The organism is Shewanella sp. DNRA4 (assembly GCF_012843185.1).
Classification (GTDB): Bacteria; Pseudomonadota; Gammaproteobacteria; order Enterobacterales; family Shewanellaceae; genus Shewanella; species Shewanella xiamenensis.
The window spans coordinates 1-86,535 of the sequence record NZ_JABAIP010000018.1 but is presented as its reverse complement, the minus strand read 5'-3'; the positions used below and the strand labels follow the sequence as shown (position 1 = coordinate 86,535).

General features: G+C 46.9%; 82 protein-coding genes. 41 read left to right on the top strand and 41 right to left on the bottom strand.

Annotation, left to right across the window (positions count from 1 at the left end):
• Positions 1-294: 294 nt before the first annotated feature.
• The 12 genes from hemB to rraA form a co-directional block, all read right to left on the bottom strand.
• Positions 295-1,305 (bottom strand): porphobilinogen synthase, encoded by a 1,011-nt coding sequence (gene hemB / locus HG547_RS18350; RefSeq protein WP_037422636.1) that lies wholly within the window; start codon positions 1,303-1,305, stop codon positions 295-297.
• Between the two features lie 9 nt (positions 1,306-1,314).
• Entirely contained in the window at positions 1,315-3,192 is a 1,878-nt protein-coding gene (locus HG547_RS18345) for a diguanylate cyclase (RefSeq protein ID WP_169548666.1), read from the bottom strand.
• Complete coding sequence (locus tag HG547_RS18340) at positions 3,185-3,988, bottom strand: TatD family hydrolase (protein ID WP_169548665.1); 804 nt, start codon at positions 3,986-3,988, stop codon at positions 3,185-3,187. Before HG547_RS18340 ends, HG547_RS18345 begins: the two co-directional genes overlap by 8 nt.
• Positions 3,988-4,518: a hypothetical protein gene (locus HG547_RS18335; RefSeq protein ID WP_169548664.1), complete on the bottom strand. Its 531-nt coding sequence runs from the start codon at positions 4,516-4,518 to the stop codon at positions 3,988-3,990. Before HG547_RS18335 ends, HG547_RS18340 begins: the two co-directional genes overlap by 1 nt.
• A gap of 44 nt (positions 4,519-4,562) precedes the next feature.
• Complete coding sequence (gene tatC / locus HG547_RS18330; protein ID WP_169548663.1) at positions 4,563-5,312, bottom strand: twin-arginine translocase subunit TatC; 750 nt, start codon at positions 5,310-5,312, stop codon at positions 4,563-4,565.
• Positions 5,313-5,315: 3 nt separating this feature from the next.
• Entirely contained in the window at positions 5,316-5,765 is a 450-nt protein-coding gene (gene tatB / locus HG547_RS18325; RefSeq protein WP_037422648.1) for a Sec-independent protein translocase protein TatB, read from the bottom strand.
• Positions 5,766-5,771: 6 nt separating this feature from the next.
• Positions 5,772-6,029: a Sec-independent protein translocase subunit TatA gene (gene tatA / locus HG547_RS18320; RefSeq protein ID WP_037422651.1), complete on the bottom strand. Its 258-nt coding sequence runs from the start codon at positions 6,027-6,029 to the stop codon at positions 5,772-5,774.
• A 59-nt stretch (positions 6,030-6,088) separates the two neighbouring features.
• Positions 6,089-7,738: a ubiquinone biosynthesis regulatory protein kinase UbiB gene (ubiB, locus tag HG547_RS18315; RefSeq protein ID WP_037422654.1), complete on the bottom strand. Its 1,650-nt coding sequence runs from the start codon at positions 7,736-7,738 to the stop codon at positions 6,089-6,091.
• Positions 7,735-8,355 (bottom strand): SCP2 sterol-binding domain-containing protein, encoded by a 621-nt coding sequence (locus HG547_RS18310; protein WP_055647631.1) that lies wholly within the window; start codon positions 8,353-8,355, stop codon positions 7,735-7,737. The genes ubiB and HG547_RS18310 overlap by 4 nt, the downstream gene beginning before the upstream one ends.
• Positions 8,355-9,110, bottom strand: coding sequence for a bifunctional demethylmenaquinone methyltransferase/2-methoxy-6-polyprenyl-1,4-benzoquinol methylase UbiE (gene ubiE, locus HG547_RS18305; RefSeq protein ID WP_169548662.1), 756 nt, complete (start codon positions 9,108-9,110; stop codon positions 8,355-8,357). Before ubiE ends, HG547_RS18310 begins: the two co-directional genes overlap by 1 nt.
• Positions 9,111-9,351: 241 nt before the next feature.
• Entirely contained in the window at positions 9,352-10,404 is a 1,053-nt protein-coding gene (locus tag HG547_RS18300) for a formimidoylglutamase (protein WP_169548661.1), read from the bottom strand.
• A 130-nt stretch (positions 10,405-10,534) separates the two neighbouring features.
• Positions 10,535-11,020 (bottom strand): ribonuclease E activity regulator RraA, encoded by a 486-nt coding sequence (gene rraA, locus HG547_RS18295; protein WP_037422666.1) that lies wholly within the window; start codon positions 11,018-11,020, stop codon positions 10,535-10,537.
• Positions 11,021-11,343: 323 nt separating this feature from the next.
• On the opposite strand from rraA, the gene HG547_RS18290 reads away from it, so the two are divergent.
• From HG547_RS18290 to HG547_RS18275, 4 genes are all read left to right on the top strand, one after another.
• Positions 11,344-11,592, top strand: coding sequence for a YgjV family protein (locus HG547_RS18290; RefSeq protein WP_011073879.1), 249 nt, complete (start codon positions 11,344-11,346; stop codon positions 11,590-11,592).
• Between the two features lie 351 nt (positions 11,593-11,943).
• Entirely contained in the window at positions 11,944-12,456 is a 513-nt protein-coding gene (locus HG547_RS18285; protein WP_088586591.1) for a phosphatase PAP2 family protein, read from the top strand.
• 72 nt (positions 12,457-12,528) lie between these two features.
• Complete coding sequence (locus HG547_RS18280; protein ID WP_169548660.1) at positions 12,529-13,569, top strand: MJ1255/VC2487 family glycosyltransferase; 1,041 nt, start codon at positions 12,529-12,531, stop codon at positions 13,567-13,569.
• A 140-nt stretch (positions 13,570-13,709) separates the two neighbouring features.
• On the top strand, positions 13,710-15,152 hold the full coding sequence (locus HG547_RS18275; protein WP_240292904.1) for a thioesterase: 1,443 nt from the start codon (positions 13,710-13,712) through the stop codon (positions 15,150-15,152).
• Between the two features lie 63 nt (positions 15,153-15,215).
• On the opposite strand, the gene HG547_RS18270 is transcribed toward HG547_RS18275, so the two are convergent.
• The 4 genes from HG547_RS18270 to HG547_RS18255 form a co-directional block, all read right to left on the bottom strand.
• Positions 15,216-15,827, bottom strand: coding sequence for a DedA family protein (locus tag HG547_RS18270; protein ID WP_037422677.1), 612 nt, complete (start codon positions 15,825-15,827; stop codon positions 15,216-15,218).
• A gap of 168 nt (positions 15,828-15,995) precedes the next feature.
• Complete coding sequence (locus HG547_RS18265; protein ID WP_037422680.1) at positions 15,996-16,916, bottom strand: manganese-dependent inorganic pyrophosphatase; 921 nt, start codon at positions 16,914-16,916, stop codon at positions 15,996-15,998.
• 130 nt (positions 16,917-17,046) lie between these two features.
• Positions 17,047-17,508, bottom strand: coding sequence for a YhcH/YjgK/YiaL family protein (locus HG547_RS18260; protein ID WP_011624946.1), 462 nt, complete (start codon positions 17,506-17,508; stop codon positions 17,047-17,049).
• Between the two features lie 127 nt (positions 17,509-17,635).
• A complete protein-coding gene (locus HG547_RS18255; RefSeq protein ID WP_169548659.1) occupies positions 17,636-20,029 on the bottom strand; it encodes a TonB-dependent receptor in 2,394 nt (797 codons plus the stop codon).
• A 306-nt stretch (positions 20,030-20,335) separates the two neighbouring features.
• Here HG547_RS18255 and HG547_RS18250 point away from each other — a divergent pair, with 306 nt between their 5' ends.
• The 4 genes from HG547_RS18250 (at position 20,336) to HG547_RS18235 (ending at position 23,585) form a co-directional block, all read left to right on the top strand.
• The gene (locus HG547_RS18250) at positions 20,336-21,394 is read left to right on the top strand and encodes an alpha/beta hydrolase (protein WP_169548658.1); all 1,059 of its coding nucleotides are present in this window, start codon (positions 20,336-20,338) and stop codon (positions 21,392-21,394) included.
• A 141-nt stretch (positions 21,395-21,535) separates the two neighbouring features.
• Positions 21,536-22,111, top strand: coding sequence for an LON peptidase substrate-binding domain-containing protein (locus HG547_RS18245; protein WP_047536660.1), 576 nt, complete (start codon positions 21,536-21,538; stop codon positions 22,109-22,111).
• A 52-nt stretch (positions 22,112-22,163) separates the two neighbouring features.
• Positions 22,164-23,081, top strand: coding sequence for a pseudouridine synthase (locus tag HG547_RS18240; protein ID WP_169548657.1), 918 nt, complete (start codon positions 22,164-22,166; stop codon positions 23,079-23,081).
• A gap of 147 nt (positions 23,082-23,228) precedes the next feature.
• Entirely contained in the window at positions 23,229-23,585 is a 357-nt protein-coding gene (locus HG547_RS18235; RefSeq protein ID WP_169548656.1) for a hypothetical protein, read from the top strand.
• Between the two features lies 1 nt (position 23,586).
• On the opposite strand, the gene HG547_RS18230 is transcribed toward HG547_RS18235, so the two are convergent.
• Positions 23,587-25,434: an alkaline phosphatase D family protein gene (locus HG547_RS18230; RefSeq protein ID WP_169548671.1), complete on the bottom strand. Its 1,848-nt coding sequence runs from the start codon at positions 25,432-25,434 to the stop codon at positions 23,587-23,589.
• Positions 25,435-25,614: 180 nt separating this feature from the next.
• Here HG547_RS18230 and HG547_RS18225 point away from each other — a divergent pair, with 180 nt between their 5' ends.
• From HG547_RS18225 to HG547_RS18210, 4 genes are read left to right on the top strand one after another with little or no spacing between them, the layout of a single operon-like run.
• Positions 25,615-26,535 (top strand): SDR family oxidoreductase, encoded by a 921-nt coding sequence (locus HG547_RS18225; protein WP_169548655.1) that lies wholly within the window; start codon positions 25,615-25,617, stop codon positions 26,533-26,535.
• A 2-nt stretch (positions 26,536-26,537) separates the two neighbouring features.
• Positions 26,538-27,821, top strand: a complete 1,284-nt coding sequence (locus tag HG547_RS18220; RefSeq protein WP_169548670.1) for a HAMP domain-containing sensor histidine kinase — start codon at positions 26,538-26,540, stop codon at positions 27,819-27,821.
• The gene (locus HG547_RS18215; RefSeq protein ID WP_047536677.1) at positions 27,818-28,363 is read left to right on the top strand and encodes a response regulator; all 546 of its coding nucleotides are present in this window, start codon (positions 27,818-27,820) and stop codon (positions 28,361-28,363) included. Before HG547_RS18220 ends, HG547_RS18215 begins: the two co-directional genes overlap by 4 nt.
• Before the next feature lie 36 nt (positions 28,364-28,399).
• On the top strand, positions 28,400-28,876 hold the full coding sequence (locus HG547_RS18210; RefSeq protein WP_169548654.1) for a hypothetical protein: 477 nt from the start codon (positions 28,400-28,402) through the stop codon (positions 28,874-28,876).
• Between the two features lie 60 nt (positions 28,877-28,936).
• Here the strand turns inward: HG547_RS18210 and HG547_RS18205 are convergent, their stop codons facing one another.
• Both HG547_RS18205 and HG547_RS18200 read right to left on the bottom strand, forming a co-directional pair.
• Complete coding sequence (locus tag HG547_RS18205) at positions 28,937-29,647, bottom strand: SDR family oxidoreductase (protein WP_169548653.1); 711 nt, start codon at positions 29,645-29,647, stop codon at positions 28,937-28,939.
• 25 nt (positions 29,648-29,672) lie between these two features.
• Positions 29,673-31,238 (bottom strand): cryptochrome/photolyase family protein, encoded by a 1,566-nt coding sequence (locus HG547_RS18200; RefSeq protein WP_169548652.1) that lies wholly within the window; start codon positions 31,236-31,238, stop codon positions 29,673-29,675.
• Between the two features lie 785 nt (positions 31,239-32,023).
• Between HG547_RS18200 and HG547_RS18195 the strand changes: the two genes are divergently transcribed.
• A complete protein-coding gene (locus HG547_RS18195) occupies positions 32,024-32,818 on the top strand; it encodes a hypothetical protein (RefSeq protein WP_169548651.1) in 795 nt (264 codons plus the stop codon).
• A gap of 636 nt (positions 32,819-33,454) precedes the next feature.
• On the opposite strand, the gene HG547_RS18190 is transcribed toward HG547_RS18195, so the two are convergent.
• The 9 genes from HG547_RS18190 to HG547_RS18150 form a co-directional block, all read right to left on the bottom strand.
• Positions 33,455-34,042: a DMP19 family protein gene (locus HG547_RS18190; protein WP_169548650.1), complete on the bottom strand. Its 588-nt coding sequence runs from the start codon at positions 34,040-34,042 to the stop codon at positions 33,455-33,457.
• 79 nt (positions 34,043-34,121) lie between these two features.
• Positions 34,122-34,508, bottom strand: a complete 387-nt coding sequence (locus HG547_RS18185) for a DUF971 domain-containing protein (protein ID WP_011073858.1) — start codon at positions 34,506-34,508, stop codon at positions 34,122-34,124.
• Between the two features lie 156 nt (positions 34,509-34,664).
• Positions 34,665-35,993, bottom strand: coding sequence for an ATP-dependent protease ATPase subunit HslU (hslU, locus tag HG547_RS18180; RefSeq protein WP_169548649.1), 1,329 nt, complete (start codon positions 35,991-35,993; stop codon positions 34,665-34,667).
• Between the two features lie 18 nt (positions 35,994-36,011).
• Positions 36,012-36,536 (bottom strand): ATP-dependent protease subunit HslV, encoded by a 525-nt coding sequence (gene hslV / locus HG547_RS18175; protein ID WP_011073856.1) that lies wholly within the window; start codon positions 36,534-36,536, stop codon positions 36,012-36,014.
• 254 nt (positions 36,537-36,790) lie between these two features.
• Positions 36,791-37,969, bottom strand: coding sequence for a flagellin lysine-N-methylase (gene fliB, locus HG547_RS18170; RefSeq protein ID WP_169548648.1), 1,179 nt, complete (start codon positions 37,967-37,969; stop codon positions 36,791-36,793).
• A gap of 243 nt (positions 37,970-38,212) precedes the next feature.
• Positions 38,213-38,800: a type II secretion system protein gene (locus tag HG547_RS18165; protein WP_047540133.1), complete on the bottom strand. Its 588-nt coding sequence runs from the start codon at positions 38,798-38,800 to the stop codon at positions 38,213-38,215.
• Positions 38,801-38,959: 159 nt separating this feature from the next.
• The gene (locus HG547_RS18160) at positions 38,960-39,499 is read right to left on the bottom strand and encodes a dihydrofolate reductase family protein (RefSeq protein ID WP_169548647.1); all 540 of its coding nucleotides are present in this window, start codon (positions 39,497-39,499) and stop codon (positions 38,960-38,962) included.
• A 15-nt stretch (positions 39,500-39,514) separates the two neighbouring features.
• Positions 39,515-39,790: a hypothetical protein gene (locus tag HG547_RS18155; protein WP_169548646.1), complete on the bottom strand. Its 276-nt coding sequence runs from the start codon at positions 39,788-39,790 to the stop codon at positions 39,515-39,517.
• Between the two features lie 393 nt (positions 39,791-40,183).
• Entirely contained in the window at positions 40,184-40,786 is a 603-nt protein-coding gene (locus HG547_RS18150) for a response regulator (RefSeq protein WP_169548645.1), read from the bottom strand.
• A 209-nt stretch (positions 40,787-40,995) separates the two neighbouring features.
• Between HG547_RS18150 and HG547_RS18145 the strand changes: the two genes are divergently transcribed.
• Positions 40,996-42,801, top strand: coding sequence for a sensor histidine kinase (locus HG547_RS18145; RefSeq protein WP_211164714.1), 1,806 nt, complete (start codon positions 40,996-40,998; stop codon positions 42,799-42,801).
• A 78-nt stretch (positions 42,802-42,879) separates the two neighbouring features.
• Here HG547_RS18145 and HG547_RS18140 read toward each other — a convergent pair whose 3' ends face one another.
• The gene (locus HG547_RS18140) at positions 42,880-43,791 is read right to left on the bottom strand and encodes a LysR family transcriptional regulator (protein ID WP_055648056.1); all 912 of its coding nucleotides are present in this window, start codon (positions 43,789-43,791) and stop codon (positions 42,880-42,882) included.
• 111 nt (positions 43,792-43,902) lie between these two features.
• Here HG547_RS18140 and HG547_RS18135 point away from each other — a divergent pair, with 111 nt between their 5' ends.
• From HG547_RS18135 to HG547_RS18125, 3 genes are read left to right on the top strand one after another with little or no spacing between them, the layout of a single operon-like run.
• The gene (locus HG547_RS18135; protein WP_169548644.1) at positions 43,903-45,039 is read left to right on the top strand and encodes an alkene reductase; all 1,137 of its coding nucleotides are present in this window, start codon (positions 43,903-43,905) and stop codon (positions 45,037-45,039) included.
• On the top strand, positions 45,039-45,683 hold the full coding sequence (locus HG547_RS18130) for an ester cyclase (protein ID WP_144376545.1): 645 nt from the start codon (positions 45,039-45,041) through the stop codon (positions 45,681-45,683). Before HG547_RS18135 ends, HG547_RS18130 begins: the two co-directional genes overlap by 1 nt.
• Complete coding sequence (locus HG547_RS18125; protein ID WP_169548643.1) at positions 45,680-46,684, top strand: polysaccharide deacetylase family protein; 1,005 nt, start codon at positions 45,680-45,682, stop codon at positions 46,682-46,684. Before HG547_RS18130 ends, HG547_RS18125 begins: the two co-directional genes overlap by 4 nt.
• Positions 46,685-46,744: 60 nt before the next feature.
• Here HG547_RS18125 and HG547_RS18120 read toward each other — a convergent pair whose 3' ends face one another.
• The 5 genes from HG547_RS18120 to HG547_RS18100 form a co-directional block, all read right to left on the bottom strand.
• The gene (locus tag HG547_RS18120) at positions 46,745-47,905 is read right to left on the bottom strand and encodes a putative sulfate/molybdate transporter (protein WP_169548668.1); all 1,161 of its coding nucleotides are present in this window, start codon (positions 47,903-47,905) and stop codon (positions 46,745-46,747) included.
• Between the two features lie 279 nt (positions 47,906-48,184).
• On the bottom strand, positions 48,185-49,573 hold the full coding sequence (locus HG547_RS18115; protein ID WP_169548642.1) for a tetrathionate reductase family octaheme c-type cytochrome: 1,389 nt from the start codon (positions 49,571-49,573) through the stop codon (positions 48,185-48,187).
• Between the two features lie 47 nt (positions 49,574-49,620).
• A complete protein-coding gene (locus HG547_RS18110) occupies positions 49,621-51,351 on the bottom strand; it encodes a DUF3373 domain-containing protein (RefSeq protein WP_169548641.1) in 1,731 nt (576 codons plus the stop codon).
• A 176-nt stretch (positions 51,352-51,527) separates the two neighbouring features.
• Entirely contained in the window at positions 51,528-51,857 is a 330-nt protein-coding gene (locus HG547_RS18105; RefSeq protein ID WP_011718452.1) for a c-type cytochrome, read from the bottom strand.
• Between the two features lie 493 nt (positions 51,858-52,350).
• On the bottom strand, positions 52,351-53,082 hold the full coding sequence (locus HG547_RS18100; protein ID WP_169548640.1) for an SDR family oxidoreductase: 732 nt from the start codon (positions 53,080-53,082) through the stop codon (positions 52,351-52,353).
• Between the two features lie 160 nt (positions 53,083-53,242).
• Between HG547_RS18100 and HG547_RS18095 the strand changes: the two genes are divergently transcribed.
• Complete coding sequence (locus tag HG547_RS18095; RefSeq protein ID WP_169548639.1) at positions 53,243-54,082, top strand: LysR family transcriptional regulator; 840 nt, start codon at positions 53,243-53,245, stop codon at positions 54,080-54,082.
• A gap of 64 nt (positions 54,083-54,146) precedes the next feature.
• On the opposite strand, the gene HG547_RS18090 is transcribed toward HG547_RS18095, so the two are convergent.
• Positions 54,147-55,688: a tetratricopeptide repeat protein gene (locus HG547_RS18090; protein ID WP_169548638.1), complete on the bottom strand. Its 1,542-nt coding sequence runs from the start codon at positions 55,686-55,688 to the stop codon at positions 54,147-54,149.
• A 236-nt stretch (positions 55,689-55,924) separates the two neighbouring features.
• On the opposite strand from HG547_RS18090, the gene HG547_RS18085 reads away from it, so the two are divergent.
• Together HG547_RS18085 and HG547_RS18080 are read left to right on the top strand one after the other, a co-directional pair.
• A complete protein-coding gene (locus HG547_RS18085; RefSeq protein WP_037422362.1) occupies positions 55,925-56,407 on the top strand; it encodes a hypothetical protein in 483 nt (160 codons plus the stop codon).
• Between the two features lie 419 nt (positions 56,408-56,826).
• Positions 56,827-58,002, top strand: a complete 1,176-nt coding sequence (locus HG547_RS18080) for a type III PLP-dependent enzyme (protein WP_037422364.1) — start codon at positions 56,827-56,829, stop codon at positions 58,000-58,002.
• 62 nt (positions 58,003-58,064) lie between these two features.
• On the opposite strand, the gene HG547_RS18075 is transcribed toward HG547_RS18080, so the two are convergent.
• On the bottom strand, positions 58,065-58,277 hold the full coding sequence (locus tag HG547_RS18075; RefSeq protein WP_037428200.1) for a DUF465 domain-containing protein: 213 nt from the start codon (positions 58,275-58,277) through the stop codon (positions 58,065-58,067).
• A gap of 413 nt (positions 58,278-58,690) precedes the next feature.
• Between HG547_RS18075 and udp the strand changes: the two genes are divergently transcribed.
• On the top strand, positions 58,691-59,449 hold the full coding sequence (udp, locus tag HG547_RS18070; protein WP_037422367.1) for a uridine phosphorylase: 759 nt from the start codon (positions 58,691-58,693) through the stop codon (positions 59,447-59,449).
• A gap of 108 nt (positions 59,450-59,557) precedes the next feature.
• Here the strand turns inward: udp and HG547_RS18065 are convergent, their stop codons facing one another.
• Positions 59,558-60,310, bottom strand: coding sequence for an outer membrane protein OmpK (locus HG547_RS18065; RefSeq protein ID WP_055648047.1), 753 nt, complete (start codon positions 60,308-60,310; stop codon positions 59,558-59,560).
• 488 nt (positions 60,311-60,798) lie between these two features.
• On the opposite strand from HG547_RS18065, the gene HG547_RS18060 reads away from it, so the two are divergent.
• The 3 genes from HG547_RS18060 to HG547_RS18050 are packed head-to-tail and all read left to right on the top strand — an operon-like array spanning position 60,799 to position 63,148.
• Positions 60,799-61,269 (top strand): NfeD family protein, encoded by a 471-nt coding sequence (locus tag HG547_RS18060; RefSeq protein ID WP_055648046.1) that lies wholly within the window; start codon positions 60,799-60,801, stop codon positions 61,267-61,269.
• An 11-nt stretch (positions 61,270-61,280) separates the two neighbouring features.
• Positions 61,281-62,216: a slipin family protein gene (locus HG547_RS18055; RefSeq protein ID WP_037422376.1), complete on the top strand. Its 936-nt coding sequence runs from the start codon at positions 61,281-61,283 to the stop codon at positions 62,214-62,216.
• Entirely contained in the window at positions 62,216-63,148 is a 933-nt protein-coding gene (locus HG547_RS18050) for a stomatin-like protein (protein ID WP_037422379.1), read from the top strand. The genes HG547_RS18055 and HG547_RS18050 overlap by 1 nt, the downstream gene beginning before the upstream one ends.
• A gap of 219 nt (positions 63,149-63,367) precedes the next feature.
• On the opposite strand, the gene HG547_RS18045 is transcribed toward HG547_RS18050, so the two are convergent.
• The 4 genes from HG547_RS18045 to priA all read right to left on the bottom strand — a co-directional run bounded on the left by HG547_RS18045 (position 63,368) and on the right by priA (position 68,935).
• A complete protein-coding gene (locus HG547_RS18045) occupies positions 63,368-63,592 on the bottom strand; it encodes a hypothetical protein (protein ID WP_023266915.1) in 225 nt (74 codons plus the stop codon).
• A 567-nt stretch (positions 63,593-64,159) separates the two neighbouring features.
• Positions 64,160-64,861 carry an SPOR domain-containing protein gene (locus HG547_RS18040; RefSeq protein ID WP_069454184.1) on the bottom strand — a complete coding sequence of 234 codons (702 nt, stop codon included), beginning with the start codon at positions 64,859-64,861 and terminating at the stop codon, positions 64,160-64,162.
• A gap of 3 nt (positions 64,862-64,864) precedes the next feature.
• The gene (gene argS / locus HG547_RS18035) at positions 64,865-66,610 is read right to left on the bottom strand and encodes an arginine--tRNA ligase (protein WP_169548637.1); all 1,746 of its coding nucleotides are present in this window, start codon (positions 66,608-66,610) and stop codon (positions 64,865-64,867) included.
• Positions 66,611-66,721: 111 nt separating this feature from the next.
• Entirely contained in the window at positions 66,722-68,935 is a 2,214-nt protein-coding gene (gene priA, locus HG547_RS18030; RefSeq protein WP_169548667.1) for a primosomal protein N', read from the bottom strand.
• Between the two features lie 104 nt (positions 68,936-69,039).
• Here priA and HG547_RS18025 point away from each other — a divergent pair, with 104 nt between their 5' ends.
• The 17 genes from HG547_RS18025 (at position 69,040) to HG547_RS17945 (ending at position 86,290) form a co-directional block, all read left to right on the top strand.
• Positions 69,040-70,131, top strand: a complete 1,092-nt coding sequence (locus tag HG547_RS18025) for a FimV/HubP family polar landmark protein (RefSeq protein ID WP_169548636.1) — start codon at positions 69,040-69,042, stop codon at positions 70,129-70,131.
• A gap of 179 nt (positions 70,132-70,310) precedes the next feature.
• Positions 70,311-70,523, top strand: coding sequence for a 50S ribosomal protein L31 (gene rpmE / locus HG547_RS18020; protein WP_037422397.1), 213 nt, complete (start codon positions 70,311-70,313; stop codon positions 70,521-70,523).
• 513 nt (positions 70,524-71,036) lie between these two features.
• The gene (locus tag HG547_RS18015; protein ID WP_069454188.1) at positions 71,037-72,281 is read left to right on the top strand and encodes a malic enzyme-like NAD(P)-binding protein; all 1,245 of its coding nucleotides are present in this window, start codon (positions 71,037-71,039) and stop codon (positions 72,279-72,281) included.
• 215 nt (positions 72,282-72,496) lie between these two features.
• A complete protein-coding gene (csrD, locus tag HG547_RS18010) occupies positions 72,497-74,407 on the top strand; it encodes an RNase E specificity factor CsrD (protein WP_169548635.1) in 1,911 nt (636 codons plus the stop codon).
• 238 nt (positions 74,408-74,645) lie between these two features.
• Positions 74,646-75,524 carry an MSHA biogenesis protein MshI gene (locus tag HG547_RS18005; protein ID WP_169548634.1) on the top strand — a complete coding sequence of 293 codons (879 nt, stop codon included), beginning with the start codon at positions 74,646-74,648 and terminating at the stop codon, positions 75,522-75,524.
• Positions 75,521-76,123, top strand: a complete 603-nt coding sequence (locus HG547_RS18000; protein WP_037422409.1) for a PilN domain-containing protein — start codon at positions 75,521-75,523, stop codon at positions 76,121-76,123. Before HG547_RS18005 ends, HG547_RS18000 begins: the two co-directional genes overlap by 4 nt.
• Entirely contained in the window at positions 76,120-76,770 is a 651-nt protein-coding gene (locus HG547_RS17995) for a hypothetical protein (protein WP_055648040.1), read from the top strand. The genes HG547_RS18000 and HG547_RS17995 overlap by 4 nt, the downstream gene beginning before the upstream one ends.
• Positions 76,757-77,074: an MSHA biogenesis protein MshK gene (locus tag HG547_RS17990; RefSeq protein WP_169548633.1), complete on the top strand. Its 318-nt coding sequence runs from the start codon at positions 76,757-76,759 to the stop codon at positions 77,072-77,074. Before HG547_RS17995 ends, HG547_RS17990 begins: the two co-directional genes overlap by 14 nt.
• Positions 77,075-77,088: 14 nt before the next feature.
• Complete coding sequence (gene mshL / locus HG547_RS17985; RefSeq protein WP_169548632.1) at positions 77,089-78,768, top strand: pilus (MSHA type) biogenesis protein MshL; 1,680 nt, start codon at positions 77,089-77,091, stop codon at positions 78,766-78,768.
• A 6-nt stretch (positions 78,769-78,774) separates the two neighbouring features.
• The gene (locus HG547_RS17980; protein WP_088586613.1) at positions 78,775-79,704 is read left to right on the top strand and encodes an AAA family ATPase; all 930 of its coding nucleotides are present in this window, start codon (positions 78,775-78,777) and stop codon (positions 79,702-79,704) included.
• Entirely contained in the window at positions 79,701-80,990 is a 1,290-nt protein-coding gene (locus tag HG547_RS17975) for a tetratricopeptide repeat protein (RefSeq protein WP_169548631.1), read from the top strand. Before HG547_RS17980 ends, HG547_RS17975 begins: the two co-directional genes overlap by 4 nt.
• Positions 80,987-82,747 (top strand): GspE/PulE family protein, encoded by a 1,761-nt coding sequence (locus tag HG547_RS17970; protein WP_037422422.1) that lies wholly within the window; start codon positions 80,987-80,989, stop codon positions 82,745-82,747. Before HG547_RS17975 ends, HG547_RS17970 begins: the two co-directional genes overlap by 4 nt.
• A gap of 2 nt (positions 82,748-82,749) precedes the next feature.
• The gene (locus tag HG547_RS17965; RefSeq protein WP_037428181.1) at positions 82,750-83,970 is read left to right on the top strand and encodes a type II secretion system F family protein; all 1,221 of its coding nucleotides are present in this window, start codon (positions 82,750-82,752) and stop codon (positions 83,968-83,970) included.
• 38 nt (positions 83,971-84,008) lie between these two features.
• Entirely contained in the window at positions 84,009-84,506 is a 498-nt protein-coding gene (locus HG547_RS17960) for an MSHA biogenesis protein MshF (protein WP_169548630.1), read from the top strand.
• Positions 84,507-84,581: 75 nt separating this feature from the next.
• Positions 84,582-85,199 (top strand): prepilin-type N-terminal cleavage/methylation domain-containing protein, encoded by a 618-nt coding sequence (locus tag HG547_RS17955; protein WP_023266932.1) that lies wholly within the window; start codon positions 84,582-84,584, stop codon positions 85,197-85,199.
• A 52-nt stretch (positions 85,200-85,251) separates the two neighbouring features.
• On the top strand, positions 85,252-85,761 hold the full coding sequence (locus HG547_RS17950; RefSeq protein ID WP_169548629.1) for a prepilin-type N-terminal cleavage/methylation domain-containing protein: 510 nt from the start codon (positions 85,252-85,254) through the stop codon (positions 85,759-85,761).
• Between the two features lie 13 nt (positions 85,762-85,774).
• Entirely contained in the window at positions 85,775-86,290 is a 516-nt protein-coding gene (locus HG547_RS17945; protein ID WP_169548628.1) for a prepilin-type N-terminal cleavage/methylation domain-containing protein, read from the top strand.
• Positions 86,291-86,535: the final 245 nt, after the last annotated feature.

Sequence of the window (86,535 nt, the reverse complement as noted above, 5' to 3'; positions counted from 1 at the left end):
CGCCGATGGTAGTGTGGGGTCTCCCCATGTGAGAGTAGGTCATCGCCAAGCGCCTAATTAAACAATGAAGCCAGCTGAACAAGCTGGCTTTTTTGTTTTAGGCATTTGTAATTTCATTCTCTCTATTACTACTTCCTATTCATCACTTCCTTTTATTCGCTTCTGCGATGACGATAGTTATTACCTACATATCGATTTGACCGACAGAGTAATAGTTCCAAAGGCTTTCTTCGAGCTAATAAAAAGGGCAGCGTTTGGCTGCCCTTTATGCTTAGCATTGGTTTTTAAACCCGATTATTTAGCTTCTTTTAGCCACTGTGCTGCACGTTTGGCGAAGTAGGTAAGAATGCCATCGGCACCAGCACGTTTGAAGCATAGTAGCGATTCCATGACGATAGCCTTTTCAGCTAACCAGCCATTTTGGATCGCGGCCATGTGCATGGCATATTCACCACTCACTTGGTAAGCAAAAGTAGGAACAGCTAACTCAGTTTTAACACGATGAACGATGTCGAGATATGGCATACCTGGTTTTACCATCACCATATCCGCACCTTCTTGGATATCGAGCGCCACTTCGTGTAGTGCTTCATCACTGTTAGCTGGGTCCATTTGATAGCTATGCTTATTACCACCTTTTAGGTTACCTGCTGAGCCAACTGCATCACGGAATGGGCCATAGTAGCTCGAAGAGTATTTGGCTGAATAGGCCATGATCTGGGTATTAACATGGCCAGCTGCTTCCAGTGCTTGACGGATCGCGCCGATGCGGCCATCCATCATATCCGATGGCGCAACAATATCAGCGCCCGCTTCGGCATGGGACAAGGCTTGTTTAACTAAAATTTCTGTAGTGATGTCATTCAGGATATAGCCTGTTTCATCAATAATGCCGTCTTGACCATGGGTCGTGAAAGGATCGAGAGCCACGTCCGTCATAATGCCAAGTTGTGGGAAGGCTTTTTTGAGTTCACGTACAGCACGCTGCACTAGTGCGTCAGCATTGTAAGCTTCTTCTGCCATAAGAGACTTTTTCTCTGCTGGCGTGACAGGAAAGAGGGCAATTAAGGGGATGCCTAATTCAACAAGTTCTTCTGCTTCTTTGAGCAGTAAGTCGATTGAATAACGCTCCACACCTGGCATTGAAGCGACTTTTTCGCTGCGATTACTGCCTTCGAGCACAAACATAGGATAGATTAGGTCATTCACTGTTAGGTGATTCTCTGCCATCAGGCGACGGCTAAAATCATGTTTGCGCATGCGGCGCATTCTGCGCTGTGGGAAGGCACTGGTAATGATATTCACATTAGACTCCTAATTAGGTTCTGTTTGCGCTGGCGCATACAATTTCACTTGATTGCGTCCGCTATTTTTTGCTTGATAGAGGGCTTTATCTGCCTGCTCTAATAATTCAGTACTGTGTTGTTCATTCAAGATTACGTCGGCACTCACGCCGATACTGACGGTGAGTGGTATGGGTTTTCCTTCCCATTCAAGGCCGATACTAGTCACTGCATCTCTTATATTTTCAGCGACTTGAAGCGCACCATCCGCGTTGGTATTGGGGAGAATAATAGCAAACTCTTCTCCACCAAAACGTGATACTAGATCGGTTGGTCGTTTTAAATGCTGCTGCAATGTCTTCGTGATAAGTTTTAGGGCCTGATCACCCGCTAAATGGCCAAATTGATCATTGATAGATTTAAATCGATCGATATCGATCATTAATAGTGCTATTGGCGTTTCTTGACGACGACTTATACGGCTTTCTGCTAATAGGCGTTTATCGAAGGCACTGCGGTTTTTAGCCCCCGTTAAGCTGTCTATAGTGCTTTGTTCTGTGAGCTTTTGATTAACTTCATGCAATTCGCGCAGGGTAATTTCAAGTTCCAAAGTGCGCTCTTGTACCATTTGTTCTAGTCTTTCGTTAGTTTCTGCTTCTACTTTTAATGCATCTTCACGTGCGCTACGAATTTTTTGTGCTTGTTTTAGTGCTTCTTGTTGAATGCGTTGTTTGGCTTTACGTTCGTCGTTATAGCGGATAGCAAGCACGAGTGACATAAAGATGATTTCAAAGGTTAACCCCAGCATTACAGGTGTCTGAGGTTTGATATTCAGCTCGATAACGCCTAAATACAGTAAGCTACTCAGGCACGCCCCCGTCAGCATACTCACCCAGCCAACAGTATAAAGTTTGGCTAATTTTTGCCCTCTAGCGGCTTGAATAATTGCGAGTATCATCATAATGATACTGAGCACGACAACCGAGATAATCTCAATGTAAAGTACAGTGCCATAACGCAAAAAGGGGACTAATAAACAGATTAAAAGGATATAAACGGCACTATAACGGCACATCAAAAGCATGCGGCGATTATAGTATTTTAATTGTAAAATTTTTTCGGTAAACATTAAGGCGAAAGCCATAACCAAAGGGAGTAGCACAGGAACCATCAGTTGCTGCAATGTTGGCCAATTAGGCCAGAGGAAGCGGAATGCGAAACCATTAATCGTGGCAACTAAGAGAGTCATGCTAAGGACGTAGCCGGAGTAATAGCTATAACTGAATGAACCAGAAGCTAACGCGATAAATAGACTAAAGATACCGATGGCGGCGAGTACCCCAAGCTGAAATCCATGTTCGACAGCTGTTGATTCCGCTATTTGTGCCAAATCGTTGGCCGACCACAAATTTAAAGGAACGGCCGCATTGCCTTCGGTTTCAATATGTATATAAAAGGTATGTTGTTCATTGGTGTTAATTTTAAAAGGGTATAGAAAAATATTACTCAGCAGTGGACGCTGTTTATAGGGAAGAGTATCTCCCATATACGTTGTGTTGACGAGTTGGTTATCTACAAGATGGTAAATAGTTACTTTATCTAATAAGGGATTATCTAAGGCAAGAATGCGTGAAAGGCTTTCGTTGTTACTACTAAGATTAACTGACAGCCAAAAATTATGCAGGCTAAGACGTTGAATATCGTTACTGGTAAACTTATGCCATTGTGCCTTGGGAAGTGCTTCAATGTCCGCTAACTGACTTTCAGAATGAGGATGAGTCACCATTAGCCAAGGTGTTAGACTGAGCGGCGTCGGAGTGTGTTCATTGATGTTGATTATGCTTGCGAAGCTGCCAGATGATATGAGCATGCTGATAAGCAAAACCAATAAACAACTTAATTTAGCCATTCTGTTGACTCAAATTAAAAAACGCTAGGCTATTTTGATAGCATTGTTTTGCAAATTCAGCCGGATCTTCTCCGCGTAGATTGGCAATATACCGAGCAATATAAGGCAAATATTCGGGTTTATTTTTACTGGATTTAGGCTTAGGACGCATGCTACGCGGCAGCAGATAAGGACTATCTGTTTCGATCAATAAGCGATCTTTTGGAATAAATGGCACTAGCGCTGCTAATTCTTGGCCGCGTCTTTCATCACAAACCCAACCTGTAATTCCTAGGTGTAAATCGAGATCGATATAAGCTTCCATTTGCGCTTGGCTGCCTGTAAAGCAGTGTAACAATGTGCCGCGAAGATGTGGGCGGTACTCACTAACGATGCTTAAAAAATCACAATGGGCATCTCGCTCATGCATCAGAACGGGTTTTTGAAGGTCAATCGCCAGTTCTAATTGGGCGATAAATGCTTTGCGCTGGGCCGGACGGGGAGAAAAGTCCCTATTATAGTCTAGCCCGCATTCACCAACGGCAACGACCTGCGATGCTTGGCATAAATCTATGAGAGTTTGTTTGGAATTCGTTTGCCATTCGCTAGCATGATGCGGGTGTACACCTGCAGTGCAATAAAGCTGTTTGGGATACTGTTGGCATAATTGAATGGCTGCCGCGCTTTCGCTTAAATCACTGCCAATAACAATTAACGGCGAAACCCCTTGGTCCGCCGCTGCTTGTATGATTTGCGCTATGTCTGGTTCGAGTGCGCTGCCAAGCAAGTTGACAGCGATATCTATATAAGATGACATTATTTTAGGCGTTTTACCCTCACCTTAGCATTACGACTTTCTGTGCCCATTAAGAAAGAGCCAAGCGCTGCTTTTTCGATAAATACTTTTTCACCGACTTTGAGATTGAATTTACGGTTTTCGGTTTGTTTCCAAACTTGGCCATTGGTAAAGGTAATTTTTAAAGCACCGTAGGCATCTTCTGCTATTGACTCCACATCGAGATAAATTTTGTCAGTCGTATTCTCTTGGACGCGTTTAACTTCCATACCGAAATTATCTTCGACATTGGTCACGGCGGCAACAACAGGAGCTGCAGTCGCCACAGCTGCAGGGGCCGCTGCGGGAGTGACAACGGGGGCGACAGCTATCGGTGCCGTGGTGTTATTGGTCACTGTGGTGACTTGAATGCTTGCTGCGAGGTTGTCATAGCATACCAAGCGCTCGAGCTTGTCTGTTATCCCTGCACATTGAGTTAATTGCTGCTCAATACCTGCATTAGCCTGTGCAGATACCAGTAACACTGCACCAGTCAGTAGAGTTAAACGCATCCCAGTTTCCTTATTATTATTTTCCTCTAATGCCGATTGAGGCATTAGTCATTCGTTGGTTGTTTTTCATCGGTCTCGTCATCAGGTTTACTGTAAAAACGAGCCGCAAATAATCCGCCTTCGAACAATAACAGCATTGGCACTGCAAGCATAGTTTGGGAAATAACATCAGGTGGTGTGAGCAGCATACCCACCACGAATGCGCCGACAATAATATAGGGGCGTTTTTGCTTGAGATCTTCAGGTGTTGTCACACCGGCCCAGCAGAGTAAAACAACGGCAATCGGGATCTCAAAGGATAAGCCGAATGCAAAAAATAATTTCAGTACAAAATCAAGATAGCTGCTGATATCGGTTGCAACTTGTACTCCCTCTGGAGCCGTGTTGGCAAAAAAGCCAAATACAACTGGGAATACAACGTAATAAGCGAAGGCTATACCTAAATAAAATAGCACTGTGCTGCTAAAAAGTAGCGGCATAACTAAGCGTTTTTCATGCTTATACAAACCCGGTGCTACGAAGGACCAAATTTGAAAGAGCACATAGGGTACGGCCACAAAAAATGACAGAACTAATGTCAGTTTAAAAGGGGCGAAGAAAGGTGCGGCCACATCGGTCGCAATCATACTGCCACCTAAGGGCAAAGACTGCATTAAAGGGATTGCCATGTAATGGTAAATATCATTTGCCCAATACACACTACAAATAAATACAATCAATACACTGGCAATGGATTTAAGCAGCTTGGACCTAAGTTCAAGCAAATGGCTGATAAGTGGCTGCTGTTGCGACATGAATTATCCGTTAGCTTTCGGGTTAGAACGGGTATCCTCGCCCTGAATGGACTCACTATGTGGGGCGGAGGAAGCCGAAGTTGGACTCGCCTCGGTAGAAACCGTTTGGCTTGCAGGATTGTGGATCTGGTTTTCCTGTGCACTGGGAATATCTTGCACTTGGTAAGGACGATTCACTGACTGCGCGGCTTGCTTCAATTGATCGATTGACTCTTGCAGCTCGGGAGAGAGGTTAGATAAACCTTTGCTCTCCGCTTTTTTGAGGTCGGCGTGCAACTGCTCGATCTTTAGCTCTTGCTCAAGTTCTTCTTTGACTGAGTTGGCCATGCGTTTCATCGCGCGGATCCAACTGGTTACTGAACGTACTGCAACCGGTAGACGTTCGGGGCCAAGAACGACCAGCCCCAGAACACCGATCAGCAGCAGCTCCATAAAGCCGATACCGTCAAACATAAAGAGTTACGCCTGTTCTTTGTGAGACTCAGGTTTCTTTTCAGTCGCCTGTTGAGTTGGTTGTGCGGTTTGTGCAGTTTGCACTGGTTTTGCCGCTTCAGTGTCTTCTAGCGCCTTTTTATCTTCTTCTGAAGACATGGCGTTTTTGAAGCCCTTAACAGCACCACCTAAGTCACCACCCAAAGAGCGTAATTTCTTAGTTCCAAACAATAAGACAACGATTAACGCGATGATAAGAAGTTGCCAAATACTAATGCCACCCATGAAGGTATCCTCTTAATTGATATCGGTTCTATTATGAACCTCTGATTAATTAGTGCTAGCTAAAATTTACGATTCTTTGGCCTAGATCGCCATCCGATAATCCACAGTACCGTACCTGAAATCAGGCACACGTAAGGGCTCAACAGTGTAGCGTCTTGGTTGAACAATAACGTGCCACAGATCAATAAAATTGCAGAAGTGATGAGTAAGTAATTACTCTTATGTGCTTGCTGCTGGTATTTCAAATACTTATCTAGCATTTGTTGCTGAGAACTCAGCAATTTCCTGCCTAATTTAAGGTTGTCATAAATTAGTTCAGGGAATTCCGGAAGTTTATCAGACCAATATGGCAGTTTTGTGGATACCTTTTTAAACATGGCTTTAGGTCCCACTTGCTCGGCCATCCACTGCTCTAAAAAGGGTTTAGCGGTCTGCCAGAGATCCAGCTGCGGATAGAGCTGACGGCCTAAACCTTCAATGTACAGCAAAGTCTTTTCGAGCAGCACGAGCTGAGGCTGCACGACGATATCAAAATGCCGTGCGGTACGGAACAGCTCTAACAACACATGCCCAAAGGAGATTTCATCTAAGGGCTTGTTAAACATGGGTTCACACACGACCTTGATGGCTTGTTCAAAAGCTTGCAGATCGGTTTTTTCCGACACCCAGCCCGACTCAATATACAGCTGTGCGATGCGGTGATAATCACGATTGAAAAATGCGAGGAAGTTTTCCGCGAGATAGCGCTTATCGACCTCACTGAGCGTGCCCATAATGCCGCAATCAAGGCCGATGTAGTAAGGATTTTCGGGATGTTCGCGGGAGATAAAAATATTTCCCGGATGCATATCCGCGTGGAAAAAGTTATCGCGGAACACTTGGGTGAAAAATAGCTCTACGCCCCGTTCGGCTAGCAGTTTAAAGTTTGTGCCTTGTGCCTTAAGTGCAGCGATATCCGATACTGGAATACCGTAAATCCGTTCCATCACCATCAAGCGTGGATAACAAAACTCTTCATATACATAAGGAATATAGAGCGCGTCTGAGTCGAGGAAGTTATTACGTAGCTTAATGGCATTGAGGGCCTCAAGCTTAAGGTTGAGCTCCCCTAAAATGGTGACGCGGTAATCTTCAATCACCTCGGCTGGGCGTAGTCGGTTACCTTCGCCAAGAAGATAATCGATGACCTTCGCCGTTTGCGACATCAGCAGGAGATCGGCCTGGATTTTAGTTTCTACATTCGGGCGCAGCACTTTTAATACCACGGCCTTGCCATTGGATTTAAGCGTGGCGGTATGCACTTGGGAAATCGAGGCCGAGGCTAATGGCGTTTCATTAAAGTCATCAAAGAAGGTCTCGATTGGTGCTTTAAGCTCAGCTTCTATCGCGAGTCGGGCGAGTGCGCCATCGAAGGGAGGGACTTTATCCTGCAACATGGCAAGCTCTGTCGCCCATTCATCACTCAGTAAGTCACGGCGGGTGGAGAGCATTTGTCCTAGCTTGATATACACAGGGCCAAGCTCTTGCATTGCTAGCTTTAAGCGCTCGCCACCGGATTTACCTTTGTGTTTATTACGGATCCAAAACAGACTATTGCGGGCGAGTTTAAAGTACCAAGGGGTCATCTTTGGCGGTAAAACATCATCTAACCCATATTGCAATAGGGTCTTAATCACATGATAACCGCGGCGGATACTGGCAAGGGTCATGGCTTAATTGAGTCTCTTAATTGGGCAATCCGTTGTTCGAGCGCGCGAGTGTCGTTAACTAAGTCATCTATTTGATCGCACAAATGAATAAGTTCAATCCGATGGGGCGCAAGCCGATACTCTTCGATAGCGAGTTGCCCTAAATGGGAGCGGGTTTTACGCAATACTTCAAGTGCCAAACCTTTTGCCTGATGGCTTGTACTGATGAGCTTGTGAGTGGGGCCGTCACCCAAATAACGCGAAATGGGTTCGGCAAAATCAAACTCTATGCTACGTAGATATTGGCTAAAGCTTTGTAATAAGTTCAGATCGCCTTCGAGCTTGAGCTTATCTTGCTTGATAAGTTCAGTCAGGTTGGCACCTTCTGATACGCGATAAAGTGTCGTTGCATCAGCGTGCAGACTGACATCAACATCGCCTTCATAGCGACTCATTACTTGGATTTCTTTGGCAAAGACCAAGTAAATTGGCCAGTTGAGTTGCGTTAATTGAATACGAAATACTTTGCCATGTAGCTGGCGCTGGCGCGCATAGGCGTCACCCGCTTGGGTCTGAAGTTGTTTCAGACCCATCTCAATCGCGGCGCAGGCAAGTAACACCACTTCTTGCGGCATCATTAGAATTTATAACCACGGTGCAGGGCGACAATGCCATCGGTCATATTGGTGTAATCGACCTGTTCAAAGCCCGCATTCACCATCATTTGCTTAAGAGTGTCTTGATCTGGATGCATCCGAATGGATTCGGCCAAGTACTCATAGCTGCCAGCGTCTTTAGTAATGAGTTCACCCATCTTTGGTAAGACTTTGAAGCTATATAAATCATACACTTTACGCATGATTTCATGCTGGGGCTTAGAAAACTCTAATACCAATAACTTACCACCTGGCTTAAGTACGCGGTTCATAGAACGAAGCGCTGCGTCTTTGTCTGTTACGTTACGCAGACCGAAGGCGATAGTGATGATATCGAAGTGATTATCGGGGAAGGGCAGTGCTTCGGCATTGGCTTGCACGTAGCTGACATTGTTAACAATGCCTTTGTCACGTAGCTTAGTGCGGCCCACTTTTAGCATAGAATCGTTGATATCAGCTAAAACCACTTCGCCTTTATCGCCCACTAAGTGAGAGAATTTAGCGGTTAAATCGCCCGTACCACCGGCAAGGTCAAGCACCTTCATACCCGGACGAGCGCCAGATACTTCAATGGTGTAGCGTTTCCAAAAACGGTGAATACCGAAGGACATAACGTCATTCATGATATCGTACTTGGCGGCAACCGAATGGAACACGCCAGCAACGAGATCGGCCTTTTTATCCGCCTCTACGGTTTTATAACCAAAGTGGGTATTTTTAGATTCACCCTCAGACATCAATGTATTCCTATTGTTTTGCAAAGTATTAGTGGCGAGTGTAAGCCATCGCCTGCATTTGCTGAATCTTTGATCTATCACTCTGTGATCGAGCTAGTAAACTCTCCTCAAGGCGTTAGCTTAAAGAGTTTGGCTTTTGCCAGTGTTTAGTGTGCCGACCCGATAAAATGGACTGGCATTAGACCACAATATCAGGATTTGGTGAATAGCTTCGCGCCCGTAAGGACACAAGCAAACGAGGCTATCGGGCTAAAAATTGGCATCTTGCTTGTACATAGGCATAAATTAACTCGCTGATACTTTGACCCACGTCCCTAAAGCCCGCCTCTATGCCGGCCTCATGACAGCTTGGGGCGGCTTCGGCTAAATGTAAATAAGCACAGGGACATCGGCTGGCGATATAGCTAATGTAGTGGGCGGCATCGAGTAGGGGAATTCCCGCAGCTGTGGAGGCACTGCTCGGCATTTTGGCGATGGCATCGACATCCAACTCTAACGCTACTGGGAGCGAGGTTTGGTTAAGTTTGTTAGCAATATCCTGTAGCGCCTGCGTCAGGCTAATCTCTCGGCGAATCCAAATTTGTTGCAGACTATGCCAAGTGCCACCAAACTCGGTGAGTTGTTGTAAATTGGCCTCGCTGTTTTTGAGCTCGTGCAAACCGAGCACATGGTAATACCCCAGCGCACCGCGATTGGCGGCGTAACTAAAGCCATTACCGCTGTGACGCCCTTCGAGCAGGCGAAAATCACTGTGCGGATCTAAATTCACTGCGGCAACTTGGCGTTGATAATGGGCCGAGGTCGCCATTAACAGGCCATAGGCATTGTTGTGGCCGCCACCAATCACTATGGGTTCAAGCCCTGCCGCTTGTATGGCGCTGACTAGTTTAATCACCCGCTCATCGAGCCGCTCAACTGCTTGGCGTAGATGGGTTAGGCTCGCGCCTTCGCCATCCTGTGCTTGTAATTGCAGATCCGCCGTATGAACTTGCCCTAAAATCAGGCATTCGGCGCCCGAAAGAAAGCGATTCGACTGTAAATTCAACCACTGGCGCATGCTGGTGGTAAAGGCGTCGGTGGCACCGCCTCTGCCTAGGTTAGCCCGTGGGCCGATATCTTCACCCACTCCGACAATGGCAAATTGTGCACCATGGGCTTTAGCGGTGGTGAGTATCGTTTCTAATGGATGTTCATGGTTAGCCAAGTGTACGCATTGGCCTATTTTGGTCTCACCGGCTCGCGGGCTAACGAGACTGGCGATATCGGCTTGGGTAAATGGGATAAATTCAGACATAGATTAGTATTCTTATCGGGTAGGGACAGGGATATTGTGGCGTACCCAAGGACGAATATTCAATGGTACTTAATGGTATCTGCCAATAAAAAAGCCAGCTTAGCTGGCTTTCTTTCGATGTTATTTAGCGTTACTCGATATCGAGTGGTTCTGGCGATAGAATGACGCCAGTGTTATCGGCATAGATATGATCGCCAGGGAGGAAGGTCACGCCGCCAAAGTTGACCGGGATATCGACTTCACCCACTGAATTGCCATCGGCGCCCACAGGAATTGAAGCAAGGGCTTGAATGCCGATGTCTAATTCTTCCAGCGCATCCACATCGCGTACTGAACCGTAAACGATAATGCCTTCCCAGTTGTTGTTGACTGCGATTTCTGCGATAGATGCATCGATCAGGGCGCGGCGTAATGAACCACCACCGTCAACCAGCAAGACTTTACCTTGGCCATCTTCTTGTAAGACCTCGGTGATTAGGCCGTTGTCTTCAAAGCACTTAATGGTGCTGATAGAACCGCCAAAAGAGCTACAACCACCGTAGTTACTGAACATGGGCTCGACTACATCTACGACATCTAAGTACATGTCACATAGTTCTGAGGTGTTGTATTCCATATTTACACTCCTATTGATCCGCGTTGCGTACAGTTTAGCGAGTTTACGCCAGTATAAAAGGGATTCCTGAAAAGAAAAGTGTTATCAATCACGGTATTGTTGCACTTGGACGTTAACACTTATGTTGTAAACTTTCGTCACTTAACAGGTGTTTATCCTCAAAACTTGATATCGGTCATTAAATAACGGTTTTTTATTACAACTCTGTTGCGCGTTTTGGTATTATATCCCAAGTTTAAATTAACTTACTTAACTTAATTTGCTTTAGGGGCAAGGACCCCCCGTTACGCTTATGGACGGTAGAGGGCCTTCGAGAGGTGCCTATGGAAGCTGTAAACACGATTGAAATTATTGGTTATTTTGCCTCAGTAATGGTGGCAATTTCACTTATGATGAAGAATATCATCTGGTTAAGATGGTTAAACTTTGTCGGTTGTACCTTGTTTGTTATCTATGGCGTATTTATTTCAGCCTGGCCTGTTGCGGGGATGAACGCCTTTGTTGCCTGTATCAATATTTACCATTTGACGAAAATTTACCGCGCTAAAGCGCTGGAACAAGCTGTCGCTTGAAGGTTTTCTGACAGTGCTGCCCGTTCATAGCAACTGGGCAGCACTGTATTCTCCCCGTACGTTTTCCCTCTTGCTCCAATTGATAGCTTCATTCCTCACCATTTTCGCCACAGGTGTCATAAAACTTTAGGCCTGATGTCACTTTACCGTCATCGGCAGTTCTTAGTCTCACCTTAACACTGAGCACTTAAGCCATCTCTGTTTAAGTTTTCGTAGGTTTAGCGTGGGGTTCTATCGTGAAATAGTCGTCTGACAGGGCGTTAACACATGCAGACGCTAACAGGTGTCGAGAGAATGCACTCATTAACATCGTCATGATACTCGCTGGCATGCCAGCAAGGAGCCTGTTTTATGTTGAGTTACATTACAGACTTAGATAAGCGCATGTTTTACCACATTGTGGATTTGAGCCAGCGTCATGGCTTTTATGATTGGGCGAAGCGGATATCGGCAACTGGAGATGGGCATGTGTATCTGTATCTCTCTGTTGGGTTGATGCTGACGCACTCCCAAGGGCAGAACCTGTTCAATCTGCTGTTGGCGAGTTTTTTGATTGAATTGCCGTTGTACATATTACTCAAAAATAGCATTCGCCGTACTCGACCCTGTCATGCCTTGGTTGGGTTTGAAAGCGGCTTTGAACCCTCAGATCGTTTTAGCCTACCTTCGGGACACACGTCGGCCGCCTTTGTGATGGCCACAAGTGTGGCGCAGGTGTATCCCGTGGCTGCGCCTTTTGCTTACGTATGGGCGCTCTGTATTGGTGGCTCGCGTATTGCGCTTGGAGTGCATTACCCCTCAGATATTGTCGCCGGTGTTCTGTTAGGTACGGGGGCTGTTTTGCTTGTGCATCCCGTGATTTAACACAATCAGGCACTCATTCGTTGGATACCTCCTTGATTCACCACTCTTTCATTCACAGTTAAAGGATAAGCAATGCGAATACTCTACGGAGTGCAAGGCACAGGGAATGGTCATTTAAGTCGTGCTCGAGTGATGGCAAAGGCCTTAGTTGAGCACAATATTCAAGTCGACTTTTTGTTTTCGGGACGCAAGCCTGAAGATTTTTTCGATATGGAGTGTTTTGGGGAGTATCGCGTCCAAGCAGGGATGACTTTTGCTACGCACTCAGGGCGAGTCAATATCACGCAAACGGTGAAGCAGAATTGTTCCCTATCGTTGCTTAAGGATATTCAAGCGCTGGATCTGAGTTGCTATGATCTCGTTCTAAATGATTTTGAACCCATATCCGCATGGGCGGCGAGGCGCCAGGGAGTCCCCTCGATTGGGATAAGTCATCAAGCTGCCTTGACTCATCCTGTGCCTAAATTGGGAAGCACTTGGTTGAATGAGTTACTACTCAACTACTTTGCACCGGTGGATGTGGCTTTAGGATGCCATTGGCATCATTTTGGTTTTCCGATCTTGCCTCCCTTTGTCGAAGTGGATGTCAGCCCTATTGAACATACCCATCAAATATTGGTGTATTTACCCTTCGAAGAGGCGGATGTGATTGCCGACTTTTTTAAGCCTTTTACGGATTATCAGTTTTTGGTGTATCACGCCAAGCAGCCTACCAAACGCATTGCCGATCATATTCAATGGCATGGGTTTAACCGTGATGGATTTAAACAGCATTTAGCGAGCTGCGGTGGTGTCATCGGCAATGCGGGATTTGAGCTGGCGAGTGAGGCGCTGACCTTAGGTAAAAAGTTGTTGGTCAAACCGCTGATTGGTCAATTCGAGCAGCTATCGAATGTGGCAGCGCTACAATTATTGGGGGCGGGTGACTGTATGATGAGCTTAGATATCAGCGCGGTTAAGCGTTGGCTTAAGGCCGCATCGCCAAATCCCATTGCCTATCCGCAAGTCGGTGATGCTTTAGTTAAATGGATAGGGAGTGGACAGTGGCAGAATACTACACCATTGTGCGCCGATCTTTGGAGCCAAGTGAAATTGCCAGACACATGGCGCTAAGATTGATGTGAGCACTGTGATAAAAGGCTATTTCCGCTCTAGCTGGGAATCTGGGGTTAGCGTATAATTTGGCCAATTTGCTGTTAGCCCCAGCAGCGTGTCTTTATTGGCCTAGTCTGGCCACAATTTAGTTGTCATAAATGAGCCTTAAGAAGTTTACTCAGTACAAGTTACTGTTTTTAATGTTGTTGTCCCTCGGTATTTTGCTTCCTTTTATTCCCGACCAAGCCTACCACATGCCCGGCCCTGATACTGCCAAGCAAAATCTGCATGTGATTGAATTTAACGATCAAGGTCAGCCCCACAATGATGGACAATGGCAAGCGCTTAAGGCGCGGATTTTACAACCCAATAATGGCACTGCGCCTGAGTTGCTGATTTTTGTCCATGGCTGGCACCACAGTGCCAATCCCAAGGATGAAAACTTTGTCGCTTTCGAGCAGTTTTATCAGCAAATGGCTGCCTCTGATTCTCAACGAAACTTGCTCGGCTTATACATCGGCTGGCGGGGAGATAAGTACGATCCTTTCTGGCTCGATGGTTCGGATGATGCTACTAGTTGGATTGAACCATTGGATTTCCCGACTATTTTGCAGCGTAAAGCCGTAGCAAAACGCATAGGGCAAACGGGTTTATCGCAGTTACTGGATAAATTGGATGGATTGGTCGCTGAGCATCAGTTACTGCGTTATACCGTTATCGGTCATAGTCTTGGTGGCTTAGTCGTGTTGCACGCCAGCAAAGATAGAATTAAGGCGGCTATCGATAATGAGCAAGATAACCCGAATCTATTCTTACTGTTAAACCCCGCCGCGCCAGCGCAGGATTTTAAACCGCTCGATACTTTGATGAGCTTAGATAGGCAAAAACCGAGTATGGTGGTGTTGCAATCTAAGGGCGATTTTGCGGTAAAAGAGGCGTTTAATTACATAAAAGATGGCGAACGGGCACTGGGTAACTCTTGGGCAATAACCCATGATATCGATAAATGTTCAGGCGGTAACTGTGCTACGCCGATGAAAATGCCTTCAGCATTAATGGCTCACGATCAGCTTCCCGGTTGTATGATGACGTTGCCGCATTCGGGCTGGAAAATTCGAGCCCGCTTACAGGCAAGGCGCAGTGTGCAGACCTGTCCCGATGCCAATATGCAGGCGGTTTGGGTGCTCGCTGTGTCCGATGAAATTGTCTCTGGGCATAATGGGATCTTAACGTCGGATCACGCTAAAGCGCTGTCCGAGGTGATGGGTATGATTGATTTATATCGAAATCAATTGCCTAAACATGCGGTTGAAAGCCCTGCGAATGAAGATTTAGCCACCCTTGCGCCAGAGCCTGAAGCCACAAATACAACCAGTGGCCAAACGAGTACTCCAGACGAGCCTGTGGTTATTGTTGAACCTGTTGCTGAAGCTGAAAACCCATCACAGCAACCAGAGCCTCCAGTACCGATTAAGACAGAATCAACCTTGGAATTGCCACAGCGGGAAGGTGTAAAGGAAGAATCGCCACAGGCTAATCCAGCGAATGAGCATCAACCGCTAGGGGAAACGCCACCTCGACCTAAAGTTGAGAATGAGTAACTTATTTCTACAATTGGGTTACCACAATCTCGGCGGTAAAATGAGCACATGGAAGTGCGCACTTTATTGATTTTTCATTTGCCATTTACGCCAACTTAGCAGCAGTAACGAGATTAGCAACAGACTAACGATCGCCCATGTAGGGTATTTATGTTGATGATAAAACGCGAGTATTGGGGCGATTTCATCGCGGATTAACACTGGCCCTAGACCAAAAAGAGTCACCCAAATGCTGGTGGCGAGTAGGTTGCCCATCACAAATTGTTTAAAAGGCATCTTGGCCAGCCCACAGCCTATAAACATAAATTGCTTAAGCCCTTCGACAAAACGGCTGAGCACTAAGGCGGCAATGCCATACTGGCCAATCACATCATGAATTTTGTCTTCTAGTTTGGGTTTTATCCAACCTTTTCGCAGCAATACCTCGCCAAAGCGTCGACCAATAAAATAACCCAATGTGTTGCCACACAGGGCTGCACCGCTGGCTACGATCAAAACTAATGACAGTGACATTTGCCCCGTAGCCGCCAGTAAACTGGCAACAATGAGTAAGGATTGTCCTGGGGCTGGAATGCCAAATCCCTCGACGGCAATAGCGATAAACAGAAGCAGATAACCGTATTGCTGCAACCAAGGGGTCATTTCGGTAATAAGGTGTTGTAAGACTTCTGGCATGATGAAAACAGGGAGCAGGAATGAATCATCCCATCTTACTCGGCACTGCCAAATTTAGGGTAGCTTTATGAGCAAAGTTTCATACTGATTTTATGGAATGCAGCATATCGAAGGCACAAAAAAGCCGAACTCAGTTCGGCTTTTTAGGCATTAAGACTTAATGGTCGCCTAAGCGAAAGCGGCCTGCAGTTGTGGTACAACTTGCTTCTTACGGCTTAATACACCGTCTAACCACACTTTGCCATCAACTGGAGTTTTACCGTAGGCGCGGTTAATCAGATCGGCATCGTCAGAAACCACTAACAGTTCTGAGCCTTCTTTCATAATGTCGGTCAGCAGTAACAGTACGCTGTGGCGGTTACCTTCAACTTTAAGTGCTTTGATATCGGCTTCTAGTTCGGCTTTGATTGCATCAAATACTGACAGATCAATTACTTCTAATTGGCCGATACCCACTAAGTTACCGTTCATGTTGAAGTCTTTAAAGTCGCGCATCACGAGGTCGCGTGCTGGCGTGCCTTCAACTGCCGATTTTACTTTGAACATTTCCATGCCCAGTGCTTTAAAGTCTTCTATGCCTGCGATTTCGGCTAAGGCTTCAACGCAGCGAATGTCAGCTGTGGTGCAAGTCGGTGATTTGAAGATCACAGTGTCGCTTAGGATGGCGCACATCATAATGCCAGCGATATTTTTAGGAATGGCGACTTGGTAAAAGTCGTACATCATCTTAATGACCGTGTTGCTGCAACCTACTGGGCGGATCCAACACTCTAATGGCGTATCAGTGGTCAGATCGCCTAATTTGTGGTGATCCACAATCCCTACGATGGTCGCTTTGGCGATATCGTCCGGTGCTTGAGTCAGTTCAGAGTGGTCAACAATGTAGACCTGCTCGCCAGCATAGCTGGTTTTGTATTCTGGCGCTTCAAAGCCAAAACGCTCCAGAATAAAAGCGGTTTCGGGTGATAACTCACCTAAACGTGCGGCAACGGCTTCTTCACCGATTTGGTTTTTTAGATAAGCTAACGCGATAGCACCACAGATTGAATCAGAATCGGGGATTTTGTGACCGACAACGTACATAGGCATTTCAGGGACTCTCCTTTAAATTTGTGGCAATTTTAACAATATTTCGTCCGATTCGGAAATAGCCAAAGCGCATATCGCTGCGCCTTAAGCGGCTATTTCTGTCAAAACTTAGGCATTGTTGACTCAGATTTTAGATTTTCACTTTTATCACGACTTTACGCACCGCTGTCGGTGTATCACTCGTGCCGGGCATATGCATGTCGCCAGGGAAAAAGAGCGCGAACATCCCTGCCTTTAGTTGAATGTAGGAGGCGTTGGCTTTATTCGACTCGTAATCAAACTCGGCGTAATCGTGCTTTTCGAAATAAGGTTTTGAGGGTGTTTGGTCGGCCAATGGCAGATAACCAAACTCTTCTTCGCCGCTGACCACATACTGCACATCGATGTATTTTTGATGTACTTCAAAGGGTTCGGTCGATTGTGGCTTGGTGTGGTAATCGTTGACGATCACGAAAATATCCTCGCCATCGAGGGGATAATTGCCAACGGGCAGTTGGCTAAAGTCGGTGCTGGCAAGATGTGCTAATGCCGTGGCAATGCGTGGGCTGAGTGATTGATAAATATGGCGATTAGCTAAGGTATCGACAATCATGGGGTACTCGATATGGCGTAAGTAAATGAGTGAATTGTAAAGATTATAATCAGTTCACCGCCGTTAGAACATAAGCGATAGACATAAAAAAACAGGCCATAAATGGCCTGTTTTGATGGTTTTCGGCTTAGTAAGTGTACTTAGCCTCGAGGAAGTAGTAACCCCCATTAAATCCAAACGGCGTGTTGGTTAATGGATAGACGAAAATACCATTGAAGTTATTGTCATCTGGGCGTTTTTCAGGATACACATCAAACAAGTTTTGTACGCCAGCGGTGAAGCTTAAGGCATCGGTTGCGGCGTAGCGTACGGATAAATCCATCACCCATTGGTCGCTGTAATTCACATCACCCGTTGAGTAACCCACAGTGTAATCACCGAAATAGCTGAGGCGAATGTTAGTCTTAAAGTCACCTAATTCATGGGTCAGACCAAAGTTACCTGTGTTATGTGGCGTCGCAGAGGTCATGCGGGTTTGTTCGATATTATCGAAGAGTTTAGGGCCGAGTCCGTCCAAAATTTCAGGGAAATGAATATCTTGGATTTCAGTCTTATTGTAGGCGTAGGCTAAGTTGGCGCGTAAATCGCCCCAGTTGCCGAGATCAAAATCTTGGCTCACTACTAGATCAACGCCGCGAGTACGGGTATCGACGGCGTTAATAAAGAAGCGCGCCGATTCTGCATTAGTATTGGCTAGCGCCGCCGCAACAGCCGGTGAGTCGTTTGGCGTCACTGAGCTTGAGAGGATAATCCTGTCATCGATTGAAATCTGATAGGCATCCAAGGTTAACGCTAAACCCGTATCATTGGTGTAGACCAAGCCTAAGCTGAAGGATTGCGACAGCTCTGGGTCGAGCTCGTTAATGCCAAGGGCCTTAGTGACTGGCGATAAGGTGTTGAAGGTGCCTGATTCGATAGGCACTAACTGGCCAGTAGTCGGATCAGGATTAAACAAGGTCGAGATATTGCTAAAGTACAGCTGTTGAACGCTCGGCGCTCTAAAGCCTGTGTTCACAGTTCCACGTAGGGCTAAATGGTCAGTGAAGTCGTAACGGCCCGCGAGCTTCCAACTGGTGTTGCCGCCAAAGTCAGAATAGTTTTCGTAACGTAGCGCCGCTGCCCAATAAAACTCAGTGGTTAATTGGTTTTCAAGCTCAACATAAACACCAGTATTGTCGCGAGTTTCATCGACTTCTGACTCAGGTGTAAAGCCGGTAAAACCTTGGCTGCCCGCTGCACGGTTATCATAACCGCCATTGATGTAAGAACCCGGTTCGCCTGCGTCAATCTGATAACCGTTTTGGCGCCAAGAGACACCCGTTGCCACTAAGATCTCTGAGTCATTGGCAAAGTTATAGTAGCGCGAGATATCGATGTTCAGGTTTGCTTCGCTGGTGGACAGGGTGCCCGCATCGAATTCCGTCGGGCTATCTGGGCCGAGTGATGCGTTTAGGGTGTTTACAATGTTGTATTCGAACGAGTTTCCGCCATAGCCCGCTGAAGTATCAATATTCCACTCGCCGAGATTGAACTCATAGCCCAGCACGAATGATGAGTCGATGATCTTAGGATTGATCTGCGGTAAAAAGCCGTCGGGATAAAGCTCGGTCAAGTTACGGGCATCGAGCGCGCGGCGATAAAATGCGCCAGATTTGGTTTCACGTTGGCTAATGCCACCAAAGGCATAGAGTTTACTGTCGTTTGAGAAAGGCTGGGCCGCGTTGATAAATAAGCCTAAGTTATCGTATTCGGCGTCGCCCACTTGGTGGCTCTTACGGTTGAAAGTCGCTTCGCGTGGATCAGCAGAACCATCTGGCAGCTTAGGATATTGTTGGCGTGGATCTAAGCCTGCGCGGTTGGTGCTGTCTTTATGGTGGGCTTCGACGCCAATATTCACAAAACCGTCGTTGTTAAAACTCATCCCGTGGTTTACGCCAACGCGCCATTGTTCGCCGTCACCCAGATAGGTTTGGCCCGCTTGGGCCGAGACGCTACCGCCTTGGTCGTTGTCTTTTAAGACTACGTTGATAACACCGGCAATCGCATCTGAGCCGTATTGTGCCGAGGCGCCATCACGCAGGATTTCAATGCGTTTAATGGATGTCATCGGGATTGCGTTCAAATCGACGTTAGATGAGCCCTTGCCGACAGTGCCGCTTAAATGCACCAGCGCCGAACCATGGCGGCGTTTACCGTTTACCAGTACTAGCGTGTGATCAGGCGACAGGCCGCGTAAGCTGGCAGGACGCACCGCATCTGAGCCATCGGTCACCGATGAGAAGGGGAAACTGTAACTTGGCGCGGCAAATTGCAGCGCCTTAGCAGTTTCGGTCATACCTGTGGATTCGAGTTGCTCCGCGGTAATGATATCTACGGGGGCAACGCTGTCGGTTGCGGTGCGCAGAGCGATCCGCGAGCCGACGACTTCAATTTTCTCAACGTTGCTGGCCTGTTCTTCTGCGTGTACGACAGGAAAAACCAAAGTTGAAGATACTGCTAATGCGATAACGGCTGGACGCATAAAACCTCTCAATGTGGATTAACCTTAAGCTGGAACGAAAACATTGAACCAACGAAAGTAACAATTCGATAGGGCGAAGGTTATCACTGTAACAATTGTTACATCTAGACAGAAAAGAACTAACTCAGAGCTTACTGTTCTAGATAATCATTTAAAGCTAGTCGAATATGTCGCCACAGCTCATATGATTGGCTAAGTGAATAAAATCATCTAGATCCATTAGGTTTGCTGAAGGTTTATCGCGCTTGGCGGCTGTGTTTTAATGGCGGAAAGCCTCAGGTTTGAGGCACTTTAAGGAGTTAAGTTTTGCCCGCATTACGCTTTCTTGCAGGTCCTACGGCCTTTAACATTATCAGGGAGCAAGGTCTGCATCCCGATGCTTTTACACAACTATTGGCGGCATCCGGTGGACCCAAATGGTTAGGGATTGCGGGGCTTGATAAGTATCTTTTTGCTGAATTTTTTAAAGATAGGCAAACGCCGCTATACACCTTAGGGGCATCCTCTGGCGCCTGGCGTTTAGCCTGTTTAGCACAGCAGGATCCACTACAAGCCTACGCACGTTTAGAGGATTACTACATTGGCCAACGGTATGAAACGATACCGACACCGCATGAGGTGAGCGAGCAGGTAAAGGGCATAGTCCAAGGAATTCTTGGCGAGACGGGTGGTCGCGAGATAGTCAATCATCCCTTTATTCATAGTCACTTAATTGCCTGCCGCGCTAAACACATCAATCGTCTTAGCCATAGATTGCCATTAGCGGCTGGGCTAGCGATGGCGGCTGCGACCAACATCATTAGCCGCAAAACCTTGGGCTGGCATTTCGAGCGGGTGGTGTTTAGCCAGCAAGTGGCAGCATCACCTTTTAAGCAACTTGACGATTTACCTAGCCATCAGGCGAGGCTCACCGAGGCCAATATGGATGCAGTGATGTTGGCAACGGGATCTATTCCATTAGTGCTTGCGTCAGTCTCACGGATTGATGGCGCGCCCGCGGGGCAATACTATGATGGCGGCATCACCGACTATCACTTCGATTTGCCCTTATCCCATACTATTATGGGATTGACCCTGTACCCGCATTTTTATCCCCATATGAGCCCTGGATGGTTCGATAAATCCTTGACCTGGCGCCGAGCGCGCACCAATTACCATAACGCCTTGGTGCTGGCGCCTTCGGCGGAGTTTGTGGCGTCACTGCCTTTTGGTAAGGTGCCCGACCGTGAAGACTTTAAACAACTGGATACTGCGCAGCGGATGCAGTATTGGCGCCGTTCTGTTGCCTTAAGCGAGCGCCTTGCTGACGAATTTGCCGAAGTGTATGCAAAGGGCAATGTCGCAGCACACTTAGCGCCGCTGTAGGGTGAGAGGGGCAAACACGCCTAAATGCTTTTTTACCGTCAGCGACTTTAGGAAGGAAATTATTTCTCCTGCTACACTCTAAATTAATAAGGTGTGGCTGATTTTTGAGCACATTCTTGTATCAGTGGGCAGGAGGTTGCTATGCAAACACGAGAAATGGCGTTAATTATGCGCGATGCCTTGTTGCTGCCACAGGGAAGGATTGAGGTCCGCGTGGTCGAGCCGGGCCAATTGCGCATGGTCGCGGATGTGTTAAAAGGTAAATACGATTTGGCATTTGCGGCGAGTAAGCCCAGCGGCAATCCGCCCTGTTATCCGACTGCGACACAGTGCGAGATTATCGATTTTAATCAGTTAGAAGATGATACCCTCAGCATCGTTTTAGAGGGGCGCCAAAGGGTTAGTATTCTCTCCGCGGCGCAAGCAAAAGATAAGCTGTGGATGTCCCGCACTTTGCCTTGCCAAAATTGGCAAGAAGAGCCGATAGAAGGGGAGTTCGAACTGATCAGTGCTGCCCTTGAACAATTCTATGAGGTGAACCCTGACTTACTGGAGTTGTATTCCCAAGTGCATTTAGAGGATGCGGCTTGGGTTAGCCAACGTTGGTTAGAAGTGCTGCCCATGTATAACCGCGATAAGCTGGTGCTGGTGAATCAACCCGATTGCCACAAAACCATGGACTTTGTTTTACAACTCATCAAGTCCCATGTGGACTGAAAAACCACACCGAGGCTAAAATAGCGGCTCATTATCGCCGCTAGTTGTTTCTATGACTCAAACCGCCCGTGCCGCCCAACCTTCTTTTGTGGTTCTCCCCCTAGAAGTGGTTGATAAACCAACCGTATTTTCTTTTTTGATCGAGCATTATGCCCATATTGGCGAAGCGGTTTGGCGCCAGCGGATCCTCGATGGCAAAGTGCATTGGCAAGACGGCAGCTTAATTGGATTAGATACCGCCTATCGCCCGACGGCGAGGGCATATTACTACCGTGAAGTCACAGTGGAAGCGAAAGTCCCCTTCGAGTCGCCGATTTTGTTTCAAGATGACAACCTTATCTTGGCCTACAAACCGCATTTTTTACCCGTCACCCCCAGCGGTGATTATGTGAATGAGTGCCTAGTGCACCGTTTACGCTTAAGCACTGGGATAGACACTATCGCCCCTGCCCACAGGTTAGACCGGGAAACCGCTGGCGTAATCCTGATGACGACTCGCCCAGAGACGCGGCATATTTATCATCAGCTATTTATCGATGATGCGATCCGTAAAGATTATCAAGCGATTGCCAAACTCACTCCTGGACTTTTGGCACAATATGCCAGTGGCGAATTAACTTTGCCAAAGCATTGGACGGTCAAAAATCGCATGCAACGCAGCGAACCCAGTTTTACCATGAAAATAGTTGAAGGCATGGCAAATACTCACTCGGAGATAAGCTTGGTTGCGATTAAAGGCGAGTTTGGTTTATTTCATTTAAGCCCTATTACCGGTAAAACTCACCAATTGCGGGTGCATATGCAAAGTCTTGGTATGCCATTATTAAATGATCGCTTTTATCCGACATTATTACCTAAAGGGCCGGATGATTTTACCAAGCCACTACAACTCTTGGCGCAGCGATTACGTTTTGTTGATCCAATCAGTGGTCGCACGCACGATATTCAATGTGATGGATTAACACTTTAGTCAGCGGAAAGCATTATTGCCACAATGAGAAAAGTGGGCTAGTGCAATATGATTGTGTGGTTTTCTCAGCGATGATAAGAATACAGACGGAATTACGCTCGCTAGCAGTAAGGAGTCTTGTATTGGTTGTTTGAGGGAAGTAATAGCATGACCAAATCTGCAATCATTTCAATTTTGCTCTGTCTCGCAGTGCTTTTAGGCGCCATGTATGTTGGTAACTGGACGAAACATCCCTATGTTCATGAGTTGACAACAGAGATCCGTAAAGCGAGTGCGGTAATCGAACCCAAAAAGCCAAGTGCAGAGGTCATGCAGGAGGATGAGAGTAAAGCCGGATCGTCATCCTCACCAAAGGTCATTTGGGATCAGATGTTAGATAATACCTCGCCGCCAAAGCGCCCCGAGTCACAGCTATTTAATCAACGTTTGCCCAAGCAAGAAGATAGCGCGGTAACGCCAGCTAATTCGGCAGTGGTTGAAAAGCGTGTTGAACCGTTGCAATAAACTATTCTTGCCTCGGTGGCTCGAACCGAGTTTCGCTCATATCCCCATGTAATACGGCAATTTTAGTGGGCTCACCATTATCCGCTAATACCAAAATGCCGATGCCGCTGCGGTTGACTAAACGCTTGCTCCGTTCGCCATTTGGCCGCCTGCCCCGTAATGACATTCGCTTTCGCTTGGTAAATAGGTTCAATGGTGAGAAGTGGCCGTAAAGCCAACCATTGAGCTTGTCGAAAAGTGGCAGTAGTTTTTCGGGGAACTGGTTTTTAATCCCGCTACAGGTAATTTGGTAAATATTTGGGCTGCTACGGCGAAAGCGAATGCTGATGTCATAGGCAAAGGAGTAGTGCACATCCCCCGAGAGGATAACGAATTGCTCTGGGGTCTTGCGGTGCATAAAGATGCTTAGCAAAGCATTGGCTGCGCCCGGATGCGCCATCCAGTTTTCCGCATCAACCAGCAGCGAAGCGCCCATAAAAGTGGCCATGCGTTGCACGGCTTCAATCACCTTGACGCCAAACATCGGCGCGGGCGAGACGATAATGACCTTAGATTGACCAAGTAGCGCCTGTTGTAAATCCATTAAGGCTTCCCAATCCATTAAGCCCGAGGGTTTGGCAAGATTGGATTCACTGCGCCAACGGCGGGTGCGAGTATCGAGTACAACCAGCTTGGGTGAGGTGTCTAAGCTGTAATGCCATTGCTCAAATGTCAGTAAGAGATCAATCAAGGCATCCTGAGTGTTAGGGTCGGGGCGATTGAAAAACGCATCTAACTTTGGGCGAACCTCGGCATTAAATTTATCCGGTGCATTACCTAATCCTTGGAATAAGGTATAGGCAATCAAGGCATTACCAATGATGCGTTTAGAAAATGCATGACCGTAGGCGGCTTGTTCCCATTTAGCGGTGAGATTCCAATCATCGGTAATATCATGGTCATCAAACATCATATACACGGGAATATGCGCCATAAGGCGCCTAACCTGAGTGAGTCCTGCTTTAAAGGCCAGTAAGTTTTGCCATTCTTTTTGCCACCGCAGCTTGTTGGCGGCAGAGAGACCGTCGACATCCTTGGGGAAATCAACCAACTCCCATAGTTCGGGCGACCAAGTGAGTAGGTATAGGGCGATCATTTCACTCAGGCTAACTAAATGGTTTTCTGCGATGGATGAGGTAAATATCGGATGGTTGACATACCAGCGCCAAAGCGCAGTTTTGGCGGGATATTCGGTACGTGGCAGCAGCGTTTTATGGCGTAAGTACAAGCTATCGGCTTGATAACGGATTGCCTCGCTTCCCGCAATAGTGGCGCCGTGAAAGGCTTCATGGTGCAGGCCGAGTTTTTCAATCACCTGACCAATGGCGCATAACATGGGGCCTGCCACATCATCCACATAAACTTGATCGCCACTGAGCATCAATAGGGCTGGGCGCTGCTGTGGATCTCCATCGATAAGTGTTGCTAGCGTGGTATCGGCGGCGACTAAGGCATCCTCGCTATGGTGGTGGGGGTTGCGGCATGAGCCATGCCATACCTGTTTGAGTTCGGTGCAAAAGTAAACCTGGGGTGAGTCGGCACCGCTATAGTGCAATCCGTTGACACCACTGAAAATATCGCCAATCCCCTTAGCTGATACACGGTAAAAAATGCTCGAGTTAGGTGTGAGCAGATGAGGGCGAGACAGGCTAATCAAATATTGAAAGGCGTGCTTGCCGAGTGGGATGCAATGCACTTCTTCCTCTGCTAACCCATAGCTTTGCTCCCCTAAGGCCAGTTGTAATTCAGTCAATGGCTCGCGGCTCACAAACCAGAGGGTAAAGTGCGAGGCATCGCAGTGGCGCAGCATCGGGCCTGCGAGGATAAGGGGAAGTGCTTGAGTCAAATTCAGCCTTTTGTTGTTAATCAGGTCGAGTGGGATAAACCCAAATCAGCTTAAGTACGGGCAAATAAGAGTAAACAAGTGCGTTGAATATGAAAAGCTTTTAGAATTATCCGCCAAATCGGTGGCTAAGGAGTTTGGGGCAATATGGCAAATATTATGGTGACGGGCGCAACCGGATTGCTCGGCAGGGCGGTCGTTAAACAGTTAACTGCCGCAGGGCATAAGGTGATTGCCACCGGCTTTAGCCGCGCCGAAGCGAATATCCATAAACTCGATTTAACCCAAGCTATTACAGTAGAAGCCTTTATTGCCCACGAACGGCCAGAGATTATCGTGCACTGCGCCGCAGAGCGTCGCCCCGATGTGTCCGAGCGCTCGCCTGAGCAGGCTTTGACGCTGAATTTGAGCGCCAGCCAAACCCTTGCTAAGGCCGCTAAACAGCATGGAGCTTGGCTGCTGTATATCTCAACCGACTATGTGTTTGATGGCACAACGCCGCCCTATGCCGAAGATGCCGCGCCCAATCCGGTTAACTTTTATGGTGAGTCTAAATTACAGGGCGAAACCTGTGTGCTGAATACCGACAGCCGTTTTGCGGTATTACGTTTACCGATCCTCTACGGAGAAGTGACTCAACTGAGCGAATCTGCGGTATTAGTGTTAATCAATCAATTGTTAGATAGCAGGCCGCAGCGGGTCGATGCTTGGGCCATTCGCTCGCCCACCTCGACGGCGGATATTGCTGGCGCCATCGCTAAGTTGCTCAAGCGGCAGTTACATGCTGCCGATGTGTCTGGGATTTATCATTTTAGTGCCACACAAACCATGACTAAGTACCAAATGCTACTGAGCTTAGGTGAGTTATTGGCGATTGACACCGCGCATTTAGTCCCTGAACTCACACCGATGGATAGCGCTAAAAGGCCGCAGAACTGCACCTTAAGTTGTGGGCGTTTAGCTGCGCTGGGCATTTATTCTGAGTTGGAATTTAGCGTAGGGTTTAATCAGGCGCTCGCTCAATCCAGTGCAGCACTTGCAGCTGTTGGCCTTAAGCTTAAGGAATAATGATGGTTAAAATTTTAGGAGCGAATCTGCAAGCGGCCGACCAAGTCGCGCTGCTGCGCACCTTAGGGTTATTGCTGCAAATTGGTTTGACGTTGTTTGCCGCCGATACCTTTGGCTTGAGTTTGCAAATGGAGCCGCTCATGCACGTTTTTGTGCTGGAGGTGCTCTATCTTTCGCTCACATTAGCATTACGTAAACCATTGTTTGCTAAAGAGCGTGGTCTGTTTATCGCCCTAAGTCTGGATACGTTGTTTTGGATTTCTTGGCTGTATTTTTCGGGCGGGGCGACTAATGCGTTTATTTCACTATTATTGTTACCTATCGCCTTGGCCGCGGTCACATTGCCCATTTGGGCCCCTTGGAGCCTGACCGCAATATCAACCCTCGCCTATAGCGTGATGATTTTTACCGTGCCAGAGTCGCAGATGCAGCACCATGGCATGGATATGAGTTCCCACTATTTAGGCATGTGGTTTAACTTTGTGATTTCAGCCTTAGTGCTGACCACCAGTGTGGCACTGATCGCCAAACGGATGCGCCGTCAGGATGCGCAGCTTGCCTATATGCGCGAAGGACAACTGCGGCAGGAGCAGTTAGTGGCGCTCGGTACTGTGTCGGCGCAAATGGCCCATCAATTAGCGACACCACTCTCAACACTGCATTTATTGCTCGATGAGTTAAGGGAAGAAACCCCTGAACCCTCAATAACCTTAGTTGAAATGGAAACCGCGCTGGGACGTTGTGAGCACACCTTGGCGGAGCTGCGATTGGCAACGGAGTCGATTCGTGACCGTCGTCAGCGGCCTCAAAATCTCACTGAGCTGGTGGCTGGATTAAAACAGAAAACCCAGTTATTGATGCCGCAAACTGAACTCAATTGGTTGATCACCTGCGCGCCTAAGCTGCTAGAAGAAAAGCAGATCTTAACCGATATGAGCTTAACCCCCGCGATTATGGCCTTGATTGAAAATGCCGCCCGCGCCAGTGTCGAAACCATAGGTACTTCGCAGGTGGATATAAGCGTCGATTGTTCGCCAAGCGAGGGGCAGGCTTATTTGCAGATCCGTGATTATGGCGCGGGTATCGCCCCTTCATTATTGCCACAATTAGGCACTTTATTAATCGAGAGCCCTAAAGGCTTAGGCGTAGCCTTGTTACTGAGCCATGCTAGCTTGGAGCGTTTAGGGGCGGAGCTTATTCTGGCAAATCATCCCCAAGGCGGCACCGTGGCGCAAATTCGTTTTACACTCTTGGCGCCTAAAGTGCCAACTGGAGAAACAGTATGAAACGGCTATTGATTATTGAAGATGATCAAGCGCTTGCAGGTATTTTAGCGCGGCGTTTGACCCGCCATGGGTTTGAATGCCGTTTAAGTCACGATGCCAGTAGTGCCCTGCTGGTGGCGCGGGAGTGTTGCCCAACCCATATCCTGCTGGATATGAAATTAGCCGAGGCCAACGGCCTGAGTTTAATTGTGCCGCTGCGTAATTTGCTACCCAAAGTGGTGATGGTGTTACTGACGGGCTATGCCAGCATTGCTACCGCGGTGGAGGCGATTCGTCTTGGTGCGGATAACTATCTGGCTAAACCCGTCGATACCCAAACCCTGCTAGCTGCCTTTGAGCTTGATGCTTACCCTAATACCTTGCAAGAAGATGATGTTGACGACTCACCGCTTAATCCTAAACGGCTGGAGTGGGAACATATTCAGCAGGTGCTCAATGCTAATCAGGGCAATGTGTCGGCTACCGCTCGGCAACTGGGGATGCACCGCCGCACCTTGCAGCGTAAGTTATTAAAGAAACCGGTGAGTGAAACGAGCCGCTAAAGTAAACGAGCATTCGCTCAAGGAAGGAGGCGTGGAATGCGTGAGTATGATGGTGTTGAGGTGCGTTATCGCAGGCCCGATGCTGATTTAACCAAAAGCTTACAAGTGGTTGAAAATCTATTGGGCTTTGCCCCCGATCCGCAGCAGTTAGACTTTGATTTATCCTTTTGGGCTGGCGGTGCTGGGGTGCTTGATAAGCTGGCGATCTCCTGCAATGTTTCGCCCGAGCAGTGGCAAACACTCAAGCAAAAGCTGGACTTATATTCCCCCGAAGAGATGGTTGCGAGGGATGATTGCCGCGAGGACTTTATTTGGTTAGTCGCCGACGATGAGGAGTGTAGTGATATTTTGGCGGCTTCGGCGCAGTTTATTAATGACAATAAGGCACCGTTTCAAGGGGAATGTGACACTTCGCAGTCAATCCACTTTGGCTATATGAGCGATGTGAATACTTGGACGGCAGTATGGGGACTGGGCAGCCGAATAAACTATGCCTATTTTTGTGAAGGTTAAGAGTTGTCACGGTTAAGATCTGCCAAGGTTTATCTGTATCAGTGCTAAACGCTTGTGTCGCTACCAAGGCAGTTCTACCCCATCGTAGGCCAAAAATTGCCCTGTTTGAGTTGGGGTGGCATTGGTAATAATGCCCACTAAACACTGGGCTACGTACTCTGGTGTAAACAATTTATCTTTGGGCACACTCTGCTGAAAAGGTTTGGATAGTGGCGTATCTGTGGTGCCGGGATGCAGTGACAGCACCACGCAGTGTTTGATGCTTCTTTGCCATTCAATCGATAGCGTTTTAAGGAACATATTCAGCGCCGCTTTCGAGGCGCGATAACTGTACCAGCCACCCAAGCGGTTATCGCTAATGCTGCCGACTCTCGCCGAAATCACCGCAAATCTTGCTGAGTTACTTTGTTTTAAGGCATGGTAGAAGTGTTTTGCCAGCATCATGCTGGGAAGGGTGTTTAGCTTGATATTATCCAGGAAAAAGTCCCCATCGAGGGTCTGTAAGCTTTTTTCTGGCCCTTTATCCTCGGTGTGCAGCATGCCAATACAGTTAATCAGCCAATCTAACTGGGGGATATTTTGACTCAGTTGCTTAATTTCCTCCTCAAGGGTGATATCCAACTGATGCCAGATAACGCCATCGTCTCGCCCAGTATCGGGCCTATGATGTTTATAGGTCGCATGAATAGTGGCTTCGGGATAGGTTTCGCCAAGCTTATTGACCATCGCTTGACCTATACCACCGCTGCCGCCCAGCACTAGAATATGCATGGCTTTTCTCCTCAATACTCAGTCGTTATAGCCGTTCAAGTTGCGCTATATGCTGTTCCGCAGTGGCCAAAATCGCCTGTTTAACCGACTCCTCAGTGTTATCCCAAGTGCGGTACAGCATGGCGATGCGTGGATTGTGGGAGAGCTGCGCGCGGTGTTTATCCATAAAGCGCCAATACAGGCTGTTCAATGGGCAGGCTGATTCGCCGCTACGTTCTTTTATCTTGTAATGACAACTGCCGCAGTAATCACTCATTTTATTGATATAACTGCCGCTTGCGGCATAGGGTTTAGTGCCGACGATGCCGCCATCGGCGAATAGCGCCATACCGCGAGTGTTGGGCATTTCGACCCATTCAATCGCATCCACATACACGCCTAAGTACCATTTATCCACTTCATCGGGGGCGATTTCGGTCAATAAACTAAAGTTGCCAATCACCATCAAACGTTGAATATGATGGGCATAGGCATAATCGAGTGACTGAGATAAGGCGTGGTGCAGGCAATTCATTCGAGTCTTGCCATGCCAAAAGTAGTCGGGCAGCTTGCGCGTGGCCTCGAGGGCATTAATGCTGGCGTACTTCGGCATATTCGCCCAATAGATGCCGCGCACATATTCACGCCAACCGATGATTTGCCGAACAAAGCCTTCGACCTGGGCTATCTCAATAAAAGGATTAGCATGATAGTGCTCAATCACCGCATTGATCACTTCTAATGGGCTGATAAGTTTAGCGTTTAAGCTAAAGGACAGCCGACTATGGTACAGGCTCCACTGCGCTGGATGTTGCTGGGTCATCGCATCTTGAAACCGGCCAAAGGCGGGTAGGCAGTATTCACAAAAATACTGAAGTAATTCGAGACTTTGTGCGCGGTTTATCGGCCAGAGTAAATGCGTATCCGCCTTGCCCATAGTATTAATCCCATGGCGTTGAAGACGCTCGAGAATGTCTTGCACATTGTGGCCAAACATCAAGGGTGTGGGTAATGATTTAATATCTTGGGATTTAAGCTTTTGCCTATTGCTCGCATCAAAGTTCCACTGCCCACCAACGGGCTTGCCATCCGTCATTAAGATATTGAATCTTTTGCGCATTCGCCGATAAAAATGCTCCATCAGCCTGTGTTGCCCTTGGGGGAATTCCCGATCAATCTCGGCAAAGGGCAATAAAAAGTGCTCGGTATCGACACAATTCACAACACTATTAGCAAACTTAAGCTGGCTTAATTGCACGAGGAGTCGATATTCGTCAGGCCGTTGATATTCAAACTTAATCGCGCCAGTTTCGGCGACATAGTATTGGAGCAGTGCGTTGAGATCGGCAAAGTCTTGGGTATCGTCAAGGGTGAGGTAACGCACTTGATGCCCTGCAGCGCCAAGCTCGCTGGCAAACTGCGCCATAGCGCTGAAAAACGCGCAGATCTTTTGCACATGGTGCGTCACATAGGTGTTTTCTTGATGCAATTCTGCAATTAAATACAGCACCTTGGGATCGACTTGCTGATACCAAGTATGCTGGGCATTAAGCTGATCGCCTAAAATCAGCCTAACCGTATGGAAGTGCTGTAATTGCTGCCGTAATTGCATTAGGTGGACTCTGGTGAATGGTATTTTCACTTGAGCATTACGATGATATGGGTGGTTGGGATCAGCTAAAAGGGTATTTTAGCTGTCGTTACTATAATGAGTTGAGCGCAAACCATGCTTAGGTTATCTACAGTTTGGCGATTTAGAGCCACTCATAATTTTGAGGGACAAAACCCCGACCCTTATCTTTAATCGGGAGATTTATTAAAGAAAAGTCGTGGGGCTTCACCCCACACCCGACCAAGGAGGACTGCTCGTCCTATCCTCGTTGGATTCTCCAAGACGCCCCTAGCGAAGTTACATGCATTAGTTACTGGTCTCATACTCCAATAAAAATTGCCTAACGGCTCAGATGGGACATCCTTGTCCCCCCGAGCCTGCGCCATCATCCATGATGTCGCCACTGCATTTTTATCTGCGTATTTCGACAACTTCGCAGGGGAGGGTGAACTCCTTCAGCTTTTGCGTTGTTTGCAAGTCATAGAAAGCAAACCGAGTAATACTTACTGCCACATTTAGAAATTTAACAATGGGTGGCTCGTTAAATTTCAAGTCATAGAAAGCAAACCGAGTAATACTTACTGCCACATTTAGAAATTTAACAATGGGTGGCTCGTTAAATTTCTATTAATTGAAAGTTAGTCATCTATGCTGATACCCACGATGTTTTTATATTCTCCTTGAGATAAATTTTAAAAAAGATGTTTTCCTTGCGTTTTTGTGTAAAATCTACTCAGATAGTTTATGTGTAATCTTTTTTGATAAGTTTTTAAAAGGAGTTAAAAATGAACATTTCAAATAGTGTTTTATATAATGATCAAGAGTTAAGTCTAGATGATTTTAGAGAATTTCTGGAGGAAATAAATAAAGCTTTTAATCATTTGATTGAAGAGTGTAATAGTGGTTTCAATGTCGATGATTTTTTGTTTAGATTTATTACAGAACATGATTGGATTGTTTATTTAAAGAACTCTATCAAGTTTGGTTGGTATTGGGTTAGTGATGAATATGTTAATTATGATATTAGGGAGTGTATTGAGCGTTATAATGATGGCAAAGATTCATATGATAGTTTTATGTCTGAAAAAATAGAGGCGAGTATTCACGATATAAAAAGTGCAATTTTATCATCTAACTCGTCAAGAGCTCATATTATCAATGAGGCATTTTCTTTATTTGATGATGGTCGATATTTTTCTTGTATTCCTTTATTTTTAAGTCAGTCGGATGGAATAGTCAAAGAAACATTTAATAAAAGTTTATTTGATAAGGCGAAGGAAAGAAGTAAGTTTATTAAAAGGAAGATGGATAATGCAAAGTCCATGATAAGTGATGTCTCGAAAAGTGACGTTGCAGTGGAAACATTGTTTCTATTAACACAAATGGATGGGGATTTATACTCCTATTTTATTGAACATACCGATAAAGCTATAGGAAAAAAAGGATTTGCTCCAAATAGACACGCAATATTACATGGTGATGTGAATTATTTAGATTATGGAACTAAACTAAACTCTTTGAAATGTATAGCATTGTTATCTTATGTTAGTGAATTAAAAATATATTTCACTGCCAATTAATAGTAATTATGCATGTTAATAGTATTAACAGAGGAATGACCGGATAGATAAAAGGTTTATCGAAAGATGGGACATGCATAACACTTTCGGGATTAACAGCTGACACCGCACCCACAGAAGTACACCTCCCCTCGGAGTTGCCGCTGGGCGAATAGACAAATTGCGTGAGTCTTGTCATGGTCGTTCCCGTGCATCCTTGCACTTCACAACATTCAGGCATCCTGCCTATCAGATGGCAAGCTAGCTTTCGCAGGTGCAGGGGCGAATGAAAATCAGTGATTTTCGCGCTTATGAGCGAGAGGTAGGGACTGCCGAACTGGGCGCTTTACATGGATGTAAAGCCCATCCTTCGGAAGCGATAGCAAATTTGGCAATGGGCACAAGGGGCTTTCAACTCCGTTGGGGCGTCTTGGAGCATCCAAGGGCGAAGACCAAAGGCCGTTTTGAGCGCTAGATAGGGATATCGAGCTGGCTATTTAACATGGACGTTTTTGATAGGACGAGCAGTCCTCCTTGGTCGACTCTTTATTCAAGACAGGGGGTGAAGCCCCACGACGTTAAGCTAAAGAAATACTGAAAGTTTAAGTTAACGCACTGCTTAATTACTTGCTTAAAGTTCTCACTATAAACCCGCAATCATTCGATTGCGTTAACCAATCCCGTTTGTATTGCATAGCTTTCTAGCTTGATATCAAGATTATCCAAATCTTTATAAAACTCATCATCGAGTTGATTGAGTCGGGCTTCGGCGACTGGATTATCGGTTGCGGCGAGGCGTTGGTCTCTGTCGGTAGGGACGGGATGGTCACCAAACACCGCCTGTTTAGCCTGTTGTAATAGTGCTAATGAGTGCAAAGCGCCAATTTGCTGAAGGCCGCGCTCGGCAACGGCATAATGCTCGCCCGATGAATTATCGAAATACTGAATAAAGCCGCCGTTGTAGACTTCGCCAGAGAGACAATTGACGGCGTAATAGTGCTGCGCTGCTTCGCTTAGCGTGTGAAAGCCTTGATTATCATCGTAAACCCTCACCACTATATCTCGCCACAGCGCTCTAAAAGGGCAGGTTTTATCTAATTCCCGCTCCTTTTGGTAATAGGCTTTTGCCTGTTCGATATTTTCACGATTGCCGTTTTTGCAGGGCATACATAAGCCTGCGTTTCGCTCGGCGGTGCTTGGCATGATTAAGGTTTTGCAGGCTGTGCAGGGGACTTTTTCCGACATTATCTTTCCTTAGACTCGTCAGCGGGTAAGCACTCAAGGAGAGTCTTGAGCGCTCTCCTTGAACAATGGCGTTAACTGATTAGTTGTACTTTATATTCATCGCGATCAAGGGTTCGCGTGAAGCCTTTTCGGCTCGTAGGCGTGCGAGGTACTTTTCCCATAGTTCCACTTGGTGAGTAGCGAGATCGTAAAGCACTTGCCAGGAGAATAGGCCAGTATCGTGGCCATCGTCGAAGACGATTTTTACGGCGTAATTGCCTACGGGTTCGATGCGGGTGATATTGACGTTTTTCTTGTGGGTGACCAGCTTAGGATTACCGTGACCATGCACTTCGGCGGAGGGGGAATAGACGCGTAACATCTCACAGGTGAGTTGATACTGCTCGCCGTTATCGAAGCTGATTTCTAAAATGCGCGATTTACGCTTGAGCTTAAGATCGGTGACATTGGGTGTGCTAGTGGTCATAGTGGGCGCCAAGAAAATACGGGGAATGGACAAGCTGTAACATAACAATTTGTGGTTAAGGTTACAAAGTGTAAGCCTTAACCACAGTCACAATTTTGCACTCAATGTTCGGTATCTTGGGATACCGAACATTGCAGGCTTGGATAACAGCCCTAGTTACAGGATAAAGCGGCTTAGGTCTTCGTCTTGAACCAGATTATCTAAGTGAGTACTCACATAATCGGCATCAATCACAAATGAGCTGCCAGACTTGTCGGACGCCTCATAGGAGATATCTTCCATCAGCTTTTCCATCACGGTATGCAGACGACGGGCACCAATGTTTTCGGTGCGCTCGTTCACCTGCCATGCCGCCTTGGCAATGCTCTCGATACCAGACTCGGTAAACTCAATGGTTACGCCTTCGGTGGCCATCAGCGCGATATATTGCTCGGTCAGTGAGGCGTGTGGCTCGGTTAAAATGCGTTTAAAATCATCGGCTGTAAGCGCATCTAATTCAACGCGGATCGGTAAACGGCCTTGTAGCTCAGGGATTAAATCCGATGGTTTCGACATCTGGAATGCGCCCGACGCAATAAACAGAATATGGTCGGTTTTCACCATGCCGTGTTTAGTGGTTACCGTGCAGCCTTCGACTAAAGGTAATAGGTCGCGCTGTACCCCTTCGCGGGAAACGTCTGGGCCAGAGGTTTCGCCACGCTTACAGATTTTGTCGATTTCGTCGAGGAACACGATACCGTGCTGCTCAACCAATTCAATGGCTTGCTCTTTTAAATCTTCTTGATTTACCAGCTTGGCCGCTTCTTCTTCGATCAACAGCTTAAAGGCTTCTTTGATCTTCATTTTGCGACGTTTGGCCGGTGCTTGGCCCATGTTTTTAAACAGGCTTTGCAGTTGGTTAGTCATTTCTTCCATGCCGGGCGGTGACATGATTTCAATACCAATTTGTGGCTGGGCTACATCGATATCGATTTCTTTGTCATCTAATTGGCCTTCGCGCAGCTTCTTACGGAAGATTTGACGGGTATTGGAGCTGGTATCGCTTTCCGGGTTATCCCAGTCATTTTTCGGCTTGGGCAGCAGGGCATCGAGAATGCGCTCTTCAGCGTGTTCTTCGGCGCGTTGGCGGCATTTGCCCATTTGTTGCTCGCGGGTCAGCTTGATGGCGATGTCGGTTAAATCACGGATGATTTGCTCGACTTCTTTACCCACGTAACCCACTTCGGTGAACTTAGTGGCTTCAACCTTGATAAATGGGGCATTGGCTAGCTTTGCCAAACGGCGGGCGATTTCAGTTTTACCTACGCCAGTTGGGCCAATCATCAGAATGTTTTTTGGGGTAACTTCTTGACGGAAATCGGCATCTAGCTGCATGCGGCGCCAGCGGTTACGCAGGGCGACGGCGACGGAACGTTTGGCCTTTTTCTGGCCGATAATGTGGGCATCCAGCTCGTGGACAATCTCACGGGGGGTCATTTCAGACATAATATTCCTCACGCCCTGTTAGTAATTAAGTTCTTCAATTGTCTTGAATTGATTGGTGAATACGCAGATATCGCCGGCAATAGTCAATGACTTTTCAGCAATTTCCAGCGCCGATAATTCGGTATTTTGCAGTAGTGCTAACGCCGCCGCTTGGGCATAGTTACCGCCCGAGCCAATGGCGACTAAATCATGCTCTGGCTGCACTACGTCACCATTACCTGTGATAATAAGTGAGGCTTCGGCATCGGCGACCACAAGCATGGCCTCGAGTTTGCGCAGCATACGGTCGGTACGCCAATCTTTGGCAAGTTCAACAGCCGAGCGTAACAGGTGACCTTGGTGCATCTCGAGCTTGGACTCGAAACGCTCAAATAGGGTAAAAGCGTCGGCGGTGCCGCCAGCAAAACCTGCCAACACTTTATTGTGATACAAGCGACGCACTTTTTTGGCGTTACCTTTCATGACGGTATTGCCTAGGGAGACTTGGCCATCGCCGGCGATGACAACTTGGTTATTACGGCGTACTGATACGATAGTGGTCACAATGAATCCTCTTCTCTTGCCCGCAATGAAAATTCTGCGGTGGATGATGGACTAAATATGGGGATGGATAGTCAGAATTCAAGTTATTGCAGAAAAAGCCAATCGGGTTTGCGTGTTCGCGCGCCTTTTGCAACAAAATAGCGGCATACGGGGAAGTGGCGGCCTGCTTCAGTCTTGCCACTATAGAGGCGTCGGCTGATACGCAAAGACTGCCGTTGGTGCTATTTCGGCAGTCTCGGTTTTACCATAGGCGATCACGAGGTTTTTAATAGACTGATGGCGGCGGGAATACTATCAATACCACATTCTTGCAGGGTCTGATTGATGCCCTCGGCAAATTTCGCTTTATGTTGGCGCACAACGCTATAGATCTGAAAACAAAGCACTATGTCACTGTCTGTCAGTCCATTATTTTTAAATGCCATGGCAGATAAGTAACAGCGGATCATAAAGCAATCTATCACGAGCAGGCGAAATGCCATCCAAGGCTGCTGCGGATGACTCATGGGGAAATGCTCATGGTAAAGCGAATATAAAATATAACGGTCAAATAAATCCTGATAATTGCTCAACGCGGGCAAGGCTTTTTCTTCCCACGCTTTATTTAAATGGTCAATTTGATATTGATTACTCTCATTACACAACAAACCAATTGCGTCATTAAGCGAGGTAAAACGAGGCTTTAAGCTTCTTGAGTGAAGTTTGCATAATTGATCATGTATCGAAACAAAAGCATGGGTTTGAGGCTGTGGTGTGTAGGGTATTTTTTGATATTGCTCATCGATTTGATTGGTTTGGGCCAGCAAGATTAATTGTTCAAAACGCTGATCTATTTGTGCAATAGGAAGAGTATTTTGCCTCACTTGGTCACTGACTTTTACCAATAATCCTATAGCCATGAGTGCCTGTTGCCAATCCACACCCATATTAATTAATAAATCCAAACTGTAATCGTAGGTTTTTTCTAACCATGCAGGATTGGCCGCGGTTGGACGTTTGGCGCCACCGCTCTTTGCCTCAAATTGAAATGCATTGGCGTCAAATAGCACCAGACGGGCAGCCTCAGGGCATGATAGAGATAAACTTTCGTATTTAGTGGTTGCGATAACATTGTCACTACGAGGATAGGTTTTACAGGTGTGACTTAAGGCTGTTTCCCCCGCCGCCGCATGGATGGAACATAACTTCTGCTCGTTTACAAACGGGCATATTCCATTGGCGTTAAGTTTGATTTTTGCCCACTGATTAGCATCGGTTTTGGTTTCAATAAATGCCTCTTTGGCAAGAGACGCGAGTTTTGGATGGTTAAGGGTATTTTTGTAGCTTTTTTTGTCAAAAATGATGGTCCAGTCATGGCAGCAACTGTCTTCACATGCGGCACCTATACAACTGAATTGTGAAGCGTAGCCTGGTGTAACAATGAGATTATTCATTGGCGTTTATTCATCTGAGTGTTCCATAAACAAAAAGGTAACAAATCTATAGGATTAAGGCCAATCTTTGGTGAGTTTGATGACCGCATGTAAAAGGAATCTTGGTGTCTTCCCGCAATGAAAATGATGCGGTCAAAAACAACGTCGCTATCGGATGGATAGTCAGAATTCAAGTTATTGCAGAAAAAGCCACAGGACTTTGTTGATTTTTGTCCTGTGGTGAAAGCGGATATGCAGGATGGATTAAGGTGCAGATAACGAGGAGCGGCCGACAACAGTACGTCCATCGAGGGGATAGTATTTTAGCTCCCAATTCTCGCTGCCAAGGCGGCGATCATCCGACACATAGTTAAAGTAACAATAAGTATTAGGGTCACTTATCGCGCCGCCGCTATACCAGTAGACGATGTCGATATTGGGTGCTTGTTGCGTTTCCCAATCCGTGTGTGTGGTAAGGACAAAGTCCTGATTATCGAGTAACGATTGCCACAGTTCTCCGCAGTAAGCGCCTTGTAATTGAGTGCCTTGGCTGCTGCTTTGAGCCGTGTCTTTTCCGAGTGGAAAGCCCGTGGTGGTCGAGTCGATAGTGCCATCACCATAGCAAGCGAGATTTTGGGTATATCCCGAGTGTCCGCCCGCAAGCCAACAACTGTGATACAGTTTGACGCCAGAGGTAAAAGCAGCAAAAGCAGCTTTTGCCCGAGTATCGTGGGCATCTTGACTTAGATTCATAAAGCGCGGGGCTGCGACTACGGCAAGAATGCCTAAAATGATGATAACCACCACTAGTTCGATTAGGGTGAATCCCTTAGATGTGTGTAAACGACTCATACTGCTCACCTGTTGCCAAGATAGTCGCATTCTAACTTCATTTTGAAAAATTATCATTAAGTTATTGATACCAATTGGTTTTGGTTAACATGCTAGTTACATTGATTACTCGATTTTGGCAAAGCTGAGTCGGTCGGCATTTCTGTAGGGAGATATCGATTAACCAAGTATGCGATATCGGCTTTGTACATAGCCATTGTCATATTGCTGAGTGTGCAATGCTTGTAACTGAATGGTTTGCGTAAAGCCTCCGAAGAGGGGAACACCACTGCCCAATAAGGTTGGAATGCGTGTTAGTGTTAGTTCCTGTATCAGCCCTGCTGCGAGAAAGCCTTGAATGGTTTGTCCGCCATCAATATAGAGATGTTTAAAACCGCGCTCTCTTAGTTGTTCGCTAATGCTCGTCGCATCCCCGTTAAGCACTTCAACCTTAGAGCTTAATTCAGCGGGGACTTGAATGCCCCGACGGCTTAAGACAAATACAGGCAGTGATTCGTAGGGCCAGTCGCAGCCAAAGGATAGGACTTTTTCAAAGCTTTTTCGTCCCATCACAATGGCATCAACCGTTTCGATAAAGGCGTAGTAACCAAAATCCTCTTCGGGATTGCTGCTCGGATGCTGGTTTAAAAAGTCGATATCGCCATTTGGCGTGGCAATAAAGCCATCGAGTGAGACAGCTATAAAAACAGAGGCTTGCATTTATCTTCCTGGAGGCTACTTACGAGTATGCTTGTCTAATGATTCTCTTAGTGCTTGTTGTTGAGCAAAACAATCCTCTTTCGCTTTGCCGGACATATCGGCACAGCTTTGGCCTTTATCTTTCTCTTCTAACATCGCTGCCGCCACATAAACGGCAGCATCTGCGGCATTGCATTCTTGTTTGCTGTAGGGAGAGTGTGAATCACATTTTGCATTTAAAGGCCCAACACAAGCACTTAAGCTGGCTAACCCTAAAAGAGTAAAACTGATAATAATGAATGGCTTAACCATCTGTTCTTCCATGATTTTTTAAACGGTTTGATATTATATAACTGATTTACAACGGATAACGAGCACAAAATCTTCGGCATCAGTTATAGGGGAAGTTGCTTAAGCAGATTTATAAAAAAATCCCCGAGAACACTGGCCGTACTCGGGGAAAGGTTCAAAAGCAGTGGATCTTTAATGCCTACGGAGCATAAAGGAGAGAACCTAACTTGAGTGTGGCAGTGAATGGTGTTTGATACAAAGCCAAAGATGCAAACTGCGACAGCTTGTCGCAGTTTGGATGAAAACGCCGCCATCAGCGCATTCTAAATGGTCTGAGTTGTATGGAATGAGCGGTTTAATCGTGACAAGCGTGGCGAGAATATATTGCGATTGTTTAGCGTGCTGGTCACTGATTTATAAAACAGAATTTAGATTTCCTAAGTGTTGTACTAACTCTGCCATATTGTTCACTTCAAGCTTTTTCATAATCTTTGCGCGATGCACTTCGATGGTTCTTAAGGATAAATACATGGCTTCGGAGATCTGTTTGTTGGTCATGCCTTGAACCACATGGGCTAATACTTGTTGTTCGCGCTCAGTCAGTTGGGCAAATTTCTGCTGCAGACTCTGTTGCTCAAAGCTGGATTGGCTTTCTTTATGTGCTTTTTCAATCGCTTGTACAAGGGCTTTACCCGACACAGGTTTTTGAAAAAAGTCGCATGCGCCTTTACGAAAAGCGCTTAATGCCATGGGTAAATCACCGTGGCCAGTGAGAAAAATCACTCCTAATGGACTTTGGGTTTCAAGCAGTTTTTGCTGCACTTCTTGGCCAGTGATCTCCGGCATTCGGCTATCTAAGATGACACAGCCCGCTTGAGTTAACGGGCATTGGGCTAAAAAATCCCGCCCACTACTAAAGGTTTGTACTTGGTAGCCAAATTGCCCGAGCATAAACCCTAAGGAGTCGAGAATCGCTTCATCATCATCGACTAAATACAGCGGCAGCATAGTGTACATGGTTTTCCTTTTGGTGGTGGGACTCTTTATCAGCTTAAGCCTGCCTTGTCGTAGGCTCAATTTTAAGCCTAGGTCTTGGGAGGTTTATCACTAAATTAGTTAAATCACTTTAGGGGGGAATGCCAGAGTTTGGTGTTATTCACAGCATCATTTTGGCCTTGCGTATAAAGTACTCCGAATACAAAAGCATACAAGACAAGGCGATAGCAATGAGAACTTGGTGTAGGGCAATACTCGTGAGCTGCATATTGAGCGTAATGATGCTTAATTTGTCCTATGCCGATGAAGATATTCCCGTTCATGAATTTAAAGTGGGAGTGCTGGCGAATCATGGGGTGTTGCAGGCAAAACAGCGCTGGCAGCCTATGATGGATTACCTTAGCGAAAACGTCCCTAATAGCCGTTTTGAAGTGGTGCCCGTCGACTTTAATGGTATGCGTAGCCAGTTACTGAGCAATGAATTGCAGTTTATTGTGACTAACCCCGGCCAGTATCTGCACTTGAGTAATAATTTCCCCCTCTCTTGGCTCGCGACCATGAAAAGCCGTAAACATCAGGGCAGCACTTTCACCATAGGCGCGACCATTATTGTGCGTGCCGATAGTCCTATACGTAGCTTGCAGGATTTACGCGGTAAGAATGTGGTTGCTAGCGATCCGCAGGCACTTGGCGGCTATCAGGCTGCGATGGGATTACTGCATAAAATGGGTTATTTACCGGAGCAATTCTTTAGCCAAGTGCGATTTTTAGGATTTCCCCTCGCGCCGCTGATCTATCAAGTGCGCGATGGGAGTGCCGATGCCGCCATTGCGCCTTTTTGTACCCTAGAGGAAATGATTGAAACTGGGCTTATCAATAAGGCGGACTATCGTGTCATTCATCCAACCCATCCTCCTGGATATGACTGCGAGGTGAGCACCCAACTCTATCCTAATTGGTCATTTGCGGCGGCGGATACGGTTTCGCCACGGATCACTATGCAAATCACCCGCGCCTTGTTTGACCTGCCACCAGACCATGTAGCAGCCATTACCGCCGATACTTTAGGTTGGACTGCGCCGGTAAGCCAGCTAAAGGTGATTGAATTATTTAAAGAATTACAGCTGCAAGGTGCATCACCTCCCTTATATCAAACCGTGTATAAATGGATGGAGAAAAATAAAGAGTGGGGTGGGGTATTACTGCTGATCTTTATTGTATCGACCATTTATCACCTGTGGCTCGAATATAAATTCCGCCAAAAGAGCGAGTTTTTAGTCAGTACTGAGCGGCAATTAAAAGACAAGGCATTGCAGTTAGAACGCTTACAAAGTGCGGCGATTCTCGGGGAGATTGGTGCTGGGTTGGCCCATGAGCTAAATCAACCGATTGCGGCGATAACCCAATACAGTGAGGGCGCCATGATACAGCTAGAAAGGCTGGGACAGGACAACCCAGAGCTCTATGATATTTTGGGTAAAATCAACGCACAATCGATACGGGCTGGGGCGGTTGTGCACCGTATTCGTGGCTTGCTTAAACGCCGTCAGTCGAAGGCTGAACCGCTGGATGTGACGTTAGTCGTCAAAGAGGCACTGGCCTTATTACGCCGAGAATTAGACCGAGCGGGGGTACAAGTTGACGTACAGGTGCAAGGTCGTCCCTATGAATTGATGGGGGATAGTGTTGGCTTAAGTCAAATGTGGGTCAATTTGGTGAAAAATAGCCTCGATGCGCTGGAAGCATGTGAGGATAACCGTGCACGTAAGTTAAGGATTGAGATCCACTATCAACCCACTGAAATCAAAGTATTGGTAATTGATAATGGCCAAGGTTTACAGGGGCAAGCTAATGAGTTGATGGCCTCTTTTGCCTCTACCAAAGATGCAGGGCTCGGATTAGGTTTAGCGATTTGTAAGGATGTCGTTAGCCGTCACCACGGCAGTATTGAGATTGAAAACTGCAAGCAATCGACACAAACGCCATTGCCTTGGCAGCAAGGCTGTGTGGTGACGGTGATATTACCTCGGGGCTAGAATGAATCGCCGCAGAGTTTTTAAGTATCTATCTTCAGTTGCGGGTGCAAGCTACTTTTTATCAGGCCCAATTATCGTTTAAGGCGCTGGATATTCTTGGCTAAATTGCAGCAGTTTTTGGGCTAAAAATTCAATAGTGCGGCGAATTTTATGGCTAGGATAGTCGGTTTGTAGATAGACTAATTGCAGTGGCACCGCAGGCGCGAGTTTATCGGCTAGGATAAGCTGTAGTCTGCCTTCGGTGACATCCTGCGCCACATCGAGCCAACTTTTATAGGCTATACCTCGCCCCGCCAGTGCCCAATCGCGCACAACGGCGCCATCATTGCAAAAGCGTTTGCCTCTTACTTCAATCTCTACAGTTTCACCATTATGGCTGAATTTCCATTTCTGCCATGGCTCGCCGCCACGATTTAAGATCAACACTTGGTGTTGGCTCAGCTCGTTCAGTGTTTGCGGTTCACCATATTGCGCAAGATAAGCGGGGGAGGCGACGAGCACCCTTGGCGTCATCGACAGTTGGCGCCGTTTTAGATTGGAATCTTCCAGCTGGCCATAACGCAGGGCTAAATGGATATTTTGATCGATGAGATCTGTCATATGGTCGCCAAAGTACAGCTGAATCGACAGCTCAGGCGCGCTATCCATCAGCTCATCTAGCCAATTGCGGATCCGGCTGCGGCCAATGTCCGAGGGCAGAGCGATGCGCACTTCGCCCTTAAGCTCGCCCCTATGCTCGGCCAAATTAGCGGAAGCGGTTTCGAGTAACGCAAGGGCAGGTTTAGCTGCATCGAGAAATATTCGCCCTTCTTCCGTGAGTTGCAACCGCCGAGTTGATCGCGCAAATAGCTGACAACCTAACTTTTTTTCAAGTCGTTGCAGGGCCGCACTCGCGGCGGCGGGCGTCATGCCGACTTCTTTACTGGCGGCGGACAGGCTTTCTAGTGCAGCAATACGCAGGGCGAGTTGCAGATCGTTTATATGATACATATCAAATTATTTTTGAAAATGATTTAAATAATAGGCTGATTATCAATATAGATTAACTAATGCACAATTGCACTCAGATATTCAATCATCATTTATGGTTCGGGAGTGCATATGAGTTTATTTACAGCCTATGAGTCAGCGGCACTGACATTGCAAAATCGTATTGTTATGGCGCCGATGACACGGGCGCGTACCACGCAACCGGGTAATATCCCTAATGATTTAATGGCGCAATATTACGCCCAGCGTGCGTCGGCAGGGCTTATCATCAGTGAAGCGACCCAAATTTCCGACGACAGCCAAGGCTACTCATTTACCCCCGGCGTCTATACCGAGGCGCAAATTGATGGCTGGAAAAAGGTTACTGCGGCGGTGCATCAAGCGGGTGGAAAAATCTTCAATCAAATCTGGCATGTAGGCCGAGTGTCCCATCCGATTTTTCAGCAGGGTGCAGCGCCGATTGCACCTTCAGCGATTGCTCCTGTTGGTACTAAGGTATGGATCGTTGATGAGGAGCATCCCGAGGGACAAATGGTAGATTGCCCCGAGCCGAGGGAAATGACCCAAGCGGATATAGACCGCGTGGTGGCCGACTTTGCCAACGCAGGGGCAAATGCCGTTGCCGCGGGTTTTGATGGCATCGAAATCCATGGTGGTAATGGTTATCTCATTGACCAATTCCTGCGGACTAATTCTAATCACAGAACCGATGCCTATGGCGGCACGCCTGAAAAACGTATTCGCTTTTTATTGGAAGTGGTTGAAGCGGTAAGTGCCCAGATTGGCGCCGATAAAGTAGGCGTTCGCCTCGCACCCTATGTAACCTTTAAGGATATGGCCTGCCCTGAGATCGTCGATACTATCCTGTTGGCCGCCAAACACTTATCGGCGTTGGGCGTAGCGTATTTGCACTTGTCGGAAGCCGATTGGGATGATGCGCCACAGGTGCCTGAGTCTTTCAGAATCGAGCTTCGCAAAGTGTTTAAAGGCAGCATTATTGTGGCGGGGCGTTACGATGTCGAGCGTGCCAATGAGGTTATCGAAAAAGGTTATGCCGACTTAGTGGCCTTTGGCCGTGCCTTTATTGCTAACCCCGATCTGCCCTATCGATTAGCCAATCAATTACCCCTATCGCCCTTCGATAAGGGGCCATTATTTGGCGGCAGTGCGGCGGGCTATACCGATTATCCTAGTTATCAAGCGGCACTGCGCGCCGTCATCCGCTCTAGTGATGATGAGGTGGCATAATGCAAAACCGTATTTATTGCCCTGTTTCTCCTTGGATAAAAGTAGGTTTGTGGAGCTCAGGATTACTCGGCTTAGCCATTATAGGCTTTGCGCTTGCGAGTCTAAGTATGACGGCGTTTGCCGCTCAAGGTGGTTCAACCCAAGCCAGTGTTGATGTCAAAACTGCCCTTACCCCTAAGGTAACGGCAATGGAGCTGATCAGCGATGGTTCACCACAGGCTGAATCGATTGCCCACGCTGCCTTGCTATACGCTAGTTTTTGGGATACCGGTGATCCGACATTTGCCCGCTGGGCATTAGCGACCAATTTTATTGATCGCACCTTGCCCGAAGGTCGTGCACAGGGGATTAGCGGACCGCTCGACGCCTCTAAAACCTTTAGGGCGGCGGTGCCAGATCTCTCGGTAACCGTTGAGCACTTGCTGGTGGTCGGTGACCGTGCGGTTGTGCGCCTCCGTTTTAATGGCCACTTTACGGGTACCTTTGGTGAACAGCGTGGTCAAGGGCAAAAAATTGATTTTCGCGCCGTAGATATGTACCGCGTGCGTGAGGGTTTTATTACTGATAACTGGCACCTAGAGGATTATCAAACGCTATTTAACCAGCTTGCCTCTAACGCTGTGACCACAGGAGCGAAGTCATGAATCAACGTCGACAATTTTTAAAGACCAGTTTACAGGCGGGCGGCGCTTTGATTGCGGGTGTAGGGCTGAGTCAGTCTGCATTTTCAATGGGAGTTCCGAGCTTAGTGGCGGTCGATGATCAAACTCAAACTTCGGTAGGAGGCAGTATGAATAAGCGTTTTTGGCCTAATGGCGAGCAACTAGTGATCTCTATATCCATGCAGTTTGAGGCTGGCGCGCAGGATAAAAATGCTGAAGGGCCGTTTCCACCAATGGAGAAAGGCTACCCAGATACGATTACTCCCAGTTGGTACGACTACGGGATGAATGAAGGGATACCGCGTTTGCTGCGTATATGGCGTAAGCACAATATTCACGTGACATCCCATATGGTGGGCCGCGCCGCCGAATTACATCCACAACTTGCCAAACAAGTGGCGGATGAAGGCCATGAGATTTCAGGCCATGGGCAGACGTGGACGCCGCAATACAGTATGTCGCCAGCGCAGGAGCGCGCCTCTTATATTCAGAGTGTCAACACCTTAGAGAAGATCACCGGCCAGCGCCCCATTGGGTTTAATGCGTTTTGGATGCGCCACAGCACCCAAACCTTAAATATCCTGCAGGACTTAGGCTTTATCTATCATATTGATGACTTATCGCGGGATGAACCTTCGATTACGCCGGTGCAAGGTAAGCCATTTGCCGTGGTGCCTTATACCTTGCGTAACAATGATATAGGTCGATTTGGTGGTAACACCGCGATGACTGCCGCCGACTTTTTACAGGAGCTTAAAGATGAATTCGATATGCTCTATCAAGAAGGTGCCTCCCAGCGGCGGATGATGTCCATCAGTGTGCACGACAGAATTGGTGGCACGCCAGGTCTTGCCAATGCCTTAGATAAGTTTATTCAATACGCGAAAGAACACTCAAAAGTGGGTTTTATGCGTAAGGATGCGATTGCTAAATGGGCGCTGGCGCAAAAGGATACGCCAACCAATCCAGCGAGAACATTTTAAGGGATAAAAACACAGCGCATGGATGCGCTGTGTTTTTTACTCTCTTGGATATAGTTGCGCTTAACGCATCGCGAGCATGGCCCAAGTGCGGCGCCCCTGCTCAAGAAGAATCCCTACGGCTAATCCTGCTGCGGCGTTAATGGCAAGGCAGGTCACTGCGGTAGATAAGATCACAAAGATACAAAAGGGCTTGCCGTCGATCAGGCGTTTTGACCAGGCTAATTGCAATCCGCCGATAGAAAGTAAGCTGCCGAGAATCGCTACAGGAATAAGCCCGAGCAACCACGCCATTTGGCTATCCCAAAACAGGGCGATAACCACACAAGTACCGCCGAAGATTAATGGCGCGAGGTGAGTTCGGGCGCCAAAGTGATACTGCACCGCCAGCCCTCCCGCACCGTGACACATGGCTGCAGCGCCAAAAGGCGCGAGTAATAGATTCGCCAGCCCAGAACTAATCGCTAAGTTTTTAGGGGTAAGTTTGGCGGCATCTTCAGGGAATTTTTCCTGCGCCATCACCGAGGTGGCAATCACCGCATTGGTTAAGGTGAGTGCCAGCTGCGGTAACACCAGCAAAATCGCGGCCGAACTCCATTCATTTAATGTCGGCCAAGCCAGATGTAAAGATGCACTCAAGGCGGGAATGCTCAGACTGGTATCCATATCGGTTTGGCTATTAGCTTGCCAGATCATGCCTGCTGCGATAACGAGTGGCATGGCAAGGTAGCGTAATGGCAAAAATTTACTCGCAAATAGCAAGGCAAACGCGCCGAGTCCTAGCAACCAAAAATCGCTCATCATCTTAGCCCCCATCCACATCAATTGCAGACCAATCGCCAATTGAATCCCCACACTGACGGCTTGGGATAATTGCTTGGCAAGCCAAGTGATGGCGCCGCTAAAGGCCAAGATTAACAGGATAACGCCCATCAACATGGCGCTGGCTTGCAGCATCCCGGGCGTTAAGCCTTGGGCGATGACGAGGGCGGCGATGACCTTCATGGGTTGGACGGGAATAGGGCGGCGATAAAATAAGGCGCTTAATATTGCGAATAGGCCAAAGCCTAAAAATATCCCTTGGGGCGAAAATTGGTTTAGGGCAATTAAGCCCAAGACCAAAGGTAAAAAAGTGCCTAGGTCGGCGAATGCACCGCTGGTTTCACCGAGTAAACGGTTGAGCGGTTGAGTTGAGTGCTGTGCTGGGGTTTTGCCCGCGGTCATAGAGGTTGCCACAATTGAACATTGCCTGATTAGGCAAAATAAATGCCATAAAAATCAGTTAATTTGACTTATAAACAGAGCCAAACTCCTTTTCGTGCCAATTGGTTGAGACAAACTGGGACAGTGTTATTTTTTAACTGCGGCGATTTGTCTTTGTCGGCGGATATACCACGATAAAAAAGAGAGCTTAGCCAGCGGGTACTAAGCTCTCAAAAGTTTGCAGGGGAGCGATACTCGCTATGCCATCAGGCTTGGTTAGGCTATAGCGAGTGGAACAGCTTATGGTTGCTTATGCTTAGGGCCTTGCTTGTTTTTCATAGGGTCGCCTTGATAGCCCAAGGCTTGCCAATCGAGACGAGTGCCTTTGTTGTGGCAGTCATTACAGTTAAGCGCTTGTTCCTTTGGTGATACCATATGGTTGATACGCCACCACATTTCAGTGGCAGCAAAGTCATATTCACCACTGTATTTAATACCTTTTTCCAACATGGTTGGATTGGCTTCCATACCCAGTTTCGCCGCTAAATTCCAATCAAACTCGCTCCAATATCCGCCCTTGCCATAGGTTTTTGGGGTGATAAAGATGTTGAGTTTCTTGTCGTAAATCTGCTTACCGGTATGCACCTTAAAGGGATAAATCTTGGCTTTAGCATCGTTAATATCGCCCATAGGGTAGGTCAGCTTAGTGACGACATTCGGATCTATTTTGTCCCCCGCCATATAAGCGTTAGCCGTGCCGTTGTACCAAGCGTACTGGGGCTTGACCATTTTCTCCCACACAAAGTCACCCTTTTTCTTTTGATAGGTGTGTTTACCATATTGATCTACGGTTTCAGGCTTATCATCCCCTGCGGTTGACCAATCCCAGTGCATCTTGGTGGGTTCATTCTTAGCGAAGAAGGGAATATGGCAGGTTTGGCAGGCCACGGTTGCGGTATGGGTATTGAGCTTTTTGTTGCTATGCGGCGCACTCTCGTGGCAGTTCTCACAACCTATATGGTCAATACCGCCAGGGGATACGCCCATCGCATTACCTGATATTTGATGTTTTTCAGTGGTATGGCAGTTTTGGCATTGGAAGTTATTGCCGTCGCTGTCCATGTGTACATCAGTGGCTTTATCGGGATAGGCCATGGAGGAGTCTAGATCCCCATGTTTGACCGCATCACCACCGCCACCATAGAAGTGGCAGCTACCGCAGTTATCCCGCACGGGTTCACCCACGTTTTGCGCGATCTTCGCCAGATCGAGTTTTGCCATGGGTTCACCTGCACCAGCAGGGTCTTTTACATAGGTGCCTGTAGTGTCGTGGCAGACTAAGCAGTCCACTTTGGTTTTATCTTTAAAATCAAAGTTGCTGTCCTTCCAACCATAACCAGCGTGGCAGCTAGTGCAGCGAGGCTCGTTGCTGGAAATCGACACACAGAAGTTATTGATACTGTTTTTCTTACCGCGTAATACGGTTCTATCGGGGAGCTTTTGTTCTAATTCCCATGTCCAGTGGGAGGTTTTCATCATGTCCGTGGCTTGTTCTTCGTGGCAGGTTAAGCACTGAGTCGTGACCTCAGAACCTGTGGCGAAGGGGCCTTTAAGAACGTCTTTATGGGGATTGGCAGCCTGCGCTTGCAACGCCATACCCGCTAAGGCAATAACAATGAGTTTTTTCATTCTGTACTCCTGCCCTCGGCGATACCGAGGGCTGAATGGCGTCTAGGTTAGAAGTTAATGGTCAGCGAGGCGTTAACATCGAAGGCCTTATCGACTACCGGTAGCATCGAGTAGGCTGAGCCCGCTAGCACCTCATCGATTTTTTGTGGTGCGCCCACAGGTGTGCCGCTACCTGTGTATTCGTAGTCGTAGTAGAGTCCAGCCAGTTTGATAAACATTTTGGGATTGATATCAAAGATGTAATAGGCCTCGCCGACGTGGCCACGGGTGGCTAACTTGCTACCGATTGGGTCATCTTGGGCTTGGGTGAAGGGCGTCCAGTATTCGGAACCATAGTTATATTCCAAGCCAAACTTGCCGTAGGGCGCAGGGATTTGGATACCTACATAGATGCCATAACCATCTTTGGTATCGGTATCATCGCTGGTTTTCGGCACCATGATGATTTCGGTCCCTGTGCTATTGAGCTCAGCTTCAAACACCGCATCGGATAACATGCCGCCGAACATGCCAGCATTGCCATTTGGCTCTGCGCGTGTCCAACCCAGTGATGCAAACCATTTAATATCGTTAGCTTCTTCCCGCGCAAAGCCAATGCCGCCAAGGTACATATCACCAATGACGCCGCTAGGTTGCACTCGGGTGACAAAGTTAAAGTTGTCAAACTTTTGCATATCCTGGTACATGGTGGGGGCGAAAATTCCCGCCAGTTGGGTCGGGAAGGCCATAGTGCCTTTAAAGCCGTCGTTCACGTCTTTGGCACCAAACAGGGTAAATTGCAGGAAGTTAGTACCGTCGTTGATGGCATCGATATTAAAGCCGCCGAGGTGGGTATCCTTGGTGACTATGTCGCCAAACATTTCGCCATTACCCCATTGAGATTCAAAGCCTTGGCCATAACAGAAGCGAACCACTTGCCCCTCAACTCCAGTGATTTCCCCTAGGTTGTAGCCTAAGGTGGCACCGTCGAAGTTAAAGTTAACCAAATGGCCCGAAGGTGTGCCGCCACGCAGTTCGTTTTCACGGTAGTGGCTTGGTGGGCCATAGGTGGATGGGCGGCGGCCAATCGAGAGGTAAAACTCGGAGCCATTGATTTTTTTCCAGTCGAAATAGGCGCGCTCTACCCTTAACCAGTCACCACTGGTATTGCCGCTACTGGTGCCATCCATAGTAAATGAGCGCCAAGAATCAAATACTTGTACGCCAGTGGAGTCGCCCCAGTTTTTGTACATGCTCAGACGACCGGCAAAGCTGACGTTATCCCATACCTTGGCCTTAAGGTTTAACCGCAGGCGAGTGGTGTAAAAGATATCGTTATCAATATCTTGGATATGTTGCTGCGCGAGTACATAGGGCATCACGCCCTGTAACATGCCATTTTGAAAGGCGGCCGCAAGGTCTGGGTTGGCTTGCATCATCTGTCCGAGAGGTGAATTAGGATCGTTTGGCATCCCAAAGGCGCCGGACATGGCCTTGGCGCCAAAGTCATTAAAGTTGACCTTAATGGCGGGGTTCCAAACGACATCGCGGTAATGCAGTGAGTGAGCCTTGGTTCTAAAGTCGCCAGTGATTTCAAGGCGATCTAACGAGGTGTGGCGTTCGGTTTTATCGACACGACTATTGAGTTCATCGAGCTGTTCGGTGATATCGGCAAGCTGTTGTTTCAGCTCTGCCATTTTTTGGGTGTCGGCTGGCGTTTCGTTGGCTGCGGCAAAGGTTTGGCCGGACATAAACAGCGCATTAGCAACCAATATCGAAATGAGTGTACGTGTACGCATAGGGTTTCTCCCTGAGTGTTCCGTTGGCACTGGCTCAAGGCCCGTGCCAAATTTACCCAACAGGAGGCCCTGAGGTGTGCTCCCCATTTTTCTCTTATTGGGCTTGGTTTTATTTCAATGGGTTAACTTACAGTTGCAGGCCTGCGGTTATCCCTTTGATTTAGGCTCGGCAGCGATTAACCGCAGGTTTGCGGTTGCTCCGAGTCGGCGGCATGGTCATACAGGAATTGCTGTATATCTTTGAGATCTTGCTCGGTGAGGCCGTTGAATACCTCAGGTTTGAGTTTGTGTTTATCTTTGTCGAAGAAGCGATCCCATTGGCTCATGGTTTTGCTCATTGGGGTTAGCTCGCCACCTTCACCACCTTGGCTATGGCAGGCTTTACATTCTTTTTTATAGAGGTGCTTTCCTTTTTTAGGATTACCCCCTTCGGCGGCATAGGCTTGAAGGCCTAAGCTACTAATCAGCGCGACGGCGATTGCGATCTTAGTTGAAGTTTTCATCATCTCATCCTTTCTTAATTGTCATTCACATGACTTTGTTGGTGGAATGTGGCTATTGCTTCCACCTTGTGAATAAATTTATCAAAGGTGATGGGATGTTTATTTGAGGTACATCACTTCCATTAAAAAAATCTAATTGATAAAAATTTCATTGATAAAAATCTAATTGATTGGTGGTGGAATGATTTGGGTGGGAATTTACATTTTCAAAAACAATGATTTGTTTTTATTGCTAAATTAGCCTGTTGTGTCGCAGCTAGGGTTTTAAGTCGGATAGGGCGGAAAAATGAGAGTGATCGAGTTAACACTTTGTAAAATTTGCGATCGCTAAAGTAGTCGTTCGGAATGATTTAGCTCCATTTTTGCTGTGTGGAGGGGGAGGTTTTTGCCGCTAGGCGTTGAGCACACTCGGTCGATTTTTATATTTTTAAACGCAGTGGCACTCGCACACTGCGTTTTACCCATGACTATAGCGAGGTCGTGCCAAGCACGTTGCTTAAGGTTGCTGGCGTGTTGGCGCTAACACTATCTCACGCACACAGACATTTTGCGGTTGTTGCCAAGCAAATAATGCTGCTGCGGCAACGTTTTCCGGGGCGATCACACCGCCCATTTGTACTTTCCAATCTTGGTAGCCAGCTTTGATAGCATCATCCGTGGTGTGGCTTAATAGTTCTGTCTCGACCGCTCCTGGCGCAATGGTGATTAGGCGTACATCGTCCATTGCGACTTCTTCGCGGATGTTTTCGGTTAAGGCATGCACGGCAAATTTTGTCGCGCAATAAGCCGCATGGTTGGGGAAGGTCTTACGTCCCGCCACTGAGCTGATATTGATAATGGTGCCGGTTTTGCGCGCCTTCATTCCGGCTAAAACCGCATGGATACCATTGAGCACGCCCATCACATTGATATTGAGCATACGGCTCCACTCGTTAGGATCTTGGGTATCGATTTGCCCAAGCAACATGACGCCTGCGTTGTTGATTAGGCAACCCACAGGGCCAAACTGTGCTTCCGCTTGGTTAATCGCCGCCTTGATAGCGTCAGCATCGGTTACATCAACGCTGATGGATAAACTGTTTGGTAAAGCAAGGGCTTGCATTGCCTCGACGCGGCGCGCTAACAGTAAGAGTGGGTGTCCGGCAGCACTAAAACTTTTAGCGATAGCTGCGCCAATACCAGATGAAGCGCCTGTGATCACAACGAGGGATTTATTGGGCTTTGTCATTTGAGTTTCCTATCTTTATCTGCGAATAATATGGTTAATTGAGCAATATCTAGCTTGTTCATCAGTATAGATGGGGATTTTTAGGCTGGAAAATACTTATTTTCACTGGATATGATAGGATTTGCCTATGACATATGCTGGGGCAGACTGGTGAAGGCTGATGGTAGATTTACGCTTATTACGCTTTTTTATCGCAATTTATGAAGAAAACAATATTACCGCGGCGGCAACACGTTGTTATGTCAGTCAACCCTCGCTTTCCGCTGGGCTCAAGCAGCTAGAGGAAGAGCTTGGCGGCGCCTTATTCGAGCGCAGTAAAAAAGGCGTAAAAGCCTTGGATAGCGCCCATTATCTGTATCCGCTGGCGGTTAAGTTGGTGGAGGAAGCCAGTAAATTACCCGCGCTATTTATGGCAAAAGCGAGTCGGCAAAAGTTGCGTTTAGCCGTGATGCCTGATTTGAGTCAGCGCCGGCTTGCTGGGCTGTTAACGCTAATTAATCAAGCAATTAGTCATTTGGATTTAGAACTGGTGGATTATCAAAGCCCTGCGGATTGCAGGTTAACTTTAGACAGTTTACGCCATGAGGATGAAGTGTTTTTTCCGCTTTGGGAGGAGGATTATGTGCTATGCGTGCCGACTGAGCATCCGCTTGCGCAGCTCAGCAGTATTCGTCCCGAAGAGTTAAGTCAGTACGATTTTATTGAGTGCCCACCCTGCGAGGCGCATCAGCAAACCATAGGCTTACTCGCATGCAGTAATTTGTCGCTCAATTTGGTGGCGAAGGCGGAATCTAAGTCTTTGGTTATGTCACTGGTACTGGCGGGATTTGGGGTGAGTTTTCTCCCCGATGGATTAATCGAAGACGAGCCTCGGCTTAGACAGATTAAATTCGATGGGCCTAGGATGTTTCGCCGTATTGGTTTGTGTTATCCATCCCATCAAACCGTTGCGCCTACGTTGGCAACATTGCTGCGGCATTTGAGCAAAACCACGGCTTAAGCCGTGGTTTTTAATAATAGGGTTTGGCCAAACGGCTAAACCCTAGTAATCAGCAATTTAATCCTTATTCATTACTCTGTAAGTAAGGTGCTAGCTGAGTTTCAATCCTCTCGATTTCATCTTGGGCATACAACAACTCGGACTCTGTTAAGCGCGGCAGGACTTGTTGTTGATACAAAAGCTGATCGCTATTCATCCCGTATTTGCCAAAGTTGCGCAGTAATATGCTCGACCAAATATATGTCTGAACCGGTTTATCAATCGACTCATGGCGGTTGATATCAACGAGGGCTTGCATACCATCTTGGCTGCCCAAGTCGGCAGCTTTACGGTACCAAGTCTCTGCGGTTTGCAGCGCTTCGCGGCTCGGATGCTCACCCTTGCGGTAGATTTCTGCTTGGTTAAGGTAGTAATAAGCTTGCTGCTCATTGGGGATAGGATGTTGATGCAGAAAGTTATTACACAGGCTTTGGGCTTCGCGGATCTCTAGGGTACCTAAGCGCTTACTGAGCTTCTCATATGCGTCTTGATAGTCACTGATATGGCTCATCGCTGCGAGTTGGTAATACATTAAGGCTTTAATCGGTTGTCGCGAGACACCTAAGCCTTCTTCGTAGATTTTGCCTAGGCCGAATAGGGCTTCCTCTTGCCATTGGGACGCTAGCGTCTCGAATTCTGTTCTTGCCTGTTGATAGTCATTATCCGTTTGTGGGTCGAGTAGTTTAAGGTGTGCCAGCGCTAACTTAGCAAAGACATTGTCAGCGGCGCTGGATTTTTCTAACCAGTGGCGGGCTTTGCCGTAGTCGACGGCAAAATCTTCACCATAGAGGAAACGTTTGCCTAGGTAATACTGGCGAAAATCATTTTCTACGGCATATTCGCTGAGTAAAGCTTCGGCGCGGACGAGGTCCTTAGGGCCGCCTTGGCCTGCGGCCAGCATATGGCCTAGGTTATCTTTTGCGAGTTCATCACCGGCGGCGACGGCTTTCTCAAAGTATTCCCGCGCTTTGCTATAGTCTGGCGTGACACGTTCATCGTGCCAATACAGGGTGCCTAGGTGGTAATAGGCATCTTGGTTGCCTTGGGCGGCCGCCTTTTCGAACCAATAAATGGCTTGGCTAGCATCGGGATCGAGAAAGGGTTGTCTGAGATACAAATAGGCGAGCTCATATTGAAACTCGACTTGCCCCGCTTCTGCACTGGCTTTGAGCTGTTCTACCTGTTCGCGTAACTGCTCGGGTGTTTGCGCCTCAGAGGCAACCAAGCTAGTAATTAGGGTAAGCATGGGTAAATATTGCGGATCGATCTCGGCGGCTTTTCGATACCAATCATTAGACGCTTTGATATCGGCCGGAACCTGTGGGAAACGACCCGAATACAGTTCGGCCATGGCAATGGCTGCCACGGCGAAGCCTTTATCAACGGCCTGCTGAATATAGTCTAGGCCTGAATTGACTTCGCCTTGATTGATTAATGTCAGTCCGTGATTGAGTAACGCTGAGGGTTCTCCTGCGGCAAGTGCTTCGGCTTGAATCTTCTTTTTTTGGTACTTTGCGAAAAAAACAAAGAGTACGATAAAAGCTATAATGATAAGTATCAACAACATAGTATTCCGTCACTATCGATATTTTGGCAGCACAGTAAACTTGTAACAGACTAAAATTGCAAGTGTAGTGTTTGAAGTTAGGTCGCTAAGTCTGATATATCCCATGTGAGTGGACGTCTTTTAAAGACGTATTCGTGATGCATTGTGAAGCGTATCATGTAATAGCTCGGATTAAATGAGCAGGTTACCAGACTCGGGTATGCTATTGCCCGTATCTAAAATGGAGCTAAGTGTTTATGAGAAAGCTGTTGTTGTGCCTGTCCTTCCTTTTCACTCCCATGATGGCGTTGGCTACAAGTTATGTAGCGGGAGACGCGATAAGTCCTATTTCATTGCAAGATCAAAATGATAAGGCGGTCAGTGTTACCGAACAAACCAAAGTAGTGCTCTTTAGTCGTAGCATGAAAGGTGGCGATATCATTAAAGAAACTCTAACGCCTTTAACGGGGGATAAGTTTCCTGCGCATTTAGTTTATGTGGCTGATATCAGTGGTATGCCATCGCTGATAGCCAAATTTGTGGCTGTACCACAAATGCAGGAACTGCCTTTTGCCATTGGTTTAGACAGGGAAGGGCAGATTAGCCGCCTATTGCCCGATACCAAAGATATGGCAACCATGATTTTATTGGATAATCTCAATATTCAAGATATTGCTTACTTTGACTCCAGCGAAGCCCTAGGCCAAGCCTTAGTCAAATTAAATGAGTCACAGCAGTAAAGTCGTAGGACTACGCCCTATCTGAGGGGGAGATATTTCCCCCTCTTTTATATCTGACTAATCCTTATATAACACTACAGATGTGTTTTCTCGCTCGGTATTACTACGCTGTGGAACTTAAGGTTCATCCTATCGTTTTCTCCCTGATAATCTGCCCTTAGCTAATGCGAGCTGCCTCTTTAAAAAATTCATTTTTAGCGCTAATAAAGCTTAAGATTCTTTGCTGAACTCTTATGCATAATTATCTGTTTTAAAAATAGTTTTTTTAGGTCCAATTCGGCTTAATATTTGTTGGAATAAAAAGTTAGTTATTAAGCATAAAAATTCGTTGCGTTAACTAAAAAAATAGCGTTTACTGCGCACGTTTTTAAGACACATAACGACTTTTTATCATCTGACCCAAAGGAGACTCTGGCCCAATGAGCCAATTTCAATCTATTGATGTTGCTGACTATTATGATGCTCAAACCTTCAAACGTATTGAAGAGTTTGCGAAGGATAAAGCGACCCCGTTCGTAGTGATTGATACCAGTATCATTGCGAAACAATACGATGACATGGTTAATAGTTTTCCTTATGCCAATGTTTATTATGCAGTTAAGGCAAACCCCGCGGCTGAGATCCTGACATTACTAAAAAATAAAGGGTCAAACTTTGATATTGCCTCGATTTATGAGCTAGATATGGTTATGAATGTCGGCGTTACAGCTGACCGTGTTAGCTATGGCAATACCATTAAAAAGCGCCAAGATGTACGTGCTTTTTATGAGCGTGGCGTGCGTATGTATGCATCGGATTCTGAAGCTGACTTACGTATGATCGCCGAAGAAGCACCAGGTTCACGCATCTATGTGCGTATCCTGACCGAAGGCACAGACACCGCCGATTGGCCACTGTCTCGTAAGTTTGGTTGCCAAAATGAGATGGCTTATGAGCTGTTAGTGTTGGCGAAGGAACTCGGCTTAGAACCCTACGGTATTTCATTCCACGTGGGATCACAGCAGCGTGATATCGGTGCTTGGGATTCGGCGATTGGTAAAGTGAAAAGTATCTTCGATCGTTTGCGCGATGAGCACAATATTGTATTGAAGATGATCAACATGGGGGGCGGTTTCCCTGCGAATTATATCGACAAAACCAATCAACTCGGTGTCTATGCTGAGCAAATCACTCACTTCCTGAAGGAAGATTTTGGTGATGATCTTCCCCAAATTATTTTGGAGCCGGGTCGTTCGCTGATCTCTAACGCTGGGGTGTTGGTGTCTGAGGTGGTGTTGATCAGTAAGAAATCCTACACCGCATTAGAGCGTTGGGTGTTTACCGATGTGGGTAAGTTCTCTGGTTTAATCGAAACCATGGATGAGGCAATTAAATTCCCAATCTACACCCATAAACAGGGTGAGCTGGATAAGTGCGTGATTGCTGGCCCAACCTGCGACAGCGCCGACATTATGTATGAGCACTACAGCTATGGTTTACCGAATGACCTAGCGATTGGAGACCGTATGTACTGGTTAACCGCCGGTGCTTACACCACGACTTATTCAGCTGTGTGTTTTAATGGTTTTCCACCACTGAAGGATTACTATCTGTAATCGGTCTTAGATAGCAACAAAAAGGGCGCTGCGGCGCCCTTAGTTTTTCCCGTGATAGCAGCTTAGCTGTGGGATTTGAGAATTTGATAGATCTCTTCTTTTAAGTGGAGTTTTTTGCTCTTGAGCTCTTTCACTGCGGGATTGAAATCACTACCGACACGTTTTTCCAGTTGTTTGATTTCCTCATCTAATTGATTGTGCTCGTTGAATTTACGTTGAAAATGAGCATCTTGGGTCTTTAAGGTGGTAATCAGATCTCGGTACTCTGGAAACATTGGCGTTCTCCTTGTCGTCTTTCTACTGTGCTTTGGTCTCGTCTTAACCCTAACCTTAGGCATAATGAATAAACGTGATATGGATCAATATTTGTCCTTCTACAGGTTAATACTAAAGCGTGATTTCAGCAAATCAGCTATAAATCAATGATCTATATCTTTTATATTGCTTGATGTGGCGATTGAGTCAGATCTGACTCACACTTTATTCCACGTAATTGATACAAGCTCACAGAAGCATCACAGATTTGCTATCTTTGTGATCAAGCTGTAATAGATTTGGTAATTACATTACGGATGAACAATTCTTCTTGCCGATAATTCTGTGATCAAGTTAACCTTCACCGCTTCGATACTAGGTTAAAGTCGATTATATAAGAATTTTACTATCAAAAATGAAAGGGGTTTTCACGATGGCTGATGTATTTCATTTAGGTTTGACCAAAGCGATGCTCGATGGCGCTACGTTGGCGATTGTGCCAGGCGATCCTGAGCGTGTAAAACGTATTGCTGAGTTAATGGATAATCCAACGTTTCTTGCAAGCCACCGCGAGTACACCAGCTACTTAGCGTATGCTGACGGTAAGCCAGTGGTGATTTGTTCTACCGGTATCGGTGGTCCATCAACATCGATTGCGGTAGAAGAGTTAGCGCAATTAGGCGTGAATACCTTCTTACGTGTTGGTACTACAGGTGCGATTCAACCCCATGTGAATGTGGGTGATGTGATTGTGACTCAAGCGTCAGTGCGTTTAGATGGCGCGAGCTTACATTTTGCACCAATGGAGTTCCCAGCAGTGGCTAACTTTGAATGTACCACAGCTATGGTTGCTGCGTGCCGCGATGCGGGCGTAGAGCCACATATTGGTGTTACCGCATCTTCAGATACCTTCTATCCAGGTCAAGAGCGTTACGACACTGTCACTGGCCGTGTGACCCGCCGTTTTGCTGGTTCAATGAAAGAGTGGCAAGAAATGGGCGTGCTGAACTATGAAATGGAATCAGCCACCCTATTTACTATGTGTGCGACTCAAGGTTGGCGCGCTGCCTGTGTGGCGGGTGTGATCGTAAACCGTACTCAACAAGAAATTCCTGATGAAGCAACAATGAAGAAAACCGAAGTCAGTGCGGTTTCTATCGTGGTTGCAGCGGCTAAGAAGTTACTCGCGTAATCTTGGTTCAATATCACTCCCCTGCAAAGCGAGTGGCTCAATAACAAAAAAGGTGCCTTGGGCACCTTTTTAATTTTCAAAACTAACTTTGACTTTTGCCAGTCACTGTTAGAAGTGGTACTGAGCAATCACAGAGTAAGTGTCTTGGTCGATACCTTTCACGCCGTATTTATTGGTCCACAGATCGTACTCAATACCTACCAGCAGTTTATTTGCCTTATGGTCACCAAATAGGCTCTTACCTAAATCGTATTTAAGCTGAGGGTTAAAGTGGAAGTTCTCTTCATAACCACTGTTGTCTGTTGCAAATACCCAATCGATAAAGCCATCGAGAATGATGTTAGCAGACCCTACAGGGATATCGATTCTGAATACTGGGGTGAACTGCCAACCATCACTGATGTTGCCTGAGCTCATCGCATCGCGACGATAGGTGTTGAAGTTAAGGTAAGTAAAGTAAGGCACGGCAACATCGACCCCTAAGCCATAGAGCAAGCTATGCACAGGGCCTTCACCTTCTTCGTAGGTGAGGGCTAATGAAAGATCGGTAATTGGGCCGAAGGCAATCTTTTCGCCGAGGATTTTACTCGCGCTAAAGCGCGGTGAAATCTCTCCGTAGGTGGTGCTATCCATGCCCGTGTGGTCGCCTTTGAAATAGATAAAATCTTGGAAGGCAAACCAATCACCGTATTTCCATGCACCAGCGGTTTCGAGTGTGACTGTCGTTTGCTTGTCCGAAGGAGCCAAGTCGTAGTCTTCGCCATAAAGGGCGGTTGCACTGAAATCCCACCACTGTACTAAGTCACCAGCAAATGCTTGAGGTGAAAGCATTAATGCTAGACATAGGCATGTCTTTTTCATTGTTATTTCCTGTTGTAGGGGTAGAGGTTAATAAGGTTGTACTCAGTTCCTGCTCTGTGCACTGTATGGCAAAGCGACTCAGGTGTTGTGTCTTGAGTCGACCCCCGACAGAGAGCTAGGTCAAAAGTGCGGGCAATATATGCAAAAATTTACAATTATTCAAAGTTTTTATCGAATGTTGTTGTGAAAATCACATAATCATATTGTGGGTTTGTGTTTGCTTAATTTATTGATTTTGTATGATTATTTATTGTTTTCATTCTTGTTTGTTGATGTTTTAAGCTAACTTTTTGAATTGATTGTGCTTAATTTTAGAACAGAAACCCATAGCGTTTTCCCTATAAAGCGATTCAGCCTATTAGTCAGCTTCAGTTATTTCCCTTGCTGTCGTTTAAAAATCGGCGTATAAATTTATGACATATTATGTCGCGCGTCTGTTGTTCTGCTGCTATAGTGCTGCACTGGATGCTCTCATTTCAGGGGGAAATATGGAGTTTTCGAATCTGATTGTCATCTGGTCTATTATCGGGATTATCTTGATGCTAGCGGAACTGGTGATACCCGGAGGTATAGTTGTGCTTCTTGGTGCCGCCTGTTTAGTGGTCGCAGGTGCCTTAGGTATTGGCCTAGTGGAAGGCCTAGTTCAAAGTCTGACACTGTGGTTTATGTCGGCCATTGTCCTATTGCTTGCCTTTCGGCAAGTCACACAAAAATTGGTCGGTGGGGATTCCCATGTGGACAACACCGATGAAGAACTTGATATCTACAATCAAATCGCTCGAGTGAAACAAACCATAGGCCCAGGACAATCGACAGGAAGAGTCGAGTTTCAAGGGAGCGAATGGCCCGCATTGGGGGATGGTAGTGTCATTGCTGCGGGCTCTGAGGTCAGGATTATCTGCCGTGAAAACATTGCCCTAGTGGTTGAGCCTGTTCATCAGGCAACGTCTCAAAACTAAAGGATGAGTCTATGTTTGTGTTTACCTTAATCATTTTATTTGTCTTGTTTATTCTCTATAAGCTCATGCTAATAGTGCCAATGCGTGAGGTGCATGTCATTGAGCGTTTAGGGAAATTTCGCACTGTGTTACAACCGGGATTTCATTTCTTAATTCCCTTTTTCGACCGTGTGGCCTATCGCCACGATACCCGTGAGCAAGTGCTCGACGTGCCGCCACAAAGCTGTATCTCCAAGGATAACACTCAGCTTGAAGTGGATGGTTTAGTGTATCTCAAGGTTATGGATGGAAAACTAGCGAGCTACGGTATTGAAAACTATCGTAAAGCTGCCGTCAATCTGGCGCAAACTACGATGCGTTCTGAAATCGGTAAGCTCACTTTGAGTGAAACTTTTTCCGAGCGTGACCGCTTAAACGAATCCATAGTGCGCGAGATTGATAAGGCGTCTGAGCCTTGGGGGATCAAAGTGTTACGTTATGAGATCCGCAATATCACGCCATCGCGCCACGTGATCCATACCCTTGAAAAACAAATGGAAGCCGAGCGCCGTAAACGCGCTGAAATTACTCTAGCCAATGCTGAAAAGGCTGCGATGATCAATATGTCAGAGGGTGAACGCCAAGAAGCGATTAACATTTCTGAAGGCCAAAAACAGAAGCGTATCAACGAAGCTAAGGGTACAGGCCAAGAGATTGCCATTATTGCTAAGGCAAAGTCCGAAGGCATGGCAATGATTTCCCAAGCGTTAGCGGTTAATGGCGGTACCGATGCGATGAATATGTTGTTAAAAGAGCAGTTTATTGCTCAGGTTGGTAAGATCCTCAACGATTCGCAAGTGTCGGTCGTCCCGGCTGAAATGGCAAAACTCGAAGGATTCTTCGAAGGAATGGAACAAGTCACCCAAACCGTGGCTGGCCATAATGCAACTAGCAAAGGAGCTCGCTAATGGAAATCCCATTGAATACTGATGTCGCAGTAATGGTTATTTGGGGACTGATTTTCGCCATATTTGTGATTAAGCTGTTCCAATCCATTCGCTTAGTCCCGACTAAATCGGCCTATATCGTTGAGCGTTTAGGTAAGTACCACTCGACGTTAGATGCGGGTTTCCACACCCTGATCCCATTTGTCGATAAAGTGGCTTATATCCATGACTTAAAAGAAGAGACTATCGACGTGCCGCCACAGGAGTGCTTCTCGAGCGATGAGGTGAATGTGGAAGTCGATGGGGTGATTTATATCTCTGTTACCGATCCTGTGAAGGCAAGCTATGGCATCACCGACTATCGTTATGCGGCTATCCAGCTGGCACAGACCACCACGCGCTCAGTGATCGGCACCTTAGATCTCGATCGCACCTTTGAAGAGAGGGATGTGATTTCGGCCAAGGTAGTGGAAGTGCTCGACCAAGCAGGCGCCATGTGGGGGATCCGCGTGCATCGTTATGAGATTAAGAACATCACGCCGCCCGAGACGGTGAAAAACGCCATGGAAATGCAAGTGAATGCCGAGCGTGAGCGCCGTGCATTACTGGCAAAGAGTGAGGGTGATAAGCAGAGTAAGATCAATCGTTCCGAAGGGATTAAAGCGGAAACGATTAACCGTTCTGAGGGGGAAATGCAACGTCGTATCAACGAGGCCGAAGGTAAAGCGGAGGAGATTTTAACGCTGTCGCGCGCCACGGCGGAATCGATTGAACGTTTAGCAACAGTGATTGCCGCTCCTGGTGGCCATAACGCACTGCGTATGCAACTCGGTGAGCAATACTTTAAGCAGCTTGATGGGTTAAGCCAAAAGTCTAGCCGTATTGTGTTGCCCGGTAATATGGTCGATTTCGATTACTGGATGAATAGCATAGGCTTAAAAGAGAAAGCTTAAGACACTAAACCATGCAGGTGCTTAAATATTCATAACTTAAGCACCAATAAACCTAAGGCCAAATAGTGATATTTGGCCTTATTTTTTGCGGTTTTGCATAGGATTGACAAGGATGATTGGTTGAAAATGTTTCGGACGAATGCATCTAATTGACGCGCGGTACAGGGGGAATTCAATGAAGCCATCCGTTGGCGTTACATTGTATTAAGACTAAGCGCGTTAATAGGCCAAACGTTCAGAGATTTCGGAGTGGGAATGGGTTTCGATAAGCCGCGCTATAGTGTCTTGTTCAAGTACTGCTAAGGCGGAAATTTCGTTGTAAATCTTATCCTGCACATCTAAAGGCATGTGAACATGCTCCATAAACATCCGGATACTTAAGGCGTCACCACTTTTGAACAGTTGGCTAAATTCAGAGGCTTCGATCTCGATTAATGCATTCATAATACTTCACCCTGAGGTTGGTTTTTGGAGAGTAGACAACAGGTTTTGCTGTTTATTAAGAGATACGCCTAAGTTTGATCTAGGTCAATTAAACGCCATATTAATCTTTCTTAATAAACAAATTTACTGTGTAAAAATAGGTGGTTATAAATTCTATAAAATGAAATTGTGACTTATACCAATCACATTAAATATCTAATCAGTTCAGAGCCTCACAGGCATCTCAATCCAAGGAGCATTGACGAAGAAATGGTTATTCCCTTTTAAGTCAATGTAACACGGGAGTGAGATGCCTGTGAGGCTCCCGAAGGGCGGGGTTGAACGTGCTTTATACTACGTTTAAGGCTTTCGACAGAGCGCCACTATGCCTTCAAGCCTTCGCCTTGTCTAAAGCCCGTTTAACTCCCGCTGAATGAACAGATATTTAATACGATTGGTATTAGCTCAATGTTTAAAGCGAGGCGAAAGAGGGTGGTTGGGAGCGGACTTCAGTTGGCAAGAAGATAAAAAATCGCGGCGCGTGATGGCTCACGCGCCGCGATTCAGAGACTCATTTTCCGAGTAGGATTACTTAGGAATGGCTAAGAGTTGGCAGCCATTGATCCCTGCATTTTGCAAGGTGTGACGCTTACGCTCGGCATCACGTTTGCGCTCATAAGGCCCGAGGATGACTTTGTACCAAGTGCCTGAGGTGCCCTCAATTTGTCTGACCTGCGCTTCTAATCCTTGGAATGCAATCACGGCCTTCATCTGGTTCGCCTGCGACTCCTGACGGAATGAGGCGCACTGCAATTGATATTGCTGTGGAGCACGCGTTGCCACGACATCAGGAATATCCACTTCGACGTGTTTATTCTCAAGCTCGTCCAGATAGGTCCATTCTTCCTTGGGTTTTGGCGGCAAGGCATTCGGATCTTTCTTCGGCACTTCAACTTCAACTACCGGCTGTTCCTCTACCGGAGCGGCGACGGCGACTTCTTGGCGCTCAACCTCTTTCACCTTTGGCGTTAGCGTTGCAGCGGGTTCTCTTGCCTTCACTTCTTTTTCTGTTTTGACTTCTACAGGCGCTTCCTGCTTGGCCGTGTCTTTAATGCTCCACAGAAAATAGCCAAAACTGCCTACAGCAATAAAGGCAAACAGGATCAAAGGAATAGGAAGTTTACGGCTAGGCGGGGCCTTTTTAGCCGCAGGCCTTGCGCGTGTCGCGCGGATCGGGCGCGGTTTTGCGCCCGATTGCGGTCTTCTGTTGGCATAGTCACGATTGCTCATGGCTTACATCCGTTCTAGGGTTTCGATACCTAGTAGATTTAGGCCTTTTTGCAGAGTGCTCGCCGTCAGTTGTGACAGCAGTAAACGACTGTTTTTTTGCTCGTCGTTATCGGCTGCAAGCACTGGGCAGGCCTCATAGAAACTAGAGAAAGCCCCTGCTAATTCATAGAGGTAACCGCAGAGCACATGTGGTTGGCCTTTGTCGATAACACGGCTTAGGATTTCACCAAACTGCGCCAGTTTGTTGCCTAGATCTTTCTCTTTTTCGTGGTCGAGTACGATTTTGGCTTGGCTTAAGTCAACATCGGTCGCACGCTTAAAAATGCCAGCGACACGGGTGTAAGCGTATAACAGGTAAGGCGCGGTATTGCCTTCAAAGCTCAGCATTTGCTCGAAGCTGAAGATGTAATCGCTGGTACGGTTTTTCGATAGATCAGCATATTTCACCGCGCTGATCCCAACTACGCGGGCAATCTCTGCAAGTGTCGCTTCATCCATATCTGGATTCTTACTGCGAACTAATTCCAGCGCGCGGCTGTTGGCTTCGTCGAGCAGATCAACTAATTTCACCACGCCACCAGTACGGGTCTTGAACGGACGACCATCTTCGCCATTCATAGTACCAAAGCCTAAGTGCTCGAGTGACATATCCTCGCGGACAAACTTGGCCAGTTTGGCAAGGCTAAACACTTGCTGGAAGTGCAGTGCTTGGCGTAAATCAACAAAGTACAGCACGCGGTCGGCTTTGAGTACACTTGAGCGGTAACGCATCGCGGCTAAGTCGGTTGTGGCGTACAGGTAACCACCATCGGCTTTTTGAATGATAACCGGCAGTGGTTCGCCTTCTTTTGTGCGGAAGGCCTCTTGGAAGACCACTTTGGCGCCGTTACTTTCAGTCAATAAACCTTGGGCATCTAAATCTTTAACAACTTGCTCTAAATCGGCGTTGTAGGCGCTTTCACCGTGCACGTCGGCGCGGGTTAAGCTCACCCCTAAACGCTCGTATACTTCGTGGCAATGGCTTAGCGAAATATCGTTAAACTCGCGCCACAGTTTGTTGCAGTACTCATCACCGGATTGCAGTGCAACCACAAGCTGACGGGCGCGGGTCGCGAACTCAGCCGATTCGTCGAAACGCAGTTTGGCGGCGCGGTAGAAGGTTTCGAGATCCGATAACTCTAATTGGGCTTGTTCGCCATTGACTGCACGTAATTCTTCCATGTAAGCCAGCAACATACCAAATTGGGTGCCCCAGTCGCCCACGTGGTTTTGACGGATCACTTTGTGGCCTAAAAACTCGAGGGTGCGCACCACGCTATCGCCGATGATGGTTGAACGCAGGTGACCTACGTGCATCTCTTTGGCGAGGTTTGGTGATGAATAATCCACCACAACAGTTTGTGGTGCGGGTAATTTGATCCCTAAATGCGCATCGCCAATCGCGGCTTGTAATTGGTTAGCCAAGGCGCTGTCATCGATGAAGAAGTTGATAAAACCAGGACCTGCAATTTCAACTTTTGCCACATAAGCAGAGGTGGGAAGGTTATCAATGATCAACTGCGCTAATTCGCGGGGATTTTTACCCGCCGCTTTGGTTAGCATCATGGCTAAGTTGGTCGCCAAATCGCCATGGCTCTTATCCTTGGTTCGATCTACTTGAATTCGGGCCTCAAAATCCGCAGGTAAAATACCTTGTTGTTTAAAGGATTCGATAGTTTGTTCAAGTAATGATTGGATATGTGATTTCATGGATTAATTAGCTACTAACTTTAAGAGTGAATACAGGGAATAACCGCGTATTTTAGCCGTTTGTGGTGGCTAATTGCTATCTTCCCGATGATTTTTTATCAAATTATTGAATCACAACAGATCCTGCGGATCCCTATCTAAGCTCCAGCGGCAGCGTTTGGCTTCGGGCAGTTGTTCCACAAGCGGATAAATACGCTCAAACTCCTGCTGCAACCTATGTCTGTACTTGGCTTGAAACATCAACTGGCGGCGGAACTTACCTGCTTTTCGATCAAGTGGTGCGGGCATTGGGCCGATAATCTCAAACTCTTTATCTTGGGGCAGCAAGGATGCAAACGCATTAAGAAAATTGTCAGCATCTAAGGCAGAATGTGCCTCGGCGCGCACCAGTACCATATGCCAAGCGGGTGGTAAGAGCGCCATTTGCCGTTCTTTTAATTGGCTGCGGGCAAACTCACCATAACCGCGGTGGAGTAAATCCCTAAGGATCGGGTTATCGCTCTGGTGGGTTTGTAGCAATACAGTGCCGGGTTTATTGGCCCGCCCCGCGCGGCCAGCAACTTGGGTATAGAGCTGGCCGAAGCGCTCTGGCGCCCTAAAATCGGCGCTAAATAGCGCGCCATCGACATCGAGTAAGCCCACTAGGGTGACATCAGGGAAATGGTGCCCTTTGGCCAGCATTTGGGTGCCGACCAAAATCTTATACTCGCCCTTATGAATCGCACTTAAATGGTTTTCAAGTGAACCTTTAAGGCGAGTTGTATCGCGATCGATACGTACCACGGGATATTTTGGAAACTCCAATTGCAATGCTTCGGCCAGTTGCTCGGTACCAATACCTTGCCCCATCAACATGGTGCTGCCGCAATTGTGACACTGCCTTGGAATGGCATATTGGTTACCGCAGTGGTGGCAACGGATCTCGCCCAAGGATTGATGCACAGTAAAAAATGCATCGCAGCGGTCGCATTCATGTAAGTGCCCACACTCATGGCACAGCAGTGCTGGCGCAAAGCCGCGGCGGTTTAAAAATAGTAATACCTGATTTCCGGCCTCTAAATGGCTGCGGATCTCGTTGATAAGTGGTGCCGACATGCCCGCCTTAAGGGGCAGGTTTTTAATATCGATAATACCTTGGCGTACTTTTTTAGCATTGCCAGCCCGCTCACCGAGTTGCAGATGATGATAACGACCACTGAGCGCATTTTGCAGACTTTCTAAGGAAGGCGTTGCTGAACCTAAAATCACCGGAATAGATTCTAAATGCCCGCGCATTACCGCTAAGTCGCGGGCATGATAACCAACGCCTTCTTGCTGTTTAAAGCTGTTGTCGTGCTCTTCGTCGAGGATGATTACACCGGGAAATGCCATCGGCGTAAACAATGCGGAACGAGTACCAATGATGATGGCCGCTTGGCCACAGCGAGCTTGTCGCCAGGCTTCGAGGCGCTGATTGTCGGTTAAACCTGAGTGCAGCACGGCAACATTCACTTTAAATCGGCGTTTAAAGCGATTGATGGTTTGCGGCGTGAGGCCAATTTCAGGCACTAGAATAAGTGCTTGTTTACCCTGCTTAAGGATATGTTCGAGCAAGGCTAAATAGACTTCTGTTTTACCCGAACCGGTAATGCCCTCGAGCAGAGTACAGTGATATCCTTGTTGCTGGGTTAATACCGTTACGGCAATCGCTTGTTCTTTATTTAGCCTGTGGGGCGTTTCATCGAGTTCGAGTTGGCTGCGCCAATCGAGATTGAGCTCGGCGAGTTTCTCGTGCCTGGCAATCCAGCCCTTATCTTCCAAGGTTTTGAGCGCAGTTTTATTCAGTTCTAAACTGATGACTTCTTCCTGGGTGAGAGCGGTTTGTTTTAACTGTTCGAGTAATTTTTTTTGAGCGGGCGCGCGTTTTAATGTCTCAGGCGCAATATTGCTACCCAGATCAGTGATTTGCCAGTACAAGATTTTTTGTGGCGCAGCATCTAGCCCTTTACGCAGTGCCACGGGGAGCGCCTGGGTTAACATTTGCCCTTGGCTGCAAAAGTAATATCTTGCCGCCCAGAGGGTTAATTTATAAAGCGATTCTGGCAATAAGGGCGCGTCATCAATAAACTCTATGACAGATTTGAGTTGTGTTGGCGCCAGAGCGCAACTGTCGGTAATGGCGGTAACAAGGCCAATAAGTTGCTGCCGCCCAAAGGGCACTTTTACCCGTACACCAATCTGTGGTTTGGCTTGGGGAGTATCATCGCTTTGCTCGTTTGTCTTTACGCGATAAGTAAAGTTTTGCCGCATAGGCACAGGTAACGCAACTTCAACAAACAGTGACATATGCTGGGCGAGTCTAAAAGGGAAATGAGGTTTAGTGTACTCAGCACTGCTAGCGAGGGCTAGTCCTAATGACAGTTTATCCAAGGATAGTTGAGAGTAAGTAAATGACTAAAATAGCGAAATCATTAGGACTATTCACCTTAGTGTGTAGTGTTTGTGTACAGGCGCAAGTTTCCCATGTGAGTATTAACAGCAGGATGTTTGAATTGGGGGCGTATCCCAAAATGCGTGTCAATGTGATCGTTGATAATCAGGATATGACGCGGCTCGAATTTGTTGTGTATCAGTCGGGTGGTGAAGAGAAGTTGATGGCAGAGCAGCTTAACCGTTTCTTGGTTTTGCTGACGGGTGTAGAAGATGTGACCGACCCTAAGGCGCGGCTGTTAGTTCGCGAATATCGAGTCGATCGTTGGTATGAGGTGAAAAACCTGCCACTGTTTGATAATACTTCCTCTGCGACGTCTTCAGTATCGCAAGCAAAAACCGCGGTTGTTAAATCAAGCAAAGCAGCCAAAGCCGAAACTAGTCAGTTGGCGGCAAGCTCTGCTAAAAGTGACAAAACCACAGTTAAATCAACTAAGGTTGTGCAAGAGGTGAATTTAGTCACCGCTGAAGCAGATGTTGCGCCCGTTATTGTGGCGGCTGTGACGGCAAACGTTGCTGCGCCCCGCGCTTCTGGATTTACCTTCCCAGAGGATAAGCCTGACGCGAAAGCATCCTCAGCTTCGAGTTTGTCTACAGAACCTTCTATAGCTAAGCCATCGACCGAACCATCTGCTGCCCAAGTCTCATCTGCAAACGCAGATATGGCAAACGCAGATATGGCAAACGCAGATATGGCAAAAGCTGATAAGAGTATAAATGGGATTGATGTGTCTGAAGCTAAGACAGCCGAAGTGACTAAGATTGCTAGCTCGACAAATGCCAATGCAACAAGCTCGGGTGAGTGTATGTTGGATTATCACAACGAGACCCTATGGCGGATTGCCAATCGCTATGCCCTTGAGTGGCAAGTCAGTGTTTATGGTGCGATGTTGGCGATTCATGACGCTAATCCTAAAGCATTTGCTAAAAATCGTATCAATGCCTTAAAGAAAGACGCCACTTTAACTTGTCCATCGGCTGAGATACTCGCGCGTTATCCCAATGCACAGGCCGCTAAGGCGAGTTTCGAAGATAGGGAAGCTGGCCAATAAAAGCAGAGACAAATGGGCAGTAAACAAGTGGATTATCGTTAAAATGCTCAGATAATCTACTTGTATCCGCTTAGGTGATACTGTAATATCCTGCGCCCTAACATATCCGTTATTAACTGCATGTGGTGTCCGACTTCGGGTTGGAAGAGCGACATGGCCTTACTTTTGAGGTAACCCCAATGAAACCAGGTATCCACCCAGAATATGCAGTAATCACTGCAAACTGTACTTGTGGCAACGTAATCAAAGTAAACTCTACTGCTGGTAAAGACCTGCATTTAGACGTTTGTGGTGCATGTCACCCATTCTACACAGGTACACAAAAAATTGTTGATACCGGCGGTCGTATCGACAAGTTCAACAAGCGTTTTGGTATGCTTGGCAAGAAATAATTGCGTTAGCAATATTTCTCTCAAAGGCGCCTCTGGCGCCTTTTTGCTTTTTGTCGTTAACTGACACGTAATCGCTACTTTTTAGCCTTTCTGGTACGACTTCAATTAAAAAAGCACCACTATCACTTTCTTCCTGTTGAAATTGCGCAAAATCGACTTATTTATAGTAATTAACGATAAGATAATGCTAGTTAGTGTCTTTATTGTAATTTAGTCAACATTTTTTAGGTTTGACTACAGTTTTACCCTTGTTTTATTGCATATTTTCGTTTGTTTTCTACAAAATTAAACAGGTAATCATCCGTTATCGACTAAGATAAGTTTGTAAAACTTAGCTTAGGGCGACAATTCAGCCGTAAAGGCGAAATTTCTCAAGATCTTATTTAAAATGTGACCTAATTGGCGTATCTTACCCCGACCTGCCACACTGTTTAAATCACCCATAAATGAGGTGATCTTGAGTCGGTCGGCCTTACTTCCATACTTATAAATGTCGCATTTCAGGATGTTAAAATGTCAGATATTCGTCAACAAGCACTCGATTATCATGAATTCCCCGTTCCCGGTAAAACTGCAGTATGCCTCACCAAACCTGCTGAAACGAGCCATGACCTCGCGCTAGCCTATAGCCCTGGTGTGGCTGAACCAGTACGTGAAATTGCCGCTAATCCTGAAAATGCCTATCGTTATACCAACAAAGGTAACACTGTTGCCGTTATTTCTAACGGTACGGCGATTCTGGGCCTTGGCAACTTAGGTCCATTGGCTTCAAAGCCAGTTATGGAAGGTAAGGCACTATTATTCAAACACTTTGCTAATATCGACTCGACCGATATTGAAGTAACGCATAACACTGCTGAAGAGTTTATTAATACAGTTGCGGCTATTGCTGGCACCTTTGGTGGGATTAACCTTGAAGATATTAAAGCGCCGGAGTGCTTTGTTATCGAGCGCGAATTGATTGAGCGTTGTAATGTGCCAGTGTTTCACGATGACCAGCATGGCACTGCCATTGTTACCGCAGCTGGCATGATTAACGCTTTAGACATTCAAGGTAAACTGATTAGCGATGCCACTTTTGTGTGTATGGGTGCTGGTGCGGCTGCCATTGCCTGTATGACCATGTTAGTGAAGTGTGGTGCTAACCGCGCCAACATTTACATGCTTGACACCAAAGGCGTGATCCATGCGGGTCGTACTGATCTGAATGAATACAAAGCCTTGTTTGCGAATGAGACTGACAAGCGTACCTTGCAAGATGTGATTAAAGGCGCTGACGTTTTCTTAGGGCTATCCGGCCCAAATGTGATTGGTGCTGAAGAAGTGGCCATGATGGCGGATAAGCCAGTGATTTTTGCCTGCTCAAACCCAGACCCTGAAATAAAACCTGAACTTGCCCACGCGACGCGCAGCGATTTAATTATGGGTACTGGTCGCAGCGATTATCCAAACCAAGTGAACAACGTACTGTGTTTTCCGTTTATTTTCCGCGGCGCATTAGATGTGCGTGCATCGTGCATTAACGATGAGATGAAGATTGCGGCTGTGCATGCCATTGCCGGATTAGCGAAAGAAGAAGTCCCAGCAAGTGTACTTAAGGCATATCCAAAGGTAAGTTCATTAAGTTTTGGTCCTGAATATGTGTTACCAAAACCGATGGATCCACGTTTATTGCCGCGCGTGGCCCGCGCCGTGGCGCAAGCGGCCATTGATTCGGGTGTTGCTGCAATAACGACTTTGCCCCAATATGCGGATTAAGCGACAACAGAATTAATAGAAGAAGAGGCTAATTAGCCTCTTTTTTGTTTTAACGTTGGCTGAAATCTCTGCTATTGGCGCGATTTTCAATGTCTTTGAAAATAAATCCTAGGTTGCCTTTTAGCTTATGCTACTGAATAATCTTGAGTAGCATTTGTTTAACTCATGTTAAGAGTGCACCAATAATTATAATAATCCTGCAGGATAGCGGCTCGATGAAATTCACTCGAATGTTAACAACAAAACTAACCAGCTTCTGGTTAATGTCTTTAGCCGCTATTGCCTTCGTCTTTTTACTCAGCGCAATGATGAGTTTTGTACAATTAACCTATAAGTTTCAGCAGCAGAAAGTGTCTGAACTTGAATCCCTTCTAATAGAGCATTATCACTCCCAGCCCGATTGGGAGTTGGAGTCTTGGCTGCCTCCCATGTTGCTGGCGTATAACGCCGTTGAATTTCGTTTAACCATGAAGAGCGAAGTGCTTTTCGCCTATCACGGCAATGTGCAGACGCAAAATGCCATGGTGTATACCCATTTGCTCGATCCTCAGTCGGGTCTCACAATGGCTCTGAGCTTGCCACAACCTTTCGAACATTACAGTGTGAGTTGGTATGAGTTGCTTATCTTGGGCATTGGTTTGCTAGCTGTGATTGCTTTGGTTCGTTTCGGACATATATGGTTTTCGCAGCAGTTGGATGGTATTGAGGAACTTGCTCAGCGCAGTCGATTAATTTTACAAGGTAAACATGAACAAGCGCTGGCAACCCCTGGTAATGGTAAGCCAAGACTAATCAATAGAGCCTTAACCAAACTGCTTGAGGAATTGCAGGATGCCCATAAGGAACGAGGTCGTTTCGATAAGTTTATTCGCTCCAATACCTTTTTAGATGCGCAAACCCGTATTGGTAATCGGCTGTTTTTAAATAACCGCCTCGATGCCATGAGCCATGACCAAGGTATGGTCGCTCATGGGGTGATTTATCTGTTAGAAATGGATGATCTCGATTTGATACAGCAGGCAAAGGGTGAAGCTGCTGTTAAAGAGTTACTCCATGCGACGGTCAATAGTATTAACTCTATCTTGCAAACCTTGCCGAACAGTATTTTTGCGCGGCGTAACCATAATCAATTTGCGATAGTTGTGCCCCACGTCTCTTTGATTGAGGCAGATCAGCTCGCCAGTAAGTTACTTAAAGTCTGCTTGAGTCAAACCTTGCCCGATGATGTGGACAATAGAGATAACTTTTACCACTTGGGCTGTGCTTATTTTACCGCCGGGGATAATGTTAATCAGCTGCTTGATGAGGCCGATATGGCGTTACGTGCTGCTCAATTACAAGGTAATAGTAATTGGTTTATGTACGATAAGGGCGCGATTGATGAGGAGTTTGCCAAAGGTTCGGTGCGTTGGCGCAGCTTCTTAGAGAATGCCTTAGTTCAGCGGCGTTTTTATCCCTTTAGTCAGCCCATTATGGATTTAGATGGGAGAGAGCACCATAAAGAGATCTTTACTCGGGCGCGGGATAATCAAGGGACATTAGTGCGGGCGACGTTGTTTATCCCCATGGCAAACAAATGTGGTTTGATGCCACAAATTGAACGGCAGATGATTGAGCGTGTATTGGGGTTGCTCGGCCAAGAGCAGCATAAAGATCAAATCTATAGTGTGAATCTTAGCTTAGATAGTTTGATGAGCCGCGCCTTTACCCAGTGGCTTAAAACGACCTTACTTGAGCATCGCCATTTGACACCTCAACTGATTTTTGAGGTGTCAGAGGATACAGTGATCCAGCATCAAGACAAGCTTCAGCCTAAACTCGATATGATCCGTAAGATGGGCGCTCGTCTGTGTGTCGACCATGTTGGACAACAGGTTGTTGGCACTTACTATATCCGAGAGTGCCATTTCGACATGATTAAACTGCACCGTTCTATCGTACGTCATATTCATTTACGCCCTGAAAATCAATTGTTTATTCGTAGTTTAATCGGTGGTTTATACCGTACTGAAGTGCAAGTGTGTGCGGAGGGGGTTGAAGTGTTTGAAGAATGGCAAACTCTGCAAATCCTCGGGGTGGGGATGGCCCAGGGCATGTATTTTAGCGATCCAGTAGAGGTGTTATAAGTCGTATTGTTTTCCCCGAGTGATGTGATCCTCGTGGAAGAATAGGGCTGGGTTGTTGAATTTCTCTATAAAATTCACAGATTAGCGGATAAACTAGCCTGTGCCAAAATTATGACGCTGGATATGACGAATTTCGCATTCTCAATGCTGTGAGCTTATCTCCGTCTGGTGGTGTAGAAATAGCGCAATTCGCTGGCTTATCACTCAAGCTTAACTTTATCGGAAGACAGGCATTTTTATGGATAAAGGACTTTTTGCTCGGTTGGCCTTTTGGCGAGCCAAACAGACGGGTGTTGCACTGGGGGTGTATGTCTGTGCTGATAAGCTGTGGGTCTATGCACCTGCCACCGAACGTCTGCATGAGCAGTGGGTTTCTTTTGAATTACAACAAGATCAATGGCAAAGTGTCTTTGCTGAACTTGCCAGCACTTTCCCCCATGCCGCTTTACAGATCACTTTTAGTAGTGGTCGCTATCAATTGCTCGTCGCCGATAAACCGAATGTCGATAGTGAAGAATTATCTCAAGCTTTGATTTGGTCTATCAAAGATATGGTCAATATTCCTGTGCCGCAAATTCACTTGGATTATTTTGAGTCCCCTTTGCCAAGCAATAAACTCAATGTTGTCGTGGTTGATAAAGATAAATTGATCAATATGGTTCAAGCCATCAGTGAGCAAGGCTTGACTGTTTTAGGGATTAGCATCGAAGAACTCGCGATGACCAACCTGTTTATCGATGATAATCAGGCAAGATTGGTCGTTAGCCATCATTCTGGGCAGGAGTTGTTACTGACGGTGGTAAAACAGGGGCTGTTATATATGCAGCGCCGTGTACGCGGTTTTAGCCAATTAGATAAGGCTGAAGTGGATGAACTAAACTATGGATTGGCAGATAACTTAAGCCTAGAAATTCAAAGATCTATGGATTATTTTGAGAGTCAACTCCGCCAGCCTCCTGTTAACTCCATTGAGTTATTTGCCGACGGTGCGGTCGATGCCTTAGCGAAGTTGGTGTCAGCCAACTTTAATCAAGCTGTAAACGTGGTTAATAAGACCTCCGTTGGCGCGAAAATGGCGGGATTGGCCTTTAGTGAGCTTTCACGAGGTGACGAGTGATAAAATCGAGAGTCAACCTATATTCTGCCGCCCTATTGCCGCCAAAGCAGAGCTTAACCTTCGCTAAATTAATCAGTTATACCGTAGGCTTGTTAGTTGTCTGCGGTGCAGTAGCCGGTTTTAGCTATTGGACATTAAATGAGTCTGTGCAGGCGCTAAGCCAAGCGTCAGCGCAAAAACAGCAATTTGACCAGCAAAAGGCGGAGTTTGAAGCACAAATCGCCGCCCGTAAACCCGATCCTGAGTTAGTCGCGCGTGTCGAGTTAGAGTCACAGCAGCTCGAGCTAAAGCAATTATTAATGAATGAGCTGGCACTGCGTTCCTCCCTCACCAGCCGAGGTTTTGCACCTGTATTGAAGGATTTGGCTATGGTGGCCGATGCGAGTGTTTGGCTTAACCATATTGTGATTAACGAGCAGCACTTTATGTTTGAAGGATTTGCTGATCATCCACAGAGTATCCCGCTTTGGGTGAGTAAGCTAAAAGCGACCCAGACCTTAAAAGGGCAGGCTTTTTCGTCTATGACCATGGATCGCGGTGAGGATAAACCGCTGGCTTTCACGCTGACGAGTGAGACCCCAGAGGAGCAGGCGCGATGAAAGCCCAATTTGAACAATTAGCGCAAAAGTTTGATGCTCTCAGCCAACGCGAGCGTGGGCTAATCGCCATTGCCCTGTTAGCACTGATCGCTATGTTGGCTTATATGCCTATTGAGTCGCTTTGGAAACAACAGTATTCGACGGCGCAGCAGTTAAAGGTCATAGAGCAAGAAAATCAGGTTTCGGTGCAACAGATTGATTTATACCAGCAGCGATTAGCGCTAGATCCCAATCAGGACTATCGCCAGCGTTTAACTTTGCTACAGCAACAAAATCAACAGCTTGATACTCAGCTTAACGAGCAGATGGTCGATATGGTGCCCGCCGATTATATGCCTGAACTATTGGGTAATCTGCTTGGGCAGGTTCAGGGAATTACCTTACTTAAGTTTACCTCTGTCGCGCCCGTACCACTGCTTGCTGTGGGTGAAGAGAAAAAGTTGAATTTGTATAGCCATGGGATCCGCATGAGCTTAGAAGGTGATTATTTCTCGGTATTGCGTTTTGTTGAAGCAGTAGAAGCCATGCCCGACAAACTTTACTGGAAACGCCTCGACTATAAAGTGGCTGATTACCCCAAAGGGAAAATCGATATCGAGCTTTATACCTTGAGTATTAATAAGGACTTTATCAGTGTTGCTCAATAAGCCTTATATTTTCATCGCATTACTGGTGATTTCGGCACAAGTGTCGGCTGAAAACTTACGGGACCCTACTTTGCCCGGTAAAGGCTATTCGGCTGTAGGCGCTGCGAGTCAAAATCAGCATCAAGCCTTAGTGCTCAACAGCATTGTCAGCTCAGGCAACACGGCTTACGCCGTGATTAATAATAAAATTGTGTCCGTAGGTGATAGCATCCAAGGGGTCAAAATCGTGCGTATTACCCCCTCGTCAGTATCACTTTCTGACGGACGGAAATTAGCATTATTTCAAGCAATAACAGAGAGATAGGGAATAAGACTCAGATGACCGCCATTAAATACTTCACACCTCTACTCTCACTTTGCCTTATGGCTTGCCAAACCACAGATAGACCGCAGCCTATGGCATCAAAAGAGGCTCTTTCTGCGTCGATGCAGGCCGCGAAGCAGTCAACGCCACCTCCGCCAGCCGTTATGCCAGACGCGGTGCAGCGTGAACTGAATACTAATACCTTAATGGGCAGTTTAGCTGCGCCCATGGAAACCGAACGTCGTATCGATGTTTCTGCCCATGATGTCGATGCGAGGGTGTTTTTTCCGAGCCTCGTTCAGGGAACCCCCTTTAGTGTGGCGGTGCATCCCGATGTGCAGGGCACGATTTCATTGTCGCTAAAAGGCGTGACATTGAGCGAAGCCATTCAAGTGGTTGAAGATATTTATGGCTATGAAGTCAGCCGTGAAGGACGTATTTTGCGCGTATTCCCTGCGGGGATGCGTACTGAGACTTTTCCGGTCAATTACTTATACATGGTGCGCGATGGCCTGTCGTTAACCTCGGTGAGTTCGGGCCGAATTTCCGATAACAGCAACTCGAGTAACAATAACGGCAATAATAACTCGAATAACGGTAACGTTAGTGGCAATAACAATTCGAGCAACGGTAATAATGCCAACAATAACAGCAGCGATAGCAGCAATGGCACCTTTATCCGTTCGCACACTAAGACCGATTTTTGGGGCGAGTTAAAAGAAACCTTAACCGCCATTGTGGGTGACACGGGCGGCGGTCGCCAAGTGGTCGTCACTCCACAGGCGGGATTAGTGACGATTCGTGCCTATCCGAATGAATTACGTCAAGTGCGTGCATTTTTAAGTTCGGCAGAGACACATTTACAACGCCAAGTGATCCTTGAGGCAAAGATCCTCGAGGTGACTCTGTCTGATGGTTATCAGCAGGGGATTCAATGGCAAGCGCTTGGCTCAGCGTTAGCAGGGGGAAATACTCAGGTAGAAGTAGGTACGTCTGCTGGTCCAGGTTTGAGTGATCAAATTAGCTCAACGCTGGGTGGCGTAACGACGATTAGTTTCAAGGGTGCGGATTTTGCGGGAATGATTAACCTGCTCGATACCCAAGGTGATGTGGATGTATTATCCAGCCCAAGGGTGACGGCATCGAATAACCAAAAAGCGGTAATTAAAGTCGGTACCGATGAGTATTTTGTTACCGATGTTTCATCAACTACTGTGGCTGGCACTACGCCTATTACGACACCTCAAGTTCAATTAACTCCTTTTTTCTCGGGGATTGCGCTGGATGTAACTCCGCAAATCGATAAAGACGGCAACGTATTACTGCATGTTCATCCATCGGTGATCGATGTCAAAGAACAGGAAAAAGGCATTGTAATCAATGACCAACCTTTAAAATTACCCTTGGCGCAAAGTGAAATTCGCGAATCTGATACTGTGATCCGTGCAGCTTCTGGCGATGTTGTCGTCATTGGTGGTTTGATGAAGAGTGAAAACTCAGAAGTGGTATCGCAAGTACCGTTGCTTGGTGATATCCCTTGGGTGGGTGAACTGTTTAAAAACCGCAGTAAGCAGAAGAAGAAAACCGAGCTGATTATTATGTTAAAGCCGACCGTGGTGGGCGGGGATACGTGGAAAAACGAGTTAGAGCGTTCTAAGACCTTACTCGACCGTTGGTATCCAGAAAATAAGTAAGCTTTCATGTATTTGAAGCACTTTGGACTCAGCCAAACGCCATTTTCGTTAACCCCTAATACCGGATTTTTTTTCGGGTTATCCCCGCACGTAGAGGCGCTGCAAGTATTGCAGACCGCCCTACAAACCGGGGAGGGTTTTATCAAAGTCACAGGCGAAGTGGGCACGGGCAAAACCTTAATCTGCCGTAAGTTGATTAATGAGCTGCCGCAGGGCTTTCATTGTGCGTATCTACCCAATCCTTATCTCACCCCCGCCGAGCTGCGCTGGGCGGTGGCCAATGAACTTGGATTAAAATACACCAGCGAAATCGATCAGCAGCAACTCACTGGACTTATTCAGCAACAATTACTCGCCCTGAGCGCCCATGGTCACGCCATCGTATTAGTGCTGGACGAAGCGCAGGCCTTGCCCGATGAGAGCCTCGAAGCGTTGCGGCTGTTTACCAATCTTGAAACCGAAAGCCGTAAGCTGTTGCAAGTGGTGCTCTTTGGTCAGCCCGAGTTGGATGAGCGATTAAAGCGCCAAGCCTTTAGACAACTGCGGCAGCGCATCACCTTTAGCTACAGTCTGCGGCCGTTAACTTGGGATGAAACCGATGCCTACATTCGTTACCGCTTAGCGGTGGCAGGCTATGCGGGGCAAGCATTATTTAGCCCTAAACTGACGCGTAAAATTGCCGAGGCATCACGAGGCATTCCAAGATTGATCAATATTTTAGCCCATAAAGCCCTGATGCTCAGTTTTGGCGAAGGGGCAACTCAGGTGCGCATCGCCCACATTAAGGGCGCGATACAGGATACCGAAGATGCCAGTCGCGGTTCGCAAAACTGGCCGACCTATATGGCGATCGCGCTGATAGTATGTGCAGCGGCGATTGGGGCATTGCTGGCATCTGGCGTTAACCTGCAACAGTTGTGGGGAGGCGTCGCATGAGCGTGATCAACAAGATGCTGCAGGATCTCGATAAACGCCAGCAGGGGCATTCTCTCAGCAATGTGGCTGTGCATCAGGCCCAGTTTCTGGGGCGTCCAAATACATCACGTAAATGGTTAGTCATCAGCTTAGTGTCACTGTTTGTAGGTGGTGTGTCGGTTTATGCCTTTCAGGCCATGTACGACTCAAGGAATGCCACTGATAACAGTGTTAACACTGTGATGAGTGCGCAAACTCAGTCGGATAACACCAACACACAGACAGATACGAGTTCTATGGGAGCAGAAACGGGAGCAGAAACGACTATACCAACAGAGCCAACTGCGGAGATGGTGCAAGTGAGTCAGTCGTCGACAGATGCTCCAGCAAAGTATATGTCTGCGTCAGTAGAATCTGCCCCAAGTGTGGCTCAATCTCCCCGTGTTAATGCGAGTGAACCGACAACAGAATCGGTTGCTGCAAATACCTCACCTGATATGCCTAACAGGGCGGCATTACCTCAAGAGTCGGTGCAGGCACATACTGAGCCACAACAGGTTGCGGTTAAAGCAAATCAAGCGGAAGTTAACGTAAATCAGAGCGAAGTAAAAATAACCCAAGCAGAGGCCAAGGCGAGTGAGCCAGTCGAGTCTGCTTCGACTCAAGCTTCGATCCAAGCTTCGGCTCAGCCAACAGGGCAAATGGCGGTGACGGAAGTAAAGCTTTCTCCAAGCCAGTTAGCACAAAAACAACTGGTATTGGCGAGCGATGCCGAAAAGCAAGGTCAGTTGGTTAAGGCGATGGATTACTACGCTAAAGCGCTCAAGCTCGACCCGAGCCTACATGAGTCGCGCAAACAACTGGCGGCGTTGCACTATGGTCAAGGTGAGCAGCCCCAAGCGGCCGAAGTGTTAGCGCAGGGACGGTTACTCTATCCGCAAGAGTTTGAATTTGCTTTGTTATTGGCTAGGGTGCAACATGCGATGGGCGATACTGACGCAGCACTTGCTAGCCTTGCGCAAATCCCCGATAGTCATCCTTTAGCTCGGCAAAAGTGGTTAGCGCAGACGGATTTAGCCCAAAAACAGGGGCAATATCCGTTAGTTGAACAGGCTTACCGCAAGTTATTGCAGCAGGAGCCGCAGCAGGGGAAATGGTGGATGGGATTAGCCTATGCTCTTGACTCTCAAAAGCAATTTACCCAAGCCAGTCAAGCCTATCGTACAGCATTAAGCTATTCCGGTTTATCAACTCAGGCCACGGCTTTTATTGAACAACGTTTACAACAACTAGGAGATAGCCAATGAAACCCAGATTAAAGATGCGTTTGGGCGATCTGTTAGTTCAAGAATCCATTATTACCGAAGAGCAGTTGCAGCAAGCCTTGGGCGAGCAGCGTAAGACGGGCCATAAACTTGGCCGAACCCTCATTGAGCTGCGCTCTATTACCGAAACTCAACTGCTGCAATTTTTGTCGCAGCAGTTAAATCTACCGCTGCTGGATATCAGCAAACGCCCAATTCCCACCGAGGTGGTGAATCTGATCCCTGAGGTGCAAGCAAGGCGTTTTCGTGCCCTTGCGGTTGAAGATCGGGGTGATACCGTATTAGTGGCCATGAGCGATCCGGCGGATTTGCAGGCGCTCGACCATTTAGAAAGCTTAATTGCGCCGAAAAAACTCAGTGTCGCAGTCGCACCCGAGCAGCAATTACTGCAAGCCTTCGATAACCTGTATCGCCGCACCGACCAAATCGCGCAAATCGCTGGTAAGCTTGAAGAGGAATATGCCGCCGATCAAATGTTTGATCTGGCCAGCTTAACCTCGGGCGATAGCGATAATGAAACCACAGTGGTTAAGCTGCTGCAGTCGATTTTTGAAGATGCGGTGCAAATGCGCGCTTCGGATATTCATATTGAGCCCGGCGAAAAAGCCCTGCGGATCCGCCAACGTATCGATGGCCAGTTACACGAAACCATTCTAAATGAAGTCAATATCGCAGCGGCCTTAGTACTGCGGCTTAAGCTTATGGCTGGGCTGGATATTTCTGAAAAACGTCTGCCGCAGGATGGGCGTTTCCATATGGAAATTAAGGGCCACAAGATTGACGTGCGGATGTCGACCATGCCGATTTACCACGGCGAATCTGTGGTGATGCGTCTACTCGACCAATCCGCAGGCTTGTTGACCTTAAATGAGACGGGGATGCCGCCACATATTTTGGCGCGTATTCGTAAACAGATTAAACGTCCCCACGGCATGTTGCTGGTGACAGGGCCTACGGGTAGCGGTAAAACCACCACCTTGTATGGCATCTTAAGTGAGCTCAATACTGCGGATCGTAAAATTATCACGGTAGAAGATCCGGTCGAATACCAATTGCCGAGGATCAACCAGGTTCAAGTTAACCATAAGATTGGACTCGATTTTTCGAACGTGCTGCGCACTACTTTGCGTCAAGACCCGGACATTATCATGGTCGGTGAGATGCGTGACCAAGAAACGGTGGAGATTGGTCTAAGGGGCGCACTTACGGGTCACTTTGTGTTATCCACATTGCACACTAACGATGCGGTAACCAGCGCGCTGCGTTTACTCGATATGGGCGCCGCCAGTTACTTAGTGGCGAGTGCGTTAAGGGTGATTATTGCCCAGCGTTTAGTGCGCCGCGTTTGCCATAACTGCGGGGTGGAATATCAGCCTACGGCGCAGGAAAAAGCCTGGCTGAATAGTGTGAGTCGTCAGGACTTTTCATCGGCCAAGTTCCGCATTGGCACGGGCTGCCAAAGCTGCAATGGCAGTGGTTATCGCGGCCGTATCGGTATTTTTGAGATCCTCGAGTTGGATGAAAAGATGATCGATGCGATGCGTACCGGTAATCCACAGGATTTTGCCCGTGCAGCCCTGCAAAGCCCAAATTTTACTCCGCTCGCCGAGTCAGCACTGCAATATTTGAGCGAGGGCATGACGACCATTGAAGAGGTGGCTAAGCTAGTTGAGGATGTGAGTGAGTCGCAGGTGCCACTCTCGCGGGATATTATCAGTCAGCAAGGCGTTGAGGCGTAATTATGCCGGTTTATCAATACCGTGGACGCAGTGGACAAGGTCAGGCCGTAACGGGTCAGCTCGATGCTGCCTCCGAAAGTGCTGCTGCTGATATGCTGTTAGCGCGCGGCATTATTCCATTGGAAGTCAAAGCGGCAAAGGTGACGAAGTCATTTTCACTGATACAGCTCTTTGGTAGTAAAGTCGGCTTAGATGAACTGCAAATTTTTACCCGGCAAATGTATTCGCTAACGCGCTCGGGGATCCCAATTCTGCGAGCCATTGCGGGATTATCCGAAACTGCGCATTCTCAACGGATGAAAGATGCACTGAATGATATTTCAGAGCAGTTAACTGCGGGGCGCCCGCTGTCGTCAGCTATGAATCAACATCCAGATGTGTTTGATTCTTTGTTTGTTTCTATGGTTCATGTGGGTGAAAACACCGGTAAGTTAGAGGATGCTTTTATTCAGCTCTCGGGTTATATCGAGCGTGAGCAGGAAACTCGCCGCCGGATTAAGGCCGCGATGCGTTATCCCATATTTGTATTGATTGCCATTGCGTTGGCCATGGTGATTTTAAATATCATGGTGATCCCCAAATTTGCCGAAATGTTTGCCCGTTTCGGTGCCGACTTACCTTGGGCGACTAAGGTGTTGATTGGCACATCTAACTTATTTGTTCACTACTGGCCTTTGATGTTACTGCTACTACTCGGAACTATTATTGGGATCCGTTATTGGCACCATACGGAAAAAGGTGAAAAACAATGGGATCAGTGGAAATTACATATTCCCGCTGTGGGTTCGATTATAGAGCGCTCAACTCTTTCCCGTTATTGCCGCAGTTTTTCGATGATGTTAAGTGCGGGCGTGCCGATGACGCAGGCGCTCAGCCTGGTCGCCGATGCCGTGGATAATGCGTATATGCACGATAAAATTGTCGGGATGCGCCGTGGTATAGAGTCAGGCGAATCTATGCTGAGGGTATCGAATCAAAGCAAATTGTTTACGCCACTGGTACTGCAAATGGTCGCCGTCGGTGAAGAAACCGGCCAAATTGACCAGCTGTTAAATGATGCCGCCGATTTTTACGAAGGTGAGGTTGACTATGACCTTAAAAATCTTACCGCTAAGTTAGAGCCGATTTTAATCGGTATTGTGGCCGTTATTGTGTTGGTACTGGCGCTGGGTATTTACCTGCCGATGTGGGATATGCTCAATGTGGTTAAAGGCGGGAAGTAATGCCAAGTCGAGAGTTTAACTCAATTAGGATCAAATAGATGCAGAGCCAACAGAAGGCTGAAAGCAATCTGTTACGCGTTTATGGGCGGCTCGTTAGCTTGACCTTGGTGCTGATTATTCTCGCGGTGATTGGGGTTAAATATTTTACCGCTATGCCACAACTTGCCGCCCGAAGTGTGGAGGTCGAACATAGTCGCTTCTTAAATGTGTTGGCTATGGTGCGTTCCCAGTGGTTATCCCTTGGCAAACCACAACAAATGCGACTAGATTGGGAAGTGTTTAATGAGCAAAACACTCATAATGAGCAGCAAACGCTGGTGATCATGAGCGCTCAGGGATGGCCGCAACCGACCGAACTTAGTGACCAAGGTTGCCAAGCCTTATGGTGGCAACTAATGGGGCAGGAGGCGGCGGATAACTCCCTCATTGGTAGCTATTTTCGCAAGGATAATAGCTGCCGTTATCGCTCACAAAATGGGGATAGTATTGGCTATCAACTAAACTCTGGCAGGGTCATTTTTTTGACGAACTCCTAAAATATTGTTAAGTAACGGGCTTTTATAAACTGATTTAGCTGTTAGAATGGACTTTCATCAAGTAGGGGGAAACTAATGAAGACTAAACAAAATGGTTTTTCATTGATTGAACTGGTCATAGTGATCGTCATTTTGGGTCTGTTAGCGGCAACGGCAATCCCACGTTTTTTAAACGTCACCGATGATGCTGAAGATGCCAGTGTGGACGGTGTGGCGGGTGGTTTATCTACAGCCGTGAGTTTTGTGCGTTCACAATGGGAAGTCGATGGTCGCCAAAATAGCAGTGTGATCTTAGATGGTACTTCTGTTTCACTCGACCCACGTTTTGGCTATCCAACGGGTACCTCCGGCACCGATGCGACGGCGATGACGGATGCAAGCTGTCAACAGGTATTCAATACGGTATTGCAAAGTGCGCCGCGTAATGTGCTCTATTCGCAAGATGCGCGAAATCAACGCTATACCGTACGCGTTATCGATGGTGCGGGTGGCAGTACTAATTCAATTGCGGGTACAGCCGTGAGCGGTTTGGATTTATGTGTTTATCACCAAGTGGCCTCTCTGGTGTTAAACCAAAATACAGGTGTGCCAACTCCAGCACCAGATTTATCAACCACAGGTGCTAAAGGCGTGGTTTATAATCCAGGTACAGGCAAAGTACTAAGTTTCACTCAAACACCATTTACGCCTTAATTGGATTGGCGCTAAGTTCCAGTATTTCGAATTGTTATTAAATAGGTAGTTAATGATGAAAAGACAACAAGGTTTTACCTTAATTGAGTTAGTCGTAGTTATTATTATTTTAGGTATTCTTGCTGTCACAGCAGCACCTAAGTTTATTAATCTTCAATCTGATGCTTACGCATCTACTTTGAATGGTGTCAAAGCGTCTTTGCAAGGCGCTAATTCTCTTGTTTATTCTAAGGCAGCTATTCAAGGGTTAGAAAGTAAGGCCACATCTAGCATTATCATCGATGATAAAGGTAATTCTGATGCAGCTGACGATGTTAAAGTTAACGGTGTTTATGGGTATCTGAAGCAAGCAGCAGCTGATATGGTATTAGTACTTGATTTAGATACTACTAACGAGTGGACAATCGTTGAAGCACCCGCTGTAACAACGACGCTTACATCTCCTGTGATTATTCATCCTAAAAAGTTGACACCTTCAAATACGGCAAAATGTTGGGTTGAATACAAACAGGCAGATTCTAGCAATCCTCCTAAGTACCATGTTGAGTCATCAGGTTGTTAAATAAGGATTTTAAATGAAAAAGCAAAGTGGTTTTACATTAATCGAATTAGTGGTTGTAATTATTATTCTAGGCATTTTGGCTGTTACTGCTGCGCCTAAATTTATCAATCTACAATCGGATGCTCGTGCTTCAACTGTGAAAGGATTAGAGGCAGCGATTAAAGGTGCAGATACTTTAATTAACTCAAAATCGTTAATTGCGGGCAATAATACAGTAGCTTCTACTGCAACGCCTGTTCCGAATGTCACAGTTGAAACTGGTAAAACAGTTTTGATTAACTATGGCCATGCAACGCCTGTATGGACAGGTTCGCTTGCAAATGCACTAGACATTAATGCCGCAACTAGTGGAACATCAAGCGAGTGGATTTACCTCGAGGATAGCGCAAGTAAGAGTATTTATTTTTATCCTCAAGGGCAAGTTAGCCCAAAAGCTGCCAACAACCCTGGTACTTGTTATGTTCAGTATGTGAATGGTCTGACTGCATACGGTCCTATTACTGTTAATACTGTGGTGTCTGGTTGCTAGAGAATTTTCCATTAAAAGGCCTGCCTAGCAGGCCTTTTTTTTAGGCCAGCAATCTATTGGAATGTTGGCTATAATAAATTGAATTTGCTAATTATTTCTTTTGTTTAGGTGAAATATTTGCCTTAATAATCATGTTGGCAGAAACTGAACCTAGAACCTAGAACCTAGAACCTAGAACCTAGAACCTAGAACCTAGAACCTAGAACCTAGAACCTAGAACCTAGAACCTAGAACCTAGAACCTAG

Coding starts and splice junctions, on each gene's coding strand:
- HG547_RS18345 (WP_169548666.1), bottom strand. CDS start 3,192: ATGGCTAAATTAAGTTGTTTATTGGTTTTGCTTATCAGCATGCTCATA.
- HG547_RS18340 (WP_169548665.1), bottom strand. CDS start 3,988: ATGTCATCTTATATAGATATCGCTGTCAACTTGCTTGGCAGCGCACTC.
- HG547_RS18335 (WP_169548664.1), bottom strand. CDS start 4,518: ATGCGTTTAACTCTACTGACTGGTGCAGTGTTACTGGTATCTGCACAG.
- tatC (WP_169548663.1), bottom strand. CDS start 5,312: ATGTCGCAACAGCAGCCACTTATCAGCCATTTGCTTGAACTTAGGTCC.
- tatB (WP_037422648.1), bottom strand. CDS start 5,765: ATGTTTGACGGTATCGGCTTTATGGAGCTGCTGCTGATCGGTGTTCTG.
- tatA (WP_037422651.1), bottom strand. CDS start 6,029: ATGGGTGGCATTAGTATTTGGCAACTTCTTATCATCGCGTTAATCGTT.
- ubiB (WP_037422654.1), bottom strand. CDS start 7,738: ATGACCCTTGCCAGTATCCGCCGCGGTTATCATGTGATTAAGACCCTA.
- HG547_RS18310 (WP_055647631.1), bottom strand. CDS start 8,355: ATGATGCCGCAAGAAGTGGTGTTACTTGCCTGCGCCGCGATTGAGATG.
- ubiE (WP_169548662.1), bottom strand. CDS start 9,110: ATGTCTGAGGGTGAATCTAAAAATACCCACTTTGGTTATAAAACCGTA.
- HG547_RS18300 (WP_169548661.1), bottom strand. CDS start 10,404: ATGTCTGAATTTATCCCATTTACCCAAGCCGATATCGCCAGTCTCGTT.
- rraA (WP_037422666.1), bottom strand. CDS start 11,020: ATGGAATACAACACCTCAGAACTATGTGACATGTACTTAGATGTCGTA.
- HG547_RS18290 (WP_011073879.1), top strand. CDS start 11,344: ATGGAAGCTGTAAACACGATTGAAATTATTGGTTATTTTGCCTCAGTA.
- HG547_RS18285 (WP_088586591.1), top strand. CDS start 11,944: ATGTTGAGTTACATTACAGACTTAGATAAGCGCATGTTTTACCACATT.
- HG547_RS18280 (WP_169548660.1), top strand. CDS start 12,529: ATGCGAATACTCTACGGAGTGCAAGGCACAGGGAATGGTCATTTAAGT.
- HG547_RS18275 (WP_240292904.1), top strand. CDS start 13,710: ATGAGCCTTAAGAAGTTTACTCAGTACAAGTTACTGTTTTTAATGTTG.
- HG547_RS18270 (WP_037422677.1), bottom strand. CDS start 15,827: ATGCCAGAAGTCTTACAACACCTTATTACCGAAATGACCCCTTGGTTG.
- HG547_RS18265 (WP_037422680.1), bottom strand. CDS start 16,916: ATGCCTATGTACGTTGTCGGTCACAAAATCCCCGATTCTGATTCAATC.
- HG547_RS18260 (WP_011624946.1), bottom strand. CDS start 17,508: ATGATTGTCGATACCTTAGCTAATCGCCATATTTATCAATCACTCAGC.
- HG547_RS18255 (WP_169548659.1), bottom strand. CDS start 20,029: ATGCGTCCAGCCGTTATCGCATTAGCAGTATCTTCAACTTTGGTTTTT.
- HG547_RS18245 (WP_047536660.1), top strand. CDS start 21,536: ATGCAAACACGAGAAATGGCGTTAATTATGCGCGATGCCTTGTTGCTG.
- HG547_RS18240 (WP_169548657.1), top strand. CDS start 22,164: ATGACTCAAACCGCCCGTGCCGCCCAACCTTCTTTTGTGGTTCTCCCC.
- HG547_RS18235 (WP_169548656.1), top strand. CDS start 23,229: ATGACCAAATCTGCAATCATTTCAATTTTGCTCTGTCTCGCAGTGCTT.
- HG547_RS18230 (WP_169548671.1), bottom strand. CDS start 25,434: ATGCTGCGCCACTGCGATGCCTCGCACTTTACCCTCTGGTTTGTGAGC.
- HG547_RS18225 (WP_169548655.1), top strand. CDS start 25,615: ATGGCAAATATTATGGTGACGGGCGCAACCGGATTGCTCGGCAGGGCG.
- HG547_RS18220 (WP_169548670.1), top strand. CDS start 26,538: ATGGTTAAAATTTTAGGAGCGAATCTGCAAGCGGCCGACCAAGTCGCG.
- HG547_RS18215 (WP_047536677.1), top strand. CDS start 27,818: ATGAAACGGCTATTGATTATTGAAGATGATCAAGCGCTTGCAGGTATT.
- HG547_RS18210 (WP_169548654.1), top strand. CDS start 28,400: ATGCGTGAGTATGATGGTGTTGAGGTGCGTTATCGCAGGCCCGATGCT.
- HG547_RS18205 (WP_169548653.1), bottom strand. CDS start 29,647: ATGCATATTCTAGTGCTGGGCGGCAGCGGTGGTATAGGTCAAGCGATG.
- HG547_RS18200 (WP_169548652.1), bottom strand. CDS start 31,238: ATGCAATTACGGCAGCAATTACAGCACTTCCATACGGTTAGGCTGATT.
- HG547_RS18195 (WP_169548651.1), top strand. CDS start 32,024: ATGAACATTTCAAATAGTGTTTTATATAATGATCAAGAGTTAAGTCTA.
- HG547_RS18190 (WP_169548650.1), bottom strand. CDS start 34,042: ATGTCGGAAAAAGTCCCCTGCACAGCCTGCAAAACCTTAATCATGCCA.
- HG547_RS18185 (WP_011073858.1), bottom strand. CDS start 34,508: ATGACCACTAGCACACCCAATGTCACCGATCTTAAGCTCAAGCGTAAA.
- hslU (WP_169548649.1), bottom strand. CDS start 35,993: ATGTCTGAAATGACCCCCCGTGAGATTGTCCACGAGCTGGATGCCCAC.
- fliB (WP_169548648.1), bottom strand. CDS start 37,969: ATGAATAATCTCATTGTTACACCAGGCTACGCTTCACAATTCAGTTGT.
- HG547_RS18165 (WP_047540133.1), bottom strand. CDS start 38,800: ATGAGTCGTTTACACACATCTAAGGGATTCACCCTAATCGAACTAGTG.
- HG547_RS18160 (WP_169548647.1), bottom strand. CDS start 39,499: ATGCAAGCCTCTGTTTTTATAGCTGTCTCACTCGATGGCTTTATTGCC.
- HG547_RS18155 (WP_169548646.1), bottom strand. CDS start 39,790: ATGGTTAAGCCATTCATTATTATCAGTTTTACTCTTTTAGGGTTAGCC.
- HG547_RS18150 (WP_169548645.1), bottom strand. CDS start 40,786: ATGTACACTATGCTGCCGCTGTATTTAGTCGATGATGATGAAGCGATT.
- HG547_RS18145 (WP_211164714.1), top strand. CDS start 40,996: ATGAGAACTTGGTGTAGGGCAATACTCGTGAGCTGCATATTGAGCGTA.
- HG547_RS18140 (WP_055648056.1), bottom strand. CDS start 43,791: ATGTATCATATAAACGATCTGCAACTCGCCCTGCGTATTGCTGCACTA.
- HG547_RS18135 (WP_169548644.1), top strand. CDS start 43,903: ATGAGTTTATTTACAGCCTATGAGTCAGCGGCACTGACATTGCAAAAT.
- HG547_RS18130 (WP_144376545.1), top strand. CDS start 45,039: ATGCAAAACCGTATTTATTGCCCTGTTTCTCCTTGGATAAAAGTAGGT.
- HG547_RS18125 (WP_169548643.1), top strand. CDS start 45,680: ATGAATCAACGTCGACAATTTTTAAAGACCAGTTTACAGGCGGGCGGC.
- HG547_RS18120 (WP_169548668.1), bottom strand. CDS start 47,905: ATGACCGCGGGCAAAACCCCAGCACAGCACTCAACTCAACCGCTCAAC.
- HG547_RS18115 (WP_169548642.1), bottom strand. CDS start 49,573: ATGAAAAAACTCATTGTTATTGCCTTAGCGGGTATGGCGTTGCAAGCG.
- HG547_RS18110 (WP_169548641.1), bottom strand. CDS start 51,351: ATGCGTACACGTACACTCATTTCGATATTGGTTGCTAATGCGCTGTTT.
- HG547_RS18105 (WP_011718452.1), bottom strand. CDS start 51,857: ATGATGAAAACTTCAACTAAGATCGCAATCGCCGTCGCGCTGATTAGT.
- HG547_RS18100 (WP_169548640.1), bottom strand. CDS start 53,082: ATGACAAAGCCCAATAAATCCCTCGTTGTGATCACAGGCGCTTCATCT.
- HG547_RS18095 (WP_169548639.1), top strand. CDS start 53,243: ATGGTAGATTTACGCTTATTACGCTTTTTTATCGCAATTTATGAAGAA.
- HG547_RS18090 (WP_169548638.1), bottom strand. CDS start 55,688: ATGTTGTTGATACTTATCATTATAGCTTTTATCGTACTCTTTGTTTTT.
- HG547_RS18085 (WP_037422362.1), top strand. CDS start 55,925: ATGAGAAAGCTGTTGTTGTGCCTGTCCTTCCTTTTCACTCCCATGATG.
- HG547_RS18080 (WP_037422364.1), top strand. CDS start 56,827: ATGAGCCAATTTCAATCTATTGATGTTGCTGACTATTATGATGCTCAA.
- HG547_RS18075 (WP_037428200.1), bottom strand. CDS start 58,277: ATGTTTCCAGAGTACCGAGATCTGATTACCACCTTAAAGACCCAAGAT.
- udp (WP_037422367.1), top strand. CDS start 58,691: ATGGCTGATGTATTTCATTTAGGTTTGACCAAAGCGATGCTCGATGGC.
- HG547_RS18065 (WP_055648047.1), bottom strand. CDS start 60,310: ATGAAAAAGACATGCCTATGTCTAGCATTAATGCTTTCACCTCAAGCA.
- HG547_RS18060 (WP_055648046.1), top strand. CDS start 60,799: ATGGAGTTTTCGAATCTGATTGTCATCTGGTCTATTATCGGGATTATC.
- HG547_RS18055 (WP_037422376.1), top strand. CDS start 61,281: ATGTTTGTGTTTACCTTAATCATTTTATTTGTCTTGTTTATTCTCTAT.
- HG547_RS18050 (WP_037422379.1), top strand. CDS start 62,216: ATGGAAATCCCATTGAATACTGATGTCGCAGTAATGGTTATTTGGGGA.
- HG547_RS18045 (WP_023266915.1), bottom strand. CDS start 63,592: ATGAATGCATTAATCGAGATCGAAGCCTCTGAATTTAGCCAACTGTTC.
- HG547_RS18040 (WP_069454184.1), bottom strand. CDS start 64,861: ATGAGCAATCGTGACTATGCCAACAGAAGACCGCAATCGGGCGCAAAA.
- argS (WP_169548637.1), bottom strand. CDS start 66,610: ATGAAATCACATATCCAATCATTACTTGAACAAACTATCGAATCCTTT.
- priA (WP_169548667.1), bottom strand. CDS start 68,935: ATGTCACTGTTTGTTGAAGTTGCGTTACCTGTGCCTATGCGGCAAAAC.
- HG547_RS18025 (WP_169548636.1), top strand. CDS start 69,040: ATGACTAAAATAGCGAAATCATTAGGACTATTCACCTTAGTGTGTAGT.
- rpmE (WP_037422397.1), top strand. CDS start 70,311: ATGAAACCAGGTATCCACCCAGAATATGCAGTAATCACTGCAAACTGT.
- HG547_RS18015 (WP_069454188.1), top strand. CDS start 71,037: ATGTCAGATATTCGTCAACAAGCACTCGATTATCATGAATTCCCCGTT.
- csrD (WP_169548635.1), top strand. CDS start 72,497: ATGAAATTCACTCGAATGTTAACAACAAAACTAACCAGCTTCTGGTTA.
- HG547_RS18005 (WP_169548634.1), top strand. CDS start 74,646: ATGGATAAAGGACTTTTTGCTCGGTTGGCCTTTTGGCGAGCCAAACAG.
- HG547_RS17995 (WP_055648040.1), top strand. CDS start 76,120: ATGAAAGCCCAATTTGAACAATTAGCGCAAAAGTTTGATGCTCTCAGC.
- mshL (WP_169548632.1), top strand. CDS start 77,089: ATGACCGCCATTAAATACTTCACACCTCTACTCTCACTTTGCCTTATG.
- HG547_RS17980 (WP_088586613.1), top strand. CDS start 78,775: ATGTATTTGAAGCACTTTGGACTCAGCCAAACGCCATTTTCGTTAACC.
- HG547_RS17975 (WP_169548631.1), top strand. CDS start 79,701: ATGAGCGTGATCAACAAGATGCTGCAGGATCTCGATAAACGCCAGCAG.
- HG547_RS17970 (WP_037422422.1), top strand. CDS start 80,987: ATGAAACCCAGATTAAAGATGCGTTTGGGCGATCTGTTAGTTCAAGAA.
- HG547_RS17965 (WP_037428181.1), top strand. CDS start 82,750: ATGCCGGTTTATCAATACCGTGGACGCAGTGGACAAGGTCAGGCCGTA.
- HG547_RS17960 (WP_169548630.1), top strand. CDS start 84,009: ATGCAGAGCCAACAGAAGGCTGAAAGCAATCTGTTACGCGTTTATGGG.
- HG547_RS17955 (WP_023266932.1), top strand. CDS start 84,582: ATGAAGACTAAACAAAATGGTTTTTCATTGATTGAACTGGTCATAGTG.
- HG547_RS17950 (WP_169548629.1), top strand. CDS start 85,252: ATGATGAAAAGACAACAAGGTTTTACCTTAATTGAGTTAGTCGTAGTT.
- HG547_RS17945 (WP_169548628.1), top strand. CDS start 85,775: ATGAAAAAGCAAAGTGGTTTTACATTAATCGAATTAGTGGTTGTAATT.